The sequence below is a fragment of the Maribacter aquimarinus genome (genome assembly GCF_047345505.1).
In the GTDB taxonomy this organism is placed as follows: Bacteria; Bacteroidota; Bacteroidia; order Flavobacteriales; family Flavobacteriaceae; genus Maribacter.
Genome location: NZ_JBLFEO010000021.1, coordinates 1 through 84,038, shown reverse-complemented (window position 1 = coordinate 84,038; position 84,038 = coordinate 1). Strand labels below are relative to the sequence as shown.

General features: G+C 50.2%; 75 protein-coding genes, 1 tRNA gene and 1 riboswitch. Of the genes, 52 read left to right on the top strand and 24 right to left on the bottom strand.

Going from position 1 to position 84,038, the window contains the following annotated elements:
• The first annotated feature begins 1,055 nt into the window (after positions 1 to 1,055).
• The 7 genes from ACKWCC_RS14500 (at position 1,056) to ACKWCC_RS14470 (ending at position 7,469) form a co-directional block, all read left to right on the top strand.
• A complete protein-coding gene (locus tag ACKWCC_RS14500; RefSeq protein ID WP_413996670.1) occupies positions 1,056 to 2,246 on the top strand; it encodes an alpha-hydroxy acid oxidase in 1,191 nt (396 codons plus the stop codon).
• 118 nt (positions 2,247 to 2,364) lie between these two features.
• Positions 2,365 to 2,553, top strand: coding sequence for a hypothetical protein (locus tag ACKWCC_RS14495; protein ID WP_413996669.1), 189 nt, complete (start codon positions 2,365 to 2,367; stop codon positions 2,551 to 2,553).
• Positions 2,550 to 2,924 (top strand): type II toxin-antitoxin system death-on-curing family toxin, encoded by a 375-nt coding sequence (locus tag ACKWCC_RS14490; protein ID WP_413996668.1) that lies wholly within the window; start codon positions 2,550 to 2,552, stop codon positions 2,922 to 2,924. The genes ACKWCC_RS14495 and ACKWCC_RS14490 overlap by 4 nt, the downstream gene beginning before the upstream one ends.
• Positions 2,925 to 3,969: 1,045 nt before the next feature.
• The gene (locus tag ACKWCC_RS14485) at positions 3,970 to 4,311 is read left to right on the top strand and encodes a helix-turn-helix domain-containing protein (protein WP_413996667.1); all 342 of its coding nucleotides are present in this window, start codon (positions 3,970 to 3,972) and stop codon (positions 4,309 to 4,311) included.
• Positions 4,308 to 5,585: a DNA cytosine methyltransferase gene (locus tag ACKWCC_RS14480; protein ID WP_413996666.1), complete on the top strand. Its 1,278-nt coding sequence runs from the start codon at positions 4,308 to 4,310 to the stop codon at positions 5,583 to 5,585. The genes ACKWCC_RS14485 and ACKWCC_RS14480 overlap by 4 nt, the downstream gene beginning before the upstream one ends.
• Positions 5,578 to 6,900: a hypothetical protein gene (locus ACKWCC_RS14475; protein WP_413996665.1), complete on the top strand. Its 1,323-nt coding sequence runs from the start codon at positions 5,578 to 5,580 to the stop codon at positions 6,898 to 6,900. Before ACKWCC_RS14480 ends, ACKWCC_RS14475 begins: the two co-directional genes overlap by 8 nt.
• The gene (locus tag ACKWCC_RS14470) at positions 6,897 to 7,469 is read left to right on the top strand and encodes a hypothetical protein (RefSeq protein WP_413996664.1); all 573 of its coding nucleotides are present in this window, start codon (positions 6,897 to 6,899) and stop codon (positions 7,467 to 7,469) included. The genes ACKWCC_RS14475 and ACKWCC_RS14470 overlap by 4 nt, the downstream gene beginning before the upstream one ends.
• A gap of 681 nt (positions 7,470 to 8,150) precedes the next feature.
• On the opposite strand, the gene ACKWCC_RS14465 is transcribed toward ACKWCC_RS14470, so the two are convergent.
• The 7 genes from ACKWCC_RS14465 to ACKWCC_RS14435 form a co-directional block, all read right to left on the bottom strand.
• Positions 8,151 to 10,265 carry a TonB-dependent receptor gene (locus ACKWCC_RS14465; protein WP_413996663.1) on the bottom strand — a complete coding sequence of 705 codons (2,115 nt, stop codon included), beginning with the start codon at positions 10,263 to 10,265 and terminating at the stop codon, positions 8,151 to 8,153.
• Between the two features lie 115 nt (positions 10,266 to 10,380).
• Complete coding sequence (locus ACKWCC_RS14460; RefSeq protein WP_413996662.1) at positions 10,381 to 11,109, bottom strand: tetratricopeptide repeat protein; 729 nt, start codon at positions 11,107 to 11,109, stop codon at positions 10,381 to 10,383.
• Between the two features lie 62 nt (positions 11,110 to 11,171).
• The gene (locus tag ACKWCC_RS14455) at positions 11,172 to 11,462 is read right to left on the bottom strand and encodes a winged helix-turn-helix domain-containing protein (protein ID WP_413996661.1); all 291 of its coding nucleotides are present in this window, start codon (positions 11,460 to 11,462) and stop codon (positions 11,172 to 11,174) included.
• A 4-nt stretch (positions 11,463 to 11,466) separates the two neighbouring features.
• Entirely contained in the window at positions 11,467 to 12,030 is a 564-nt protein-coding gene (locus ACKWCC_RS14450) for a hypothetical protein (protein WP_413996660.1), read from the bottom strand.
• A 186-nt stretch (positions 12,031 to 12,216) separates the two neighbouring features.
• The gene (locus tag ACKWCC_RS14445; protein ID WP_413996659.1) at positions 12,217 to 13,935 is read right to left on the bottom strand and encodes a serine hydrolase; all 1,719 of its coding nucleotides are present in this window, start codon (positions 13,933 to 13,935) and stop codon (positions 12,217 to 12,219) included.
• A 44-nt stretch (positions 13,936 to 13,979) separates the two neighbouring features.
• Positions 13,980 to 14,570, bottom strand: coding sequence for a hypothetical protein (locus tag ACKWCC_RS14440; RefSeq protein WP_413996658.1), 591 nt, complete (start codon positions 14,568 to 14,570; stop codon positions 13,980 to 13,982).
• Complete coding sequence (locus tag ACKWCC_RS14435; protein ID WP_413996657.1) at positions 14,567 to 15,073, bottom strand: RNA polymerase sigma factor; 507 nt, start codon at positions 15,071 to 15,073, stop codon at positions 14,567 to 14,569. Before ACKWCC_RS14435 ends, ACKWCC_RS14440 begins: the two co-directional genes overlap by 4 nt.
• Positions 15,074 to 15,642: 569 nt before the next feature.
• Between ACKWCC_RS14435 and ACKWCC_RS14430 the strand changes: the two genes are divergently transcribed.
• The 13 genes from ACKWCC_RS14430 to ACKWCC_RS14370 all read left to right on the top strand — a co-directional run bounded on the left by ACKWCC_RS14430 (position 15,643) and on the right by ACKWCC_RS14370 (position 32,134).
• Positions 15,643 to 16,230 carry a hypothetical protein gene (locus tag ACKWCC_RS14430; protein WP_413996656.1) on the top strand — a complete coding sequence of 196 codons (588 nt, stop codon included), beginning with the start codon at positions 15,643 to 15,645 and terminating at the stop codon, positions 16,228 to 16,230.
• A 141-nt stretch (positions 16,231 to 16,371) separates the two neighbouring features.
• A complete protein-coding gene (locus tag ACKWCC_RS14425) occupies positions 16,372 to 17,415 on the top strand; it encodes a sensor histidine kinase (protein ID WP_413996655.1) in 1,044 nt (347 codons plus the stop codon).
• On the top strand, positions 17,412 to 18,110 hold the full coding sequence (locus ACKWCC_RS14420; RefSeq protein ID WP_413996654.1) for a LytR/AlgR family response regulator transcription factor: 699 nt from the start codon (positions 17,412 to 17,414) through the stop codon (positions 18,108 to 18,110). The genes ACKWCC_RS14425 and ACKWCC_RS14420 overlap by 4 nt, the downstream gene beginning before the upstream one ends.
• A 127-nt stretch (positions 18,111 to 18,237) precedes the next feature.
• Positions 18,238 to 18,364, top strand: a riboswitch (SAM riboswitch).
• A 114-nt stretch (positions 18,365 to 18,478) separates the two neighbouring features.
• Positions 18,479 to 19,480, top strand: a complete 1,002-nt coding sequence (locus ACKWCC_RS14415; RefSeq protein WP_413996673.1) for a homocysteine S-methyltransferase family protein — start codon at positions 18,479 to 18,481, stop codon at positions 19,478 to 19,480.
• Between the two features lie 63 nt (positions 19,481 to 19,543).
• Entirely contained in the window at positions 19,544 to 22,729 is a 3,186-nt protein-coding gene (locus tag ACKWCC_RS14410) for a vitamin B12 dependent-methionine synthase activation domain-containing protein (protein ID WP_413996672.1), read from the top strand.
• 347 nt (positions 22,730 to 23,076) lie between these two features.
• Entirely contained in the window at positions 23,077 to 24,030 is a 954-nt protein-coding gene (gene metF, locus ACKWCC_RS14405) for a methylenetetrahydrofolate reductase [NAD(P)H] (protein ID WP_413996653.1), read from the top strand.
• 184 nt (positions 24,031 to 24,214) lie between these two features.
• A complete protein-coding gene (locus ACKWCC_RS14400; protein WP_413996652.1) occupies positions 24,215 to 25,315 on the top strand; it encodes an acyloxyacyl hydrolase in 1,101 nt (366 codons plus the stop codon).
• Between the two features lie 33 nt (positions 25,316 to 25,348).
• Complete coding sequence (locus ACKWCC_RS14395; protein ID WP_413996651.1) at positions 25,349 to 26,140, top strand: head GIN domain-containing protein; 792 nt, start codon at positions 25,349 to 25,351, stop codon at positions 26,138 to 26,140.
• The gene (locus ACKWCC_RS14390) at positions 26,137 to 27,237 is read left to right on the top strand and encodes a serine hydrolase domain-containing protein (protein ID WP_413996650.1); all 1,101 of its coding nucleotides are present in this window, start codon (positions 26,137 to 26,139) and stop codon (positions 27,235 to 27,237) included. The genes ACKWCC_RS14395 and ACKWCC_RS14390 overlap by 4 nt, the downstream gene beginning before the upstream one ends.
• A 550-nt stretch (positions 27,238 to 27,787) precedes the next feature.
• Positions 27,788 to 28,615, top strand: coding sequence for a prephenate dehydratase (locus ACKWCC_RS14385; RefSeq protein WP_413996649.1), 828 nt, complete (start codon positions 27,788 to 27,790; stop codon positions 28,613 to 28,615).
• Positions 28,612 to 29,754 (top strand): pyridoxal phosphate-dependent aminotransferase, encoded by a 1,143-nt coding sequence (locus ACKWCC_RS14380; protein ID WP_413996648.1) that lies wholly within the window; start codon positions 28,612 to 28,614, stop codon positions 29,752 to 29,754. Before ACKWCC_RS14385 ends, ACKWCC_RS14380 begins: the two co-directional genes overlap by 4 nt.
• Before the next feature lie 313 nt (positions 29,755 to 30,067).
• Positions 30,068 to 30,952, top strand: coding sequence for a prephenate dehydrogenase (locus tag ACKWCC_RS14375; RefSeq protein ID WP_413996647.1), 885 nt, complete (start codon positions 30,068 to 30,070; stop codon positions 30,950 to 30,952).
• A 99-nt stretch (positions 30,953 to 31,051) separates the two neighbouring features.
• The gene (locus ACKWCC_RS14370) at positions 31,052 to 32,134 is read left to right on the top strand and encodes a chorismate mutase (RefSeq protein WP_413996646.1); all 1,083 of its coding nucleotides are present in this window, start codon (positions 31,052 to 31,054) and stop codon (positions 32,132 to 32,134) included.
• 153 nt (positions 32,135 to 32,287) lie between these two features.
• Here the strand turns inward: ACKWCC_RS14370 and ACKWCC_RS14365 are convergent, their stop codons facing one another.
• The 5 genes from ACKWCC_RS14365 to ACKWCC_RS14345 all read right to left on the bottom strand — a co-directional run bounded on the left by ACKWCC_RS14365 (position 32,288) and on the right by ACKWCC_RS14345 (position 36,176).
• Positions 32,288 to 32,791 (bottom strand): DUF6155 family protein, encoded by a 504-nt coding sequence (locus tag ACKWCC_RS14365; protein ID WP_413996645.1) that lies wholly within the window; start codon positions 32,789 to 32,791, stop codon positions 32,288 to 32,290.
• 263 nt (positions 32,792 to 33,054) lie between these two features.
• Entirely contained in the window at positions 33,055 to 33,354 is a 300-nt protein-coding gene (locus ACKWCC_RS14360; protein ID WP_413996644.1) for a type II toxin-antitoxin system RelE/ParE family toxin, read from the bottom strand.
• Positions 33,338 to 33,571: a hypothetical protein gene (locus ACKWCC_RS14355; protein WP_413996643.1), complete on the bottom strand. Its 234-nt coding sequence runs from the start codon at positions 33,569 to 33,571 to the stop codon at positions 33,338 to 33,340. Before ACKWCC_RS14355 ends, ACKWCC_RS14360 begins: the two co-directional genes overlap by 17 nt.
• 437 nt (positions 33,572 to 34,008) lie before the next feature.
• A complete protein-coding gene (locus tag ACKWCC_RS14350; RefSeq protein ID WP_413996642.1) occupies positions 34,009 to 34,662 on the bottom strand; it encodes a hypothetical protein in 654 nt (217 codons plus the stop codon).
• 923 nt (positions 34,663 to 35,585) lie between these two features.
• Entirely contained in the window at positions 35,586 to 36,176 is a 591-nt protein-coding gene (locus tag ACKWCC_RS14345; RefSeq protein ID WP_413996641.1) for a hypothetical protein, read from the bottom strand.
• A gap of 107 nt (positions 36,177 to 36,283) precedes the next feature.
• Here ACKWCC_RS14345 and ACKWCC_RS14340 point away from each other — a divergent pair, with 107 nt between their 5' ends.
• Positions 36,284 to 36,958, top strand: coding sequence for a head GIN domain-containing protein (locus ACKWCC_RS14340; protein WP_413996640.1), 675 nt, complete (start codon positions 36,284 to 36,286; stop codon positions 36,956 to 36,958).
• A 57-nt stretch (positions 36,959 to 37,015) separates the two neighbouring features.
• Here the strand turns inward: ACKWCC_RS14340 and ACKWCC_RS14335 are convergent, their stop codons facing one another.
• Positions 37,016 to 37,456, bottom strand: coding sequence for a hypothetical protein (locus ACKWCC_RS14335; RefSeq protein ID WP_413996639.1), 441 nt, complete (start codon positions 37,454 to 37,456; stop codon positions 37,016 to 37,018).
• Between the two features lie 199 nt (positions 37,457 to 37,655).
• On the opposite strand from ACKWCC_RS14335, the gene ACKWCC_RS14330 reads away from it, so the two are divergent.
• Entirely contained in the window at positions 37,656 to 39,290 is a 1,635-nt protein-coding gene (locus tag ACKWCC_RS14330; protein ID WP_413996638.1) for an AsmA family protein, read from the top strand.
• Between the two features lie 118 nt (positions 39,291 to 39,408).
• On the opposite strand, the gene ACKWCC_RS14325 is transcribed toward ACKWCC_RS14330, so the two are convergent.
• Genes ACKWCC_RS14325 through ACKWCC_RS14305 form a run of 5 tightly spaced genes read right to left on the bottom strand, consistent with a single transcriptional unit; the run spans position 39,409 to position 47,942 of the window.
• Positions 39,409 to 40,080, bottom strand: coding sequence for an ion channel (locus tag ACKWCC_RS14325; RefSeq protein WP_413996637.1), 672 nt, complete (start codon positions 40,078 to 40,080; stop codon positions 39,409 to 39,411).
• Entirely contained in the window at positions 40,077 to 43,196 is a 3,120-nt protein-coding gene (locus ACKWCC_RS14320) for an efflux RND transporter permease subunit (protein WP_413996636.1), read from the bottom strand. The genes ACKWCC_RS14325 and ACKWCC_RS14320 overlap by 4 nt, the downstream gene beginning before the upstream one ends.
• Before the next feature lie 20 nt (positions 43,197 to 43,216).
• On the bottom strand, positions 43,217 to 44,344 hold the full coding sequence (locus ACKWCC_RS14315; protein WP_413996635.1) for an efflux RND transporter periplasmic adaptor subunit: 1,128 nt from the start codon (positions 44,342 to 44,344) through the stop codon (positions 43,217 to 43,219).
• Positions 44,328 to 46,691, bottom strand: a complete 2,364-nt coding sequence (locus tag ACKWCC_RS14310; RefSeq protein ID WP_413996634.1) for a TolC family protein — start codon at positions 46,689 to 46,691, stop codon at positions 44,328 to 44,330. Before ACKWCC_RS14310 ends, ACKWCC_RS14315 begins: the two co-directional genes overlap by 17 nt.
• A gap of 6 nt (positions 46,692 to 46,697) precedes the next feature.
• Positions 46,698 to 47,942, bottom strand: coding sequence for a cation:proton antiporter (locus ACKWCC_RS14305; protein WP_413996633.1), 1,245 nt, complete (start codon positions 47,940 to 47,942; stop codon positions 46,698 to 46,700).
• Between the two features lie 196 nt (positions 47,943 to 48,138).
• Here ACKWCC_RS14305 and rsgA point away from each other — a divergent pair, with 196 nt between their 5' ends.
• The 10 genes from rsgA to ACKWCC_RS14255 all read left to right on the top strand — a co-directional run bounded on the left by rsgA (position 48,139) and on the right by ACKWCC_RS14255 (position 57,358).
• Positions 48,139 to 49,089 (top strand): ribosome small subunit-dependent GTPase A, encoded by a 951-nt coding sequence (gene rsgA, locus ACKWCC_RS14300; protein WP_413996632.1) that lies wholly within the window; start codon positions 48,139 to 48,141, stop codon positions 49,087 to 49,089.
• Complete coding sequence (dtd, locus tag ACKWCC_RS14295; protein ID WP_413996631.1) at positions 49,086 to 49,538, top strand: D-aminoacyl-tRNA deacylase; 453 nt, start codon at positions 49,086 to 49,088, stop codon at positions 49,536 to 49,538. The genes rsgA and dtd overlap by 4 nt, the downstream gene beginning before the upstream one ends.
• A 4-nt stretch (positions 49,539 to 49,542) precedes the next feature.
• Positions 49,543 to 49,869, top strand: a complete 327-nt coding sequence (locus tag ACKWCC_RS14290; RefSeq protein ID WP_413996630.1) for a nucleotide pyrophosphohydrolase — start codon at positions 49,543 to 49,545, stop codon at positions 49,867 to 49,869.
• Between the two features lie 33 nt (positions 49,870 to 49,902).
• On the top strand, positions 49,903 to 51,132 hold the full coding sequence (locus ACKWCC_RS14285; RefSeq protein WP_413996629.1) for a 3-phosphoshikimate 1-carboxyvinyltransferase: 1,230 nt from the start codon (positions 49,903 to 49,905) through the stop codon (positions 51,130 to 51,132).
• A 78-nt stretch (positions 51,133 to 51,210) separates the two neighbouring features.
• Positions 51,211 to 52,260, top strand: coding sequence for a tRNA preQ1(34) S-adenosylmethionine ribosyltransferase-isomerase QueA (queA, locus tag ACKWCC_RS14280; protein WP_413996628.1), 1,050 nt, complete (start codon positions 51,211 to 51,213; stop codon positions 52,258 to 52,260).
• Positions 52,261 to 52,364: 104 nt separating this feature from the next.
• Positions 52,365 to 53,405, top strand: coding sequence for a dual-specificity RNA methyltransferase RlmN (rlmN, locus tag ACKWCC_RS14275; protein WP_413996627.1), 1,041 nt, complete (start codon positions 52,365 to 52,367; stop codon positions 53,403 to 53,405).
• A gap of 218 nt (positions 53,406 to 53,623) precedes the next feature.
• Positions 53,624 to 54,601 carry a polyprenyl synthetase family protein gene (locus ACKWCC_RS14270; RefSeq protein ID WP_413996626.1) on the top strand — a complete coding sequence of 326 codons (978 nt, stop codon included), beginning with the start codon at positions 53,624 to 53,626 and terminating at the stop codon, positions 54,599 to 54,601.
• Positions 54,602 to 54,873: 272 nt separating this feature from the next.
• Positions 54,874 to 55,437 (top strand): RNA polymerase sigma factor, encoded by a 564-nt coding sequence (locus tag ACKWCC_RS14265; protein ID WP_413996625.1) that lies wholly within the window; start codon positions 54,874 to 54,876, stop codon positions 55,435 to 55,437.
• The gene (locus ACKWCC_RS14260; protein WP_413996624.1) at positions 55,424 to 56,182 is read left to right on the top strand and encodes a hypothetical protein; all 759 of its coding nucleotides are present in this window, start codon (positions 55,424 to 55,426) and stop codon (positions 56,180 to 56,182) included. Before ACKWCC_RS14265 ends, ACKWCC_RS14260 begins: the two co-directional genes overlap by 14 nt.
• A 96-nt stretch (positions 56,183 to 56,278) precedes the next feature.
• Entirely contained in the window at positions 56,279 to 57,358 is a 1,080-nt protein-coding gene (locus tag ACKWCC_RS14255) for a hypothetical protein (protein ID WP_413996623.1), read from the top strand.
• 85 nt (positions 57,359 to 57,443) lie between these two features.
• On the opposite strand, the gene ACKWCC_RS14250 is transcribed toward ACKWCC_RS14255, so the two are convergent.
• On the bottom strand, positions 57,444 to 57,686 hold the full coding sequence (locus tag ACKWCC_RS14250; protein WP_413996622.1) for a zinc-ribbon domain-containing protein: 243 nt from the start codon (positions 57,684 to 57,686) through the stop codon (positions 57,444 to 57,446).
• 69 nt (positions 57,687 to 57,755) lie between these two features.
• On the opposite strand from ACKWCC_RS14250, the gene dnaG reads away from it, so the two are divergent.
• Positions 57,756 to 59,747: a DNA primase gene (gene dnaG, locus ACKWCC_RS14245; RefSeq protein ID WP_413996621.1), complete on the top strand. Its 1,992-nt coding sequence runs from the start codon at positions 57,756 to 57,758 to the stop codon at positions 59,745 to 59,747.
• A 55-nt stretch (positions 59,748 to 59,802) separates the two neighbouring features.
• On the opposite strand, the gene ACKWCC_RS14240 is transcribed toward dnaG, so the two are convergent.
• Together ACKWCC_RS14240 and nadE are read right to left on the bottom strand one after the other, a co-directional pair.
• On the bottom strand, positions 59,803 to 60,432 hold the full coding sequence (locus ACKWCC_RS14240) for a response regulator (RefSeq protein WP_413996620.1): 630 nt from the start codon (positions 60,430 to 60,432) through the stop codon (positions 59,803 to 59,805).
• Between the two features lie 167 nt (positions 60,433 to 60,599).
• Positions 60,600 to 61,388 (bottom strand): NAD(+) synthase, encoded by a 789-nt coding sequence (gene nadE / locus ACKWCC_RS14235; protein WP_413996619.1) that lies wholly within the window; start codon positions 61,386 to 61,388, stop codon positions 60,600 to 60,602.
• Positions 61,389 to 61,477: 89 nt separating this feature from the next.
• On the opposite strand from nadE, the gene gldB reads away from it, so the two are divergent.
• Entirely contained in the window at positions 61,478 to 62,434 is a 957-nt protein-coding gene (gldB, locus tag ACKWCC_RS14230) for a gliding motility lipoprotein GldB (RefSeq protein WP_462042965.1), read from the top strand.
• On the top strand, positions 62,435 to 62,773 hold the full coding sequence (gene gldC, locus ACKWCC_RS14225; RefSeq protein WP_413996617.1) for a gliding motility protein GldC: 339 nt from the start codon (positions 62,435 to 62,437) through the stop codon (positions 62,771 to 62,773).
• 128 nt (positions 62,774 to 62,901) lie between these two features.
• Here gldC and ACKWCC_RS14220 read toward each other — a convergent pair whose 3' ends face one another.
• Complete coding sequence (locus ACKWCC_RS14220) at positions 62,902 to 64,530, bottom strand: alkaline phosphatase D family protein (protein WP_413996616.1); 1,629 nt, start codon at positions 64,528 to 64,530, stop codon at positions 62,902 to 62,904.
• Between the two features lie 46 nt (positions 64,531 to 64,576).
• Between ACKWCC_RS14220 and ACKWCC_RS14215 the strand changes: the two genes are divergently transcribed.
• Complete coding sequence (locus tag ACKWCC_RS14215; protein ID WP_413996615.1) at positions 64,577 to 64,966, top strand: GTPase; 390 nt, start codon at positions 64,577 to 64,579, stop codon at positions 64,964 to 64,966.
• A 238-nt stretch (positions 64,967 to 65,204) separates the two neighbouring features.
• On the opposite strand, the gene yihA is transcribed toward ACKWCC_RS14215, so the two are convergent.
• Both yihA and ACKWCC_RS14205 read right to left on the bottom strand, forming a co-directional pair.
• Positions 65,205 to 65,822 carry a ribosome biogenesis GTP-binding protein YihA/YsxC gene (gene yihA, locus ACKWCC_RS14210; RefSeq protein WP_413996614.1) on the bottom strand — a complete coding sequence of 206 codons (618 nt, stop codon included), beginning with the start codon at positions 65,820 to 65,822 and terminating at the stop codon, positions 65,205 to 65,207.
• Positions 65,823 to 65,828: 6 nt separating this feature from the next.
• The gene (locus tag ACKWCC_RS14205; RefSeq protein WP_413996613.1) at positions 65,829 to 66,593 is read right to left on the bottom strand and encodes an alpha/beta fold hydrolase; all 765 of its coding nucleotides are present in this window, start codon (positions 66,591 to 66,593) and stop codon (positions 65,829 to 65,831) included.
• 220 nt (positions 66,594 to 66,813) lie between these two features.
• On the opposite strand from ACKWCC_RS14205, the gene ACKWCC_RS14200 reads away from it, so the two are divergent.
• The 16 genes from ACKWCC_RS14200 (at position 66,814) to ACKWCC_RS14125 (ending at position 83,787) form a co-directional block, all read left to right on the top strand.
• Complete coding sequence (locus ACKWCC_RS14200; RefSeq protein ID WP_413996612.1) at positions 66,814 to 67,314, top strand: division/cell wall cluster transcriptional repressor MraZ; 501 nt, start codon at positions 66,814 to 66,816, stop codon at positions 67,312 to 67,314.
• Positions 67,292 to 68,227, top strand: a complete 936-nt coding sequence (rsmH, locus tag ACKWCC_RS14195) for a 16S rRNA (cytosine(1402)-N(4))-methyltransferase RsmH (protein WP_413996611.1) — start codon at positions 67,292 to 67,294, stop codon at positions 68,225 to 68,227. Before ACKWCC_RS14200 ends, rsmH begins: the two co-directional genes overlap by 23 nt.
• A gap of 15 nt (positions 68,228 to 68,242) precedes the next feature.
• Entirely contained in the window at positions 68,243 to 68,572 is a 330-nt protein-coding gene (locus ACKWCC_RS14190) for an FtsL-like putative cell division protein (protein ID WP_413996671.1), read from the top strand.
• Position 68,573: 1 nt separating this feature from the next.
• The gene (locus ACKWCC_RS14185; RefSeq protein ID WP_413996610.1) at positions 68,574 to 70,580 is read left to right on the top strand and encodes a penicillin-binding protein; all 2,007 of its coding nucleotides are present in this window, start codon (positions 68,574 to 68,576) and stop codon (positions 70,578 to 70,580) included.
• Positions 70,577 to 72,040, top strand: a complete 1,464-nt coding sequence (locus ACKWCC_RS14180; RefSeq protein WP_413996609.1) for a UDP-N-acetylmuramoyl-L-alanyl-D-glutamate--2,6-diaminopimelate ligase — start codon at positions 70,577 to 70,579, stop codon at positions 72,038 to 72,040. Before ACKWCC_RS14185 ends, ACKWCC_RS14180 begins: the two co-directional genes overlap by 4 nt.
• A 21-nt stretch (positions 72,041 to 72,061) precedes the next feature.
• Positions 72,062 to 73,282, top strand: a complete 1,221-nt coding sequence (gene mraY / locus ACKWCC_RS14175) for a phospho-N-acetylmuramoyl-pentapeptide-transferase (protein WP_413996608.1) — start codon at positions 72,062 to 72,064, stop codon at positions 73,280 to 73,282.
• Position 73,283: 1 nt separating this feature from the next.
• On the top strand, positions 73,284 to 74,618 hold the full coding sequence (murD, locus tag ACKWCC_RS14170) for a UDP-N-acetylmuramoyl-L-alanine--D-glutamate ligase (protein WP_413996607.1): 1,335 nt from the start codon (positions 73,284 to 73,286) through the stop codon (positions 74,616 to 74,618).
• The gene (locus ACKWCC_RS14165) at positions 74,618 to 75,823 is read left to right on the top strand and encodes an FtsW/RodA/SpoVE family cell cycle protein (protein WP_413996606.1); all 1,206 of its coding nucleotides are present in this window, start codon (positions 74,618 to 74,620) and stop codon (positions 75,821 to 75,823) included. The genes murD and ACKWCC_RS14165 overlap by 1 nt, the downstream gene beginning before the upstream one ends.
• Entirely contained in the window at positions 75,810 to 76,901 is a 1,092-nt protein-coding gene (gene murG / locus ACKWCC_RS14160; protein WP_413996605.1) for an undecaprenyldiphospho-muramoylpentapeptide beta-N-acetylglucosaminyltransferase, read from the top strand. The genes ACKWCC_RS14165 and murG overlap by 14 nt, the downstream gene beginning before the upstream one ends.
• The gene (gene murC, locus ACKWCC_RS14155; protein ID WP_413996604.1) at positions 76,902 to 78,254 is read left to right on the top strand and encodes a UDP-N-acetylmuramate--L-alanine ligase; all 1,353 of its coding nucleotides are present in this window, start codon (positions 76,902 to 76,904) and stop codon (positions 78,252 to 78,254) included.
• Complete coding sequence (locus tag ACKWCC_RS14150; protein WP_413996603.1) at positions 78,244 to 78,963, top strand: cell division protein FtsQ/DivIB; 720 nt, start codon at positions 78,244 to 78,246, stop codon at positions 78,961 to 78,963. Before murC ends, ACKWCC_RS14150 begins: the two co-directional genes overlap by 11 nt.
• A 4-nt stretch (positions 78,964 to 78,967) precedes the next feature.
• Positions 78,968 to 80,302 (top strand): cell division protein FtsA, encoded by a 1,335-nt coding sequence (ftsA, locus tag ACKWCC_RS14145; protein ID WP_413996602.1) that lies wholly within the window; start codon positions 78,968 to 78,970, stop codon positions 80,300 to 80,302.
• 45 nt (positions 80,303 to 80,347) lie between these two features.
• Positions 80,348 to 82,249, top strand: coding sequence for a cell division protein FtsZ (gene ftsZ / locus ACKWCC_RS14140; protein WP_413996601.1), 1,902 nt, complete (start codon positions 80,348 to 80,350; stop codon positions 82,247 to 82,249).
• Between the two features lie 90 nt (positions 82,250 to 82,339).
• Entirely contained in the window at positions 82,340 to 82,783 is a 444-nt protein-coding gene (locus ACKWCC_RS14135) for a GatB/YqeY domain-containing protein (protein WP_413996600.1), read from the top strand.
• A gap of 60 nt (positions 82,784 to 82,843) precedes the next feature.
• Positions 82,844 to 82,917: transfer RNA gene (locus ACKWCC_RS14130), tRNA-Arg, on the top strand.
• Between the two features lie 402 nt (positions 82,918 to 83,319).
• Complete coding sequence (locus ACKWCC_RS14125) at positions 83,320 to 83,787, top strand: hypothetical protein (RefSeq protein WP_413996599.1); 468 nt, start codon at positions 83,320 to 83,322, stop codon at positions 83,785 to 83,787.
• Positions 83,788 to 84,038 lie beyond the last annotated feature (251 nt).

The window sequence follows — 84,038 nt, the reverse complement described above, 5'->3', positions numbered from 1 at the left end:
AGCAAGGTGGTATCGATACTGCTGATGCCGGTAAGGATCAGATGGAAAATAGAAATTGCGGTGCCCGATCCGTTCCCAGGGCAACTGAATTTAAAGCTCAACTAAAAAACGGGGGATGGCTAACTAATAACTAAGCATTCGTACGGTCGGTACCACCCAGCATGTATGTACCGAAACTTCGGTATTGAACCACACCGGGGCGTTGGTCTCTTTTTCTGCTATGGGGATTGGTCTGTATTGGAAGGGAGGTTTCAAGCGGCACCTGGGCCGGTACTTTTGTGATTTTCGGTATTTCTTGACCCCGTGGGGATGCCTTTCACCATCCGTAGCCTTGAATCTCCGTTTCCATCGGGCACTTTTCAACAAAACGTCCGTTTAGGGCCATAGGTGTCCCGCACGGCGATTATGCCGTTTATATTTAATTATCCTTGGCAAAGCAAAGAACACTGGAGCCCAGCACTGGAAACCTCCGGCCATTTCCACAAGAAATATGACCCCATAAAGCACAGCTCCCATAAAAAAACCGGCCTGGGAATGTTGGCAACCTTTTTAAAAACCCGCAGGGGAGTTTTTTGAAAAACTGGCCCATGTTCCGACCAGAAATCCGATATTTAAAAATGGATCCTTTAACACAAAAAAGGGCAACCTATTTCAGGACAAGACAGTTTAGGTGTTGGGTGCCCAAAGGGATTCTGTCCCCATTTGGGTAGCAAACAAAGGGCCGCATCACGTTTTTTTCTTCATTGCTAACCCAGCGCTGTTTATAACCCCTTGCTGAGCTTTTGTGCCAAGGGCATGCGTTCCGATACTGGCAAGGATCGGAACAGGTTTTTGTTGATTTTGGATTCCGTTGGAAATAAAACGTTAAAAAAGCCTGCCATTGCGGTAGTGGCATCCCGGATTTCCGGCCAGCCTATTTTTGGATGCGACCGTTTTGGGTGACGGGCCGGGGGATCAGTGCTCCAAAGGTCATTCTGGTTTGTTTTCTTATCTTGTGCGTATGATGGGTATATGATCAATGATCATATACTTGTGTTAACCACAATAAACTCAATATGAAATCAAATTCAAATACTGATTCAAAGATTCAAAGAAGACAATTTACTAAATGGGTTAGCCTATCCTCACTATCTCTCGCGTTACCTATTTCATTTACGAGTTGTAATTTTGAAAATAGCCAGAAGATTGATACAACAACAGAATTATCGGACTTGAAAAATGTATTCGATCTTGAAAAACTATCAAGTAAGGTTATGGGTGAAGACGCACTGCTTTATCTTAACGGGGGAGCAGATGATCTTAAAACAGTAAAGATAAACTCTGATGCTTATCAAAAAATTCAAATTAGAGCCCGAAGATTAATTGATGTAAGAAATATATCTACAAATGTTGACTTATTTGGCCAAAATTTGGATAACCCAATAGTTCTAAGCCCAGTTGGATTTCAAGGATTTTTTCATCCAGATGGTGAAATAGCTACAGCTAAAGCATCAGTTGCGAAAAAACATCAGATGATTGTTTCTTCTGTATCCAATTCTTCAGTTACTGAAATAGCAAATCAATCTCAAGCAAAACTTTGGTTTCAACTTTATCCTACTCCAGATCGAAAAATCACTAAACTATTGCTAGACAGAGCAGAGAAAGCAGGATGTAAAGTATGTGTATTGACCGTTGACACCCCAGTAGTTGGAAATCGAGAAAGAAGTGGTACAACACTTATGAAACTTGTCCAAACTGGGAAATTAAAAATGGGCAATTTTGAAGGAATCCTGCCTGACGGAATGGGCTTTTCAGATCCAGGAATGACATGGGATATGATCGATTGGCTTAAGTCAAATTGTGATATGAAAATCGTAGTTAAAGGTATTGTAACTAAAGAGGATGCTGCACTCGCTAGGGCTCGTGGAGTTGATGGCATCATCGTCTCAAATCACGGAGGAAGACAACTTGAAAGTAACAGAGCAACAATTGATTGTCTTCCAGAAATTGTTGCTGAAATTAAAAATGGAATTCCAGTTTTAATTGATGGAGGAATTAGAAGAGGAACTGACATTTTTAAAGCTTTAGCTCTAGGAGCTACTGCTGTCTGTATTGGTAGGCCATTTTGTTGGGGACTAGGTGCACTTGGACAGCAAGGAGTTGAGATGGTGCTTGATATTCTGAAAGCAGAATTAATTCGAGATATGCAATTGGCGGGAACAACTTCAATTGAGAAAATATCAAGAAATCATGTTTTGAAAAATTAAGAAAAAGTGGTTAACACTGTATATGAAATCATAGCACCCTTCGGGATGCTACGCTTCATATACTAACCGTTAGGGCACATTAGAAATCAACTCGTATCTTTGTAATAAACCGTCGGATATGACTACACGACAGATAAAATCGAGAATCAAAAAGGCACTTGACAACGTCCCTGAAAACTTGCTAGAGGATATTTTAAATTATCTGGAGGAAATTCAAGGAAAATCCGCCGACGAAGTTGTGTTGTCTCAACGACTCCGTAAAATACTTTCCGAGGATAGGGAATTGCTCGAAAAGCTTGCCCAATGATCGACCTAAAACAGGCCCTAAGTATCCATCAAGTTTTAATTGAAAAATTCGGAGGAGCAGATGGACTTAGGGACAAAGGTGCATTAGAGGCTTCCCTTTCTAGGCCGTATGCAACTTTCGACAAAAAAGAACTTTACCCAACACCCGTTGAGAAAGCAGCTGCCATTTTGGAGAGCATATTGATCAACCATCCTTTTGTGGATGGCAATAAGAGGTCAGGTTATGTTTTAATGCGCTTGACATTGATGGCAAGAGGACTTGACATAGAGGCGACCCAAGATGACAAGTACGGTTTTGTAATCGGTATAACCAAAGGAAATCTCGATATTGACCAAATTAAAGAATGGATTGCAGCTCGACTTAAAGAATAACGTGCCCTAATAACTAAGCATTCGTACGGCCGGTACGACCCAGCATGCATGTACCGAAACTTCGGTATTGAACTGCACCGGGGCGTTGGTCTCTTTTTCTGTTATGGGGATTGGTCTGTATTGCAAGGGAGGTTTGAAGTGGCACCTGGGCCGATACTTTGGTGGTTTTTGGTATTTCTGGACCCTGTGGGGATGCCTTCCACGATGCGTAGCCTTGAATCTTCGTTTCCATCGGGCACTTTTCAACAAAACATCCGTTTAGGGCCATAGGTGTCCCGCACGGCCATTGTGCCGTTTTTGTTTGTGGATCTCCGGCAAAGCATAAACTGGAGCCCAGCACTGGAAACCTCCGACCATTTCCACAAGAAATAGGACACCATAAAGCACAGCTCCCATAAAAAAACCGGCCTGGGAATGTTGGCCACTTTTTTCAAAACCAGTAGGGAAGTTTTTTGAAAAAACTGGTCCATGTTCCGACCAGAAATCCGATATTTAAAAATGGATCCTTTAACACAAAAAAGGGCAACCCATTTCAGGACAAGACAGTTTAGGCGTTGGATGCCCCAAAGGTATTCTGTCCCCATTTGGGTAGCAAACAAAGGGCCGCATCACGTTTTTTTCTTCATTGCTAGCCCAGCGCTGTCTATAATCCCTTGCTGAGCTTTTGTCCCAAGGGCATGCGTTCCGAAACTGGCAAGGATCGGAACAGGTTTTTGTTTATTTTGGATTCCGTTGGAAAAAAACTCCAAAGAAGCCTGCCATTGCGGTTGTGGCATCTCGGATTTCCGGCCTGCCTATTTTTGGATGCGACCGTTTTGGGTGCCGGGCCGGGGCATCAATGCTCCAAAGGTCATTCTGGTTTGATTTCTTATCTTGTGGCTGTAGGATAAATATGATTAAAGATCATCTACAATTGTTCTCTGCAGGCTAAAAACCCACCCGCAAAAACAAAGAGTGCTTTCGCACACATTGTTTTTTTGCCCAACGAAAATCCAGTAATTTCCATAATATTTAGTATGTTTGACCAAAATAGGTCAAACTAAAAATGACAAACCCTAAAATAACAAGTTTCGGAGAGTTTATAAAAACCCAAAGGGAACAAAAAGGGTGGACTCAAACTGAATTTGGAGCAAAAATCGGTATAAATTCAAGTGCAGTTAGCCGAATTGAAAACGGAACCAAACAGTTAAGCTCAAAGAAATTGCGAACCTTAGCTCAGGTTTTTGAGATTGAGATATCTAAAATTTCTGAACTATACTTTGCACATAAGTTTGCAAAGGAAATGATAGAATACAACTGTCCTGAATCCACATTGACAGTTGCTGAACAAGCATTAAGATATATAAAAGCCAAATCCTCCAAACAATTAAAATGGGATACTTTATGAGTTATACGAATGATATAGAGACTTTATCGGTAGTTGAAGACTTTCAACCAAAATTGAACTTTAAACCACAACAGGAAATCAACACAACTGATTTCAAGGTCTTGTCTCTTTTTTCGGGTTGTGGCGGTATGGATTTAGGTTTCCAAGGTGGATTCGAGTTTCGGGGAAAAAATTACAAGAAAAATAATTTTCAGACCATTCTATCAAATGATATTGATGCCGCAGCCACAAAGGTTTATGAAGCAAACGAGAAATATTTTGGAAATCACCAAATCATTGAAGCCGATATTCGTGAAATACCTTACTCTACCATTCCAGATTTTGATTTTATGATAGCAGGCTTCCCTTGTCAGCCTTTTTCAAATGCAGGTAAAAGAAAAGGTATTAATGATGAAAGGGGAAGTTTGTTTGAAGAATGCGAAAAAATACTAATTGAAAAGGAAAACTCTCAAAACCAACCTAAAGGTTTTGTCTTTGAAAATGTAAGGGGAATAATGTCCTCTAAAATGCCTGATGGTACTTCTATTCCTGATGAAATTGTAAAAAGAACAGAGAAACTCGGATACAAAACAACTTACAAACTTGTAAAGGCAAGTAATTATGGTGTTCCTTCAGCAAGATATCGTTTAATAATTATTGGTACTAAAAAAGAGTACGGCAGATTCGATTTTGATTTACTTGATAAGGTGGTTCAAGAATATGAATTGCCGAATGAAAAAAATGCACCCTATGAATTGATGGTTGGTTCTATACTCTCTGATATTGATTCCAAGCTACCACAAGCTAAAGATTATTGGAAGTATTCACCCTCCGGACAATATATGGTCGATAAAATTGGTCCTTGTTACGGAAGCAAAGCTGTTCTAAAAAAGTTTAAAAATAATACCCCAATAGACGAGTTGCCTGAACAAGTTCATAAGGGTCGCTCTTGGAAAAATATGGATAGAGAAGATATGTCGCCTCGCTTTCAGAAGATTCACGATAATCCTAAAAAGTATAGAGCACCTAACTTTTACCGAAGGTTTTCACTTACTGAGATAAATGGAACTATCACGGCTTCAGCTCAACCAGAAGCCTGTGGAATTACTCACCCTTTCGAAAACAGAAGATATACTATTCGAGAAATAGCAAGAATTCAATCATTTCCAGATGATTTTGTTTTTCCATACACAACTATTGCAAATGCCTACAAGGTAATTGGCAATGCCGTACCTCCAATTTTGGGTTGGGTTATTGCCAAAGCGATTTCAAAACACTTGGAAATAAATGCTTAATCATAACAAATCATATATACTCGGACTATTCACTGGTGCTGGAAAAATAGATAAAGATTCTTTCCTTATCGAGTTACCATTCAAAAAATGGGGAATGGAACCCACAAAAATGAATGTTATCGCCATTGATATTCTGCAGCGAATTGCAGGGTTATTCAATTCTGAATATGGATTAAAGGTTACTTATGAAATAGGAAATAATCGCTGGTTTATCAAGCCGATTGATAATCAAGATTTTACCAAAATAAGGGACGACCTTAAACATTTAAATCTTCCAAATTCAGGCTTCCTACTTAATACAGCAGACCTTAATATTGCCAAAAGTGAATTAAAAGGGATTAATGCTGAAAGTTTTTTAAGTGGTTTCTTCGACACAAGGGCAAGTATTACTTTATCTCATAGAAGATTCAACGACGATGCACCAGTAGTTTCCATTGAAATCCCAGGAAGTACTAAAAATTTCAAATTGGTTGTGCAATTGTGCTCTTGGTTAACTGACTTAGGAAGTACAACTGACCAAATTCTATACAATCACCCAAACCAACACGCCAAAGCTGACCCGTATTATAAAGGTTGGAAAAAAGGGTTTAAGATTCGTTTTTTAGTTCAATCATTCCTTGCAACTCATTCCTTCGCATTACAGGCGAAAGCAATAGATGCAACAAAAATTAAGAAAAAACAAAAGAAAGAAGAACAATATAGTTGTCCATTAAGAAAAATCCGTCAACCAAGCCCACTTACGGTTCACAACGAAATAGATTCGGTAAGTTTGCCTATCGAAGTTCGGAATAAACTTTACTTCCACTATTTTCATTATTGCGCCTCACTCGGCTGTAAATATGCCCCAACTGAAGAAGTCAAGAGAGTAGTGTTAGAAAAGAAATCATTAATCTCATTCTTTCCAAGACTATCCAAGGGAACTACTAAGGAAATCAGTCAACATTTCAATCATATAACAGAAACCTATTTTTCAGATTATGACATCGTGAAAAAATCTCAAACCGTTAATGATCTACTATCAGAAAATAGTATATACTTAACCTACTATGGTATAGAACAAGCGTTAGCGTTTTTGACAACTGAAAAATTAAACGGCAAAAGACATAGTGGGCCAATGGAAGAGATATTAACTCAAAATACCAAGACTATTTTAATGCTACATAGCTTCGAAAATACAGATGATGAGCCAATAATGATTATAAACTCTGCAAACGACAGAGCGATAATTTGTTCAAATATTGCAAGCAGGATAAATCAAAAACTTATCAAAACACAAACCAAAACTAAAGGCTTAGATATCGAGTTATTGAGATGAAAGAAATTGATTTTTACGGAGAATTTGCAACCAAATTCATAAAGTATTTACAGGGCTATTTGGACGATAACTTCGAAATTGCATATAGTCAAAATAAGTCACTTGATTCGATGATTGCAGAAGTCTGTGACTTACTAAAGGTATCTAACCCATTTCCTGATGAATATATTCCCAAACTAAAACTTGACATCTTGTTTGGTATAAAACAAGCAAACAAGATTCACTTTATTTTGGTCGAAGCAAAATATTTGACCCAACTTTCATTAAAAGATTATTCACAGCTTACAGGATATTTACAGGTGGCAAAAAATATAGGAACTGGTTTGCTGCTTCTAATTGTCAAAGGCACGTCCCCTAATAAACTTTCCTCTGATTTTGGAGAAATTCTTAAACTAAACAAGCTACCTATGGATTGGAAAGTAACAGTGAAGAATAGTGAATATGATTTTAAGACAGGAATTTTAACCTACTTGCCTGGAAATGGAATAAACTGGATTGAAACGAACAACATAAATGGGATATCCGACTTTGAGCAATTAGTTGAAATAATTACAAATGATTTCCAATAACCGCCATACACATTTGCAATTCTCAAAAGCCTACCCTCAAAGCCAAAACTTGCCAAAGAGTATGGCTGCCTGAACGCACGGACGAAAAGAAAGCACGAGCATACAACATTGTATAAAAGCAATAGCGGGTGAAGTGGTAAAATCAAGGTCTGTGCATTTAATAACCTTTTGTGATGGCGGACAGGTAATCGCCTTGAAATCCGCTACTGCTCTTATACTTGACCGTTAATCAAAATGTTTGAAATTAGATGCAAGTTCAACAACTTAGCGCAACTTGGTGCGTTGATGGGCGTAGCAATAGTACAAAGTTAGGAAACCGTAAATAATTTGACCGACGCAAGATTTGAAACGATCTCGGAAGTGTTCAGAGCATTGAACGTAAGAGTACATTTCAATGTGTAAAGGCTATACCAAAAAAAATGGATTTGGCGACCGCATAAAAAACACCACACACCCTAACTAAGTGGTGGGCGTGCCCACCGTGTGCCGGTGCCCATCAAAATTCTCTATAGACTCCATGGCACAAAACAGGGTACAATGGAAGCCCGTTCCTGCCCACACCCCATATCCACTACCATTTTCAGCCCGTGAGTTACTGGGAAGGTTGTGCACCAAATCACCAATGGGCCTTGGGCCAGGACAGATAGGACAAACAATGTCCGTGATTCTTCCATCTTCCCTTCAAAAATTAACAACCACCCCAAAATACACGGTGCGCCTTTGAAAAAGGGAATTGGCCCGCTCGGAATAATCAAAATTGTAAGTGTATTCCCTGATGTTCTTTCGGTCCAATAGGTTGTTAACCGTGCCAAAGGCAATGATGTTCCACTCCTCCGAAATGGGAATGAGTTTGGTGAGGCTCAGGTCCACAAGTCCGTAGTAGGGCAGGCGTTCCTGTTGTTCCAGGGAGCTGAACTGGGGACGGAACACACGGAGTCCCTCCTGAAAAGTGGCCTCGGAGAGTGGGCGGTAATAATTGCCCTGGCGAAAGGCAAGGTTGGCATTGCAGGTCCAGAACGCGTCAATTTTCCATTGCAGGTTGCCCCGCGCAAAATAGTCCAGGTCAAAGGCGTTGGGATACACCATGCCCTCCGAATTGGTGGACGTCCCATTGATCAGGCTATAGGAAAGCTGTCCCCTGAGGCGCTCGGTGATGTTCCCTTGCAGGAAAAGTTCCAGTCCCCACAGCTCATTTTCCAATTGGGCCACCCTGGCCTTTTTGGCAAATACGGAGGCCGTGAGGCTTGTGCCGCCGGTTGTTTTATGGGTGTAGTCCAAAGACAGCTGTTCGCTCTGGTTGAGCACAAAGGGGCTTTCCATCCCAAAGTCGTGCTTATGGTAATTGCCCAGGGCCAGTACAAGGGCATTTTTGGCATCGAGCCTGTACTTGGCGCTCACTTGGCTGCTTAGGAATTGTTCTTGCCCGTCAATGGCCAGATTGCCCCGGATGCCGCCCCCCAGCACCCACCCGCTATTGGAAAAATAGGTAAGATAGCCATACACCTCGGGACGCTTTAGAATGGTGGTAATGTTGGTTGTGGTGGTTGGAAATCCCGGTCCCTGGGCATAATCCAGGCTATAGAAGGTGCCATTGAACCGTTGCCTTCGGTGATCATGGGCAACGCCCGATTTCAACCGAAATTTCCCCAGGGTCATTTGGTGGTTCAACGATGCAAAGCCATCAAAGTTGTTCAAATCCATTTGTGCATCAGCATAGGAAAAATCGGTTTGGGAAAAACTGATGTTCCCATTTAGGGTAAGCTCATGGTTCTTGTGCCTGTGCCGGAGGTTGACCACGGTAAAATTGCGTTGTTTTCGTTGTTCAAAAAGGGTGGACAGGGTGGGGTGCTCATAGTTGAAATCATAGCCTTCCAACAGCCCATAATTAAAAATCTTCAGCGTGGTGTTTTCGTTGGGTGCATAAAGATAGCTCAAGCCCATATCCAGGGAGTTGAAGGCTTCAATGTCTTCCAGCGCATCGCCGTTTATGGCTTTGATGATGCCGGAGGGCTGGTAATTGGTAAATAGGGTGATGGACTGTTTTTTGCCCACGGGCCAATTTCCAAAATAGCCGTAACTGGCCAGGGATAGCGTGGCGTTGTTCACCGGTTTCTTTGGGATGTTTTCCGTTGTTTTTATGGCCACCAGGCCGGAGGTGGTATTGCCGTATTCCAAGGGGGGATTGCCGGGGAACACCAAGAGCTCATCCACCATGGCCGTGTTGAAGATGCCAAAAGTGCCTATGCCGTTGAGCTGGGAGAACCGCACAAAATCGTACAGGGGCACATTGTTGAAGAACATCCCCGTTTCGCCCGGGGCGCTGCCCCGGAAACTGATGTTGGCCGACTCGTCCAGGGTAGTGCTCGAGGGGAGCGAATTCACCGCCAACAAGGGGTCTGCCTTGGCCGTGGGGTTCAGGTAAATGTCCAGGCGCTCAATTTTTTTGTAGGCAAACTCCTGTGCCACCAACTTTTCCGCCGTAAGCACCACTTCGTTGATCTGGGTGCTCGTTGCCTGCAAAGCGATGTCCAAGCGCGATTGGCCCAAATAGGGCAGGGCCAAGGTTTCGTATCCTACATAGGAAACAACAAGGGTGTCCCCTTTTGTGAGGCCGCCAAGTGCAAATAGGCCGTTGGCGTCCGTAATGGCACCGGTTTGCCAATTGTCTTTCACATAGATGTTGGCGCCCATCAAGGGCTGGGCCGTTTCCTTGTCCGTTATTTTTCCGGTGGTGTCCGTTTGCGCGCAGAGAAGGCCGAAAGACCACAAAAACAGAAGTAAGCTAAAAGGTTTCATATAGATTCATTTCAGTGACTGTTTGTCCCTTGCCTTTAGAAAAATGGTTGTGCAACGTACTTGCTCCCATTCTCAAATGCGCACCAATTCCCTTTTTGGGGAAAGATGCTTGGTGTCAGTCGGTCAAGGCGGGTAGCAGGGCATATTTTACCCAGCCGAAGTCGGGCGCTATCTTAAGGGCCTTTTCGTATGTTTTTTGGGCCATTTCTTTATTGCCGTTAACCTCATAGGCCTGGCCAAGGAGGGCCAAGGCGTCCAAATATCTCCAGTTTTCACGTAGTTGGTCTTTGTTGGATTCGTAGAGCGAAACCGATTTCTCAAAAGACTCCTGGGCTATTTTGGTATCCCCGCCCCACGTTTCGGGCGTGAACAATTTTGAGGTGCCGTACACCTGCCATACCAGGGGGGAAGAAGCATCCAGTTCAAGGGCCTCCGCTATGGTGCTGCTGCTCTTTCCGCCCAAGAACATGCCCTTGTAGGGACTATAGGCCATTTCCCAACCGTAGATGGCGGTTAAAATGGCCATTGCATTGGCGGTGTTGTGGTTGGCATCGATCAGTTCCTTGCTGTTGTTCTTTGCCGTTTTGTAGTGGTCGTTGAAGAGCTTTTCGTCCTTATCGGCCATGGTGGCGCCCAGCAGACCGTGTTGCGCAAGCAGCAAGCGGTACAGGTTTTCCTTGTTCTTTGTTTTTTTGTACTGTTGGCGTTCTTGCGCCACCAGTTGTTCCCAAAGTGCCTTGTTGTTGGTAAGATAGGCGCGGTACGCCATTTTATCCCCCTCCGTTTGGGAGAACAGCGTTACCGAAAAAAAGAGAATGACAATTGTTGATTTCAGGGTCTTCATGGTTTTATATGTTTTAATTATTAATAAAGTAGTTTATAATATAAACCATAAGGGTAAAAAAATTATGGTTTTAGGTACTGCTGAATTTTTTCCACATATTCCTCAAATGCCGCTATGCCCGCTTGGGTTATTTTACAGCTGGTCAACGGCTTGTTGTTTTTAAAGGATTTAGTGACCTTAAGATAGCCCGCTTTGGAGAGCTTGTTGATCTGCACGCTCAAGTTCCCCGCCGTGGCCCCTGTTTTTTCTTGGATATAGACAAATTCTGCCGACTCCACGCTCATTAAAATGGATACGACCGCAAGTCTAAGTTGCGAGTGCAGCAGTGGATTTAATCCATCGAACTTTTTCATTACCCTAGGATCTTTTCAGCATGTACCCGGGAACAAGATAGCCCACTGCAATGGCAATGGCCGAAATCAGCGGTGCATAGCTGTGGTCCACGGCAAGGGCGATGGCCGAAAATATCCAGAACGTACTGCCCCCATATATCAATGGTTTAAACTTGATGATGCAACCGGTAATGAAGGTACAGGTGCCGGCCAGAATAAGGATGAGCGCTGGAATCAGAGCCTCAAACTTACCCGAGAACACGAACAGGATAAAACCGAACAAAAAACAGAGCCACACCCACATGATCAATAGATCGGTAAAGGTCTTTACCCTGGCCTCCTTACGTTTCTTGTAACCGTACCAGTAACTGAAAATCCACGCCGGCAGGGTGATCAACCAAATAATGTAGGGATGGGGGTAGGAGGTGAGCTCCCCAATCAAATAATGCCCCACATTGCCTATGAACACCACCCAGCCCCACAACAGCAGGTGAAAACTGCTGCCCTTTACGTTGCCCTTGGTGGTCTCGATCATCTGGGTTATGATTTCCAAACTTTGCTCACTGGTTAAGGTCTCTTTTGCTTTCATAGTGTAAATATAAAGTACTTTATTTTATAAACCAAAAAAACCTTTGAATTATTTTACGCCGCCCAGGCGCCTTGGTCAAACCCTATTTCAAGAAATGTATTGTGGCCCTCGAAACAACGATTAGCCAACCTAGAGCGTGCCGGGACTGGGCCCATTGCCCGGGAGCTTCAACTTATGGCGGTGTGGTCATTCCAGTTTCTTTCCGGGTACATCCTGTCCGTTTTGATGCAGTGTAAGTCCATCCACCCGGCCATCTTCGTCTTTATGGAAGGTGATTTGGGCATCGACCACTTTGAGATAAAAGGTGTTTTCCGATTTGGGAAAGATTGGAAATTCAGGTTGATTGGTGGCCTGCAGTTTTAATTGCGAGCCCTCCCTTGAAATGGTAAGCATAAAGTTGGGCGCCAGTTCATACTGGCCCACATAGCTTTCCAAAATGGCTTCATCCAAGTCCATGTCCTTGACCAAGTTGGTCACGTCCACACCCAAAGCCTCCAATTTTTCGAGGGCTTTTGGATTGGCCGGGTTCAGTTCCACCGATTTGAGGAAGCTGGATATGGCATTTTCCCGATCACCGTGGTACATCAGGGCAGCGCCATAATACCCAAAGGCATTGGAGGACCGCGGATAGGCCGTGGTGTTCAGCTTAAAAATGGCCAGGGCTTTTTCCATATCCCCATCGTTTACATAATCGTGGGCCAAGCGGTTCAGTTCCGCTTCGCCAAATTCATATTCCGTAGCTTTTTGCTGTTTTAACTGGGCGTATCGCTCCAGTCCGGCCGCCAGACCCTTGTCACGGATTTCTTCCTTGATTTTGTTGGCTATGGAGGGTTTTATTTCTTGCAAGGGCGATTCCGGATGTAGGATGTGCATACCAATATCATCCACATTTGCGTTGGAGTTGGAGAGCACAACCACCCCTTTGTTGCCCCCTTTCACAAATCCGGCAAAGCTGCGGTAGCCTCCCGTGCCTCCGTTGTGCCAGACAATTTCGGTATCTCCCAGCACCATGATATGCCATCCCAAGCCTACCATGGGCGCTGCACCCTCTTCCCTGGAGTTGAGGTGGGATAGTTGCATCGCCGGATAAAGGTCACTTTTTTCCAGGCCCATGTTGGCGCCCAGAAATTTAAGCATATCCACCGCGTTGGACCGGATCGCTCCGGCGCCGGCCAAGGTGGTCAAATCCCAATTTTCCACTTGGAGTCCACCACTATGGCCAAGGGCCAGGTTCTTTTCCATTATGGGCGAGAGCTGTATGCCGGTATGGGCAAGGCCCAATGGCTTTGTGATCTGTGCGGCCAATAATGCTTCGTAGTCCATTTTGTTGGCCAAGGCCAAAACGTGGCCCAACAAGCCCATGGCGTAGTTGCTGTATTCATATTGCGCGCCAATGTCCCTGCGCAGGGTGTAGTTGTTCAAAAAATCATAGAGCTGCGCTTCGGAATAGTCGGCAAAGGGGTTGGCCGGGTTGGCCGGCTCAAAATTGGAGGGCATTCTGGGCAGCGCGGCCGTATGGTTGGCCAAGTGCACCAATTGTATGGAAGCGCCCTTTCGGGTGGGTGCCGTGACGCCCTCCGGCAGGTAGTTTTGTATGGGGTCTTCCAATGTCATTCTTTCCTTCAACACCATATTGGCCAAAAGGATGCCGGTGAAGACCTTGGTGATGGAACCTATTTCAAATATGGAATGTGGGTCCACCGCTTCCTTGGTCTTTAGGGATTTCACCCCAAAACTGTGATAATTGGTGCCATTGGCATCGATGATGCCCACCACAATGCCGGTATTGACCCCTTGGTCTATGCGTTGTTGCAGGTTGGTATGGATTTCCGGGGGGAGTTGTGCCTGGGCCTGCCCCATAAATAGGCATCCAAATACGAGAAAAGGAAATAGGCGTGTTTTCATGTCGGGGTTGTTTTTGGTGGCAGCACAGTTTTTTTGGCTGGAATTTATTCTTCCATTGCGGCGATAAGTTCGTCCAATTTTTTTAATTGTGGGGCAAAATATTTTCTTGCGGCCCATTTGTTCAGAAAATGAACCCCAATGGCCATGGCCACTGCCAACGAAGCAGTGAACACAATGATGTTGGTTTTTTCCGGAATGTGGACAAACCCCAATAAAAAGAGAAATAGACCAGGATATAGGGGCAATACGTACCAATAAAGGACATTTTCCAGCGACTTCTTCTGAACACGAAGGATTTCCCTCGCCTCCAAAAGATAGGCCAGGTAGGTTTTAGCATAGCTATTGGGTTTCTGCCTATCTGTTTTATAAAGCCAAAGAATGATATATAGGATTGACAGAACAATCAATGCCGATCCCATTCTGGTCAACGCAAAGGGATGTGTTATGGCAATGTAAGTGAAGATAGGGATACCGATGGTCGCCGCCAAACCTTCCCTGATCAGCATGTTTCTCCAAGATTTTTGAAGTCGGTTTACGCCCAATTGTACGTCGATCATCAACCGCGACCTTTCAAATTTAATTTGCTCGGTCTTGGGAGAGGATTGCCAAATGGCGATGAGTTCATCTTCCATCATGATGCTTGGTTTATACAGTGCAACAATTTTGTTTTGATACGTTTTATCCTTACCGCGATGGTGTTTTCCTTTAGGCCCGTCACGGCGGCAATTTCCCTATAGGCCACTTCTTCCAGATAAAGGGCAATCATGGCCCTATCGGCCTCGTTGAGTTGTTTTATGCAAGACTTGAGCTGTTTTGGTTTTTCGCTCTGCTCGGTATGTTCCGGTGCTGCTTTTAAGTTGTTTATCGTAATACTGTCCATACGCAGCATCTTCTTTTGTTTTTTACTGTCTTTGGAGCGAACCCGCATGCATACATTGAGCGTAATGCGGTACATCCAAGTAGATAGGGAGGCATGGCCCTTAAAATTGGGCAGGGCTTCCCAAATGTGCACCAACACCTCTTGAAAAAGGTCTTTGGTGTCCGCTTCATCTTTCCCGTACACCGAGCAGATGCGCAGCAGTTTGTGTTGGTTCTCGTCCAACGCGTTTAGAAAAATATGCTCCAGGTCTTTGGCCATGTCTGGGGTTGGTTTCTACTAGTTTAGTGACAAAATGGTTGAAATTATGACAAGGTATTCCATTATTTTTTTTGAGAAAGGGGGCAGTGGCAGGACTTATTTCGGTGAATGGCAACCGTTTTTTGATGTGCACTTACCCGTTTAGTCATGTTGAACCCCCGTTGTACCACAAAAAACATGTTTCACCCTTTTCCATTTTACCGGTTTTGAAATGTCCGCTTTTGCCATGGAATATACTTATGAAGCGCTATCCAAAGATGTTGGCGGCGTGTTGGTTCGCCAAATGTGAACGTTTGGCACGGCACCCGATTTCAAGTGAAGCGACCTTGAAAGATCTCTTTCCATATCTTAGGATGGGCAGGGCCGAGTTTGATGCTTTTGGAGAATTGGGGGGGGGGGCACTGATACTGCTCCGGTCTTTAATGTCTTACAGCGGTGCTTTTCAAGTTCACCGCAAACATTTGCGGGTTCATCGCATACCGAAAAATGATCTGTCTCCCTGGTTTAGTTTTGTGGTGTAAACAAGTATGAACAACCTGGAACACAACAGGTGCTAAATCGGAAATATTATGAAAGCAATTTTAAAAAGTACCGTAGTCCTATTGCTATTGTCAATGAGCGTCACGGCAATGGCCTATGCCCCGGATATGAGCCTTACCTTGGGAGCGGAAGGAAAGAGTCTGGTGTTTAGGATGGACGCCAAGGACACTGAGGCAAGAATTAAATTGGTTAACGAGGACGCCGTTGCCATTTACAGTGAACGCGTGTCCAATGCTGATTATGCCAAGACTTTCAACCTAGAGGGCCTCTCAATGGGAACCTACTATTTTAGCGTAAAGAACCGGAAGGCCACTATGGTTTTCACCTTCACCATTAATGAGGACGGCATTGAGCTTGCGGAAAGAAAAAAAGAAAACACTCGTGCCATTTTTAGAAAACGCGGTAAAAAAGTCTCTGTGAATCTCTTGAACTCAGATTTGGGCCGTGTGGAAATCATAATTATCGATGCTCAGAACAATATGGTTTTCAAGGAAATTTCCAAGAACAAATTGCACGTGGGCAAGGTGCTCAGCTTTCAGAGTGCCGCAAGAGGGGCCTACACGGTTATGGTCAACAATGGGGAGGACGCCTACTACCAGCATGTCTATGTAGATTGAGTCAAAAAAATGTTGTTTGTTAGTCAAAAGCGGTCTGCCACGGGTTGGAAGGCCGTTTTTGCATAGATGTCCGTTTCCCAGCGACTTCAAGCGGAAAAAATTGCCCACTTTTGGGTATCTTGTCAATGTAGTAGAACAAATATGTCCATTCAGCAAAAATCCATAAAGAAATATCAGACGGTTGTTCTGCATGTATTGGTGTGGGGCTTTGTCTTTGCCCTGCCCTATATCTTTTCCTTGCAGTATTCGGGAGATAGGATGCCCACCGAGTTTGCGCAGAAGATTTTGGTTCTTAACATCCTGATGAATCTGTTTTGGATGTCCACATTTTATCTGAACACCCAATTCTTGGTGCCAAAATTCTTATATAGAAGAAATGTTTTGCTTTTTGTGGTAGTGAATTTAGGCCTATTGGCGCTTATACTCTTAATGAATCGTTTCGCTTACGATGCGCTGAACTTTGCCTACCCATATTCCATTAATACAGCGCTCTTGCACAATGCACTTCCCTTTTTGTTCTTTGTACTTATGGCTGTTGCCTTAAGGACCGTGAGCGATCGTTTAAGATTGGAGCGCAGGGCCCAGGAAAAAGAGCGTGAGAACTTAAAAACAGAACTTGCATTTCTGCGATCGCAGATCAGTCCTCACTTTTTGTTCAATGTGCTCAACAATGTTATTGCGTTGGCCAGGGCCAACAGTCCAAAGTTGGAGCCCACCATTTTAAAACTCTCCTCCTTTATGCAGTATATGTTGTATGAGACCGATGATGAGAAGGTGCTGATAAAGAGCGAAGCTGATTATTTGCAAAGCTATATAGACTTGCAAAAATTACGTTTTGGGGATAGGCTTAGCCTTAAGGTTAATTTATACCTACAGGAAGATTGGCACACCTTAGAGCCCATGCTGTTGATACCTTTTGTGGAAAATGCCTTTAAGCATGGCACGGGTATCATAGAAGACCCCATTATAGAGGTTTCGTTAGCGGCTGCGGACAATTTGCTGGTTTTTAAGGTGCGCAACAAATTTGTTGAAAAGGACCAGGCCAAGGACAAGACCTCCGGCATTGGTTTGGCCAATGTAAAAAGAAGGTTACAGCTACTTTACGGCACTAGGCACAACTTAAAAATTGAAACAAATGATGTTTGGTATTCGGTGCTTCTGCAAATAAAACTAAACTCCCAATGAACTGTATCGCCATAGATGATGAGCCTCTTGCCCTTGAGCTTCTCCAGGATAATATAGGTAAAGTCCCCTTTTTACAGTTGGTGGCCACCTGTAACAACGCTTTTGAGGCTGTAGACGCCATGGGGAAGCACGCTGTGGATTTGGTGTTCATAGACATTCAAATGCCTGGTCTAAGCGGGCTCCAGTTCATTGCAAGTTTGGAAAAAAAGCCATTGGTTATCTTCATCACGGCCTACAAGCAATATGCCGTGGAAAGTTATGATTTGGATGTGGTGGATTACCTTGTAAAACCGGTTCCCCTAGAGCGTTTTTTGAGAGCTTGCCTTAGGGCCCGGGAACTTTTTGAACTGAAATCCGGACAGGCCGAGACGGCCACAAAGAAAGCAAAGGACCATTTCTTTGTGAATGCAGATTACAGCCGGGTCAAGATCAATTTCAAAGATATCATTTGGATGAAGGGCTATGGCGATTACATCAAATTCCATTTAAAAAGTGCCCAGCACCCCTTGGTGGTCCGTATCAGTTTCAGGGAGCTGGACAAAGAGCTGCCGCCTGGTGCCTTCATACGGATACATAAGTCTTATGTGGTGGCTTTGGATGCCATCACTGCCGTGCGCAAGAACAGTGTTTTTCTCGGGGACAAAGAACTCTCCATTGGGGAGACCTTTCGCGAGCAGGTGGAGAGGTTGTTTTGATTTTTTATGCCCCACCGGGCAGGAGAGCAGTTGATCCAAACACCGCAAGACTTGAAAAATCGCCCTTTTCCTTGCTTTTAAAGGCCATGTGCCCGAACTTTGCCCCAGTTCTTTAAAACACTGAAAACCGTTATCAAGAAAGGTGGAGGGATTGGACCCTGCGAAGCCTTAGCAACCCTTTGTGCCGCCCAGGTTTGGAGGCCCGAGAAGGTGCTACATTCTAGCGTTGTGCTGCCCCGAGGCTTCGTTGGCCGCGGGAAGCAATCCCAAAACGCATAGATAACCACAGCTAAAGGGACCATGTCCCCATCCTTCCCTTCCTTGATACCATCTATAAAAAAAAATAGGGCGCCTTGGCGCCCCGTGTTATGGCAGACATCAAAGACATTTTACAACGGCGCATCCTCATCTTGGACGGGGCCATGGGCACCATGCTGCAACGGCACAAATTCACGGAAGCCGATTTTCGCGGCGAACGGTTCAAGGATTGGCCGCATCCCTTGCAGGGCAACAACGACCTACTGTCCCTGACCCAACCGGAGGCCATTGCAGACGTGCACCGACAGTATTTTGCAGCGGGGGCAGACATTGTGGAGACCAATACCTTTTCCGGCACCACCATTGCCATGGCCGACTACCATATGGAAGAATTGGTGGAAGAGCTCAATTATGAATCGGCCCGTATCGCCAAGGAAGTGGCCTTGGAGTTTACGGCCAAAGAGCCGCACAAACCACGGTTTGTGGCCGGCAGCATGGGCCCCACCAACAAAACCGCCAGCATGTCCCCGGATGTGAACGACCCCGGTTTTAGGGCCATCTCCTTCAACGAGCTAAGAATTGCATACAAACAACAGGCAGAGGCGCTGCTCAAGGGCGGTGCGGACCTGTTGCTTCTGGAGACCGTTTTTGATACACTGAACGCCAAGGCGGCCCTTTTTGCCATAGACGAAATCAAGGAGGAGCAAAACGTGGACATCCCCATCATGGTCAGTGGCACCATTACCGATGCCTCCGGGAGAACCCTGTCCGGACAGACGGCAGAGGCCTTTCTCATTTCCGTTTCGCACATGCCCATTTTATCGGTGGGGTTCAACTGTGCCTTGGGCGCCAGCCAGTTGGTGCCCCACTTGGAGGTGATTTCGGCAAAATCGGCCCACGCCATTTCGGCCCACCCCAACGCCGGCCTGCCCAATGCCTTTGGGCAATATGATGAGAGTCCGGCGCAGATGGCCGCCCAGATCAAGGAGTACTTGGAAAAAGGCCTGGTGAACATCATTGGCGGTTGTTGCGGCACCACTCCGGAACACATCAGGGCCATTGCCGAGCTGGTGGCCCAATATGGCCCCAGAAAGTTGGAAATGGCCCCTTGAGAACGGGCAGGATGGGCTCTTAATGAAGAAGGAACACAAAAGATGAACGCTAGCAACACAACAATGGACAACGAATCCGGGGCTTCCCAAAGGGACGGTGGGGCGCCCAGATATTTAAAGTTGTCCGGCCTGGAACCCTTGGTGGTCACGCCCGAAACCAATTTCATAAATGTGGGCGAGCGCACCAATGTGGCCGGTTCCCGGAAATTTCTTCGGCTCATAAAGGAGGAAAGGTTTGAGGAGGCCCTGGACGTGGCACGCGAGCAGGTGGAAGGCGGTGCACAGGTCATAGACATCAATATGGACGATGGCCTCATTGATGGCAAGGAGGCCATGGTAACCTTCCTGAACCTGGTCAATGCCGAACCGGACATTGCCCGGGTGCCCATCATGATAGACAGTTCCAAATGGGACATCATTGAGGCGGGGCTGCAAGTGGTGCAGGGAAAATGCGTGGTGAACTCCATTAGCCTAAAGGAAGGGGAGGCCCAGTTTGTGCACCACGCCAAGCTCATAAAGCGCTATGGCGCGGCCGTGATCGTGATGGCCTTTGATGAGGTGGGCCAGGCAGACAACTATGACCGGCGCATTGAAATTGCCAAGCGTTCCTACGATATTTTGGTGGATAAAGTGGGCTTTCCGCCGGAAGACATCATTTTTGACCTGAACATCTTTCCCGTGGCCACGGGGATGGAAGAGCACAAATTGAATGCGATCGATTTTATCCGTGCCACCAAATGGGTGCGGGAAAACCTGCCCCATTGCAGCGTGAGCGGGGGGGTGAGCAACGTATCCTTTTCCTTTAGGGGCAACAATCCGGTGCGGGAGGCCATGCATTCCGTGTTTCTCTACCACGCCATACGGGCGGGGATGAACATGGGCATCGTGAACCCCAGTCTTTTGGAAGTATATGATGATATTCCCAAGGACCTGCTGGAGCACGTGGAAGACGTCATGCTCAACCGAAGGGAAGACGCCACCGAGCGGCTGTTGGATTTTGCGGAGTCCGTGGTGGGCAAGGCCCGGGAGAGCACGGTGGACCTCTCTTGGCGTGAGGAACCCTTGCAGAACAGGATCACCAGGGCCTTGGTGAAGGGCATTGACCAGTACATCTTGGAAGATGTGGAAGAGGCCCGGCTGGCCGCCGAAAAGCCCATAGCCGTCATAGAGGGCCACCTCATGACCGGAATGAACGTGGTGGGCGACCTCTTTGGCAGTGGTAAAATGTTCTTGCCCCAGGTGGTGAAGTCGGCCCGAGTCATGAAAAAGGCAGTGGCCTATCTCTTGCCTTTCATAGAGGAAGCGAAAACGGCCCCCCAGCCCCCAAAGGGGGAGCAGCACTGGAAGACGGCCGATCCCACGGGTTACAATTTGCTGAAGCAGTACGCAAAAAGAATGCGGAGCCAACCCACTGAGGCAGAAGCTATGCTTTGGAACGCACTGAGCGGCAAGAATTTGGATGGTTTTAAGTTTAGAAGACAGCACATTATTGGAGCGTATATTGCAGATTTTATCTGTTTAAAGCAAAATTTGATCGTGGAAGTGGATGGGTCCATCCATCAATTGCCGGAAAACAAAGCGAGTGATGCCGAACGCACCGCTTGGTTGGAAAAGCAGGGATATGAAGTAATTAGGTTCAGTAGTGCCGAGGTTCTTGGCAGTCTTGATGAGGTCTTGGAAAAAATACACGCAAAGTTGACGGCTCCCCCTTTGGGGGCGGGGGGGGCTGCCGGTAAGATTTTAATGGCCACGGTAAAGGGCGATGTCCATGACATTGGTAAAAATATAGTTTCGGTCGTTTTGGCCTGCAACAATTATGAGATCGTGGACTTGGGCGTGATGGTGCCGCCGGAGAAGATCATTGCCTCGGCCGTAGAGCACAATGTGGACATCATTGGGTTGAGCGGTCTGATCACCCCTTCCTTGGATGAAATGGTACACCTGGCCAAGGAGATGGAGCGCAAAAAGTTCACCATGCCCCTGTTGATCGGTGGGGCCACCACCAGCAAGGCCCATACCGCTGTGAAGATAGACACCCACTACAGCCATGCGGTGGTGCACGTCAATGATGCCTCGCGCGCCGTGACCGTGGTGGGCGATCTCTTGCAAAAGGAAACTTCCACGGCCTACAAGGAGAAGGTAAAGGCCGACTATGAGGTGTTCCGGGACAAGTTCTTGAAACGGAGCGTTAAGAAAGAGTACAAGCCCCTTGAGGCCGCACGGGCCAACAAGTTCAAGATCAACTGGGAAGAAACCCCCTTGGTAAAACCCAAGCAGTTGGGCATACAGGTCATAGAGGATATGGCACTGGAAACCCTCCTGCCCTTTATAGACTGGACGCCCTTTTTTAGGAGCTGGGACCTGCACGGGAAATATCCGGACATTTTAACGGACAATGTGGTGGGCGCCCAGGCCACCGAGCTCTTCCAAGATGCCCAGGAGATGCTGAAGGAGATCGTGCAAGAAAAAAAGTTGAGGGCAAAGGGGATTTTTGGCCTGTTCCCGGCAAATGCCATCCATGATGATGATATTGAGGTGGTGGCGGCCCTGGGCGACGCTTACGGGGCTTCTGGGGAGAACGGTGAAGAAAGCAGTGACAGACCGCCCCGCAACAAGTCAGGTGCAACCGGGGTTGTTTTCAGGACCCTGCGCCAGCAGTTGCAGCGGCGCGAGGGCGTTCCCGATTATGCCCTGGCCGATTTCATTGCCCCCAAGGAAACGGGCAAGCAGGATTACATAGGGTGCTTTTGCGTGACCACCGGTTTTGGGACGGCAGAAATGGCGGCGCAATACGAAAAAGATTTGGACGATTACAGTGCGATCATGGTCAAGGCCCTGGCCGATCGCCTGGCGGAAGCCTTTGCGGAGTACCTGCACAAGGAGGTGCGCACCAAACATTGGGGCTACGCGGCCAACGAGGACCTGGCCAATGACGAACTGATCGATGAAAAGTACAAGGGCATACGGCCCGCCCCCGGGTACCCCGCTTGTCCGGACCATTTGGAGAAACTGACCATTTGGGAACTGTTGCGGGTGGAGGAGACCATTGGGGTGAAGCTCACCGAAAGCTTGGCCATGTGGCCGGCGGCCTCCGTGAGCGGGTACTATTTTGGGAATCCCCAGGCGCGCTACTTTGGACTGGGAAAGATAAAGGAAGACCAAGTGCAAGATTTTGCCGCCCGAAAGGGAATGCCCTTGGAGGAGGCCAAAAAATGGCTGGCCCCCAATATGGCAGAGGAAGGCGAGTAGCATGGGAACTGGGCTGCGCGGGGCGGTACAGCCCGTTTGCAATGGGCCTGGGAGCCGTTTTTTTGTGGGGCAGGGTTTCATGGTGTTCTGCCAAAGGAATGGAGGCCGGAGCCATGATCGGCGGGCGCCCGGTTTAAAATGTTTGCCGCGGGGAAGATGGGGAAAGGGCTGCGTTAGGGATTGGAGCGGCATCTTTTTTGGGCCCCTTGGCACAAAAAAATACAGCGGAAAGCCCGACCCTTGGGGAACGCCCAACAAAAACGGGCCAAGGCGGGCAGTGTTGCCAAAGATACCTTGGGTGCGGTGGGCACAAGGGGAACAACAACGGGATTTTAAGTGCATTATAGATGAAGATAACGGAACATATAGCAAAGGCCAAGGGGGAGACGCTCTTTAGTTTTGAGGTGATCCCGCCGGTAAAGGGAAAGAGCATTCAGGAACTGTATGACAATATAGACCCGCTGATGGAGTTTAAACCACCCTTTATTGATGTGACCACCTCGCGCGAGGAGTATGTCTATATTGAAAAGGACGGCCTTTTGGACAAGCGGAAGACGCGCATGCGTCCCGGAACGGTGGGCATTTGCGCATCCCTACAGCACAAATACAAGATAGACACGGTGCCGCACCTGCTCTGTGGGGGCTTTACCAAGGAGGAAACGGAGTACGTGCTGGTGGACTGCCACTACCTGGGCATTGAGAACGTGATGGCCCTGCGCGGGGATGCCATGAAGGGCGAGCCTTATTTTGAGCCCACCGAGGGCGGGCACCGGTACGCCCAGGGCTTGGTGCAACAAATCGCGGACCTCTGCGGCGGCCACTACCTGCACGAGACCGTGGTGTCCGGAGATTGTGCCGATTTCTGCATTGGGGTGGCCGGGTATCCCGAGAAACACCTGGAGGCGCCCTCCCTGAGCACCGACCTTAAAAGACTGAAGGAAAAGGTGGATGCCGGGGCGCATTACGTGGTGACCCAAATGTTCTTTGACAATGCCAAGTACTTTGCCTTTGTGGATGCCGCACGGGCCATGGGCATTGACATTCCCATTATTCCCGGCATAAAGCCCCTGGCCGTGAAGCGCCATTTGAACCTGCTGCCCCAGGTCTTTAGCCTGGACCTGCCGCAGGACCTGGTGGATGCGGTGGAAGCCTGCAAGGACAACAGGGCGGTGCGCCAGGTGGGGGTGGAATGGGCCGTGGAGCAAAGCAGGGAACTACGGGAGGCCGGGGTGCCGGTGCTGCATTACTATTCCATGGGAAAATCGGACAATATTGAGCAGATCGCCCGGGCGCTGTTTTAGGCGATATGGGCGGGACATGCCCTTTGCCTTGGCTTTGCGGGCTTCGGGTGCGCCAAAGAATTTCTTTCACAGGGCCGTAAGGGGGCGTTCGGGGGGGCGTATGGGCGGGGTTGTAGGGTGTTTTTGATAAAATCATGACCACAAGGGGCCGCCCCTATGTTCACAGCCCTTACCTTTGTGCCCCATGAAACCATTAGTTTTGCTGGTTGTGCTGCTGTGGGGCGTCATCGGGTTTTCCCAAGAGGACGGGGCGCCCAAAAAATACACCTTGGACGTGAGCCCCTTCTACGGCTCGGTACTGCTGCACAATCCGGATATTTCCCACCTGATCACCAGCCACCCCAATGGGGCCATCATTGGCCTTAACCGCAAGACCTACGGGGCGCAGGACTGGGAGGGGCTGTACAATTACCCGGACTATGGGGCCTCTTTCATTTACCAGGACATGCGCAATGCCACCTTGGGGCAGAACTACGGGCTGTACGCGCACTACAACTTCTATTTTTTTAAGCGCAAGCTGCAGTTTAGAATGGGGCAGGGCATTGCCTACAACACCAACCCCTACGACAAAGTGAACAATTTTAGGAACAATGCCTACGGCTCCCATTTCATGAGTTCCACCTATCTCATGCTCAACTACCACAGGGAGAATCTGTGGAAGGGCCTGGGGGTTAAGGCGGGCATATCCGTCATTCACTATTCCAACGCCAACTTTAAGGCGCCCAACACCTCTACCAACACCTTTGCCCTGAACGCGGGGCTGGTCTATGACCTGGACGGGGGCAGGGAGCTGTCCTATATGCCCAAACCTGGGAAACAGAAACTCACGGAGCCCATACGCTATAATGTTGTGCTGCGCGGCGGACTCAATGAAAGTGATGTCATTGATTCCGGGCAGTACGGCTTCCTGGTGCTTTCCGGGTATGCGGACAAACGCCTGGGCAGAAAAAGTGCCGTACAGCTGGGCACCGATGTTTTTTTCAGTAATTTTCTAAAGGAACTGATCCGGTACCAGTCCATTGCCTTTCCGGAGAACAATGTGGCCGCGGACGACGATCACCGCAGGGTGGGGCTCTTTTTGGGCCATGAGCTCTTCATCAATAAAATGAGCGTGATCGCCCAGTTGGGCTATTATGTGTACTATCCGTTCGATTTTGAGGGAAGGGTGTACAACCGGATCGGGCTAAAACGCTATTTCTCGGACAGGCTGTTCGCGGCCATAACCTTAAAATCGCACGGGGCAAAGGCCGAAGCGGTGGCGTTTGGCATTGGGGTGCGCCTCTGACGGAGGCAAATGAATTTTTAAAACAGACCTTGTATGGACCACTTATGGAAAGGTAAGGGAACGCTTCGGGGCAGCGGCACCACGGTGCTTCTGCTGCTCTCTCTGTTTTTCTGGGGCTGCAGCGGTGAAAACGTTCCGGACTGCCTGCAATCTGCCGGGGAGCCCGTACGGGAGGAGGTGTCCCTGCCCCCCTTTACCAAGATAACCGTTTTTGAGAAAGTGGCCCTGGTGCTCAGGGAGGGGCCGGAACAAAAGGTGGAGGTGGAGACCGGGGAGTTTCTGCGCAATGAGGTATCTGCCCAAGTGGAGGGCGACCGTCTGGTGCTGCGCAATGAAAACGGCTGTAACCTCTTCAGGGAATATGGGCTCACCACGGTCTATGTGACCTCGCCCAACATCACGGAGCTGCGCAGCAGTACCGGATTGTCCATTTCCAGCGATGGGGTGCTGTCCTATCCTTCCCTGACCCTGCTCTCCGAGAGCTTTACCGTTCCCGAGGCCGCCACCACGGATGGGGAATTCAACCTGAGGGTGAACAGCGAACGTCTTGACATTACCGTAAACGGCATTGCCTCCTTTGCCCTTTCCGGTGCCGTGGAAGATCTTAACATCACTATTGCCGCCGGAGATTCCCGTATAAACGCCCGGGAACTGCTGGCCCAAAACGTGCGCTTGAACCACAGGGGCAGCAATGATGTGCTGGTGGATCCGCAGCAGCGCTTGGCGGGCGTAATACGAGGTACGGGAGACGTGCTCAGTTACAACCGGCCCGCGACCGTGACGGTGGATGTCCTTTTTAACGGCAGGCTCATTTTTGTGGAATGACCGGTCTTTGGCAGCATATGAAAGGCCTTTTGGGCCGGCCCACGACCGGGGCAGGCAAGGATGGACCGGATGCGCGGCCTTCGGCCGATGCCTTGTTGCGTTCCTTGGCCATAGAGGGGAAGGTGCCCGGTTTGGCCATCTCCGTGCTCAAGCACGGGCGCTTGGTCTTTGAAAAGGGCTATGGCCATGCCCATTTGGGCAAGAAAGTACGGGTGCGGCCCCGGGACACCATTTTTCGCACGGCCAGTGTGTCCAAGCCCATTGCCGCCACCGCGCTGGCCCATGCGGTGCATCAGGGGATCATCTCCTTGGATGCCTCCCTGTACGACTATGTGCCCTACTTTCCCAAAAAGAGGTGGGACTTTACCATAAGGCAACTGGCCAACCATACGGCGGGCATACGAAAATATCGGGGCAAGGAGTTTGCCCTGAACCTCCCGTACACCATTAAGGAGAGCCTTGTTCTTTTTAAGGACGATGCCCTGTTGTTTGCCCCAGGGACGGATTACACCTATACCAGTTATGATTGGGTGCTCATTTCCTTGGCCATACAGGAGGCCGCGGGCATGCCATTTGAGGATTATGTGGAAAAGACCGTATTGGCCCCCTTGGGCATACGGCACACCTTTGCGCCCGTGCGGGGGGCAGAAGACCGTGTTCCCGAAAATCTGCACTCCGCTTTCTTGGCCCAATGCTATACCCGGGGCCGCCACGGTTTCCGAAAGGCCCTACCGGTACAGAACTTTTACAAGCTGGCCGGGGGCGGGTATCTTTCCACCACGGCGGACATTGCCAAGTTTGGGCAGGCCCATTTGGACGGTAAGGTGCTGGATCCCCAATCCCTGGCACCTTTTCTTGTCCCCGCCCACGTCAAAGGGGAATCCACCCATTACGGATTGGGTTGGCAAGTGAGCCAAGACGCCCACGGCAGGCCCTATTACGGCCATGTGGGCAGTGGGGTGGGGGGCTACAGCAATCTGTTCATATACCCCGAACAGCAGATGGTCTTTGCCATTTTGATCAATTGCACGGACCCCGGCGTTCAAGAGGTGTTGCACCAAGCGGTGCACCTGCTGTTGGCAGAGCCCCCAGTGTGATTTTTCCAGGACCGTTCCGGGCCTAATGCCTTGATATGCTGGATTATGGGCCACCTTTTTTGCGATTCTACGGGGAGTTGGCCACGGCTTGGGGAAGGGGTCATGGTGCCGTGGAGCGCCCAAAATCCTTTGGGGAGCCTTGTTCCCTCGGGGGCTCGGTGGGGGCGGGGGGTTGTTGCACCGCTCTTTTTTTTATCATATCGTTAACATAATGGGATAAATGTGCAAAAAATATAAAAATTCTTAATAAACCTTGGGTAGCTTTGTGGGAATTGGAAAAATAACACCCAAAGGAGGCTTTAATTGAATTAATTACTACTTTAGCAACCTCATAGCAAAGATTATGTTGAAGCAATATTTTTGGAACGCGTTTTATTTTTACTTCTTTTTCACGGAGAGGTCGGGACGGTTCTAGGTTGTATTGAACAATGATATATAGAATGAAGTTCCGATAACCATCGGAACTTTTTTTTTGAACCCAAGTGAGATCAAGGGACAAGGATAAGGAAACGCGGGGAGATTTTTTTTTGAGAAGGGAAACCAACCATAAATGACATTGAAAATAGCCATACAGGGAATTCGCGGAAGCAACCACCACCAAGTGGCGCTGGATTATTTTGGCAACGACATTGAGCTGGCCGAATGCCTGTCCTTTGATGCGCTGGTACAACAATTGTTGGAGGCAAAGGCGGATCAGGGCGTCATGGCCATTGAGAATTCCATTGCGGGCAGCATTATCCCCAATTATGCGCTGCTGTACCAAAATGCGCTTCACATTGTTGGGGAGCATTACCTGAACATACACCACCATTTAATGGTGCTAAAGGGCAGGCAACTATCGGATATCCGGGAGGTGAGTTCCCACCCCATGGCCCTTTTGCAGTGCAAGGAGTACTTCAAGAATTTTCCCAATATAAGGTTGGTTGAGGATGTGGACACGGCCGAGACCGCCAAGCGCATTAAAGAGCAGGGTTTGGGCCATGTGGCCGCCATTGCGCCCAAAGTGGCCGCCGAGCTGTACGGTTTGGATATCGTAGCGGACAACATACAGACCATTAAAAATAATGCCACACGCTTTATCATTGTACGGACAAAGAACAAGGTACTGCCAAGAAAGGAGATCAACAAGGCCTCCCTGCGGTTCATCACGGACCACAAGCGCGGTAGCTTGGCCACGGTGCTCAACGTGATGAGCGATTGCAACCTGAACCTAACCAAGATACAGTCGCTCCCCATCATGGAGACCCCTTGGAAATATGCGTTTTTTGTGGATGTCACCTTTGATGCCTACCACGATTTTGACAAGGCGAAAAAACTGTTGGACATCATGTCCGAGAACTTTACCATTTTGGGAGAATATAAAAATGCCATGAGATGATCACAGCGGAAAGATTGAACACCGTACAGGAATACTACTTCTCCAAAAAGTTGCGGGAGGTAAGGGGTCTGGTGGCCCAGGGCAAGCCCATCATCAACATGGGCATAGGGAGTCCCGATCTGGCGCCCGCCCCGGAAGTGATACGGAGCATGCAGGAGGCCATACTGCGGCCGGGGGCACACCAGTACCAAAGTTACCAGGGTCTGCCGGAACTGAGGGAAGCCTTTGCTTCCTTCTATGCGGACAAGTTCAAGGTGGCATTGGATCCACTAACGGAAATTCTGCCCCTAATGGGTTCCAAAGAGGGCATCATGCACATTAGCATGGCGTTTTTAAATGCCGGCGATGCAGTGCTTATTCCCGATCCCGGGTATCCTACCTATACCGCCGTGACCAAACTGGTGGGCGCCACGCCCATTATGTACGATCTTACGGAAGAGCACCAATGGTTGCCCGATCTGGACCGGTTGGCCCAAATGGATCTGGAAAAGGTGAAATTGATGTGGATCAGTTACCCCAACATGCCCACCGGGGCACGCATTACCCTGGAAAAAATGAAGGCCTTGGTGGCCTTCGTCAAGGAGCATGACCTTCTACTGGTGAACGACAACCCCTACAGTTTTGTGTTGAACGACACGCCCACCAGTATTTTACAGGTACCGGGCGCCAAAGAGGTGGCCCTGGAGCTGAATTCGCTGAGCAAGACCTTTAACATGGCCGGCTGGCGGGTGGGCATGGTCTCCGGGAATGCGGACCACATCACGGCCGTACTGAAGATAAAGAGCAATATGGATTCCGGGATGTTCTACGGGGTGCAACAGGGGGCCATTACCGCCTTGCGCAGCGGGGAGGAATGGTTCAAAGAACTGGACAGCACCTATGGCAAAAGAAGGGAACTGCTCTTTAGACTGGTAGACCACATCGGGGCCACCTATGATCGCCAAGCGGCCGGGATGTTCATCTGGGCCAAGCTGCCACAAGGCGCCCCATCTTCGGAAGCCTTCATTGACCGCCTTTTGCACGAAAAGGACATTTTTATAGCACCGGGCACCATTTTTGGCCAAAACGGAGAGGGGTACATACGGTTTTCGCTATGTGTCACGGAGGAGAAGATCAAGGAAGCGTTGGGGAGGTTTTAGATATTGGAAGGGAGATATTAGAAGTTAGATATTAGAAGTTAGATATTAGAAGTTTGAAATGGGAAATAATGTCGGGAAGAATGATGGCTCAGAGAGAGCGGTTCCCTTTGCCAAGGACTGCTTTAACTACCGGCTACCCTCTAAGAACTACCTACTCCAGGGAGATATTAGAAGTTAGATATTAGAAGTTAGATATTAGAAGTTTGAAATGGGAAGTTTGAAATGGGAAATATGCAGTAACCACGCTGATTTAACCACAAGACCACAAAACCAGAACATTCTTTAGGTCAAGGGAAAATAGTAAAAGGAAGAGATGAACATTTTTGTAGTTGGAATAGGGTTAATAGGGGGGTCTTTTGTAAAGGACGTGAAAGCAAAAATGCCCACGGCCAAGGTCTATGGGATAGATACCAATGAAGCCCATTTGGAAGAAGCGCTCTCCCTGGGGCTCATTGACACCAAGGCCACCTATGCGGACCTGTCCCTGGCCGATTTTGTACTGGTCAGTGTTCCGGTGGACGCGCTACAGCGCGAACTGCCCAAGATTTTGGATGCCGTGCCAGATGACTGCGTGGTCTGTGATGCCGGATCTACCAAGCAGCAGATTTGCGAGGTCTTGCAAGCGCACCCCAAGAGGCGCAATTTCTTGGCCTGCCACCCCATTGCCGGCACCGAGTTTTCCGGCCCCTCGGCCGCGGTCCTGGGACTGTACCGGGGCAAGACCAACATAATCTGCGAAATTGAGAAAACGGCCTTTGCCCTTCAGGAAAGGGCCCTGGAGCTCTTTGGTCTCCTGGGCATGCGCATTAGGTACATGAACCCCGTGGCACATGACCGGCACATTGCCTATGTGTCCCACCTATCGCACATCAGCTCCTTTATGCTGGGCAAGACCGTTATAGACAAGGAGCGCAATGAGCGGGACATCTTTGATATGGCGGGCAGTGGTTTTGAGAGCACCGTGCGCTTGGCAAAAAGCTCTCCGGCCATGTGGGCGCCCATCTTTGAGCAGAACCGGGACAATGTGGTGGAGACCTTGGAAGAGTACATCCAAAACCTCACGGCGTTCAAAGAGCTCCTGGTAAGGGAAGACTACGAGGGCATCTACAGGGAAATGGACAAGACCAATAGGATAAAGGACATTCTAAAAGGGCTGCCCGAAGCAAAAAAAATGGCACAGGACACATCAAAACAATAATGAACATCAATAATCACAATTAAATGGGCAACGGCCCGTACAACGGAAAAGGATAAGGTTTCCCTTCCGTTGTCCGGGAATTTGCCAAAAAACAACGTAATGGAGAATACAAAGGAAATGAGAACTTGGTTGGATGATATGGGTTTGGATCACCCACTGGTCATCGCAGGGCCCTGCAGTGCGGAAACGGAAGAACAGGTATTGCGCATAGCGCACGCCTTGAAGGACACGGACGTAAACTATTACCGGGCGGGCATCTGGAAGCCCCGGACCCGTCCCGGAAATTTTGAGGGCGTGGGCGCTTTGGGACTCAAATGGCTGCAAAAGGTAAAGGCGGAAACGGGACTGAAAACGGCCACCGAGGTGGCCAACAGGGCGCACGTGGAGCTCGCCCTGGAACACGATGTGGACCTGCTCTGGATCGGTGCCCGGTCCACGGTGAGCCCCTTTATCATGCAGGACCTGGCCGATGCCCTTGAGGGCACGGACAAAATTGTGCTGGTGAAGAACCCCGTAAATCCCGATCTGGCGCTGTGGTTGGGCGGTATTGAAAGATTGCACACGGCCGGGGTAAAAAAGTTGGGGGCCATACACAGGGGCTTTAGCACCTATGAAAAATCCAAGTACAGAAACATCCCCGAATGGCAGCTGGCCATTGAGTTCCAGAACAGATTTCCAGACCTGCCCCTTATCAACGATCCTTCGCACATCACGGGCAAGCGCGACATGATCTTTGATGTATCGCAGACCGCACTGGACCTTAATTTTGACGGTCTCATGATCGAAACGCACTTTGATCCCGACAATGCCTGGAGCGATGCCGCACAGCAGGTAACACCCGATACCTTGGTACAGATCATGAGAGACCTAAAAATTAGAAAAGAAACCGATGAGGAGGCGGAGTACAACGCAAAACTGAGCAACCTAAGGGCGCAAATAGACGTCATTGACAATCAATTGATAGAGATGATGGGCAAGCGGATGAAGGTCTCCGATGGCATTGGAGCCCTTAAAAAACAACGCAATGTGGCCGTTTTGCAGTCGAACCGATGGAACGCCATTTTGGGCAATATGATCTTGGAGGGCGAAAGAAAGGGGCTCAGTGAGGAGTTTGTGTTGAAAATGTTCAAGGCCATTCATCAAGAATCCATAAACCACCAGGAAAAAATCATCAATTCCTAGGGCGTAACCAGCACCGGATCAAGCAAAAAAAGCGATGTTCTTCCTTTTTTGGGGAAGTGGTGTCGCTTTTTTGTTTTTGGTTTTCTTTTTTGTTGGAGCGGGGATGTGGCCGCATCTTGGATATGGCCCCAAGCGCTTTATTGTTCGCTATTTTTAGGGGTAGAATTCGTGATACAAATCTCCCAAGCAATCATGAAATCCCCATCCCATTCCTTTGGTGTCGTTCACAATACCATGGGCTCTTTTCTCAAACTTATCCAAAAGTCCATTTTTGTCAATTAATTTCAGAGCGTTTGCATAGGTGTTTTCAGCTCTTGTATAAAAACTCTCATTTACATCACCATATTCTTTTGTGAACTGAACACTGTTTTCTACGAAATGAAACAGCATATCGGCCAAATTCTTTGGCGATGTGCCAAGCTTTTTAAAATCGTTTATTGCCTTTCTGGCAATTGATAGTTTCAATTGGTGTCCCCTCTTTGGAAAAAAACCTTCTGTAACTTTTTCCTTGTACTGTTGCAAAAGTTTGTCTTCATCAGGATTTGTGCAGTAGTCAAAATACTCTTTTACGGGTTTGTATTTTTTGTAAAGTTCGGAAATGTGTTTTATCAATCCTTCTTTGTCAAGCTTGTTAAGCTCTGATTTAACTTCTCTCAATCCCATAGCTTATTTCCCAAATTATATTTCCTCAAAACATTCAATTAAACTTTTCAATCCAACCAAAAGTTAATTATCATCAGAATTCGCAAAGCTGCACTGGTGCTGGCCCAAGCCTAAACTAGAAGATAGTACCAAGTGCGAAAAGAGGTTTTGTTTTATGAATTACAACTTTGCGTATGTCCCACCCGTGCACTGGGTGGTGTTGGAGGCTCACCGTAGACTTTACCGCTGGCCGCAGTCCATTGGATTGTAATACGGTGTCATATTTTTCTCTTATCCGGATTTTGTCGGTTGGAAAAAAACGAAAGGATTTCAATATAATCCCCTTTTTCTCGGTAATATAATGTGTTGAATTCCTTAACTACAACTCTTCTAAACCCTTCTAATTCAGAAATTGGAAATAGATACGGATTTTGGGAAATTAAACTTAGTGTTCTGTCAAGTTCGGTAGAAAGATTTTTAAGTTCTCGCTCAGTAAAATGTAGTTCTAAATATTCATAAGTATCATACAATTCATTCAGAGCGTGTTCGGTCCAAAGAATTTTACAACCACTTTTCATATATTTTTTTTGCTTCGGAGTGTGGTTTCAGCTTACCGTTATCAGCATCAGAAATTCCCAATTCTATCGACTTTTTTTCAGCATCAGATATTTTATTACACCAGTCTTTGTTTTCAGTATTTCTCAATTCCATAATTTTTTGAATTACAGAACTATCATCTATGGTTGTCAACCATTGAATTAAATCAATTTTAGCTTTTTGAATATTACTCTCCATATCTCAAATTTAGCATATTTTTCTTTCGTGGGCAAATGCAAAATAATGGCCCCGACGTACAGCATACAGGCCGTTTTGGCTGTTGGCGCGCTTTTTTTGGGGTTAACTGTTTGGCTTTGGATATAGTGGTATTTTCTAATATGGCCGCCCGGCCAGTTGTATTTAATTTGTTCTGCGCAGGAACGTGGGAGTGAGCTCAGGGGGAGAAGAGCGCTTGGTCTAAAAAACCGTAAAGCGGTGTAAAGAAAGGAACTGGTGGTAAACTCAGCCAATCCAAATAGGGTAGGCACCATAAACCCGCCATGGCTCAATACCAATGCTTGGAAACCCTTATGCTGGGTGGTGCCAACAGCAGGAAGGTTTGGTTGTTGTACGCAGTGCTTTAATTACAGCTTGGGTATGAACGTCATTGAATTATAAGACAAAGCCAATGTTCCCTACTCACAATGTTTGTTGTAAAAATCCACGATCTCAAAAGCATATTTTACATCTTTTTGCATTAATTTTTCTTGAATTTCTGGACAATCGGATAAATAATGGCTCAAGGACTTCCTTGGTAAACCAAAAAGTACGGATCCCTCCGCGTTTAGAAAAAAATCATCATCCGCTTTTTTAAGTACGTCCTGTCTGGCCCATGACGGTTGCCCAACAATGGCATCCCCATTATCAATCCCTTGGTCAATCCATTCAAATTGATAGTGCGATAGCGGACCCAACTCCTTTACTTTTATAAAATTTGTGTTCCCGTTGGGATTCAAATAATATCTAACCTCGGTAAGGTTGCCCTGTCCAAAAGATTGTTTTCGTCTTGTTAGCTTGAAGCCCACATAATCAGAGCCATTAAATCTATACGCCTTTAACTTTTCCCACTTAAACCTCTTCTTCTTACCGGTGGTGTCCCTAAATCTTACTTTTTTATGGTATTCCGGTCCTGTAAATGTTTCTTTAAAATACGCCATTTTACCATAGAGGGTATCGCCGGTTACCAGCACAATATGATCTAGGGGTGCGTCATTGGAAATTTTTAGTGTCTTGCACGATGATCCGTAGAGCGCAACAAGCAGTAAGCATACGTAGGTGTTTCTTTTCATTTTTTCAGATTAGTGTTTTTTTTGGATGTTGTGTACAACAAAAGTCTGCCCGTAAACCCTGTTTTTATTAAAAATAGGTGATCGGTTTTGATTTATGGCGCTGTGCCGCGGCTTTTACAAATGATTTTTTGCGGACGGAAGCGGTTAGCTTGAAAAAGAACGTGACATATTATGGCTTAAAAGAGGCCTAATGGGGCACATCATGCAACACCGGTACAAAAAAGGTGGAACACGAGCCAGTCCGGACGCTTCGGTATGGCGACCTTCCAAACCCGCCAAAATGTGCCGTTGGGTAGGGGCGGTGTTAGCTTCTCTTAATTAGAACTGCTTAGTTTCCATTGCCTTTATTTTTTTCTCCGGAATACGGTCCCGAATTTTTTCGTTTGAGCAAGTAGAAACTCCTGGAAATAATTTTTGCTTCGTCAGCTGGCCGTTGGCTTTAAATACGGATTACCCACAATATTCCAACAATGTGATGATGGAACGCCTTTATGGAAGGGTGGTCAGCAATTAACAAATCAGACCCATATACAACGAAAGGGCTTGGGAAGGTTCCGGGATGTGTTGGGGGCAAGCTCCACTTTCTCTTTTTCCTTGAAAGGGCAGGGGGCTGTGTCCCTGCCCCTTCCTTTATAGGGTCCAAGGCCCGCGTTAGGGATAGGAGCGAAAAGCCCACAGCAGCCCCGATCGGGATCGGGGCCAGCGAGGACTTGCAGCGTATAGCCCGCCCCGCAGGGAACGCCCGCCCCACCATCTTTATTGGCACCGCCAAAGGGTTCAATACTCCGAGGCTTGGCTTGAAATTAAAATTCAGTTTCTTATTAATGTCTCGTGGGCTTGCCCCGAGGTAGTTTACTTTTTTAGGGCAATGGTGCCATTGACCGGCCTTGAGGCCAAAAAGTGGCGGGCGGTACAGTAATTCCTTATTCTACACTGAAATCGAAAATCATAAAGTCGGCAAAGGCGGGAGAGGTCATGACGTCCTTGTGCACAAAACCGTATTCACCGGGGGCCAGGGCCGCGAGCGGGAAAACGCTAAACTCACCTGCCTCTTTTTCCTCGTAACCAAAGGGAACGGTCTCTGCCTTTATCCTTGGGTTGTAGCCATTAATTTCTGCAAAGATATACCTGCGGTCTTTTTTGGTGTTTGTCTTTAGTTTTAACAAAATGAATTCATTGGGAGACGTGGCCCCCCTAAAGGAACGTTCGGGCTCCAAAAGCCCAAATTCGTTGTGCCGGGGCTGTTGAAAGGAAAAGTGGAATTGCGGTTCGGCAACGATATGGTTGGATCGGCCGTAGCTCAAAAAAGGCCACCTGGATTGTGGTGCCATTCCAAAGCTCAATAGCGCCCAACCGGTATTTTTTACCCTGATGCCACTGAGCAGGTTGGGGTGCAACTGTAGTTTTTCTGCCCCAAAATAGATGGCACTGTTCTGCAATGGGCCCTTTACCAGGGTTTCCTGGCCAACAAGGAGGCAAGGGAGCAGGAACAGGAAGAGATACCATTTTTGCATGCCTACCGTTTTATATATCCAATACCAAGAAATATGCCAATTCTTGCCACGGGACTGTAACAAAACCATAAAAAGGCTATCTTTCCCTTAACTAAAACCATTTGGAAATGAAATTTGCACTATCCCATCTTCTTTTGTTTTTTGTGCTGCCCGCCATGGCACAGCGTACCATAGATAGGGCCGTGGGGGAGTTCAATGAGGTAAAGGTTTACGATCTTATTGAAGTGAATCTCATACAATCCAACGAGAACAAGATCCTCATAAAAGGGAGGAACACGGGAGACATTAAATGGACCAACAAGAACGGGGTGCTTAAATTGCGCATGCAGTTGGACCGGAAGTTTACAGGGGAGGATACGTTTATTGAAGTGCACTATACGGACCTGGACATCATTGATGCCAATGAGGGTGCCCGGGTAACCTGTAATGAAATGGTAAAGAAAAGCATGCTCACCCTCAGGGCGCAAGAGGGCGCGCAGATCACCATGGCCATGGACGTGAAGACGGCCCATATCCGTGCCGTGACCGGAGGCATTGTAACCGCTTCCGGACTGGTGGACCAACAGACCGTGGTGCTCAATACCGGGGGCATCTTTGAAGGGCGCGACCTGCGCAGCAATATTGCCGATGTAAAGGTCTCCGCCGGCGGCGAGGCCGAGGTCTTTGCCAGTGAGCTCATGGACGTGCACATCAAGGCTGGCGGAGATGTCATGGTATATGGCCGGCCCAAGGAACTCAACGAAAGGATTTTTGTGGGCGGCACCATCCGCATTGCGGACTGACCATAAAAAAAGCCCCCGGTCCGTGATCGGGGGCTTTTTGTGCTGTCTGCTGCTTTGCTATTTCTTGAAAATATAGCGGGTTATGAAGATGCCCTGGCCATCTCCCTTACCGGACTCACTTTCCACCGCACTGGTCACAAAGGCCAGTTCCCAGCCATTGGCCACCATATCATTGATCATGGAGGACAACAGGGCATCATTGGCAGCGATGTTCTGGAACCGTATGCCACCAATGTTGTAAAAGTTGAGCAGTTTGGTCTCCTCAAAATTCTTTACCCTGATCTCGCCCCGATCAGCTTTGTTCCGGGTATTGTCATCTTCAGATTGTACACTTGTAAACTCCTTGTGGTCTTTGTCTTCCAGTGCATTGATGATCCTTGATCGGCCAAATCCGTTGGGCACTATGGACTCCACGCTCGTGATCACTTTAAACTGTTGGGCGCTAAGGTCCAAGGTGCAGGCCAGGGCCACTGCGGCAAAAAGAAGTACTTTTTTCATAAAATAAAAGGGTGTTGGTTCACAAGGAGAACGTGGGTATGGGCATAATGTTATGCCCTTGCCCCAAAAAATGAGTTTGTACAGGGATGCCCGTGCCGTTAAAAGACCATTGGTCTAGGGGAAGGGAAGCGAACATTTGGTCCAGGGCTTGCCCCACGTTTTGTTAATGTCGTACATTGGCGTTAGAAAATTGCGCCCTATGCGTTCCAAAAAGAGTCGTAGCTTCTTGTTCATTGCGCTGAGCCTAGCCCTGATCATGGCAGTGGGTGCGGTATATACTTCCTCTAGCCTAAAGAAGGGTTTCAACGAAAAGGTGTTGCTCTTTAACCAAGAGCAGCCGGTACGTTTTGCCTATGCCAAGATGGACCTCTCCCTCTGGTCCCGTTCCTTTACCTTGCATGATGTGCGGGTTGTGCCCACGGACACCTCGGGTAACCGTCCCTTGCGGGTGCGCACCTCCCTGGCTTCCTTTAAGGTGTCCCGTTTTCAAGTCCTCCCCCTTTTGTTCAAAAAAGAACTGCGGTTGGATGGGGTCACGGTACAGGGGCTCCGGGTGGTGTACCGGGGCACGCCAAATTTTAGCAGTGATGGGATATCGGGGAATGGCGGCCAGGCCGCAGAGGAGACCGTCTTAAAGGGCATTGAAGTGGCCCGCCTGGAGGTGCGGGATTATCAACTGCTGCACCTGGATGCCCAAGGAAGGGACACCCTGCACATGTTGCAGGCCGATCATTTGTCCATTTCCGGGCTGTCCCTGCACTCCAACCCCTTGAAGGGCGATGTGCTGGCACTGAACGGAACAGAGCTGCGCTTTGAACTGCGCAACCAGACCTTTTACGCTGCCCGTGGCAAAGACAGATTTTCCCTGGACACCCTTATGTTGGACCTAAAAAAGGGCCGTGCCACTATGGCCGGACTGTCCTACGGGGACAAGGACCAATTGAACCGCCTGGCGGCGGCGAAGAAATACAACACGCCGGTAAATGCCTTTACCTTGCCCCAAGTGGAGATCTTTGGTCTGCACACCCAGAGGTTGTTGCAGGGAAATGGGCTGGTCATGGACAGTCTTTTGATCAAGGGCCCCACCTTCCACATGCTCAAGGACACCCGTAAACCTTGGAACAAGGAAAGGACCCTTCCCCTGCTCACTGAGATGATACGGAACGTAAAGTTCCCGTTTTGGGTCGATGCCCTGAAAATCCACGACCTAGACCTGGATTATGTGGAAGTGGCCCAAGAGGCCCTGCTCCCCATGCCCATAAATGCCATGAACGCCACCGTGCTGCATCTGGGCAACATAGCTGGTGAGCATGCCCCCGAAAGAGGTGCAAGTACCTCCATAACGGCCACCGCCACGGCATTTAAGGAGTTGGATTTCTCCATAGCCCTGCTCTTGACGGATCCCCTGAACAGTGACGAATTTACCTTTAAGGGCTCCACTGGCCCCTTTACCTTTGAGTCTTTTAACCCGATCATGGTGCCCACCAGCAGCATTAAGTTTGAATCCGGCAATGCCGATCGGGTCCTTTTTTCCGGTCGTGGCAATGCCAAGGCCACATCCGGGGAACTCACCATGTACTTCCACGGGTTGAACGCCGTGGTGCTAAAGCGCGACATGCGCGAGGAGAACAAGGCGTTTTCCTTTTTGGCCAATAAGGCGGTAAGGAGGCAGAATCCCAAGAACGGAAAATTGAAAACAGCCATGATCCACTACGAACGCAGACCTTACAAGGGGTTTGGCAATTATTTGGTAAAGAGCTTGGAATCCGGTTTGCTCAACTCGGTGTACCCCTTTGGCAAGAGGGAGGTGAAGGGAGCGCCGGGTGCGCCATAAGGCCCGTTCCTTTCGTGTGCCTTCCATCTGTGCATGGGCCGATCCCGGCCAAGGGTCCACGTTGACCCAAAAAAGGTGCTGCGGGCAAAAGGAAAAGGGGTGGCATGCTTCCCCCTGGCTAGACCTCTTTGCTGTGCACAATGTATTTTTCCACCACCACGGCCGTAACGATGACAATGTAAAACTGTCCCACCAGGCCACATAGCATCGTGGCTTTTTGGGCTATGGGGGTTATGGGGACAATGTCACCGTAGCCAATGGTGAGCATGGTCACATAACTATAATAAAGGAGTGCATCGGCCTTTTGGCCCAGGCCCATGTTGGCGATTAGGTTTCCGGAAAAGGAGCCCGGACTGAAAAGCTCTATGGCAAAAAAGAACAAAAAGGAAATGAGCCCCAGGGAGAGATAGGCGCTCATTAGCCCCATCATCACATTTTTGCCCACTTTTTTTGCCCGCCATACCTGCCGGATCAGCTCTATGGTCACCAGCACATAAAAAACGGTGTAGATGGCCAAGCGAACTATTTCCTGGTTGGGTTCTATGCCCAGCTTTTCAATGGCGTTGTAAACAAAGAACATGCTGCCCAGGGCCAAGAGCAGCAGGTAGCCGCGAAACATGCGCTTGCTTTTTGAGACCAGCACCACCCCGGCAATGATGTTCAATAAAAAGAACAAGTGGATCACTTTTTCCTGAAACAGGGCCGTAGGGAACAGCAGGGACCCAAAGAGCACGGCCAGAAGGGTGGTGAAGAGCAGCTCAAAACGATAGGGGTACAGGTGTCGCATCATCCGTCTTGCATCAATTTGGGATCAAAGGTGTAGTCCTTGTAATCCACCTTGTAAACGGCACTGTAAAAGGTGGGGATGAAGAGGAGGGTGATCACTGTGCCAAACAGCAGGCCGATCATGATGCTCACGGCCATGCCCTCCCACATTTCGCCACCGCTCAGATATAGGGGTATGAGTCCCAGCACCGTGGTAAAAGTGGCCAGCAATATGGGCCGGAACCGCTGTAGGCAGGCGGTGATCACGGCATCCTTTTCAGTGCGCTTCAATACCTGTTGCTCCATTTCCATCCGATCGATGAGGACAATGGCGTTGTTGATCACAATGCCCGCCAGTGAAATGACCCCCAAAAAGGGCATGAAGCCAAAGGGCTCCCCGAACAGCAACAGCCCTATGACCACACCTATGATGGCCAAGGGAATGGTGAGGCACACCATGATCATTTTTCTGAAGGAGTTGAACTGTATGATCAGCAGCAGCACAATGATAAATCCGGACAGCGGAAGATACTTGATCACAGCGCCCATGTTCTCTGCCGTGCTCTCCGCATCACCGCCCAATTTGTAATCGTACCCGTCTTCCCATTGGCCTTTCTGTTCTTCCAGCCAAGGCGTAATTTCCTGGGTGATGGCCGATGCGTTCCCGTTTTCCCGGAGTTCGCTGGAGACCACCACGGTGCGGTTGATGTCCAGGCGCTTGATCTTGCTGTATTGCCATTGCGGCACCAAACTGGCCACTTGGAGCAAGGGCACACTTTTCCCGGAGGCCTGGGAGTAGATGTTCAAGGTCTCCAAGGACTCCAGCGTTTGCTGCTGGCTGGCATCGCTCCGCATCACAATGGGGATCGACTTGTCCTCTTCACGGTACTCCCCGGTCTGGAAACCATCCAGTACCGTTTGCAGGGAGGTGGCTATGTCCTGGTTGGTGACCCCGGCAGACTGGGCACGGTTGGCATCGATTTGGATCACAAACTTTTTGCTTTTGGGCCCCCAGTCGTCCTTCACGTTCTTGGTGCCGCTTACTTGGCTCAGTTTTGTTTTGATGTCGTTGGCTATGTTCGCCAGGGCATCCGGGTCCGGGCCAAATACCTTTACCTCAATGGGGGTGCCGCCACCACCGGAGCCCAGGGCGCCTACCTTGATGTCCGCATTGGGAAAGGTGTTAAAGGCATAGGCGTCCAGTTTGGCGATCATCTCGTTGTTCATGGTAAAGTCCGAGGTGTTCACCAGCAGGTGGGCATAACTGGAATTGGCCTCGTCCGGTTGGTAGCCCAGGTCATAGGAGTCCGGCCCTTCGCCAACGTAGGCAGACCAGTCCGTGATGCCGTTGGGCCGCTCATCATTGGTCTTCAGGGAATCGATCATGTACTGCTCCAATTGCAGCACCACATCTTGTGTGGCCTCGATCTTGGTGCCCAGCGGCAGGTTAATGTCCACCGTGAGCATGTTACGGTCGCTGTCCGGGAAAAAGACAAAGGCAATTTTCCCAAAACCGTAGATGGCCAGGCAAAAGGCAATGAAGATGGAGGCCAGCACCAACCATTTATGGCTAAGCGCCTTTAAGATCAGATCTTTGTAATAGGATTTCAATAGGTTGATGGTGCGATCGATGAAACTCTCTTTTTGTGCGCCCTTGGCTTCCGTTTTTAAAAAGAGATAACAGAAAAGGGTGATCACGGTAAGGGCAATGATCCAAGAGGACAGCAGGGCCAGGGAAATGACCACGAAGATGGGTCCCACAATATCGCCCATCATGGAGTCTGCCATATAAAAGGACAGAAAAGCGGCCGAAGTGGTAAGGGTGGAGATGAGCAGGGGCGTAAAGAGTTCCGAGCAGGCCTCTATGGCAGCTTGTTTTTTGGGGACGCCCTCCTCCATTTTCACCATAATGGTCTCGGCCACCACAATGGCATTGTCCACCATCATTCCCAGGGCCATGATCAGTGCGGCAAGGGTAACCTGGTTAAGGCCCATTCCCAATAGACCCATTAACATCAGGGTCATGATCACCACTATGGGAATGAGGCTGGCAATGATGCTCCCCGATCTAAGGCCCAGGAAAACCAGCATCACCAGCAGCACAATGCCAATGGACTGCAAGAGGTTTATGACAAAGTCGTTGATCTTTACGTCTATATAGGTGTCCAAGGAGGCCTGCCGGCCCAATTCCAGGCCCACGGGAAGTTTTTGCCTCCATTTGTTGAGCACCCTGTCCACGTCCGTGCCCAGTTGAATGATATTGGAGCCATCCTTTAGGCTTACGTGCAGGGATATGGCGTCCTTGCCATTGATGCGCACTTTTTGCTTTGGCGGATCTATATAGGCCTGGGTAATGGTGGTGATGTCTCCCAGGGGCAGGAGTTGGGTGCCGTTGGCCCCAACGGGCACCAAGGTCTGCTTAATGTCTTCCAAGGAATTGAAGTTCCCCGTGGGCTCCAAAATAATGCGCTCATCGTTGAGGTTGATCTGCCCGCCACTGCTCAAGATATTGGTGGCACCGATAATGCCCCTTAACTTACTGGCCGATAGGCCGTATTCAGATAGCCTGGCGTTGTCAAACTCCACAAAGATACGTTCGTCCTGTACCCCACCGAGCTCCACTTTGGCCGCGTCGGGGAGCTTGATCAGGTCGTCCCGGATATCGTCCACGTACGCTTTCATTTCAGCGTAGGAATACCCGTCCGAGGTTAGCCCTATGACTATGCCGAAGACTTCCCCAATACCATCGTCCTTTAGGTCTGGCACCACACCGGAGGGCATTCCGTCAATAGTGCCCAATTTTCTGCGCAGGCGGTCCCATACCGCCTGCATCTCGCTGGGGGCCACCTCATCCTTGAGCTTAACCGAAATCACGGAAAGTTCGGTTCTGGAGGTGCTGCTCACTTCCTTGAGCTCGGGAAGTTCCTGCACCACTTTTTCGATCTTATCGGTGACCAACAGCTCTACCCGTTCCGGACTGGCGCCCGGGAAATAGGTGACAATGGTGGCGATCCGGATGGTAAAGGGGGGCATGCTGTCCCTGGGAAGGGACTGGTAGAGCACAATGCCCAAGATCATGATCGTGCCCAGTAGGGTAAAGGTGATCCTGTTTTTGTTTATGGAGAAGGAGGTAAGGTTCATCTGCTATTGGTTTTGTGGGGTTAGGGCAAGGAGACCTCCTGGCCGTCCAACAGGGTCTGGAGGCCGGCCGTGGCGATCTGCTGCCCTGCCTTAAGGCCCTCGATAACGGCAAAGCCCTGCGAATTCAGGTCGCCCACTTTTACCGGGTTCTTTTTTACCACTGTTTTTCCGTCCGCTTCCGTAACCAGAAAGACAAATCTGCCGTTGCTGTCCTCGCCAACCGCCTGTGCGGGAATTCTAAGGGTTTGTTGCTGCGCCCCGTTGGCCGATAGGGCAAAGGTGACACTGGCGGCCATCCCCGTCTTTATCTCCTCGGTGGGCTCCGTGAAGTTCACACGAACCGGATAGGTGGCCGTACTCGCGTCTATGGCCGGCGATAGTTCGGAGACCGTGCCCTTGAAGGTCTTGCCCTCAATGGAGGAGATGGAGATGTCCACGGGCATCTTCATCTCCACCTGGTTGATGATGCTCTCCGGCAGCCCCAGTTCAATCTGCATTTCCGTGCCCGCATTGAGTATGGCTATGGTCTGTCCGGGACTTATATTTTCGTCCACCTCGGCCGTTACCGAGGTAATGACCCCGTCTTCCGGGGCGTACAGGTAACCATAGTTGATCTGTTCCTGCTGTATGGCCACGCTCCTTTTGGCGGATTCATAACCTTGTTGGGCGTTCTTGTAGGCGTTTTTGGCAGATTCAAAATCGGTGAGCGAGGCACTGCCTTTCTCGTAGAGTACCCGAACGCGGTCCAGGGACAGTTTGGCCGTGTTCATTTGTGATTCTGCACCGTTTAGGGAAGAAACGGCCCTTTCGTAATTTAACCTCGCGGCCACGTTGTCCAGTTTGCCCAAAAGCTGTCCTTTTTTTACCCGCTGGCCCAATTTTACGTCCAGTTGGTTCAGGATGCCCGTGCTCCTAAAACTAAGGTTGATGATCTTGGCGGTTTTTGCGGTGCCGCTAAAGGTCCTTTGTTCGGCCCCTCCTGCCAAGGAAACCGTGGTGTGGGAAATGGGGCGCACCGCTTCCTTTTCCACCTTTTCCTCTCCTTGGCACCCCAGTGCCAAAAGGCCCAGGGCCAGGATGCCCAATCTTTTTAGGAAGGGGTCCCGGGACCCGCTTGTTTTTTGGATGTTCTCAATCTTGTTCTTCATAGTTCTGGTCTAGAAATTCGGTGAAGCGCCTGGCAAAGGCATCGTTTTCCTCTTGGGTGCGCAAGAGGAAATTATAGCCCATGAAGCGTTCCAGCTGTATGGTGTTCAAAAAGAAATTATAGGTGGCCCCGGCCTGGGCCAGTTGTGCCTGCAGGTAGTTGTTCTGTGCGTCTATGAGCTGTATGATGCTCACCGCTCCCTCACTGTAGGACGCCTGCACCAGTTCAAGGCTTTCCTTGGCGGCCTTCACGGACACCTCGGAGAGACGGATGTTGCTTATCTGGTTGATCACATTGAGCACGCTGGCACTCACACTGGCGGTCAGGGCCAGTTCTATGTTTTCGCGGTTCAGTTGCAACTGTTCTTGCTGGATCAGGGCCGTTTCCTTGTCTATGTTGTTCCGAAATCTGTTTAGAATGGGCAAGGAGATGTTAACGCCCACATTGTAGTTGTTTGCAGGATTGGGGTCCATGCTGCCGGTGCCCCATTGATTGAAATTTTGGTTAAAGGCCCCTTGTAGGGCCACGGTGGGAAGGAGGCGGCCATAGGCGTTGAGGTTTATGGTCCGCTTAACTGCCTTGAGGCTGTAGTCCAGGGCTTCCAGTTCCGGTGAGTTCTTTTTGGCCTCTTCGATCAAGAAATCCACAAAGGGCGCCTTGAGCAGTGGGTTGTCCAGAAGATCGGCGAGTTGGCCGTAGTTGTACCGCTCAAAGACCCCGGCCCCCAATTGGGCATCCGCAATGTCTATCTCAGTGTCCACCGGCCGGTTAAGAAGCTGGTTAATGCTTATAAAGGCCTGGTCCAGCTGGTTCACGGCCTCTATCATGGTCTGGGTGTTCTGCGCCACTTGGCTCTGAAAGCGCAGCATGTCCGATTTGCCCGCCTGCCCGGCCTCAAAATTCTGTTGGGCCAAGCGCAGGTTCTCTTTGGTGAGTTGTAGGTTCTGGTTCTGTATTTTCAGGTTCACCTTGCTCAAGAGTGCATTGAAATAAAGGTTGCTGGCCTCCAAAACACCATCCAGTTGTGCCGCGTTGTACGTGGCCACTTGGGCTTTTTGGAGGTTTTTGCTAATGTTTATGTTGGCGTTCGCAGCCTCTGAGAACAGGGTCTGGCTAAGCTGTACATTGCCGTTGGTGGCAAATTCGGGCGCCAAGGGCGCCGTGGCAATGCGCTCGTCCACGTTCCTGAAGTTGGCATTTGCCGTGAGGTTGGGGTAGTAGGTGCTGCGGGCCACTTTTATGTCCTGTTCGGTAAGCGCCACTTCCTTTTCCTCTGCCCTAAGGAATAGATTTCGTTCCAAATTGTCGTTGATGATGTCCAACAGGGTGTACGTCTTTTCTGAAAGCTGGTTGTGTATCTCTCCCAGAAAGTCGGTCTTTTCTATGAGGCTGTACCGAATGGGGAGCCCCAACTTTTGCATGGTGTTGAAGTTAATGGTAAGGCGTTCGGTAAAATCCACAAACACCTTTTGTTCCGAGAGGTGGGCACCGTTAACGAAGGCTTCAATGGTAAGGGCAATGCGCCTTAGGAGCTGCTCCATGTCCTCCGAGCTCTTATTGGTGGCCATAATGCCCAGGTCCACGTCCTTGGGGCCGCTGGCGGTAAAGGAGGCAAGGCCCGCCTCTGAGAACACCTGTCCCAGCAGGGCCACTTCCTCGTCAGTCAGAAAAAAGCCGCTGGCAAGGTACACGGCATCCAGGCCTTGCAGGTTCTCGGCAATGTCCTTGACCTCGGTGTAGGGCAAGAGGGTATAGGCCGCCCCGATCTTGGCCATGACGGGGCCCAAGGTCTCTTCCATGGGCAGGCCCCTGGCCACACCTTGTTGTACGGCAATGCCCACTTTGTTGAAATCAGAGAGTTCCTTAAGGGTGTTCAGGTCCCTTTCTATGGAGGTAACGCCCATGAGATAGGTAAGGTTCTCCACTCCGGACGTCTCCCGCTCCAGAAGAAGGGAACTGAAATCGCTATGTACGGAACCGAACAAAATGGTGGGCTTGGCATGGGTGTCCTGTTGCTGTACCACCCTATTGCCCAAAGATCCCAGAACAATGATCAGATCGGCCCTCCCGGACACCAAACGATCGTAGTTCTCACGGGCGGTGGCCATGTCAAAGTCATGGCTCAGTTGCAGCTCGTCGGGGAACAGGATAATGGCGTCTTCCCCGACCACGGCCCTTACCTCGTTCTGTAACCTTAGCATCAGTTCCCGGGAATCTTGGGTATCGGCATCCACCAGGGTGCCAATGGAGTAAGTGGCCTTGGACTGTGCCCATCCCATACTGCCCATGGCCAGGAGCAATAGAAAGAGCAGCGGGGCCGTAGTGGTTGTTTTGATCGTGTTCGCCATAGCGTGTTAAGATTTTAATGACAGTCGGTGAATCAGTTTTTCTATGGTCAGGCCTTGCACCATGATGGAGAAAATGACAATGATGTAGGTGATCACCAAAAACAGGTCCCGTTCCATGGCAGGCGCTAGGCCAAGGGCCAGGGCAATGGAAATGGCCCCCCGTAATCCGCCCCATGTCATGATCAGGTTGGTGTTGGGCTCAAAGTTCAGTCTCCTCTTAAACGCGCTTATGGGCAACATCAGGGAAAGGTACCGGCATAAGAGGGCAATGGGAATGATCAGGAGACCTGCCAAAACGTAATCCCGTTCCAGGTCCAGTACCAATAGCTCCATCCCAATGAGCACAAAAAGGAGGCTGTTGAGCAGCATGTCCATCAGCTCCCAAAACTTGTCCACATATTCCTCGGTGGTTTTGGACATCGCTTTTTGCCGCATTTTGTCGCCCCCAACAAGGAGTCCGGCCACCACCATGGCCAAGGGTGCGGAAACGTGCAGGTAGGTGGCCGCCATGGTGCCCGTCATCACCGTGGCCAGGGTAATGATCACCTCAATGTTGTAATCATCTATGCTGCGCATGAGCTGGTAAGTGGCCCATCCCAGAAAAATACCCAATAGCACGCCACCCAGTACCTCTACCAAAAAGAGTTCCAGTACGCTGCCCAGGGAAAAGGCGCTTTCGGTGTTTCCGGCCAGGCCAAAGAGGGTCAGATAGACCACAACGCCCACGCCATCGTTAAAGAGCGATTCGCCCACAATCTTTATTTCAAGGTTTTTTGGGGCACCGGCTTTTTTTAGAATGCCCAATACCGCAATGGGGTCCGTGGGAGAGATCAAGGCCCCGAAGAGCAGGCAATGGACCAGGGCCACGTTCATCCCCATAAGTCCAAAGAGCCAAAAAGTGCAGAGGCCAACGAGAAAAGTGGAGGCCAACGTGCCAAAGGTGGCAAAGGCGAGAACGGGCCAGCGTTGTTGGCTAAGCCGGTGCACATCTGTGTGCAGGGCGCCCGCAAAGAGCAAAAAACTCAGCATCACATCCAAAAGCACCACTTTAAAGTCGATCTGGGAAACAATGAATCTCTCGGCGGTGAGAAGGGAGTCGTCCAGGTAGCTCAGCAAAAATACCCCCATGGTAAACAAAATGGTGATCAAGGTGAGGCCAATGGTGGTGGGAAGTTTAATGTAGCGCGCGTTCAGGTACCCGAACATGGCGGACAGGAAGACTAAAATGCTGGCGATCAAAAAGTAGTCCATTTGCTTTTATGTGGGAAAATTATTCTAAAATCCCTTGGTACACAACGCTGGGGCCGTTTTTTTTTAAATATATGTTAACAGCAGTGCCCCCTGTCAGCGGCAGATCTGCCCCGATCCCTGCCGGGAAGGTCCGGGGCTGTGTTGAAACCAAATAATGTCGTTACTTTTGTGCAAACAACACAGTGGTACACCATTTATGCAGGGAACAGTCTATAAATCCACGGGAAGCTGGTACAGTGTCAAAGCTGAAAACGGTGAATTTTATGAGTGCCGCATAAAGGGCAAGTTCAGGATCAAGGGCATTAAGAGCACCAACCCCGTTGCTGTGGGAGACGTTGTCCATTTTAAAGTGGAGACCATTGGCGACGATACCGTGGGCATTATCCACGAGATCCGCCCCCGAAAAAACTACATTATCCGGAAATCGGTGAACCTCTCCAAGCAGACCCACATCATAGCCGCCAATCTGGATGTGGCGTTTTTGTTGGTCACCTTTCACCATCCGGTAACACATCCGCTCTTCATAGACCGTTTTTTGGCCACGGCAGAGGCGTATGACATTCCCGCCGTGCTGCTGTTCAACAAATGGGACGCATACAATGTGGATGAACGGCAACAGGTGGGGGCCATGATGGAGCAATACGGGGACATTGGCTACACCGCTCTGGGCATTTCCGCCAATACGGGCAGGAACATAGGGGAAGTCAAAGCGCTGATGCTGGGTAAGACGGCCATGTTCGCCGGGCATTCGGGTGTGGGAAAATCCACTTTGGTCAATGCCCTGGAGCCAGGGTTGGACCTAAAAACGTCTGCCATTTCCCAGCAACACCTACAGGGCCAGCACACCACCACATTTGCAGAGATGTACGATCTGGGCTTTGGGGCCCGTATCATAGACACCCCGGGGATAAAGGGCTTTGGTGTCGTGGATATGGAAAAAGGGGAGATAGGCGATTATTTCAAAGAGATATTCTTGCTCAAGGGGCAGTGCAAATTTAACGATTGCCTGCACCTTGAAGAGCCCAAATGCGCCGTTAAGGCGGCCTTGGAGACCGGCCAAATGGCCCAAAGCCGTTACCGCAGCTATGTGCAAATGGTGATGGGGGAGGATGAAAATTATCGGGTTGATCCCTACGGAGAATTATGAGAGCAGTGGTACAAAGGGTTTCGGAGGCCTCGGTGCAGGTGGAAGACCAAGTGGTATCAGCCATGGGAAACGGGGTGCTCATCTTCCTGGGCATAACCCATGAAGATACGGAGGAAGACAGCGCCTGGTTGGTGCGTAAAATTGTAAATCTGCGCATCTTCAACGACGCCCAAGGGGTTATGAACCGGTCCCTTTTGGAGGTGAACGGGGAGGCCATGGTGGTGAGTCAGTTTACCCTCTACGCCGCCACCAAAAAAGGGAACCGCCCCTCTTACATCAACGCGGCCAGGCCCAATGTGGCCCAACCCTTGTACTTGGCCTTTGTGAAGGCCCTGGAAGAGGCCCTGGCCAAAGAGGTGGGCACCGGCGTTTTTGGTGCGCAGATGCAGGTGAACCTGGTGAACGATGGCCCGGTGACCATATTGATGGATACGAATAGCAAAGAATAAGCAAATGAACATACAAAACGCACAACAGGCCGTGGATGATTGGATACAGCAGCACGGCGTCCGCTATTTTAACGAGCTTACCAATATGGCGCAGCTTACCGAGGAAGTGGGCGAGGTGGCGCGCATCATTGCCAGGCGCTATGGGGAACAGAGCGAAAAGGAAAGCGATCGGGACAAGGACCTGGGCGAGGAACTGGCAGATGTCCTCTTTGTGGTACTCTGCCTGGCCAACCAGACCGGGGTGGACCTCCAAGAGGCCTTTGACAAAAAATTGGACGTCAAGGCCAAACGGGACCATGATCGGCACCACGCCAACAAAAAGCTGAAATAGTGCTATCTTCACCCACTTTTTAAATCTTTTGTTTTGAAGCTTCACCTTTCCGGTCCCGGGCAGAACACGCTGCGGGCCAACATACGTATTACCGGTTCCAAGAGCGAGAGCAACAGGGCCTTGCTGCTGGCGGCCCGATATCCAAATTTGGCCGTTGAAAACATTTCCAACTCGGACGATGCCCAAGTGATGCAGGCCGGTCTTGGACGCACAACCGGGGTCGTGGACATACACCACGCGGGTACCGCCATGCGGTTTCTTACAGGATACTTTGCCAGTACGCCGGGTGCCCAGGTGACCCTTACCGGGTCGCAGCGCATGACCGAGCGCCCCATAAAAGTATTGGTGGATGCCCTATTGCAACTGGGAGCGGACATTTCCTACGGGCAGGAGGAAGGGTATCCGCCACTGATCATCAAGGGGCGTAAGTTGCTCAAGAACAGGGTGCATCTGCCGGCAGACATCAGCAGTCAGTACATTTCTTCCCTATTGCTCATGGCCCCGGGACTGCCCCAAGGGCTCCGGCTGGAACTAGAGGGGGAAATTACCTCCGTGCCCTACATTGAGATGACCTTGGGGCTCTTGGCCGAAATAGGCGTACCTTCCCAGTTCAAGGGAAATGCCATAACGGTGCACCCCAAAGCCGCGGTGCCCGGGAAAACCCTGGTGGTGGAGTCTGACTGGAGCTCTGCCTCCTATTTTTACAGCCTGGTGGCCCTTGCCGAGGTGGGCAGCGAAATTGTTCTTTCTTCCTACAGGGAGAAGAGCCTTCAGGGCGATCGGGTGCTGGCGGAGATCTACACCCATTTTGGGGTTCAAAGCTCCTTTGTGGGGCACTCATTGGTGCTCAGGAAAGAGCGTCCGCACAGTACGGACTCGCTGAACGTGAATCTCATAAAGGCCCCCGATATTGCACAGACCATTGCCGTGACCTGCTTTGGGCTGGGCATGCCCTGCCACCTTACCGGACTGCACACGCTCAAGATAAAGGAGACAGACAGGTTGTTGGCCCTGGACGCGGAACTGAAAAAGTTGGGCGCTCCCATTTCCGTGACCCGTACCTCCCTGACCCTAAGCCCAGCCAACGGCATAAACCGCGGGGTGGCCATAGACACCTACAATGATCACCGCATGGCGATGGCCTTTGCCCCCTTGGCCCTAAAAACGGAAATTGTCATAAACGATGCCGGCGTGGTCTCCAAGTCCTATCCCGACTTTTGGAAGGACATGCAGGCCCTCCAGATCGCCGTAAAACAATTATAATTCGTGTTTTACTTGACAACCCCCAACCGTGGATTGTATCTTTGCAGCTTTGTAAAAATCATAGCTAAACACAAATAGATGAAATTATCGCACTTCAATTTTGAGCTTCCCAAAGAACTGTTGGCAGAGTATCCGTCCGAGCATAGGGACGAGGCCCGGCTTATGGTGATCCACAGGGAAACGGGAAAAATCGAGCACAAAATGTTCAAGGACATGATCGACTATTTTGATGAGGGCGATGTCATGGTGCTGAACAATACCAAGGTTTTTCCGGCCCGGCTCTATGGAAACAAGGAAAAGACCGGGGCCCGGATCGAAGTGTTTCTCCTAAGGGAGCTCAATGAGGAGCAGCGCCTTTGGGACGTTTTGGTAGATCCCGCCCGTAAGATAAGAATTGGCAACAAGCTCTATTTTGGCGAGGACGAGGCCCTGGTGGCAGAGGTCATAGACAATACCACATCCAGGGGCCGTACCCTGCGATTCCTTTATGATGGGGCGTACATAGATTTTAGGCGCAAACTCAGGGAGCTGGGACAGACCCCGCTTCCCAAGTACATCAAAAGGGACGTGGAACCAGAGGATGAGCAGCGCTACCAAACCATCTATGCCAAGCATGACGGGGCCGTGGCCGCACCCACGGCAGGGATGCACTTTTCCAAGCATCTGCTGAAGCGTTTGGAAATTAAGGGCATTGACTTTGCAGAGCTTACCCTGCACATAGGTCTGGGCACCTTTAATCCCGTGGAGGTAGAGGACCTGTCCAAGCACAAGATGGACAGCGAGGAACTGGTGATCGATGAAAAGGCCACGGAGATCGTGAACAATGCAAAGAAGAACAAAAAGCGTATCTGCGCCGTGGGCACCACGGTCATGCGCGGCCTGGAGAGCGCCGTGTCTTCCAGCCATATGCTCAATACCTACGAAGGGTGGACCAATAAGTTCATTTTCCCCCCTTATGAGTTCAGCATTGCCAATGCCATGATCACCAATTTTCATTTGCCAAAATCCACCCTGCTTATGATGATCTCTGCCTTTATGGGCCATGATCTTATGAAAAAGGCGTACAAAGAGGCCATTTTGGAGCAATACAAGTTCTATTCCTACGGGGATGCCATGCTGATCATTTAAGGTTTGGCCCTGGTTTGCCGCACGGCACCCATGTTGGAAACAAAAAAAACAGAAATCCCTCTGATACCGTAGTTGTGGCAAGAGGGATTTTTATTGAAGGAAAGATGACGGTTAAAAAGAAGGATGTCAGGGCACTGACCAAGGAACAGCTACGGCAGTTTTTTGTGGACAAAGGCGAAAAGCCCTTTCGTGGCAACCAGGTCCATGAATGGCTCTGGCAGAAGTCTGCACATTCCTTTGACGGGATGACCAACCTTTCCCTCTCCGCACGCACCATGCTACAAGAGCACTTTGTGATCAACCACATCAAGGTAGATCAGATGCAGCGCAGCAGCGATGGCACCATTAAAAACGCGGTGCGCCTCCATGACGATCTGGTGGTGGAGTCCGTTCTCATTCCCACCAAGACCAGGACAACCGCCTGTGTGTCCAGTCAGGTGGGCTGCAGCCTGGACTGCACCTTTTGCGCCACATCGCGCCTAAAGCGCATGCGCAACTTAAACCCGGACGAAATCTATGACCAGGTGGTGGCCATGGACAATGAAAGCCGGCTCTATTTTGATCGGCCCTTGAGCAACATTGTCTTTATGGGCATGGGAGAGCCCCTCATGAACTATAACAATGTGCTCAAGGCCATAGACAAGATCACCTCTCCCGAGGGTTTGGGCATGTCTCCCAAGCGCATCACGGTCTCCACCTCTGGGGTGCCCAAATTGATCAAGCGCATGGCCGATGAGCAGGTGCGCTTTAAGTTGGCGGTTTCCCTGCATTCGGCCATAGATGCCATCAGGACTTCCATCATGCCCTTTAACGCCACCTTTACCTTGGCAGACCTGCGAGAGGCCCTGATCTACTGGTACGCCAAGACCAAGAGCCGCATTACCTATGAATATGTGGTCTGGGAAGGCATAAACGATACCCAAAAAGACGTGGATGCCCTGGTGGCCTTTTGCCGCTTTGCCCCGTCCAAGGTAAACCTCATAGAGTACAACCCCATAGATGATGGGAAGTTTAAACAGGCGGGCAATGCGGCCCTGCAGATGTACCAGCGCACCTTGGAGGCCAATGACATCACCGTTACCGTGCGCCGGAGCAGGGGCAAGGACATTGATGCTGCTTGCGGACAGTTGGCCAACAAATCCTAGGATGGCGGCAGGTTACCGGACAGCGCCGTCAGGGCAGTGCCCCATTTCAAGGGGAACTTTGCCATCGTAAGTTCTTTGTTGGGCTGTGCCACATGAACCCATTGCGGGGGCTGCAGTGGGCAGTTGCGCCGCCACAAGGGCACTTTGGGCCGATATCCTGTTTGGGTACACGGTTTACTGCTTGCTTTTCGTTAAATTTGAACCCAAAGCCCCATAGGTTGAAAATAGTAGCCCAAATCAAAGAGCCGGTTGCCGCGGAAATGGATCTTTTTGAGACCAAGTTCCGGGAGTCCATGACCTCAAGGGTGGCCCTGCTTAACCGAATTACCCACTACATTGTAAACCGTAAGGGCAAGCAGATGCGGCCCATGTTCGTTTTTCTCACGGCCAAGCTCCTCAATGAGGGCAGCGTTAACGAGCGGACCTACCGGGGCGCCTCGGTCATTGAATTGATCCACACGGCCACCCTGGTGCATGACGATGTGGTGGACGAGAGCAACAAGCGAAGGGGCTTTTTCTCCATAAACGCGCTCTGGAAAAACAAAATTGCCGTTTTGGTGGGAGACTATCTGCTTTCCAAAGGGCTCTTGCTCTCCATAGACCATGGCGATTTTGATCTGCTCCGTATTATCTCGGTGGCGGTTCGGGAGATGAGCGAGGGCGAGCTGCTCCAAATAGAGAAGGCCCGGCGGTTGGACATTACCGAGGAGGTCTATTACGACATTATACGCCAAAAGACCGCTACCCTGATCGCCGCCTGTTGTGCCCTGGGGGCCTGCTCCGTAAAACCGGACACCCCGGCGGTGGAGACCTTTAGAAAATTTGGGGAACGCTGCGGAATGGCGTTTCAGATCAAGGACGATCTGTTCGACTATGGCAACGAGCGCATTGGCAAGCCCACCGGTATCGATATCAAGGAACAAAAAATGACCCTACCGCTCATTTATGCCCTCAACAACTGCTCTGCAAAAGAAAAGAAATGGGTCATCAACTCCATCAAAAACCATAACAAGGACAAGAAAAGGGTCAAGGAGGTCATTGCCTTTGTAAAGGAGAAGGGCGGCCTGGAGTATGCCGTACAAAAAATGTTGACCTATAGGGACAGCGCCCTGGAGCTCTTAAAAGACTATCCCGATTCCCAATACAGGAGTGCCCTGGAGCTCATGGTGAACTACGTGGTGGAACGGAAGAACTAGGTGCCATAAATCGGTTTGCGTTGGTGGCCATACGCCAAGTGGCGCAACTTTGCTCCAATGAACCTTGAACCTTACTTGCCCATCCAAGGGGCAGCACGGCTTGGGCATCTTTTCCGGTACAGAAGGGACACGGATGGCCTTTAATGGGACGTTTTTCCCAGCTTGCCGCACATCTTCCTTGGGATTCCGTTCTTTTTTACCTTTTTTTTGACGTTCCGGGCAACTATCTTGTCGCCTACTGCGTCTATTTAAATGGAAGACCTTAAAAGACCGTGAAGATCATACCCTTTTATACCAGCGAGAAGCAGCTCATAAAGAAAGCGGTGGCCGGCCGTGCAGATGCCCAGGAACGTTTGTACCGCGCCCATGCGCCCAAGATGTTGGGGGTTTGCCGCCAGTATGTAAAGGATGTGCATTTTGCGGAGGATGTGATGGTGCAGGGCTTTTTAAAGGTGTTCTCCCAGCTGCACACCTTTAGGTTTCAGGGCAGCTTTGAGGGTTGGGTACGGCGCATCATGGTGCGGGAGAGCATCTCCTATTTAAGAAAGCAGCAGTTTGTGGTCTATGATGACGATCTGTGCCAGCAGCAGGGGACCGTAGGCACGGATGCGGTGTCCGATCTGGACACGGAGCACATTCAACTCCTAATAGATGCCCTTCCACAGGGTTATAAGGCGGTTTTTGTGCTCTATACCGTGGAAGGCTATAAGCACCACGAAATTGCGGAATTGCTGCAAATCTCCGAAAGCACCTCCAAAACACAGTTGCTAAAGGCCAGGAGGACGCTACAGGAACAGTTGAAAAAACAAAACATCATTGGCTATGGAACCAAATAAATTTGAGGAGTACATAAAATCCAAATTGGAAGATAGGGAAATCCAGCCATCTCCGGAGGCTTGGGAACGCATTGCCGCGGGCATGGGCTCCGGTTCGGACGGGAAAGGGAGCGGCCATTGGCGGTGGGGCCTCGCCGCCTCGATCGCTGCCGTACTGGTCCTGGCGCTGTACCTGTGGCCTACGGAAGGGGAGCGGCCCATTGCCACGGAAACACAGGTGGTGGAGGTGCCCGTGAGATCACAGGATGTGCCGGCACGGCCCGGCGGTGCCCCCTCATTGGAGCAGGAGGGGCAGGCTTTGGAACAACAGGGCAAAAGGGATAATGCCATTGCCGTTGCGCCCGTTAAAGAGGGCGCTTCCCATGTAGGGGATACCGTTGGGAAACGGGATGCGATAGAGGAAGCGCTGGTATTGGAGGGCGCGATCGGCGCGCCCAACGCCCTGCCCTTGCCCCAACGGCCCCAGGAAGCCCTCATTATGGAAAAAATAGACCAGGTGGCGGCCCAAGTGGCCCTGTTGGAGCGCAACGGTGCCGTTACGGATGCCGAGGTGGACTCCCTACTGCGCCTGGCCCAAATGGAAATTCTCAGCAACCGGGCCCTGGGGCCGGAACGCTCCGTGGATGCCATGGCCCTGCTTACCGAGGTGGAGGAAGAACTGGACCGGTCTTACAGAGACCAAATTTTTGAATCCCTCAAATCAGGATTCTTGAAAATGCGCACGGCCGTTGCCGATCGGCAATAAAAAGACGTGTTCCAAAAGCGATGCACCCTTCCCATCAAATGGTGCACAGAGGAGTTTATTCATCAAATCAATCATCAATTTAAAATCGATCAAGACATGAAAACTGTATTTTTTTACCTGCTCACCCTTTTTTTGTTGTTCCTTTCCCAACACCTTGTGGCCCAAGAAGAGGGGGGAGAACCATTGGCCCTATTGGAAAAGCAAAAACAGAACATCATAAAACAGGAAAAAGAGGCCCTGAAAATAGAGGTGGAGGAAATAAACAAACGTTTGGAAAAGGGCAGCATTACCATGGAAAAGGCCCAGGAACTGAAAAAGGCCGCCGCTGAAAAGCGGGCCCTGAACATTGAGGACAGGGTTGCCATCATAGACAATAGGATACGGCTCTTGAACCGGAATGGAAGCAATGTGCTGGAGCTGGACACCTTGGGAAATCTACCAAGAATTCAAATTGATTGGGGCTCTGACGATGGTGGCGACCGCCTTTTTGGAATGAAGATGGAGAACATCAACAAGAACAAAAAAGTGAAGTACGATCGGCGCACCTATTCCGATTTTGTTTGGGCCGCTGGCCTCAACAACGCCATCATAGACGGCCGGTCCCTCCAGGACACGCCCTATAAAGTGGGCGGCAGCCGTTTCTTTGAGATGGGCTGGCAGTGGCGTACCCGGGTGTTTAAAAACTCCAATTTTTTGAGACTCAATTATGGGGTGTCCTTCCAGTTCAACGGGCTAAAGCCCAAGGACAACCAATATTTTGTGATCGATGCCGATGGGCAAGCGCAATTGGAAGAATTCTCCTTTGATCTGGACAAATCCAAATTTCGCACGGACAACCTGGTCTTTCCCGTGCACTTTGAATTTGGCCCCTCCAAGAAGCGCCAGACCGACGAATCCATTCGCTACTCCCTGAGCAATCAGTTCAGGTTTGGGCTGGGCGGCTACGGCGGCATCAATTTGGGCGCGCGGCAAAAATTGAAGTACGATCGCAATGGAGACAAGGTAAAGGACAAGTTAAAACGCGGCTACAACACCAATGATTTTGTTTATGGGCTAAGTGCCTATGCCGGTTTTGACAGTATCTTGCTCTACCTGAAGTACGATCTAAACCCCATTTTTGGAAATGCCGAGGTGGCGCAGCGCAATGTTTCGCTAGGGCTGCGGTTCGATCTGTAGGGCAGGCCCTTGAGTGCATGCAAAAAGGATTCGTCTGCACCGGGCGGATCTTTTTTGTTCCGTCCCATCAAGGGCCGCATCGCTTTCAATGCCCCAATTCGCGCAGCATGGCCTCGCTGAACTCTTCTTGGAAATACACCCGTTTGCAATGGCTGCACTCCGCGGCACTTTTTTTGGAGATCTTGAACAGTTTTATCCAAAAAAGGTGAAAATAGTTGCTGTGGCGCGAGAGCATCAAGGTGCCGGTTTGGCCGCAATGGGGGCAGGGTGCATGCCGCATGGGCCTCTGTTCTGTCTTTCCGGGCCTGGTGCCAAAAAAAAGAATCATTTTTATAGTACTTTTGATGATGGAAGGTACACAAAAAACCAATGGCCCCAAAAGGGGGCACCATACCGTATGATCGCAAAGACCACCATTGATCTAGTTTATGAGACGGCCCGTTTGGAGGAGGTGATCGGCGATTTTGTGCAGCTGAAGAAATCCGGTTCCAACTTTAAGGGCCTGAGCCCCTTTACCGATGAGCGCACGCCCAGCTTCATGGTGTCTCCCGTAAAACAGATCTGGAAGGACTTTAGCAGTGGCAAGGGGGGCAACGTGGTGGCCTTTCTCATGGAACATGAGCATTTCAGTTATCCGGAGGCCATTAAGTACCTGGCCAAAAAGTACAACATAGAGGTAGAGGAGACCGAGCAGACCAATGAACAAAAAGAGCAGGCCAATGAGCGCGAGAGCATGTACCTGGTGTCCGAGTATGCCCAGCAGTATTTTGCGGACATGCTATGGACCTCGGAGCTGGGCAAGGCCATAGGGCTCACGTATTTCAAGGAACGCGGGTTTACGGAGGCCACCACTAAAAAGTTTGGTCTGGGCTATTGCCTGGACCAGTGGGACGGCTTTACCAAAGCGGCACTGGAGGCAGCCTACCAACTTACCTACTTGGAGAAAACGGGCCTCACCATTGTAAAGGAGCAGGACGGCTCTGGTGCCACCAAAACCTTTGATCGCTTCAAGGGCAGGGTCATGTTTCCCATACACTCCATGAGCGGTAGGGTATTGGGCTTTGGTGGCAGGATCCTGGGAAACGACAAGAAGGCGGCCAAATACCTAAACTCCCCGGAGAGCGATATCTACCACAAGAGCAAGGTGCTGTACGGCATTTACTTTGCCAAGCAGGCCATTGCCAAGGAGGACAATTGTTATCTGGTGGAGGGCTATACCGATGTGATCCAGTTTTTTCAGCGTGGTGTGCAGAACGTGGTGAGCAGCAGTGGCACGGCCCTGACCCCGGAACAGATACGCCTTGTTAGCCGGCTCACCAAGAACATTACCGTGCTCTTTGATGGCGATGCGGCCGGACTAAGGGCCTCGTTGCGGGGCATAGACCTCATATTGGAACAGGGCATGAACGTTAAGATCTGTACCTTTCCCGAGGGCGAGGACCCCGATAGTTTTGCCAAGAACAATTCCCTGGATGAGCTGCGCGAATATTTAGAGAAAAATGCCAAGGATTTTATACAGTTCAAGGCCTCCCTGCTGGTGCAAGAGGCCAATAACGATCCCATAAAAAGGGCAGAGACCGTACGGGACATTGTGAACAGTATTGCCAAGATACCCGATGCCATAAAGCGTGAGATCTACGTACAGGAATGTGCGCAGATCATGAACATGACCGAGGCAGTACTGTTCAGCACCTTGGCTCAGATCACCAAAAAAGACCTGGCCAATGCCAAAAAAGAGCAACAAAAGGAGCAGAAGGCCTTTGATGTGGTCAAGAACGAGGCCGTGGCCGATAAGGTCGATGTGCAGTACCTTCTGGAACGCAAGATCATAGAGCTGTTGTTGTTGTACGGCAACCGCAAGGAAACCTTTGAGGACTTGGTGCTCAAGGAAAATGAGGCCGGCGAGTTGGTTTTGGAACCTGAGGAAATGGAGGCCAAGGTGTACGAGAAGGTGTATCTGGACCTTCAGGAAGACGAGATCGAGCTATCCAATACCGCTTTCAAGGAACTGTACCACAAAATAATGGACAAACTGAACACCTCGGCCCCTGATGATTCCTTTAGCATCAAGGGCTTTCTGGCGGAGCTGGACCAAGAGAGCATGACAGAGGCGTCTTCCATATTGATGGAAGAGGAACGCTATGTGTTGCATGACTGGGAACGGAAGGATATCTACCCGAAGCAAAAAGAAGTGGGCGTGGCCCAATTGGTGGGCGAGACCATACTCACCCTGCGCTGTAATCTCATTAAAGGCAGAATAGCCCAGCTACAGCAGGCCACACAAGAAGAAAAGGAGGATGTGGGCAATACCGAGATCTTGGAGGAGATCATGAACTATCTGCAGCTGAACAAATTGCTCAATGCCAAGTTGAACCGCGTACTGTCTTAAAAAAAAAACCTGCACGTTTCGGTGCAGGTTCCCATTTGATCGATATAAAACTGGGCTAGTAAAGCTCCAAGGCCTTGGCCTGTTGCAGGAGGTCCACCATATTGTCCACGTTGAGTTTCTTCATGAGGCGCGCCTTGTAGGTGCTCACGGTTTTTTCGTTCAGGTTAAGGCCCTGCGCCACTTCTTTGTTTCTTTTTCCGCTGGCCAGGAGCTTTAGCACCTCCACCTCACGCGTGGAGAGCTTTCTAAAGAACCTTCTGGGTTTCTTGGTGCCCTCGTCAAAGGCCAACCGTTGGGCCAGTTCATTGGTAATGAACATGCTGCCCTCACTCACTTTTTTAACGGCGGTGAGAATGTAGTCCACATCCGATGATTTTGAAAGGTAACCGAAGGCACCCGCACGGATGGCGCTCAGGGCATACACATCTTCGGACTGCCCGCTGTACATCAATACCTTTACATTGGGATGTTCTTTTTTGATCCTGCGCAGTGCCGCAATGCCATTGATGTCGGGAATGTCCATTTCCAACATCACCACATCCGGGGTCGTTTTTTCCAATACTTCAAAAAGCGCGTCCGTGGTGGAGACATCGTCCATTAACTCGAACCCTTCGGCGGTTTCCAAGACACTCCTAACACCCATTCTTACAATGGGGTGGTTGTCCGCTATCAAGACTTTAATCATAATTGTTTGGTTTTGGCCTTCCCGAGCACAATGTATGTCTATAAAGACTTACACGCAAAGTAAGGGTAATTATTGTAATTAAGAAGACAAAGATGGATTTATTTTAATAAAAACAGGTTTTTGTGGGTAAAAATTCGATTTATCTACCTGATTGATAGTTGAGTGGTTCATTTTAACGCTTCCGGAATGGTGCAAATGGGTATGGGAAGCATTTTATGCTGGTTCAAGGTATTCAATTTTTTATAGATGGCAAACACCGTTTTCTCCCTACCGGTAAAATCCTCGGCGGTCTTTCCGGCGTCGGCCATGCCCATGGCCCATTCCAGTTCCGGATAGCTGGCGCCGATCTGATCTTCGTCCGTACGGTTGTCTCCCCAAAGGCCGTCAGTGGGGGCCGCTTCCAAAATTTCCCTGTTCACCCCCAGGTGTTGCGCCAGTTGGCGCACTTCTGTCTTCATCAGGTCCGCAATGGGGCTCAGGTCCACGCCCCCATCCCCGTACTTGGTGTAGAAGCCCACGCCAAAGTCTTCCACCTTATTGCCGGTTCCCGCCACAAGGTAGCGGTGCAGGGCGGCAAAATAGTACAGGGTGGTCATCCGGAGTCGGGCACGGGTATTGGCCAAGGACATGAAGCGATCCTCCTCCTTCTCCACGGGCGGGAAGGCCGCCACCAAGGTGTCAAAGACCGGGGTGAGTTCCACGGACAGTCTGTTCACCTGGGAAAATTGCCCCTGTAGCCAATCTATATGGCGCGATGCCCTGCTAGCTTGGTTCGCGGCCTGGTGTATGGGCATTTCCAGGCACAACAGTTCCAGGCCCGTCTTGGCGCAAAGGGTAGAGGTGAGTGCAGAGTCTATGCCCCCTGAAACGCCTATGACAAAGCCCTTTTGTTTGGCGTTCACGGCGTAGTCCCTTAACCACGCTACAATGTGCTCAATAACCTTTTCCGTCTTCATTGGGGTTTGGATATTTAATAAATGAATTAACTTTGCCCTAAAAATAAACCTAGCCCTTGAATAATAAAAACATATTTGGACTTCTTCCCCTGCCCAAGGCCATTTTTGCATTATTCTTGGTTTTTGCGCTGCTTTTTGCCTGTGACGGTAGGGACAAGGTGGCCGCTGAAATTGCCAAATTGCCCTTGGAACTGGAATTGAAGCGCTTTGATCGTGAATTTGCCAATGCGGGCGCCGAGGGACTGCCCCAGTTGCGCAAGGCCTATCCTTATCTCTTTCCGGCACCGGACAGCGTCTGGACCGCCAAGATGCAAGATTCCCTGCAAAGGGAACTTTTCCAGGAAGTGGGCAACGTTTTCAGTGCCTTTGAGGAAGAAGAGGTGCAGCTGACCCAATTTTTTAAGCACGCCAAGTACTATTTTCCAACCCGGCCCACGCCCAAGGTCATTACGGTAACGAATGACGTGGATTACCAAAACCGCATTATTCTGGCCGATACCCTATTGTTCATTGGGCTGGACAATTACCTGGGGCCAGAACATAAGTACTATGGTGGTTTTCAGCGTTATATTGCCAAAATGTTGGACCGCCGGTTCTTGGTGAGCGATGTGGCCAGTGCCTATGTGCAGCCCTTGGTGCCCAGGCCCAGGGACCGCACCTTTTTGGCGCGTATGGTTTATTTTGGAAAGCAGCTCTACCTTAAGGACCTGTTGATGCCCCAGGCAGATGACGCCGTTAAAATGGGCTATACCCAAGAGGAAATGGACTGGGCCTTGGCCAACGAGGAACCCATTTGGCGCAATTTTATGGAGCAGGAGCACCTTTACAGCACCGATCTAAAGCTGGACCAACGCTTTTTGGACGTGGCCCCCTTCTCCAAGTTTGGCTTGGAGCTGGATATTGAATCGCCGGGCAAACTGGGCCGTTTCATTGGTTGGCAGATCGTCAGGGCCTTTATGGAAAACAATGGGGTGGAGTTGGAGCAGATGATGGCCATGCCCGCCGAGGAACTCTTTAAAAAATCGAACTACAAACCACGAAACTGAATGGCAACGCTACACACCTCCAAAATTACCCTCACCGTGGGGCTCGATGAAAATCGTGTCCCCGAAAAACTGAACTGGTCTGCCGAAGATGGGGGCGTAAACAACGAGGAAGCCAAGGCCATGCTGCTCTCCGTATGGGACAGTAAAAACCAGGAATCGCTCAAAATAGACCTATGGACCAAGGACATGCCAGTAGATGAGATGAAAACGTTTTTCCACCAGACCCTGGTGGCCATGACGGACACTTTTATGAAGGCCACACAGGATGAAAAGATGACGGCCACCATGAAGGACTTCTGCGCTTATTTTGCAGAGAAAATGGAGTTGCGAAAAAAGTAGGGAGCGCTCCCTTTTGGCGGTCTGCGAACGATCGGTGGCCCAACCCGTTGGCCATACCCTTACCACTCATTTTTTTGGTGGAGCCCGCCAAATGGCTCCCAAGGCCGGCGTTTCATTGGTACACGGCCCTATTCGTGGGGCACCACAATGGGCCAACCTTCAAACTGTGACGCATTGGCTTGGGTCACATCCGCTTCCCTGGGCCAGCACTCAAACGTGGTTTCCCTGGTCTCCGTGTTAAACTTGATCAGTCCGTACCCTGCCCCATAAGAGTCGCTCTCCGGATTGGCGTAGGCCATGATGCTTATTTTATTCCCAAAACCGTCCACATAGTCGCCCGTCCAGGGAAGGCTTGTGGCCGTGTTGGGGTTTGCTCCCGGCAGTTCTTCCTCTGGCCACCACCATCTGCTGTAATAATCGTTCACTATGGCCGGCACCACAAAAGCCCAGGGGCCGTCCCGGAATTCCTCTATTCCGTGCCGAATTACCGTGGCCAGGTGCTGGTCTCCCGCAACATGCACCGCATTGGCTTTCTTAATGAGTGCCAGGGCCTTGTTTCTGCCGGTCTGCGGCCAGCCATTGCTGTCCAGGTCTGCGTGCAGGCGGTTGTCTGGCCTACCGTGTATGTGGGCCCCGCCACAGAAGCCGGTCTGGCTCAGCACTACTTTTAGGTGGGTGGGGTTGTCCTGCCCCCAATCTTCCAAAAAATCAAGTTGCCGTTTTCCCAAAAGGGTCAGCCCGGGGAGGTCTATGGAACTGGGCTCGTACTCCGGATCGCGTATGTGGTCCGGTCTGGGGCCTTGTTGCGGAATCTTTCCTTCCGGCCCGGACTTGAACTTCCGATCTTCCAAAATGGCAAAATCCACCCCACCAAGGAGCAAATTGGTGTAGTACACGCCAATGCCGCGATCCACTGGGGTGGCATCATAGGGGTCTGGCAAATGGGCGGTTTGGCAACGTTCCACCATATTTACATATTCCGGGTGGTAGGTGTAGCCACCGTCCGGCCCTCCCTTGCTCACGGATTTTTTGCCCCCTTCGCCCCAAAGGTTGCCCTGGCCTATGTCATGATCGTCCGGAATGGTGATGCAGGGCCGGTGCCTAAAGGTTTCCCGAAACTGTTTTCCAAATTTTAGCCAGGCGGCGGTATGTTCGGAATGATCGTAAGACTGGTCCCCCGAAAAAAAGATGATGTCCGGGTCCTGGTGGTTGATGTTGCGCACATAGTTGTTGCGCATGCCCCTGTCCTTGTTGCTGTTGCACGATAGCGCCGCCATGGAAATGACCGCTTTGTCCTTGGGGTCTTTTCTTATGGTTCCCGTGTAGGTGGCATTCTTGCCGTGTCGCAAACGGTACGGCCAGTCCCGGGAGCTGTCCCAGTTGGTCATTTTAAAGGTGGCGGACCACCCCAGGTCGTTAATGCGCTCCGTGGCCATTCGTTGCCAGGCCCGGTCTTTGTAAATTTCCAAATGCACTTCTCGATCTTCATCCGGGTAAAGGGGGTAGGCCTGGGCGCTGAGCTTTAAAATGTCGTTGGAAAGGGTGTAGATGCCAAAGGCAAGAACGCTGTCCCGATCAACCTTTAGGTCAATGATCGGGTTGGGTGCCCGGTTCCACCAGTCGTTGGTGGCCAGTGTGTCCAGGTGTTCAAAAGGGGGGCGTACCAAGGGCATCTGGTCTTTTTTGGGTTGCTTGGTGTTGCACTGGGTCAGGAGCAGGGCGGCCACTAGGGGCCACATAAGGAGTTTTGGATGCATGATCGGGCTTTATTGCACCTTAAATGTATTACTTTTATCATAAAAGATGGCCGTGAAGCACACCCTGATCTTTGTTTACAATGCCGAGAGCGGAGCCAAGAACGGTCTGTTGGATGCCGCCCACAAAATACTTAGGCCAAGTACCTATGCGTGCCAGCTGTGCTCGTTGACCCACGGCCCCTTTTTTGAGAGATCCAAATGGAAGCGATTCAGAAAAAAACTGATGGCTTCGGGTTACGCCCTGGATTTTGTGTACAAGGACGATTTTCTTAAGTACCATCGCTCCAAATTTGGCCATAAATTCACTTTCCCCATTGTGCTGCTGGACAATGCGGGCAGTATGGAAGTCGTGGTGAACACATCGGACCTGAATGCCATGCAGACCGCCGAAGCCCTTATGGCCTCTTTGGAAAAGACCTTGGCTTTGGACGCCTAATGTTCATGGCCCAATCGATATGGTGGTCTTTGGGAATGAGGGGGCAACCTCCAACCAAATCAAGGCGTTTCCATTCAGGTATGGTCATCGCCATCATGATCGGGCGGAAGCCGGCCCAGCGATCGATATTGCGGGGATCTGTGGCCGCAGTGGAAATTTTAAGGCATTGTTGGGGTCTATTGGGGCGTGATGAAGTTAATGCTTGTTCGTGCCAAAAGGCAGTGCCTCAGGGTTGGTTCTAGGTGGTGGAGGCATTAAAAAAAGAGGTGTTGATGCCGTCTATGTACCCCAAAAGCGTTTCCCTTCCGGTTTTTTGCGATGATGAGGTAATGAAATGGGGCGGGGCCTCTTCCCATGCTTCTTCCAGCAAGGTGTCCAGGTAGCCGGCCACCTGTTCCTCGATCACCTTGGGCTTCAGTTTATCGGCCTTGGTGAACACGATGGCAAAGGGCACGTTGTTTTCCCCCAGCCATTGCATAAAGTCCAGGTCTATTTTTTGGGGGCGGTGCCGTATATCCACCAAAACAAAGGAGCACAGCAACTGCTCCCGTTGCAGGAAATAATGGCGGATGTATTTCTGAAAGGTGTTCTTGTCCCGCTTGGAGACCTTGGCATACCCATAGCCCGGCAAATCTACCAGAAACCAATTTCCGTTGATCTTAAAATGATTTATGAGCTGCGTCTTTCCCGGCCTCCCGGAAGTCTTGGCCAAGCTCTTTCGTCCCGTGAGCATGTTGATCAGCGAGGATTTTCCCACGTTGGACCGGCCGATGAAGGCATACTCCGGAAGGGGCTCATTGGGGCATTTGGAGACCTCCGTATTGCTCATCACAAAATCGGCCGACGTGATTTTCATGGCGCTCTAGAATTTCCTTTGCTGCAGCCAGGCGTCCAGTATCTGGTTGAACTGTTCTGGGTGCTCCATCATCGGGGCATGGCCGCACTTCTCTATCCAATAGAGTTCCGAGTCTGGCAGAAGGTCATGGAACTCCTCGGCCACATTGGGCGGTGTCACGGCATCTTCCTTTCCCCAAATGATGCAGGTGGGTGTTTTCATCTTGGGCAGGTCCTTGCTCATGTTGTGCCGAATGGCGCTTTTGGCAATGGCCAGTGTCTTTACCAGCTTAATGCGATCGTTTACCGTGGCAAAGACCTCGTCCACAATTTCCTTGGTGGCCACCTTGGGGTCGTAGAAAACGTCTTGGGCCTTTTTTTTGATGAACTCATAATCGCCCCGTTTGGGATAGCCATCCCCCATGGCGCTCTCGTAGAGGCCAGAGCTTCCGGTGATCACCAGGGCCTTGACCAGTTCCGGGTAGAGCTTGGTGTGCAGTAGGCCAATGTGCCCGCCCAAAGAGTTGCCCAAGAGAATTACCTGGTCCAGATTCTTGTATTTGATGAATTGCTCCAGGTACTTCGCAAAATTCTTCACGGTGGTCTTGAGCATGGGCATGTCATAAAGGGGCAGTTCGGGGATGAGCACCTTGTAGCCCTTTTTTGGAAAATATTCCGTGACCCCTTGAAAATTGCTCAAACCGCCCATAAGGCCATGCAATATAATAATGGGGGTTCCGTCACCTTTTTCAATATACCTGAATTTTCCGTCCTTGATAACTTCGTCTTGCATTCAGAATGGCACTGGTTATTGCGCAAATATAGGCATTTCAATGTTAGGGAAAGGGAAACTTTTGGCCCTCGGGGAGGGTGCTTTTGGGGTTTCCGCCAAAACAAATGGGCTTCAAAAAAGTGGTTTTGAACCAAAATTGACCCAAAATTAGGGTCAAAAATCCATAATTTATCAACAATGTGGGATTTTGTGGTAAAAAGTGGGAAAGAAATGAATATATTTGGTACCTATAATCAACCAAGGGGATTTGGACATTTTTTTCTTTGAGGTTTTCTATTGCAAGGCAGACGCCAAGGGCAGGGTGTTGTTGCCCGTGGCCCTGCGCGACCAGATGGACCCCATTTTAAAAAATGGTTTTTACATCAAAAAATCCTATTACGAAGATTGTTTGGAGCTGTATCCGGCCCATGAATGGGAGCGGGTCATGCGGGAGCTCAATCAGAAAAGCAGGTTTGATGAGAAGAACCTGAATTTCATAAGAATGTACACCTCGGGCCTACGGCGTGTGGAGGTGGACGGGTCCGGTCGCCTGCTCATCCCCAAGGACTTGGTGTCCATGGCCGGCATTTCCAAGGAGGTCACCATTGCCCCCTTGGGCAAGAGCCTGGAGATCTGGGACCGGGAGAAATATACGGAGAAAGTCTCCGCATCAAAGAAGGAGAAGCGAAAATTGGCCAAAAGGGTAATGAATCTGGACAATGGCAAAGGCAGTGTATCATGATCCGGTGTTGTTGCACGAAGCTGTCAATGGGCTCAATGTCCGGGAAGACGGCACCTATGTGGATGTAACTTTTGGCGGTGGCGGGCATTCCCGTGAGATTTTGAACAGGCTGGGCCCCGGTGGCCGTCTGTACGCCTTTGACCAGGATGAGGACGCAAGGGCAAATGTTCTGGACGACCCCCGTTTTGTTCTCATTGAAGAGAACTTTAGGTACATCGGTCAGTTTTTGAGGTTCTATGGCATAAAGAAGGTAGATGGTATTTTGGCCGATTTTGGGGTCTCTTCCCACCAGTTCGATCAGGCACACCGTGGTTTTTCCACACGGTTTGAAGCGGAGCTGGACATGAGGATGAGCCGGCGAAACACCTTGTCCGCAAACACCGTGCTCAACACCTACAGTGAGGAAGACCTAAGAAGGGTGCTTTTTGATTTTGGGGAACTGCGAAACGCGGGTGCCATGGCCAGGGCCATTGTTTCACAGCGGGAGCTAAGGCCCTTGTCCACCACGGAAGACGTCAAGGCCGCCTTGGCAACATTTCTTCCGGCGCACAAACGGCACAAGATCTTGGCCCAGGTGTACCAAGCCATTAGGATAGAGGTGAACCAAGAGGTGCAGGTGATCAAGGAGTTTTTGGAGCAGGTGCCCGGCTTGCTATCGGTGGGCGGTCGCTTAAGCGCCATAAGCTATCACTCTTTGGAGGATCGCTTGGTAAAAAATTTTATACGTTCCGGCAAGTTCCAAGGGGAGCCAGAGAAGGATTTTTACGGCAACAAGCTGGTGCCCTTGGGAAAAGTGGGCGCCCTGATCGTTCCCACCAAGGAGGAGGTGGCCAGGAACAATAGGGCCAGGAGCGCAAAGCTGCGCCTGGCGGAGAAACTGGGAACAAAAAAGAAACAAGGGCCAACAATTTAAATGGTTGTAATGAAGATGACAGCACGTTTCATGGATTTGTTAAGGGGAGAGTTCTTGGTGAGCGGGGACGCCGCGCCCAAGAACTGGCTCTTCATCATTTTTATGTCCGTTCTGGCCACCATCATGATCTCCAGTGCCCACAGTGCCGAAAAGAAGGTGCACAAGATCGCGGCCTTGAGCGAGGAGGTACGTGAACTGAGGAACGAGTTTGTGGATGTGCGCTCTGATGTGCAGCAGTTAAAGTTGGAATCGACGATTACGGGGGCGCTTGCCGAGAAAGGCCTGGAGCCCTCCAGTGCGCCCCCAAAGAAGATCATAGTAACCCATATAACCCCGAACCGCTAGTATGCCAACCACCGAAAAAAGCATTATGAACAGATTGTACCTTGTGGCCGGCGCACTGGGGCTGTTTGGTCTTGCGGTGGTGCTAAAGCTTGTTTCCATTCAGGTGGTGGAGGGCGATACTTATATTGAGCTGGCCAAAGCGAGTACCACCGAGATGAAGACCATTGACCCCAACCGTGGAAACCTGTACGCGGACGATGGCAGTCTCTTGGCCACCTCCGTGAGCAGATATACCGTTCGTTTTGATGCAATGACCGTCTCCCAGAAGGATTTTAGCGAAGGGGTGCAGCCTTTGGCGGTGGAACTGGGCAAACTGCTGGGCAAGCCGTCCGGGCATTATGCCCAATTGCTCAGAAAGGCCAGGGCCAACAAGAACCGCTATGCCCTGGTGGCCCGCAATCTGGATTACTCGGAGTACATGGCCGTAAAGTCCTTTCCGCTTTTCAATAAAGGTAGTTTCAAGGGAGGGCTCATTGTGGAGCAGCAGACCAAAAGGGAGCACCCCCTGGGAAAAATTGCGGAGCGCAGCGTGGGCTATGAGCGCGAGGACGAAAACGGTTACCGCACCCGGGTGGGCATGGAAGGCGCCTTTGGAGACTACTTGCGCGGGGTGGCCGGCAAGCGAATGAAACAAAAAATAGCCAAGGGACAGTGGAAGCCTATAGGGATGAACAACATGGTGGAGCCAAAGGATGGCTATGATGTCTATTCCACCATAAACATCAACATACAGGACATTGCCCACCACGCCTTGTTGCGGCAGTTGGAAAAATATAAGGCCGATCACGGCACCGTCATTGTCATGGAGACCAAGACCGGTGAGGTCAAGGCCATTTCCAATCTGGGCCGTACCAAGGGAGGGAAGTACTATGAGCGCTTAAACTACGCCATAGGAGAGTCCCATGAGCCTGGATCCACCTTTAAGTTGATGAACATGGTGGCCCTATTGGAAGACAAGGTCATTGATACCAACACCGTTGTGGACACGGAAAAGGGCCGCTGGAAGATCTACCGGCATACGGTAAGGGACGCCAAAAGGGGCGGATTTGGGAAGATATCCATGGGCCGGGCCTTTGAGGTGTCTTCCAATACGGCATTTGCCAAAGTGGTGAACGAGGCTTATAAAGACCGCCCGGAAAAGTATGTGAACCGGCTAATGGCCATGGGCCTGCACAAGGAACTGGGGTTGCCCATAAAGGGCGAGGGGGTTCCCGTGCTGCGCTACCCAGGGGACGAGGGCTGGTCCGGACTTTCCTTGGCCCAGATGGCCTATGGGTACGAGGTGGCCATGACGCCCTTGCAGCAGTTGGCTTTTTACAATGCCATAGCCAATGATGGCGAGTTGGTGCGGCCAAGGCTCATAAAGGAAGTGAAGGAATGGGACCGTACCATTAAGAAGTTCAACAAAGATGTCCTTAACCCGGCCATTTGCAGTAAGGAAACCGCCAAAAAAGTACAGCAATTGCTTAAAAACGTGGTGGAAAAAGAAGAGGGTACAGGGCACAGGTTGTACTCTGCCCATTTTTCCATGGCTGGCAAAACGGGCACCGCACAAAAGTTTTACGTGGAAAAAGACCCGGACAAACTACAGTACATCTCCACCTTTGCGGGCTACTTTCCCGCAGATGACCCAAAATACTCCTGTATCGTGGTGATCCATGAACCGGACAGGGGTCTTGGCTACTACGGGGCCGATGTGTCTGGCCCCGTCTTTAAATCCGTGGCCCAAAAGGTGTACGCCACATCGCCCCTTACGGATGAGGTGGATGTAAGGGAGGTCATGGCGGCCAAGTTGAACCAGGCTTATGGCACCTACTACGAAGAGGCCTCGAAAGCTTACGCAAGCGTGCCCAACGTACGTGGAATGAGCGGTATGGATGCCGTGGCCATCCTCGAAAATTTGGGGCTTAAGGTAGAAGTGAAGGGCAACGGCAAGGTAAAGGCACAATCCGTGGTGCAGGGCACCGACCTGGAGCAGGTGGAAAAAATTGTTTTGGAACTCTCATGAAGCTATTGAAGGACATATTGTTCGGAGTGGGCCTAAGGGCCGTGAGCGGCAGTACCCACCTGCCCGTGGCGCAAGTGTGCTTTGACAGTAGGGAGATTGGCCAAGACGCCGTGTTCGTGGCCATCAAGGGCACCCTGGCCAACGGGCACGACCATATTGCCAATGCGCTGGCTTCCGGGGCCATTGCGGTTGTCTGCGAGGACATGCCGGAACATCTGGAAGACCAGGTTACCTACGTGCAAGTGGACCGTGGGCAGAGCGCCCTGGCCATCATGGCGTCCAATTTTTATGACAGCCCCTCAAAGAACTTGAAATTGGTGGGGGTCACGGGAACCAACGGAAAGACCACGGTGAGCAGTTTGCTCTACCAACTCTTCAAAAAAGCCGGATACAAAGTAGGGCTGCTCAGCACCATTAAGATCATGGTCGGGGACAAGGCCTACCCTGCAACGCACACCACGCCGGACGCCATCACCATAAACAAGCACCTGAAGCTCATGAACGAGGCAGGGGTGGAGTTCTGCTTTATGGAGGCCAGTTCGCACGGCATACACCAAAGAAGAACGGAGGGACTCACCTTTGCCGGGGCCATTTTCACCAACCTGTCCCATGATCATCTGGACTACCACAAGACCTTTGCCGACTACAGGGATGCCAAAAAAATGTTGTTCGATCAACTGCCAAAGCAAGCTTTTGCCCTAACGAACATAGATGACAAGAACGGTTTGGTGATGGTCCAGAACACCAAGGCCAGAAAGTTCACCTATGCCTTAAAGAACTATGCCGATTACAGGGCCCAGATCTTGGAAGGCCAATTTGATGGGCAGTTGCTCAAGGTGAACGAGAATGAACTATGGACCAAGCTCATAGGCCATTTTAACGCCTACAATGTCCTGGCCATCTACGCCACGGCCCACCTTCTGGGACTGGAAACCCTGGAAACGCTGAGGTTGTTGAGCGAACTGGAGACGGTGGACGGAAGGTTTCAATATTATGTCTCCAAGGACAACATTACGGCTATTGTTGATTATGCCCATACGCCGGATGCTTTAAAGAATGTGCTCGATACCATCGGCACATTGAGAACTGGAAATGAAAACGTCATCACCGTTGTGGGGTGTGGTGGCGACAGAGACAGCTCAAAGCGTCCGGTAATGGGCAAAATCGCAGCCGAGATGAGCAGTAAGGTCATCTTTACATCGGACAATCCCAGAACGGAATCGCCCTCCAAGATCATTGAGGAGATCAACGCCGGCGTGGGGCCGCAGGACCAAAGAAAGGTGCTGGCCATAGAGAACCGCCTGCAGGCCATAAGGACGGCTTGCCAAATGGCGGCCCCCAATGATATTATCCTGGTGGCCGGGAAGGGCCATGAGACCTACCAGGAAACCAATGGGGTGCGCGAGGACTTTGACGATTATAAAATAGTAACGGAACAGTTACGGCAGCTGGAAAAATAAAAACGGCCACGGGCCCTTGTCATGTTAACCTATTTTTTCGACTTTTTGGAAAGTGAATATCAGTTCCCGGGGGCTTCGCTCTTTGGGTTCCTGACCTTTCGCGCCGCGATGGCCGTGCTGCTCTCCCTTTTGCTGGCCACCGTATATGGCAAGAGGATCATTGTGCTCTTGCGCCGCAAGCAGATCGGGGAAACCGTGCGGGACCTTGGCCTGGACGGGCAAAAGGAGAAGGCGGGCACGCCCACCATGGGCGGCCTCATCATCATTATGTCCACGTTGATCCCCGTGCTGCTCTTTGCGGACATTACCAATATTTACATCATTTTGCTGATCGTCACCATCCTTTGGATGGGCGCCATTGGCTTCATCGACGACTACATCAAAATCTTCAAAAAGAACAAAAAAGGGCTGCACGGCAAGTTCAAGGTCTTGGGGCAAGTGGTGCTAGGGCTCATTGTGGGGGCCACCCTTTATTTTCACCCAGAGGTGACCATGCGCGATCATGACACCACGGCCATCAACGCCAATTATGAGGTGGTGAACGTTAAGGGAAAGGACGTTAAATCCACGGTGACCACCGTGCCTTTCTTTAAGAACAATGAACTGGACTATACCAGCCTGATTGACTGGATGGGGGAAGGTGCCGGCCAGTACGCCTGGTTGCTCTTTATTCCCGTGGTGATCCTCATTGTTACGGCAGTGTCCAACGGAGCCAACCTTACCGATGGGATAGACGGTCTGGCGGCCGGCACATCGGCGATTATTGTGCTCACTTTGGGCATTTTTGCCTGGGTCTCGGGGAACATTATTTTTTCGGACTACCTGGACATCATGTTCATTCCCCGTGCCGGCGAGCTCCTGGTCTTCATTACCGCCTTTGTCGGGGCCCTCATAGGGTTTTTGTGGTACAACGCCTTTCCGGCCCAGGTTTTTATGGGAGATACCGGCAGCCTTACCATTGGTGGGGTCATTGCCGTCATTGCCATCATTGTTAGAAAAGAACTGCTGTTGGTCATATTGTGCGGGATCTTCCTGGCAGAATCCCTCTCGGTCATGCTGCAGGTGGGGTACTTTAAGTACACCAAAAAACGCACCGGCGTGGGGCAACGCATCTTTTTGATGGCCCCGTTGCACCACCACTACCAGAAAAAGGGATACCATGAGAGCAAGATCGTGACACGGTTTTGGATCATTGGCATTCTGCTGGCCATTATCACCATTGTGACCCTAAAAGTGAGATAGGATGCAGAGGTTGGTGGTCTTGGGGGCGGGAGAAAGTGGCGTGGGAACGGCACTGTTGGCCAAAAAGAAAGGATATGCCGTCTTTGTTTCCGATCTGGGAGAGGTGGCGCAGAAATACCGGGACGTTCTTGAAGAAAATGAAATTGAGTGGGAAGGTGGCCAACATACCGGTTCGCGGATCATGCAGGCCGATCTGGTGATGAAGAGCCCCGGGATCCCGGATACGGTGCCCCTGGTGCGGGCACTCAGGGAGAAAGGTGTTCCCGTGATCTCCGAGATCGAGTTCGCGGCACGCCACACCAAGGCAACCCTTATTGCCATAACGGGAAGCAATGGCAAGACCACCACCACCATGCTTACCCACCATATCCTGAAAACGGCCGGGCTCAATGTGGGGATGGCGGGAAACATTGGCGATAGTTTTGCCAAAATGGTGAGCGAGGAAGAGCACGATTACTACGTACTGGAGGTAAGCAGTTTCCAGTTGGATGGCATCGTGGACTTTAAGCCCCACATAGGGGTGATCACCAATATTACGCCCGATCATTTAGATCGGTACGAACATAAGTTCGAGAACTATGTGGCTTCAAAATTTAGAATGACCATGAACCAGGACCATACGGATTATCTGATCTATGATGGAGATGACCTGGTGCTGGAAAAGGGATTTGAAAAGCATGGGACGGTAGCAAGGAGATTGCCTTTCTCCTTACGCTCGGTTTTGGAACAAGGGGCCTTTTTAAAGGAAGGGGAAATACATATTAACACAGAAATGGACACGATTAAAATGACAGCAGACAACTTGGCGCTGGAAGGCCAGCACAATCTTAAGAACACCATGGCCGCCGCCACCATAGCAAAGTTGGTGGGTATCCGTAAACAGACCATTAGGGAATGTGTTACCACCTTCCAAGGGGCGCCGCACCGTTTGGAGCAGGTGCTCAAGATACACCACGTGAAATATGTGAACGACTCCAAGGCCACCAACGTGAATGCCACCTACTATGCCTTGGAGAGCGTAAAGAGCCCCATTGTCTGGATCGTTGGCGGGGTGGACAAGGGCAATGACTACAAGCAGCTCATGCCCTTGGTACGGGAAAAGGTCAAGGCCATTATCTGTTTGGGCCTGGACAATGCCAGCATCAAGGACACCTTTGGCAATGTGGTGGACCTTTTGGTGGAGACCTTTGCCATGGAGGAAGCCGTCAAGGTGGCCTACAAAATTGCGGAACGCGGAGATACGGTGCTCTTGTCTCCCGCCTGCGCCAGTTTTGATCTGTTCAAAAACTATGAAGATCGGGGAGACCAATTTAAAAACTGCATAAAGAATCTGTAGTGCAAGCATTTTTTAAAAATATCAGGGGAGACAAAGCCATTTGGGCCATAGCGGCCCTATTGGCCATTTTTTCCTTTCTTCCGGTGTACAGCGCCAGCAGCAACTTGGTCTATGTGGTGGGCAACGGCACCACCGTGGGCCATTTAATGAAGCACGCCCTGTTGCTGTTCCTGGGATTTGGCATCATGTACGGCATGCACAACGTGCCCACCCACTATTTCAACGGCCTGAGCAAGATTGCCCTTCCCGTGGTGATGTTGTTGCTCATTTTTGTTTTGGCACAAGGAGGTTCCGAAGGGGGCACCAATGCCAGTAGATGGATCAGGATCCCCTTTGTGGGATTTGGTTTTCAGCCATCCAATTTGGCCTCGGTGGTGCTCTTGGCCTATGTGGCCGGTTACCTTTCCCATATCAGGGACAAGACCGTGACCTTTGCCAAAAGTTTCTTGCCCTTGTGGGTTCCCGTCTTTATGGTGGTGTTTCTCATTTTGCCCGCCAATTTTTCCACGGCGGCCATCTTGTTCACCATGGTCATGATGATCTGCTTTTTAGGGGGCTATCCCTTTAAGTACCTGTTGGCCATTGTGGGTGCGGGGATACTGTTTTTGACCATGTTCGTTGTCACGGCAAAGGCCTTTCCCGATCTCTTCCCCAACAGGGTAGATACCTGGATGAGCCGTATAGACAGCTTCAACAATCCGGACGATAAGGAAGCCAACTACCAGATAGAAAAGGCCAAGATCGCCATTGCCACCGGGGGTGTCTTTGGCAAGGGTGCCGGGAAGAGCGTTCAGAAGAATTTGTTGCCCCAGAGCTCATCGGACTTTATATACGCCATTATTGTGGAGGAATACGGTCTGGTTGGCGGTGTGGCCGTAATGTTTTTTTACATGCTGTTCCTGTTTCGGGTGGTGGTGGTGGCCAACGGTTGCCATACCGTGTTCAGCAAATTGCTGGTGCTGGGGGTGGGCTTGCCCATTGTGTTCCAGGCTCTGGTGAACATGGCCGTGGCGGTGGAGATGTTCCCGGTAACCGGCCAAAACCTTCCGCTGTTGAGCAGTGGGGGCACCTCTAGCTGGATGACCTGTTTGGCCATTGGCATCATTTTGAGCGCCAGTAACAAACGCAACCAAAAACAGATGGACGAAAGCCCCACGGAAGGGGACAGCAATAACCCTTTGGCCGTTCTCAGTGGGCAGCTATAGGTTCATATTGTCCGGAGGCGGTACGGGCGGCCATATCTATCCGGCCTTGGCCATAGCCAATGAGCTAAAACGGCGCCACCCCGATGCCAAGTTCCTTTTTGTGGGGGCCAAGGACAGAATGGAAATGGAAAAGGTGCCGCAGGCCGGCTACGAGATAAAAGGATTGTGGATCAGAGGGTTGCAAAGGAAACTGACCCTTAAAAACATGATGTTTCCCATAAAATTGATGCATAGTTTGTACAACGCAGGTCGCATATTGTCCCGTTTTAAGCCCCACCTGGTGGTGGGCACCGGAGGGTTTGCAAGCGGTCCCCTTCTGTACAGGGCGTCTGCCAAGGGGTTGCCCTGTGTGCTTCAAGAGCAGAATTCGTTCGCAGGCATAACCAATAAGTTGCTCAAGGACAAGGTGAAGAAGATCTTTGTGGCCTATGATGGTATGGAACGTTTTTTTCCGGCGGACAAACTTGTAAAAACCGGCAACCCGGTCAGGGCAGACCTTTTGGACCTGAACATGGATCAGGGCCCGGCCCAAGAATTTTTTGGCCTGGAACCCGGTAAGACCACCCTCTTGGTGTTGGGCGGTAGCCTGGGTGCCAAGAGCGTGAACGAGCTGGTGGCCCAAAAGTTGGGATATTTTGATCGGAAGGGACTGCAATTGCTCTGGCAGTGCGGGAAGGGATACATATCCCAATATGCGGACAAGGAATCCAAGACGGTAAAAGTGCACGCTTTTCTAAACAGGATGGATATGGCCTATGCCGCGGCAGACCTCATTGTTTCCAGGGCCGGTGCGGGTGCGGTCTCCGAATTGTGTTTGGTGGGCAAACCGGTGGTTTTTATACCATCGCCCTGGGTGGCAGAGGACCACCAGACCAAGAATGCCGAGGCCATGGTGGCGCACAACGCGGCGGTGATGATCAAGGAATCCCAACTGCAAGCTGATTTTGAGAAGGAGCTTGGCCATCTGTTGGTCTCAAAAGAGCGGCGGGAAGAACTCTCAAGGAACTGTAGGGCCCAGGCGCTGCCCCGTGCAACGGCCCATATTTGTGATGAGATAGAAAAGATACTGACAGCTTAAATGGACATGGACAACATACATAGGGTGTATTTCATAGGCATTGGGGGCATTGGCATGTCTGCCCTGGCCCGGTACTTTGTCTTTATGGGGAAAGCCGTGGCCGGTTATGACAGGACCCCATCTGCCTTGACCCGATCGCTGTCGGAAAGTGGCATGCAGATCCATTATCAGGACGATATCACTACCGTGCCGCACCCATTTTTGGAGCAGGGGACCACTTTGGTGGTATATACGCCCGCCGTGCCATCAACGCACGGGGAGTACCAATATTTTTTGGAAAATGGTTTCGATGTTAAAAAACGGTCCGAAGTGTTGGGCATCATCACCCAACAACCCTTCTGTTTGGCCGTAGCGGGCACCCACGGCAAGACCACCACCTCTGCCATTCTGGCCCATTTGCTCTTGGAGGCCGGTGCGCCGCTCATAGCTTTTTTAGGCGGGATTTCGGAGGATTTCAACAGCAATTTTATCCTCAAGGGCAATGAGGTGGCGGTAGTGGAGGCCGATGAGTACGATAGGAGCTTTTTAAAATTGCACCCCAATGTGGCCTGTATCACCTCGGTTGATGCGGACCATCTGGATATTTATGGAGATGAGGAGCAACTGAACCAGACCTTTGGCGCCTTTGCGGCAAAATTGGACGCCGGGGGCACCCTGTACGTGAGGAACGGGCTTCCCTTTAAGGGCCTTACCTACGGTCTGGAAGACGATGCCGATTTCCGTGCCGAGCAGATCAAGGTTAGGGACGGCGCCTATGTGTTTGACCTGGTCACGCCAAAGAAGGTGCTACGGGACGTGGTTTTTAAAAAGCCCGGCAGGCACAACCTGCTCAACGCGGTGGTGGCTTTTGCCATGGCCTTGGAGGTGACCCAAGACCACGGGGCACTCGCAGCGGCGCTGCAATCCTTCAAAGGGGTACAGCGCAGGTTCAGCTATTGCCTGAACAGTCCCGATCTGGTGTTCATAGATGATTATGCCCACCATCCCGCGGAAATAGCCGCGGTGCACCAGGCCATTTCAGAAATGCATCCCGGCAAGGGAACGTTGGCCGTTTTTCAGCCACACCTGTTTTCCCGTACCCGTGATCTTGCCGATGATTTTGCCGCGAGCCTCTCCCTTTTCGATGCCGTGCTCCTGTTGGAGATTTATCCCGCCCGGGAAGCACCCATTGAGGGCGTAGATTCGGCCTGGCTCCTGGACAAGATCAAGGTGGCCGACAAGAAAAAGGTGACCAAGGAGGGGCTGCTTTCGGAAGTAGCGAACAGGGCGCCCCAGGTGTTGGTTACCATGGGGGCCGGAGACATAGGGCAGGAGGCCCAGAAACTAAAACAAGAATTGGCGTATGCAAACTAGTTGGAACATCTTGAGGGTGCTGGGGCTGTTGTTGTTGCTGGGGGGGCTTTTTGCCTTCTCGAACCATAGGAACGCCCTGCGTCCCACGGCCAAAACGATCATAGAGTTCAAAGGCAGTGACAACCTCTACATTACCGAGGATGCCGTTAATAAAATGTTGATACAAACTTTTGGGGAGCCAAAAAACAACCCCAAAGAAAATTTAGATTTGAATGCGATGGAAAAAGTCCTTGAGGCCAATGAAATGGTAAAGGATGCAGAGGTTTTTTTGACCTTGGAGGGCCTGCTCGTTGCCCAAATAGAGCAGCGAACGCCCTTGGGACGGGTAGCGGGTGAAACCAATTTCTACCTGGACGAAGAGGGAAAACGGATGCCGCTTTCCAAAAGCCATAGTGCCCGGGTGCCCATCATAACCGGGAAAATCACCGGCAAGGCCCTGGAAGATGTGTACACCATCATAGAACTGGTGAACACGGACGAGTTTTATAGAAAAAATGTCATAGGCATACACATTGTAGAGGAAAACGACTATCAATTGAAATTTAGGCTGAACGATTTTGTGGTGCATCTTGGCGATGTGGGCAATCTGGAACAGAAATTCAGCAATTTCAAGGCTTTTTATGCAAAGGCCGGACGGGACAACACCCTGGACCAATTTGCATCGGTAAGTTTGGAATTCAATAATCAAGTGGTGTGCACTAAAATATAGAACAATGGAAAATGTAAAGTATTCGGTAGGGTTGGATATTGGTACCACCAAGATCGTGGCCATGATCGGCAAAGAAAATGACTATGGCAAAATAGAGGTATTGGGCATGGGCATGGCCAAAAGTCTCGGGGTGCACAGGGGGGTGGTGAACAACATTACCCAAACCATTAAATCCATTCAACAGGCCGTTCAGGAGGCCGAACTCAACTCGGGACTTAAAATAGGTTCCGTGGTGGTGGGCATTGCGGGCCAGCACATAAGGAGCTTACAGCACAGTGACTACATTACCCGACCCGATTCGGAGGAGGTGATCAACGATCAAGACCTGGATAACCTCTGCAACCAGGTGTACAAGCTCATCATGCTTCCCGGTGAGGAAATAATACACGTGCTGCCCCAAGAGTACAAGGTGGACGGCCAGGCAGAGATCAAGGAGCCCAAAGGCATGTACGGCGGTAGGCTGGAGGCCAATTTCCACGTGGTGGTGGGTCAAGTGTCTTCCATAAGAAACGTGGGCAGGTGCATCAAGAGCGCCGGTCTTGAGTTGGGTAACATTACCCTGGAGCCCCTTGCATCGGCCAATGCCGTTCTGAGCCAAGAGGAGAAAGAGGCCGGTGTGGCCCTGATAGACATAGGGGGCGGTACCACCGATCTGGCCATCTTCAAGGATGGCATTATCCGCCATACGGCCGTTATACCCTTTGGTGGTGGCATCATTACGGAAGACATCAAGGAGGGCTGCTCCATTATAGAGAAGCAGGCAGAACGGTTAAAGACCGAGTTTGGATCGGCTTGGCCCGGAGAGAACAAAGACAACGAAATTGTGTCCATTAGGGGGCTTCGGGGAAGGGAACCCAAGGAAATATCCCTAAAGAACCTTTCCAAGATCATCCACGCCAGAGTGGTGGAGATCGTGGAGCAAGTGTACATGGAGATCAAGAACTACGGGCACGAGGAACAGAAAAAGAAATTGATCGCCGGTATTGTCCTCACCGGAGGGGGCAGTCAATTGAAACACCTGAAGCAACTGGTGGAATACATTACGGGAATGGATACCCGTATTGGCTACCCCAATGAGCACCTGGCGGGCGACTCTGACCAGAAAGTGGCCAGCCCGCTCTACGCCACGGCCGTGGGCCTTCTCATGAACGCCATTGAAACCGAGAAAAAGAACATGGGCAAGAAGGCCGCGGACAACTCGGGAGCCCAAAAGACCGATCAAACCGAAGAACAACGGGAGGCACAGCGGGCCAAAAGGGAGGAGACCATGGGGAAAAGGCAGACCGTCTTTGACAAATGGGCAGACAGGCTCAAGGAATTTTTGGACAATGCCGAATAAACGTAAGAACAACAACGCACACAGTAACCAGTAATAAAAACAAACATGAGCAAGAACAGCGATTTTGACAGTATCTCATTTGACCTTCCCAAAAACCAAAGCAACGTCATAAAGGTAGTTGGCGTGGGTGGCGGTGGCAGCAATGCCATAAACCATATGTTCCAGGCGGGCATCAATGGGGTGGACTTTGTGGTCTGCAACACGGATGCACAGGCATTGGACAACAGTCCCGTGCCCAACAAAATACAACTGGGCGTTTCGTTGACGGAAGGATTGGGGGCTGGTGCCAATCCCGAAGTGGGCGAACAGGCCGCCATGGAGAGCATGGAAGATTTGAAGAGCATGCTGGGTACGTCCACCAAAATGGTTTTCATCACCGCGGGAATGGGCGGGGGTACCGGTACAGGTGCCGCTCCCGTCATTGCCAAGCAGGCCAAGGAACTGGATGTGCTCACCGTGGGGATCGTGACCATGCCCTTTCAATTCGAGGGCAAGATGCGATGTGATCAGGCCCAAAGAGGTATTGAAAAATTGCGAAAGAACGTGGATTCGCTCATTGTCATCAACAACAATAAGCTCAGGGAGGTCTATGGCAATTTGGGCTTCAAGGCGGGCTTCTCAAAGGCAGATGAGGTCTTGGCCACGGCTGCCAGGGGCATAGCGGAGGTCATAACCCACCACTATACCCAGAACATTGACCTTAGGGATGCCAAGACCGTGCTCAGCAACAGTGGCACGGCCATCATGGGTTCGGCCATCGCCTCTGGATCGGCCAGGGCAAACGAGGCCATCATGAAGGCCTTGGATTCGCCCTTGCTCAATGACAATAAAATTACCGGTGCCAAGAACGTGCTCTTGTTGATCGTCTCCGGGGCACAGGAAATCACCATTGACGAGATCGGCGAGATCAATGACCACATACAAATAGAGGCGGGCCACGGGGCCAACATCATCATGGGGGTTGGCGAAGATGAAAGTCTGGGAGAGGCCATTGCCGTGACGGTCATTGCCACTGGCTTTAATGTGGAACAGCAGGATGATATTGTGAACACGGAGAGCAAAAAAATAATCCATACCCTGGAAGAGGGCCAACGGGAAGCCCAACAGCTCATGGGCAGCCCTGCCAAGGTGCACACCCTGGAAATGGAAGAAGAAGAGGAGGAGTCCGGGGCAAAATATGAGTTTTTGGACGATGGCAACTTTGAGCTGATCCCCACTACAAACTACATCAAAAATTTCAATGTGTTCTATGAGGAGGTCATTGCAGAAGAGACCAGTGAGGATGACTTTGTCATCATAGACAACACAAACGCCATAAGCAATTTGGATGTGGTGGATGCCGTAGAGGTCAAACCTACGGGAAAGGACCAGATCACCTTGCAGTTTGAAGCCGCCAACCCGTCCGATCAAAACAAGGAACGGGACAACGTGATCACTTTTGACCTGGATGATGAGGTCAAGGACCTGGAGGTTGAGGGGAGTATTGAGGTGACCCCCGTTTTGGAATACAACAAGCAAGGGAGAACACAGCACAGTCTGGACGATTATATGCAATTGGAGCAACAGCTCACTGGGGCAACATCCAAGGCAGAGAAATTTGAGCCCAAGATCGTGGACGATGAGTTGGTGTTCGAGACCAAGAAGGTAACGGAGACCCAGACCAATCCCTCCCAGGAAATCGATCCCATGGAGACCCCGATCGAGGAGTTGTTGAGACAACGGGTAGATGAACGCAAACGTAAGCTCAAGGATTTCAACTATAAGTTCAAGAACAATCTATCCAATTTGGACGAGCGGGAAAAAGAGCCTGCATACAAGCGCAAGGGGATCGATCTGCAACAGCGGGCCCCAGAGGGTAAGATATCCAGGACATCGCTGAGCGAGGACAGCAATAGTGACAAGCAGTTGCGGTCCAACAACTCCTTCCTGCATGACAACGTGGACTGATTCCTTTGTGATGTTTTAAAAAGTTTAAACCTGAAAACCACTGTGGTTTTCAGGTTTATTTTTTATCTTCGCCTCCCAAAATGAACAGGTATGCCCTTGCAAGATGAGGTAACGGAACAGATGAAACTGGCCATGAAGGCAAAGGACAGTGTTGCCCTGGAATCCTTGCGGGCCATTAAATCCGCCCTGTTGCTGGCCAAGACCAGTGGCGAGGGCGAGCTCAGTGAAGAAGGGGAAGTGCAGTTGGTGCAAAAGTTGGTGAAACAGCGCAAGGACAGTGCCGCCATCTTTTCGCAGCAGGGCAGGGAAGATCTGGCCGCTCCCGAGTTGGCGCAGGTGAAGGTATTGGAGCGGTTTTTACCGGAGCAGCTGGGGGAAGATGCCATAAAAAAAGTGGTGGTGGATACCATTGGGGAAGTTGGCGCCTCTGGAATGAAGGACATGGGCAAGGTCATGGGCATTGTTTCAAAAAAATTGGCGGGCCGTGCAGACGGGAAGACCATTGCCGCCATTGTCAAGACAAGTCTAGGGTAATGCCAGTGCGGTCAATGGATCGGATGGTTCCTGGAAAGAACGGTGTATAGGAAATAGTACGGCCGCGTGGCGCAACTGAATAGCGCATCAGATTTCGGCTCTGAGGGTTGGGGGTTTGAATCCCTCCGCGGTCACTACAAGCAGAGAACCACGTCTTTTTTTTTTTGACGTGGTTCTTTGTTTTTGGAGAAATTAAAGGATAGCTTCAAAGTTTCAGAAAAAGTAATGAATTAGGGCGATAGCCCTTCAGTCGCGTTGTCTGGCTCCGCGCTACAAAGGCCAATCGTTCCTTTTTTCGTTCGGCCCTATTTGCAAATCGGAGCTCATTTGGAATATGCAATCCCTCCACGGTCAATAAAGGGGATTTTTCACAAACTGAGTGGAAAGTCCCGTTTTTTGTTTTATCCAAAGTTGCTTGGGACATTCAGAAGTTAATCAACCTATTCATTGTCAGATTAATAAACCGGATCCTAGATAAAACAGAATTCCAAAAATGACGCTTTAGCTCAGAAAACAGGTTTTTTATCTAAAAGGATATGTTCAAGATAAGAAGAAGCCGCGATTTCCAGCACGTTTTGCTTTCTTCCCCCCAGGAGGAGCAGTTCAACAAACTCCACGACCGTTTCCTCTGCTCTGGGCTCGGCAAGATTTACCGGGCCGTCCCCTGGGACGAGATGGCTTGGGCCTTGGGCCTTGCGGAGGCCGAGATGGGGCCAAGACCGATTTTTTCTCCCAGGTGTAAGGTCGCCGGGATGTTTTTGATGCACTACGTCGGCTGCTCGGACAGGAAGCTCGTCGAGGGCCTCAACGGCAAACCGGATCGGCACTTCTTCCAAAGCATATACCTGGGGGCCGAAAGGCTGGTGAACCACAAGATCGGGAGCGTGGTCCGCTGCGAGCTCGAGGCGAAACTGGACATGGGCACGGTGCAGAAGGCCCTCTACGGAAACTGGTCGGCCTACATTGACGGGAGGCCCGCCACCGATATGGACGCCACCTGCTAGGAGAGCCATATGCGCTACCCGACCAATTTTAAGCTCTTATGGGAATGCGCCGACTGGATGCACGGGCTGCTCAAAGAGGTTTGCAGGTAGAAGGATGTGGTCACGCAACGCAGTAGGTACCTAAAATGGGGCTTGCTGATTTTCTATCAACGGGAAGGTAAGATATTAACAATCAGCATTTTATTTTTGAACAATCGACGAATTCCGTTGTACAAGTGCACGGGTTTCCGTAACTTAGGGTAACATACCCG

Excerpts from the sequence above, each read along its gene's own strand:
- ACKWCC_RS14340 (WP_413996640.1), top strand. The coding sequence starts at position 36,284 with ATGAAATTTGCACTATCCCATCTTCTTTTGTTTTTTGTGCTGCCCGCC.
- queA (WP_413996628.1), top strand. The coding sequence starts at position 51,211 with ATGAAATTATCGCACTTCAATTTTGAGCTTCCCAAAGAACTGTTGGCA.
- ACKWCC_RS14255 (WP_413996623.1), top strand. The coding sequence starts at position 56,279 with ATGAAAACTGTATTTTTTTACCTGCTCACCCTTTTTTTGTTGTTCCTT.
- ACKWCC_RS14385 (WP_413996649.1), top strand. The coding sequence starts at position 27,788 with ATGACATTGAAAATAGCCATACAGGGAATTCGCGGAAGCAACCACCAC.
- dnaG (WP_413996621.1), top strand. The coding sequence starts at position 57,756 with ATGATCGCAAAGACCACCATTGATCTAGTTTATGAGACGGCCCGTTTG.
- ACKWCC_RS14325 (WP_413996637.1), bottom strand. The coding sequence starts at position 40,080 with ATGATGCGACACCTGTACCCCTATCGTTTTGAGCTGCTCTTCACCACC.
- ACKWCC_RS14185 (WP_413996610.1), top strand. The coding sequence starts at position 68,574 with ATGCCAACCACCGAAAAAAGCATTATGAACAGATTGTACCTTGTGGCC.
- ACKWCC_RS14345 (WP_413996641.1), bottom strand. The coding sequence starts at position 36,176 with ATGCAAAAATGGTATCTCTTCCTGTTCCTGCTCCCTTGCCTCCTTGTT.
- ACKWCC_RS14350 (WP_413996642.1), bottom strand. The coding sequence starts at position 34,662 with ATGAAAAGAAACACCTACGTATGCTTACTGCTTGTTGCGCTCTACGGA.
- ACKWCC_RS14190 (WP_413996671.1), top strand. The coding sequence starts at position 68,243 with ATGACAGCACGTTTCATGGATTTGTTAAGGGGAGAGTTCTTGGTGAGC.
- ACKWCC_RS14495 (WP_413996669.1), top strand. The coding sequence starts at position 2,365 with ATGACTACACGACAGATAAAATCGAGAATCAAAAAGGCACTTGACAAC.
- mraY (WP_413996608.1), top strand. The coding sequence starts at position 72,062 with ATGTTAACCTATTTTTTCGACTTTTTGGAAAGTGAATATCAGTTCCCG.
- ACKWCC_RS14220 (WP_413996616.1), bottom strand. The coding sequence starts at position 64,530 with ATGCATCCAAAACTCCTTATGTGGCCCCTAGTGGCCGCCCTGCTCCTG.
- ACKWCC_RS14320 (WP_413996636.1), bottom strand. The coding sequence starts at position 43,196 with ATGAACCTTACCTCCTTCTCCATAAACAAAAACAGGATCACCTTTACC.
- ACKWCC_RS14180 (WP_413996609.1), top strand. The coding sequence starts at position 70,577 with ATGAAGCTATTGAAGGACATATTGTTCGGAGTGGGCCTAAGGGCCGTG.
- ACKWCC_RS14460 (WP_413996662.1), bottom strand. The coding sequence starts at position 11,109 with ATGAAGACCCTGAAATCAACAATTGTCATTCTCTTTTTTTCGGTAACG.
- rlmN (WP_413996627.1), top strand. The coding sequence starts at position 52,365 with ATGACGGTTAAAAAGAAGGATGTCAGGGCACTGACCAAGGAACAGCTA.
- ACKWCC_RS14490 (WP_413996668.1), top strand. The coding sequence starts at position 2,550 with ATGATCGACCTAAAACAGGCCCTAAGTATCCATCAAGTTTTAATTGAA.
- ACKWCC_RS14415 (WP_413996673.1), top strand. The coding sequence starts at position 18,479 with ATGGCAGACATCAAAGACATTTTACAACGGCGCATCCTCATCTTGGAC.
- ACKWCC_RS14420 (WP_413996654.1), top strand. The coding sequence starts at position 17,412 with ATGAACTGTATCGCCATAGATGATGAGCCTCTTGCCCTTGAGCTTCTC.
- ACKWCC_RS14410 (WP_413996672.1), top strand. The coding sequence starts at position 19,544 with ATGGACAACGAATCCGGGGCTTCCCAAAGGGACGGTGGGGCGCCCAGA.
- ACKWCC_RS14135 (WP_413996600.1), top strand. The coding sequence starts at position 82,340 with ATGCCCTTGCAAGATGAGGTAACGGAACAGATGAAACTGGCCATGAAG.
- ACKWCC_RS14480 (WP_413996666.1), top strand. The coding sequence starts at position 4,308 with ATGAGTTATACGAATGATATAGAGACTTTATCGGTAGTTGAAGACTTT.
- ACKWCC_RS14455 (WP_413996661.1), bottom strand. The coding sequence starts at position 11,462 with ATGAAAAAGTTCGATGGATTAAATCCACTGCTGCACTCGCAACTTAGA.
- ACKWCC_RS14435 (WP_413996657.1), bottom strand. The coding sequence starts at position 15,073 with ATGGCCAAAGACCTGGAGCATATTTTTCTAAACGCGTTGGACGAGAAC.
- ACKWCC_RS14400 (WP_413996652.1), top strand. The coding sequence starts at position 24,215 with ATGAAACCATTAGTTTTGCTGGTTGTGCTGCTGTGGGGCGTCATCGGG.
- ACKWCC_RS14440 (WP_413996658.1), bottom strand. The coding sequence starts at position 14,570 with ATGATGGAAGATGAACTCATCGCCATTTGGCAATCCTCTCCCAAGACC.
- ACKWCC_RS14375 (WP_413996647.1), top strand. The coding sequence starts at position 30,068 with ATGAACATTTTTGTAGTTGGAATAGGGTTAATAGGGGGGTCTTTTGTA.
- ACKWCC_RS14360 (WP_413996644.1), bottom strand. The coding sequence starts at position 33,354 with ATGAAAAGTGGTTGTAAAATTCTTTGGACCGAACACGCTCTGAATGAA.
- ACKWCC_RS14380 (WP_413996648.1), top strand. The coding sequence starts at position 28,612 with ATGATCACAGCGGAAAGATTGAACACCGTACAGGAATACTACTTCTCC.
- ACKWCC_RS14250 (WP_413996622.1), bottom strand. The coding sequence starts at position 57,686 with ATGATTCTTTTTTTTGGCACCAGGCCCGGAAAGACAGAACAGAGGCCC.
- ACKWCC_RS14425 (WP_413996655.1), top strand. The coding sequence starts at position 16,372 with ATGTCCATTCAGCAAAAATCCATAAAGAAATATCAGACGGTTGTTCTG.
- ACKWCC_RS14330 (WP_413996638.1), top strand. The coding sequence starts at position 37,656 with ATGCGTTCCAAAAAGAGTCGTAGCTTCTTGTTCATTGCGCTGAGCCTA.
- ACKWCC_RS14465 (WP_413996663.1), bottom strand. The coding sequence starts at position 10,265 with ATGAAACCTTTTAGCTTACTTCTGTTTTTGTGGTCTTTCGGCCTTCTC.
- ftsA (WP_413996602.1), top strand. The coding sequence starts at position 78,968 with ATGGAAAATGTAAAGTATTCGGTAGGGTTGGATATTGGTACCACCAAG.
- ACKWCC_RS14215 (WP_413996615.1), top strand. The coding sequence starts at position 64,577 with ATGGCCGTGAAGCACACCCTGATCTTTGTTTACAATGCCGAGAGCGGA.
- ACKWCC_RS14500 (WP_413996670.1), top strand. The coding sequence starts at position 1,056 with ATGAAATCAAATTCAAATACTGATTCAAAGATTCAAAGAAGACAATTT.
- ACKWCC_RS14260 (WP_413996624.1), top strand. The coding sequence starts at position 55,424 with ATGGAACCAAATAAATTTGAGGAGTACATAAAATCCAAATTGGAAGAT.
- ACKWCC_RS14290 (WP_413996630.1), top strand. The coding sequence starts at position 49,543 with ATGAACATACAAAACGCACAACAGGCCGTGGATGATTGGATACAGCAG.
- ACKWCC_RS14355 (WP_413996643.1), bottom strand. The coding sequence starts at position 33,571 with ATGGAGAGTAATATTCAAAAAGCTAAAATTGATTTAATTCAATGGTTG.
- ACKWCC_RS14335 (WP_413996639.1), bottom strand. The coding sequence starts at position 37,456 with ATGAAAAAAGTACTTCTTTTTGCCGCAGTGGCCCTGGCCTGCACCTTG.
- ACKWCC_RS14445 (WP_413996659.1), bottom strand. The coding sequence starts at position 13,935 with ATGAAAACACGCCTATTTCCTTTTCTCGTATTTGGATGCCTATTTATG.
- ACKWCC_RS14305 (WP_413996633.1), bottom strand. The coding sequence starts at position 47,942 with ATGGACTACTTTTTGATCGCCAGCATTTTAGTCTTCCTGTCCGCCATG.
- ACKWCC_RS14125 (WP_413996599.1), top strand. The coding sequence starts at position 83,320 with ATGTTCAAGATAAGAAGAAGCCGCGATTTCCAGCACGTTTTGCTTTCT.
- yihA (WP_413996614.1), bottom strand. The coding sequence starts at position 65,822 with ATGAAAATCACGTCGGCCGATTTTGTGATGAGCAATACGGAGGTCTCC.
- ACKWCC_RS14450 (WP_413996660.1), bottom strand. The coding sequence starts at position 12,030 with ATGAAAGCAAAAGAGACCTTAACCAGTGAGCAAAGTTTGGAAATCATA.
- ACKWCC_RS14240 (WP_413996620.1), bottom strand. The coding sequence starts at position 60,432 with ATGATTAAAGTCTTGATAGCGGACAACCACCCCATTGTAAGAATGGGT.
- gldC (WP_413996617.1), top strand. The coding sequence starts at position 62,435 with ATGGCAACGCTACACACCTCCAAAATTACCCTCACCGTGGGGCTCGAT.
- ACKWCC_RS14370 (WP_413996646.1), top strand. The coding sequence starts at position 31,052 with ATGGAGAATACAAAGGAAATGAGAACTTGGTTGGATGATATGGGTTTG.
- metF (WP_413996653.1), top strand. The coding sequence starts at position 23,077 with ATGAAGATAACGGAACATATAGCAAAGGCCAAGGGGGAGACGCTCTTT.
- ACKWCC_RS14430 (WP_413996656.1), top strand. The coding sequence starts at position 15,643 with ATGAAAGCAATTTTAAAAAGTACCGTAGTCCTATTGCTATTGTCAATG.
- ACKWCC_RS14470 (WP_413996664.1), top strand. The coding sequence starts at position 6,897 with ATGAAAGAAATTGATTTTTACGGAGAATTTGCAACCAAATTCATAAAG.
- ACKWCC_RS14150 (WP_413996603.1), top strand. The coding sequence starts at position 78,244 with ATGCAAACTAGTTGGAACATCTTGAGGGTGCTGGGGCTGTTGTTGTTG.
- murC (WP_413996604.1), top strand. The coding sequence starts at position 76,902 with ATGGACATGGACAACATACATAGGGTGTATTTCATAGGCATTGGGGGC.
- ftsZ (WP_413996601.1), top strand. The coding sequence starts at position 80,348 with ATGAGCAAGAACAGCGATTTTGACAGTATCTCATTTGACCTTCCCAAA.
- ACKWCC_RS14205 (WP_413996613.1), bottom strand. The coding sequence starts at position 66,593 with ATGCAAGACGAAGTTATCAAGGACGGAAAATTCAGGTATATTGAAAAA.
- rsmH (WP_413996611.1), top strand. The coding sequence starts at position 67,292 with ATGGCAAAGGCAGTGTATCATGATCCGGTGTTGTTGCACGAAGCTGTC.
- dtd (WP_413996631.1), top strand. The coding sequence starts at position 49,086 with ATGAGAGCAGTGGTACAAAGGGTTTCGGAGGCCTCGGTGCAGGTGGAA.
- ACKWCC_RS14390 (WP_413996650.1), top strand. The coding sequence starts at position 26,137 with ATGACCGGTCTTTGGCAGCATATGAAAGGCCTTTTGGGCCGGCCCACG.
- murD (WP_413996607.1), top strand. The coding sequence starts at position 73,284 with ATGCAGAGGTTGGTGGTCTTGGGGGCGGGAGAAAGTGGCGTGGGAACG.
- ACKWCC_RS14315 (WP_413996635.1), bottom strand. The coding sequence starts at position 44,344 with ATGAAGAACAAGATTGAGAACATCCAAAAAACAAGCGGGTCCCGGGAC.
- ACKWCC_RS14485 (WP_413996667.1), top strand. The coding sequence starts at position 3,970 with ATGACAAACCCTAAAATAACAAGTTTCGGAGAGTTTATAAAAACCCAA.
- ACKWCC_RS14310 (WP_413996634.1), bottom strand. The coding sequence starts at position 46,691 with ATGGCGAACACGATCAAAACAACCACTACGGCCCCGCTGCTCTTTCTA.
- ACKWCC_RS14475 (WP_413996665.1), top strand. The coding sequence starts at position 5,578 with ATGCTTAATCATAACAAATCATATATACTCGGACTATTCACTGGTGCT.
- ACKWCC_RS14395 (WP_413996651.1), top strand. The coding sequence starts at position 25,349 with ATGGACCACTTATGGAAAGGTAAGGGAACGCTTCGGGGCAGCGGCACC.
- rsgA (WP_413996632.1), top strand. The coding sequence starts at position 48,139 with ATGCAGGGAACAGTCTATAAATCCACGGGAAGCTGGTACAGTGTCAAA.
- nadE (WP_413996619.1), bottom strand. The coding sequence starts at position 61,388 with ATGAAGACGGAAAAGGTTATTGAGCACATTGTAGCGTGGTTAAGGGAC.